This window comes from Variovorax sp. Soil_C_12 (assembly GCF_057657375.1).
This window is the reverse complement of the sequence record NZ_JBDGIO010000012.1, coordinates 108,170-207,826: the sequence shown is the minus strand read 5'-3', so window position 1 is coordinate 207,826 and position 99,657 is coordinate 108,170. Positions and strand designations below refer to the sequence as shown.

Sequence of the window (99,657 nt, the reverse complement as noted above, 5' to 3'; positions counted from 1 at the left end):
TGGAAGAAGGCCTGCGCTTCGCCATCCGCGAGGGCGGCCGCACCGTGGGCTCGGGCGTCGTGGCGAAGATCCTCGACATCTGATCGAACGCAAAGGAATCACCATGGCTGCCAAGCAAAAAATCCGCATCCGCCTGAAGGCGTTCGACTACAAGCTGATCGACCAGTCGGCTGCCGAGATCGTGGACACCGCCAAGCGCACCGGCGCGATCGTCAAGGGCCCCGTCCCCTTGCCGACCCGCATGAAGCGTTTCGACATCCTGCGTTCGCCGCACGTCAACAAGACGAGCCGCGACCAGTTCGAGATCCGCACGCACCAACGCCTGATGGACATCGTCGACCCGACCGACAAGACCGTGGACGCGCTGATGAAGCTCGACCTGCCGGCCGGCGTGGACGTCGAGATCAAGCTGCAGTAAAAAAGCCATACCGGCTTTGTAGGAATAGGCCCGCCCGCGGAAGCGCTGGTGGGCTTATTTTTTGACTTGTGAATGTGGCATCCTTCGCCGACGGCGATCGGCCGGGCATGGACGCTCTGGGGGGTGAGAGATCATGAAGACTTGGTTCCTGCGGAGCTCGGCAGTCGTCGCCGTAGTCGTGCTCGGCGCATGCGGCGGTGGGGGTGGCGGCGGCGGCGGCTTCTTCCCGATCACGGGCTTGCCGGGCGCAACGACGGTGGCGTTGAACGGCAACGTGACTTTCGATTCGGTGCCCAACACCACCGGTGCGCTGAATTACGGCGCCATGAGCGCCAAGCCGGTTCGTGGCGCCGTCGTCGAAGTCCTCGATGCCAACGGCGCCGTGCTGACCAGTACGGCCACCGATGGCAACGGCGCTTATTCGGCTACCGTGCCCGCCAACACGACCGTCAGTGTGCGCGTCAAGGCCCAGCTTCTGCAGACCGGCTCGGGGGCGAACTGGGACGTCAGCGTGCGCGACAACACCCAGAGCGACGCTCTTTACTCGATGGCCAGCGAGAGCTTCCCTACCGGTGGCGCGGCGGTGACGCGTAACGTCCACGCACCCTCCGGCTGGAACGGCTCGAGCTACGGCTCGACCCGCGTGGCCGGACCGTTCGCAGTGCTCGACACCGTCTACGCAACCCAGGCCAAGGTCCTGTCGGTTGCATCGAGCACGGCGTTCCCGCCGCTGCGCGTCTTCTGGAGCGTCAACAACGTACCGGCTTCCGGCAACCCGGCGCTGGGTCAGATCGGAACGACCTTCTTCACCAGTTCGACCGCGACGGGTGCGGTGCGTGCCATCTACGTGCTGGGCAAGGAGAACGTCGATACCGACGAGTACGACAACTCGGTGGTCGCGCACGAATGGGGGCACTACTACCAGTCGGCCTTCAGCCGCGACGATTCGCCCGGTGGCAGCCATTCCTTGAGCGAACTGCTGGATCGGCGCCTGGCTTTCTCGGAGGGCTGGGGCAACGCGTGGTCGGGCATCGCCCTGGCGCGCAGTAACTACACCGATTCGACTGGCGCAAACCAGGCCCTGGGATCCAACCTCGATCTGGCCACGGGGACGACGTCCAATTCCGGCTGGTTCCGCGAGGCCTCGATCCAGTCCATCTTCTGGAACCTCAACAACCAGGTCGGCTTCAAGCCGATCCACGACGCACTCACCGGCTCCTTCAAGACGGGCACGGCGGTGACCTCGATTCATCCCTTCTCCGTGGCCTTCAATGCCGCGGCACCTGGGAGTGCCTCGGCGCTGAACGCACTGCTGGTTGGACAGGGCATCGCGGTACCGAACAACCAATTCGCCGATAACGAGACGAATGGTGGTGGACTCGGCAGCTTCGCTCTCCCCATGTACAGGACGGCGACGCTGGGCGTCGGCACGCAGGCTTGCGTGACGAACCAAGTCGATCCGGGCCGTGCCGGCAACAAGCTCGGCAGCTACGCCTACTTGCGCTTCACCGCCCCGGCGCAGCGCAATTACAGCGTCACGATTGCGGTCACAGGCGGGACTCCCGGCACGGACCCGGATTTCGTGGTCTACCAGGGGCGCCGCGCAGGGCAGGGGCTCTCCACGGTCGTGGGCAGCGAATCGGGCGCTGTCAGCCTGTCCACGGGCGAGGCCGTTCTGGTGCTCAACGATTTCAACAACACGTCGGCGAACACATGCTTCACCGTCACCATCAACTAAGGAGCACAGCCATGCGTGCATCTCGCAGCCTCGGAGCCGTCGTCATGGCGGCGCTGGCCATGGGTGTGTCCTTGCAGGCCTGCGCGCACAACGCGAAGCCTGGACAGGCCGCTTCCACGGGGATGACGGCCGCACCCGTGAAGCCGGGCGGCTCGGGCATCGCCGTTCAGTACCGCATCGACGGCACACCGCAGGCCGGTAGCGCCGTCCCGGTCGTGCTGAGCTTCGACGGCGTCAGCGATCCTGCCGGTGGCACAGTCAAGCTGACGGCCGACGGCGGCCTGACCATCGGCGGCTCGGCCGGCCCGCACGCCTTGCCGGCCGGAAAGGCCTCGACCCTGACCGTTCAGGTCATTCCGGACGCCGACGGCACCGGCTACCTGCATGTGTTCACCACCCAGAACGGCGCGACCAGCGCGACCTCGATCACTGTCCAGGTGGGCAAGGCGCCTTCCGCCATGCCCGCCAGCAGCGGGCTGAAGCAGACGACCGAAGGTGACAAGATCATCTCCATGCCGGTGAAGTGATGAGCCCGGCTGGCCAGGCTGGCCGGTGGGTTGCGCACTCGGACTTTTGCGGGCTATAATCTCCGGCTCTGCCCAACTTGCGCCTTCCGGGTGCCTCTTGGCGCAGAGCTTTATTAACCTTCTTCCGCATACCAAACGCTGTCGCCAATTGAAGTGGCAGCGGCGGGAGTTTTGGAGAAAAACCATGAGTCTGAGCAACTCCCTCGGGTTGCTGGGCCGCAAGGTGGGGATGATGCGTCTCTTCACCGATGACGGGGATGCCGTTCCCGTCACGGTAGTGGATGTGTCCAACAACCGTGTGACCCAGATCAAATCCCAAGAGACCGATGGCTACGTCGCACTGCAAGTGACGTTCGGCTCGCGCAAGGCGTCGCGCGTTACCAAGCCCGAAGCGGGCCATCTCGCCAAGGCTGGCGTCGAAGCCGGCGAAATCATCCAGGAATTCCGCGTCACCGCCGATGCGGCCGCCCAGCACAAGGCTGGCGGCGCCATCGCCGTGAGCAGCGTGTTCGCGGTGGGCCAGAAGGTCGACGTGCAGGGCACCTCGATCGGCAAGGGCTACGCCGGCACCATCAAGCGCCACAACATGAGTTCGCAGCGCGCCTCGCACGGCAACAGCCGTTCGCACAACGTGCCGGGTTCCATCGGCATGGCGCAGGACCCGGGCCGCGTGTTCCCGGGCAAGCGCATGACGGGCCATCTGGGCGACGTCACCGTGACGACCCAGAACCTCGACGTGATCCGTATCGACGAAGCGCGCCAGCTGCTTCTGATCAAGGGCGCAATTCCCGGTGCCAAGGGTGGCTTCGTCACCGTGCGCCCGGCCGTCAAGGCCAAGGCCGCGCCGGCGGCCTAAGGAGCAAAAGAAATGCAACTCGAACTCCTGAACGAACAAGGCCAGGCCGCGTCCAAGTACGACGCACCCGAGACCGTGTTCGGCCGTGACTACAACGAAGACCTGGTCCACCAGGTCGTCGTCGCCTACCAGGCCAATGCCCGCCAGGGCACGCGCGCCCAGAAGGACCGCGAGCAGGTCAAGCACTCGACCAAGAAGCCGTTCAAGCAAAAGGGAACGGGCCGCGCCCGTGCCGGTATGACTTCCTCGCCGCTGTGGCGCGGGGGCGGCCGCATCTTCCCGAACATGCCTGACGAGAACTTCTCGCAGAAGATCAACAAGAAGATGTACCGCGCCGGCATGGCGTCCATCTTTTCGCAGCTCGCCCGCGAAGGCCGCGTGGCCGTGGTCGACTCGATCAAGGTCGACTCGCCCAAGACCAAGGCGCTGGCTGCCAAGTTCAAGGCGATGAACCTCGAGTCCGTGCTCGTGATCGCCGAAGAAGTCGACGAGAACCTGTACCTGGCTTCGCGCAACCTGGTGAACGTGCTCGTGGTCGAGCCGCGTTACGCCGATCCGGTGTCGCTGGTCCACTACAAGAAGGTGCTGGTCACCAAGGGCGCCGTCGACAAGCTCAAGGAGATGTTCGCATGAGCCGCATGAATCCCACGCCTCAGCAGCGTCAGTTCGACGAAGGTCGGCTGATGAACGTGCTGGTCGCACCGATCGTGTCCGAGAAGGCCACGATGGTCGGCGAGAAGTCGAATGCAGTCACTTTCAAGGTGTTGCAGGACGCCACCAAGCCCGAAATCAAGGCGGCCGTCGAACTGATGTTCAAGGTCGAAGTGAAGGGCGTGTCGGTGCTCAACACCAAGGGCAAGACCAAGCGCTTTGGCAAGTCGGTCGGCCGCCGCGACAACGTTCGCAAGGCCTACGTGACGCTCAAGGCTGGTCAAGAGCTCAACCTGGTCGGGGAAGGCGCTTAATCATGGCCGTCATCAAGATGAAACCCACTTCGCCGGGCCAGCGCGGCGCGGTGAAGATCTCGCGGGACCACCTGTACAAGGGTGCGCCGCACGCAGCGCTTCTGGAGCCCCAGTTCCAGAAGGCCGGCCGCAACAACAACGGCCACATCACGACCCGCCACAAGGGCGGCGGCCACAAGCACCACTATCGCGTGGTGGACTTCGTGCGCAACAAGGACGGGATCCCGGCCAAGGTCGAACGCATCGAGTACGACCCGAACCGCACCGCCCACATCGCGCTCGTGTGCTACGCCGACGGCGAGCGCCGCTACATCATCGCCCCGCGCGGCCTGGAAGCTGGCGCGACGCTGCTGAGCGGCTCGGAAGCGCCGATCCGCGCCGGCAACACGCTGCCGATCCGCAACATCCCCGTGGGTTCCACGATCCACTGCATCGAGCTGCAGCCCGGCAAGGGCGCGCAGATCGCCCGCTCGGCCGGCACCTCGGCCACGCTGCTGGCCCGCGAAGGCGTCTACGCCCAGGTCCGCATGCGGTCGGGCGAAGTGCGCCGCGTGCACGTCGAATGCCGCGCGACCATCGGTGAAGTCGCCAACGAAGAGCACAGCCTGCGCCAGCTCGGCAAGGCCGGCGTGAAGCGCTGGATGGGTATCCGCCCGACCGTTCGCGGTGTGGTGATGAACCCGGTCGATCACCCGCACGGCGGCGGCGAAGGCAAGACCGGCGAAGGCCGCCATCCTGTCGATCCCTGGGGCAATCTCACCAAGGGTTATCGCACCCGCAACAACAAGCGCACGCAGGTCTTCATCGTGTCGCGTCGCAAGAAGTAAGGGACAGCACAATGACTCGCTCTCTCAAGAAAGGTCCCTTCGTCGACCACCACCTGGTGGCCAAGGCCGACAAGGCTGTGACGAACAAGGACAAGAAGCCGATCAAGACCTGGTCGCGTCGCTCGATGGTCCTGCCCGAGTTCATCGGCCTGACCATCGCCGTGCACAACGGCAAGCAGCACGTGCCTGTCTACATCACCGACCAGATGGTCGGCCACAAGCTCGGCGAATTTGCGCTCACGCGCACGTTCAAGGGGCACCCCGCGGACAAGAAAGTCCAGAAGAAGTAAGGAACGACCATGTCTGAAACACGTGCAGTCCTCCGCGGCGTCCGCCTCTCGGTCGACAAGGGCCGTCTGGTCGCCGACCTGATCCGCGGCAAGAAGGTCGATCAGGCGCTCAACATCCTGCAGTTCACGCAGAAGAAGGCCGCCGTGATCGTGAAGAAGGTGCTCGAGTCGGCCATCGCCAACGCCGAGCACAACGACGGTGCCGACATCGACGAGCTGAAGGTCAAGACCATCTACGTCGAGCAAGGCGCCACGCTCAAGCGCTTCACCGCGCGCGCCAAGGGCCGCGGCAACCGCATCAGCAAGCCGACGTGCCATGTGTACGTGACGGTCGGCAACTAAGAAGGCTGGAAGAATATGGGACAGAAGATCCACCCCACCGGCTTCCGCCTCTCGGTGAGCCGCAACTGGTCCAGCCGCTGGTACGCGAGCAACCGCGACTTCGCGGGCATGCTGGCCGAAGACATCAAGGTGCGCGAGTACCTGAAGAAGAAGCTCAAGAACGCGTCCGTGTCGCGCGTGCTGATCGAGCGCCCCGCCAAGAACGCCCGCATCACGATCTACTCGGCACGTCCGGGCGTGGTGATCGGCAAGAAGGGCGAGGACATCGAGAACCTGAAGCGCGAGCTGGGCAAGCAGCTGGGCGTGCCGGTCGCCGTGAACATCGAGGAAGTGCGCAAGCCTGAAATCGATGCACAGCTGATCGCCGACAGCATCACGCAGCAGCTCGAGAAGCGCATCATGTTCCGCCGCGCCATGAAGCGCGCCATGCAGAACGCCATGCGTCTGGGTGCCCAGGGCATCAAGATCATGTCGGCTGGCCGCCTGAACGGCATCGAAATCGCTCGTACCGAGTGGTACCGCGAAGGCCGCGTGCCGCTGCACACGCTGCGCGCCGACATCGACTACGGCACCTCGGAAGCCAAGACCACCTACGGCGTCATCGGCGTCAAGGTCTGGGTCTACAAGGGCGACACGCTGGGCCGCAACGACCTGCCGGTCGTCGAGACCCCGCGTCCCGAAGAAGAGCGTCGCCCGCGTGGCCCGCGCCGTGACGGCCGCCCCGGCGACCGTCCGGGCTCGGACCGTCGCGGCCCCCGCGCCGGTGCCCGCGGCCCGATGGGCGGCAATGTCGCCCCGGCCGATGGCAGCGACAAGCCCGCCGAAGCTACCGGCGCACAGCCGGGTGCAGACTCGAAACCCGCCGTTAAGCGCGTCCGCAAAGCCGCGCCCGCTGCAGCAGCGGACGGCTCCAAGACCGAGTGATCGGTCTTAGAACTACGGAGTAAGAAACATGCTGCAACCTGCACGCAGAAAGTTCCGCAAGGAACAGAAGGGCCGCAACACCGGCATCGCGACCCGCGGCAACGCGGTGTCCTTCGGTGACTTCGGCCTCAAGTCGATCGACCGCGGCCGCCTGACGGCGCGCCAGATCGAAGCCGCCCGTCGCGCGATCTCGCGTCACGTCAAGCGGGGTGGCCGCATCTGGATTCGCGTGTTCCCCGACAAGCCGATCTCCACCAAGCCCGCAGAAGTGCGGATGGGTAACGGCAAGGGCAACCCCGAGTACTACGTGGCCGAAATCCAGCCCGGCAAGGTGATCTACGAGATCGTCGGTGTGCCCGAGGAACTCGCCCGCGAAGCGTTCCGCCTGGCTGCCGCCAAGCTGCCGCTGCGCACCACCTTCGTCGCGCGCCAGCTCGGCGCCTGATCGAGGAGAACACTCATGGCAACACGTAAGACGAAGGACGCGGCGGCTACGGCCAAGGTGTCGAAAGCCGCAACGCTGCGCGACAAGGACGTCGCCGCGCTGCAGACCGAAATCAAGGATCTGCAGAAGGCCCATTTCGGCCTGCGCATGCAGAAGGCCACTCAACAGCTGTCGAACACAGCCACGCTGCGCGTCACCCGTCGTGACATCGCACGTGCCAAGACCATTCTTGCGCAGAAGCAGCAAGAAGCCGCCAAGTAAGGAGCGAACATGACGGAAGCTAAAAAATCCCTCAAGCGCACCCTGGTCGGCAAGGTGGTCAGCGACAAGCGCGAGAAGACCGTGACGGTGCTCGTCGAGCGCCGTGTGAAGCACCCGATCTACGACAAGATCGTGATCCGCTCGAGCAAGTACCACGCCCATGACGAAAAGGGCGAGTACAAAATGGGCGACATGATCGAGATCACCGAGAGCCGGCCGATCTCCAAGTCGAAGAACTGGGTGGTGACCCGCCTGGTCGAGAAGGCCGTGCTGGTCTGATCGCACAGCGGCAACGCAGCCACAGCGAAAGCGGCCCACAATGTGGGCCGCTTTTCTTTTTCAGGAGCACTTTCCATGATCCAAGTCGGTGACACCCTTCCTTCCGCAACCCTGCAGGAGTATTCCGAGGTCGAAGGCGAGGGCTGCAGCATCGGGCCCAACCCGGTCGACGTGAGCAAGGCCGCGGCGGGCAAGACGATCGCCATCTTCGGCCTGCCCGGCGCCTTCACGCCGACCTGCTCGGCCAAGCATGTTCCGGGCTATGTACAGAACCACGAGGCGCTCCAGGCCGCCGGCGTGGACGAGATCTGGTGCGTGAGCGTCAACGACGCCTTCGTGATGGGCGCCTGGGCGCGCGACCAGAAGACCGGCACCAAGGTGCGCATGCTGGCCGACGGCAGCGGCGCATTCGCAAACGCGACCGGCCTGACGCTGGACCTGACGGCCCGCGGCATGGGTGTGCGCAGCAACCGCTATTCGATGCTGGTGAAAGATGGCAAGGTCGCCACGCTCAACGTCGAAGGGCCCGGCAAGTTCGAGGTCAGCGACGCCGAGACGCTGCTCAAGCAGGCGCGCGGCTGAGCGCGCCCCGCCTCAGAGCTCCACCTTGAGGTAGTGCGCCCCCGCGATGGGGTTGTGGTAGTAGGGCGGCACCTCGACGAAGCCCAGGTCTTCGTAGAGGGCCCGGGCCGATTCCATGTCGTCCAGCGTGTCCAGCAGCACGCAGGCATAGCCGGCGCCACGCGCCGCGTCCAGCATGGCCTCCGCCATCTGGCGGCCGAGCCCGAGGCCGCGGAAGGCGGGACGGACGTAAAGCCGCTTCATCTCGGCGGCGTTGGGATAGTCGGCCGTGTCCAGGGGCCGCAGCGCGCAGCACCCGGCCACATAGGCCATACCGCCCTGTGCGCGCCGGATGATCGGTGCGTCGATCGGCGGGGCGACCGCATCCCGGCGCTCGGCGTCCGCCAGCGCCAGCAGCAGCGCGCCGCGCGGCTCGGCATAGTCCCCGGGCAGCGTGGCCAGCTCTTCGTCGAAGTTCTGGAAGCACAGGTCGATGCCCAGCGAGGCGGCGTAGTCCCTGAAGATCGCGCGCGTCGCCTCCAGTTCGTGCGCGTCGTCGGGCGTCACCAGCACGATGTCTGGCGTACCTTCCAGCGGAAGCGGCCGGGAGACGGAAAAACTCATGCCCTGAGCGACGCGATCCACGCCGCGAAGGCGGCGCAGGCCGCGAACACCACCAAAGCCAGCAGGCGCGACGCGGCGTCGTCGCGGCTCGGCGCCGCGCGGCCGTCCACGACCAGCTTGTCGCCGGAGATCATCGGCCCCACCAGTCGACGGCGCTTGATCGCCACATAGAAGAGCACCGCCAGCACGTGCAGGCTCACCAGCGCGATCACGATCCACTTGCCGAACAGGGTGTGCCAGCCCGTGGCGAGGCTCACCGTCGCGCCCGAGACGAAACGCGTGAGCGGCCCCGCCGACATGACTTCGTCGTCGGCCACCAAGCCAGTTGCTACCTGCAGCGTCAGGATCGCCAGCAGCGCGAACACCGAGAAGGCGCCCAGCGGGCTGTGCCCGATGAGATGGTCCGGATGCGGGCGCCCGCGCAAGTAGTTCATCACCGAGCCGGGCGAATAGGCGAAGGCGGCGAAGCGCGACCAGCGCCCGCCCACAAACCCCCAGATCACGCGAAAAAGCAGCAGCGAAAGCACCGTGTAGCCGATCCGGAAGTGCCACTCCATCACGCCACCGAAGCCGGTCGCCAACTGGCCGATCACCGCAACCGTGAGCGCCCAGTGAAACACGCGTGTCGGCAGGTCCCACACACGCGTGCGGATCGCGCTGGCGTCGCCCAGGCTCGCGGGGCGCGTGGCGGACTCAAGGACGGGGGGCATCGAGGGGGTGGGCGCGAAGCGTCGGAAGGCGCAGATTAGCAAAGTCGGCGTCGCCGCGCCTACGGGTTGTCGCTATGCATGGGGCGCCGTCACCCGCCCCTAAACTGCCCCGCGCCGCCAGTTCGCGGCGCCGCTCCCCTACAACAAGGAATCACGATGAATCGCTTTGCCTCGTTGACCCTGGCCGCGGCCGGCGCCGTGCTGTGCCTGCCGGCCCTGGCCCAGTTCGCCAAGACCGAAGACGCCATCAAGTATCGCCAGAGCGCGATGTTCATCCAGAACTATCACATGAGCCGCCTGGGCGCCATGGCCAGCGGCCGCACGCCCTACGACGCCGCGAGTGCGACGGCGAACGCCGAGGTGGTGGCGGAGATCTCGAAGCTGCCGTGGATCGGCTTCGGCCCCGGCACGGAAGGCGGCAAGGCCAAGCCGGAGATCTGGAAGGAGCAGGCGAAGTTCAAGGAGCTCAACGAGAAGCTCGTTGGTGAGACCGGCAAGCTCCTCGTCGCGTCGAAGGCCGGCAACCTGGACGCACTCAAGGCCTCGGTTTCGGCCGTGGGCGAGACCTGCAAGTCCTGCCACGACACGTTCCGCGGCAAATGAAAGCGCAACGGGCGCTGTTGAATGACACCGCCCCACCGTCGGCCTACGCTTCGGCCAGCAGCTTCTCGATCAACCGGTGCAGCTCGGCAAAGTCGGGCTCGCCCACGTAGCGCTTCACGATCTCGCCGCGCTTGTTGACGATGTAGGTGGTGGGCGTCAGCTTCACGTCGCCCCAGGCCTGGGCCACCGCGCCGGTGTTGTCGATGGCCACCTTGAAGGGCAGCTTGCGCGTTTGCGCGAAGTTCACCACGTAGCTGGGCGGGTCGTAGCTCATGGCCACCGCCAGCGTGTCGTAGCCGCGGTCCTTGTACTTGTCGTAGGTGGCGATCACCTTGGGCATCTCGGCCACGCAGGTGACGCAGCTGGTGGCCCAGAAATTCACCAGGGTGACCTTGCCCTTGAGATCGTCCGTGCTCTTCTTGCTGCCGTCGAGCAGCACGAAGGTCGAGGCCGGCGCGGCCGACACGCCCGTGTCGAGGTACACGCCGACGCCGACAGCCAGGGCGATGGCGATTGCGACGGCGGGGACGAGTTTTTTCATGGGGCAACGGTGGAGCGAAGCGGGGCGATTTTAGTTCCGTCGAGGGGGCCGCGCCTGCCAGAGGGCCATCCGCGGCTGGGCGCGCGGGAGGCGGTTCGATAATCGGCCTCCGATGCCCCTTCCGTTCCGTCTCCGATGGGCGCCGGTCGTCGTCCTCACAGCGGCGCTCGGCGCTTGCAGCCCCGTCTTCAACTGGCGCGAAGTCCCGATCGCGGACGACGGCCTGGTCGCGCTGCTGCCGTGCAAGCCCGACCACGCCACGCGCAACCTGCCCCTGGGCGGCGGCAGCGCATCGGTGGCCGTCGACATGACCGGCTGCGAGGCCGGCGGCGCCACCTTCGCAGTGGCCCATGCCAGCGCCGAAGACGCGGCCCAGGCCGACGCGTGGATGCGCGCCTGGCGCGCCGCCACCCGCAGCCAGCTGGCCGGCGCCGCGATCGTCGAGACGCCGGCCACGCTCCCCCGAGCCGCGGGCTCCCCGGCGCCGGTGCGTTTCGACCTGCCGCAGCAGCAAGGCGCGGGCGGCCCGGCGCCTGCCCATGTGCTCTGGTTCGCCCAGCAACGGGCCGGCAAAGTGGCCCTCTACCAGGCGACCGTGCTGGGCCGCCCCGAATCGGCCGAGGCACCGGGCGTCTTCTTCGAGGGGCTGCGGCTCCCATGAACGGCTTGCTCACGGGCTTTGGCCGCGGCGTGGCGGTCTTCCTGGCCTTTGCCTTCGCCTACTTCCTCTCCACGCTGATCCGCGCCATCACCGCCACCCTATCGCCCACGCTGACGGCGGAATTCGAGCTGCACGCGCGCGACCTCGGCCTGCTGGCCGGCGGCTACTTCCTGGGCTTCGCCTTCACCCAGCTGCCCATGGGGACCTGGCTCGACCGCCATGGCCCCAAGCGCGTGATCCTGTGCTTCCTGGCGGCGGCCGTTGCAGGCTGCCTGCTGTTCTCGGCGGCGACCCAGTTCTGGGCGCTGATGGCGGCACGTGTGCTCACCGGGGTGGGCGTCAGCGCCTGCCTGATGGCGCCCCTGACCGGCTACCGGCGCTGGTTCGACCCGCGCTTGCAGCTGCGCGCCAACTCCTGGATGCTGATGGCCGGCTCGCTCGGCCTGGTCGGCGCCACGCTGCCCGTGCGCTGGCTGATGCCCATCACGGGATGGCGCCCGCTGTTCTGGTTGCTGGCGGCCGGGCTGCTCGTCGCCATGCTGTTGATCGCCTGGGCCGCGCCCGCCTGGCGCAACGGCGGCGCCGGGACGGCCCCCGAATCGACCCCGGACGGCGGTTATGCCGTCGTATGGCGCGATCCCTTCTTCCGCAAACTCACGCCGATCGGCTTCTTCAACTACGGCGGCTTCGTCGCCATGCTGACGCTGTGGGTCGTTCCCTGGCTCATCCGGGTGGCCGGCTACGCGCCGGACGAGGCGGCCGATGCGCTGTTCCAGATCAGCATCGCGATGCTGCTCACCTACTGGCTGTGGGGCGTCGCCAACCCCTGGTTCGTGCGCCGCGGCATCCCCGCCGACCGGCTGATCGCCTGGGGCCTGCCGTTCAGCATGCTGGCACTGGCCGTCATCCTTGTGCTCGGTCCCGCCGCGGGCACGCTGGCCTGGATGGTCTTTCTCTGCGGTTCCACCGTCGTCGCCCTGGCCCAGCCCGCCGTTGCCATGGCGCTGCCCCCGGCCCTGGCCGGACGGGCGCTCTCGGCGTACAACCTCGTGGTGTTTCTCGGCGTTTTCGTCGTCCAGTGGGGCGTCGGCCTGCTGGTCGACCTGTTTGGCCGTGCCGGCTTCGATGCGCCGGGCGCTTTCCAGGGCGCGCTGGGGCTGTTCCTGGGATGCTGTTTGTTATCTTATTTCTACTTCCTTTGGGCGCCCCCGCATAATCGACGAACCCGCCTCCGACCCGCATGAACAGCATCTTCATCGTCGCCCACTCGCCGCTTGCCCAGGCGCTGCGGCAGTGCGCGCTGCATGTGTTCCCCGACAGCGAGTCCTCGATCGCGGCGCTGGACGTGCTGCCCAACGTGTCGCCCGACGAAACCCTGGCCGCCGCGCGCATCACCCTGGCCCAGTTGCAGCACACGCCGCGCTCGCAGGTGCTGGTGCTGGCCGACGTCTTCGGCGCCACCCCTTGCAACGTGGCGCAGAAGCTGGTCGACGGCGTGCGTTCGCGGCTGGTGGCCGGCGTCAACCTGCCGATGCTGCTGCGTGCCGTAAGCTACCGCAATGAACCGCTGGAAACGCTGGTGCAGCGCGCGCTCACCGGCGGCACTGCGGGCGTGATGCAGGTGGCGGTGGCGGCGCCCCAGAACCAGGCAAGAAGAAAGCACAGTGATCAAGACATCCGTGACCATCAGCAATAAGCTGGGCCTTCATGCGCGGGCCTCGGCCAAACTCACCAAGATCGCGGGCAGCTATCCATGCGAGGTCTGGCTGGCGCGCGGGGACCGCCGCGTCAATGCCAAGAGCATCATGGGCGTGATGATGCTGGCCGCGGGCATCGGGGTGACGGTGGACGTCGAGACGGACGGCGAGCAGGAGCAGGAGGCGCTCGACGCCATCGTCGCATTGATGAACGACAAGTTCGGGGAGGGCGAATAGAGATGGTTCACCCCCAGGCTTTCTCACCTTCGATCAGCGCGCTGCCCGCGCTTTTTTCCTGAAAGTGCAGGCATGACCTTCGCTGTCCATGGCTTGCCTGTCGCCCGTGGCATCGCCATCGGACGCGCGGTGCTCGTGGTCTCGAGCCGCATCGACGTGGCGCACTACTTCATCAAGCCGGAAGAGGTCGAAACCGAGATCGACCGCGTGCGCATCGCGCGCAACGCGGTCGCCGAGGAACTGCAGAAGCTGCAGGCCAGCGTGGCGCTGATGGGCCCCAACGACGCGCCGCACGAGCTCGCCGCGCTGCTCGAGGTGCACCTGATGCTGCTGCAGGACGAGGTGCTCACCAGCGGCGTCAAGCACTGGATCGTCGAGCGTCTCTACAACGCCGAGTGGGCGCTGACCACCCAGCTGGAGGTGGTCGCGCGCCAGTTCGACGAGATGGAGGACGAGTACCTGCGCGAGCGCAAGGCCGACCTCGAGCAGGTGGTCGAGCGCCTGCTGCACCGCATGAAGGGCACGGCCGCAGTGCTGGCGCCCACGCCGCCGCGGCGCAAGCGCACCGCCGAGGACGACGAGAGCGATCCCACCGCCCGCGACGCCATCGACGCCCCGCTGGTGCTGATCGCCCACGACCTCTCGCCGGCCGACATGCTGCAGTTCAAGAAGAGCGTGTTCGCCGGCTTCGTCACCGACGTGGGCGGGCGCACCTCGCACACCGCGATCGTCGCGCGCAGCATGGACATCCCGGCCGTGGTCGGCGCGCGCAGCGCCAGCCAGCTGGTGCGTCAGGACGACTGGGTCATCATCGACGGCGATTCCGGCGTGGTGATCGTCGATCCCTCGCCCATCATCCTGGCCGACTACGGCTTCAAGCAGCGCCAGGGCGACCTGGAGCGCGGGCGGCTGGCGCGCCTGCGCCACAAGCCGGCCGTCACGCTCGACGGCCAGAAGGTCGACCTGCTCGCCAACATCGAGATGCCCGAGGACACGCTGGGCGCCGTCAAGGCCGGCGCAGTCGGCGTCGGCCTGTTCCGCAGCGAGTTCCTGTTCATGGGCCGCGAGGCCCAGCGCCTGACCCGCCTGCCCGACGAGGAAGAGCAGTACCAGGCCTACCGGCGGGCCATCGAGGGCATGCAGGGCATGCCGGTCACCATCCGCACCATCGACGTCGGCGCCGACAAGCCGCTGGACGGCCGGGCCGTGCGCGACGACGAGGCGCACCTCAACCCCGCGCTCGGCCTGCGCGCGATCCGCTGGAGCCTGGCCGACCCCGCGATGTTCCTGACCCAGATCCGCGCCATCCTGCGGGCGGCGGCGCATGGCGAGATCCTGATGCTGATCCCCATGCTCGCGCACGCCAGCGAGATCCGCCAGACGCTGGCGCTGATCGACTTCGCGCGCGCCGAGCTCGACAACCGCGGCGTGGTCCACGGCAAGGTCAAGCTGGGCGCCATGATCGAGGTGCCGGCCGCGGCGCTGACGCTCAAGATCTTCCTCAAGCACTTCGACTTCCTGTCGATCGGCACCAACGACCTGATCCAGTACACCCTGGCCATCGACCGCGCCGACGAATCGGTGGCCCATCTCTACGACCCGGCCCATCCGGCCGTGCTGCGCCTGGTCGCCGAGACCATCGCCGAGTGCCAGCGCCAGGGCAAGGGCGTCAGCGTGTGCGGCGAGATGGCCGGCGACGTCGCCTTCACGCGCCTGCTGCTGGGCATGGGCCTGCGCAGCTTCTCGATGCACCCCTCGCAGATCCTCGCGGTCAAGCAGGAGGTGCTGCGCGCCGACACGAGCAAGCTGGGCGCCTGGACGCAGCAGGTGCTCGAGGCCGACGACCCGGCCGCCCTGCTGGCGCCGGCGGCCGCGCCGCAATAAAACGAAACACGCCGAAACTGCCGCGAAAGGACTTCGCGGCCGCCGGCTCGCACCATCGAGTCTCCCTGATCGATCCCGATCGCACTGCAAGGAAGACTCTCATGAAACCCTGGTTCAAACGTTCCCTCTTCGGCTTTGCCGGCGCGGCGCTGCTCGCCGGCAGTCTGGCCGGCTGCTCAAGCTATCGCCACGGCTGGGGCGGCGGCTCCGAGCAGGACCGTGCCGAATTCCGCGCCCGCATGGTCGAGCGCGTGGGCAGCAAGCTCGAACTCGATGCCACGCAGAAGCAGAAGCTCAACGTGCTGGCCGAGAAGATCCAGGCTCAGCGCCAGGCGCTGCGCGGCGGCGGCGACCCGCGCGCAGAATTCCGGGCCCTGTTCGCCGGCGCCAAGCTCGACCAGGAGCGCGCGAGGAAGCTGGTCGAGGACAAGACGGCCACGATCCAGTCCGGCAGCCCCGAGGTGATTGCAGCCGCCGCCGACTTCTTCGACAACCTGAATCCCGCGCAGCAGCAGAAGGTGCGCGAGTTCATGGACCGCGGCCGCCGTTGGCATCGCCATGGCTGATCTCTTTGCACCGCGGCTCCAGGCCGCGAGGGCCACGAACCCGCCGTGAGCGCGGCCGGCCACCGACGCCCGAAACGCCTTGCCCGGCGCCACGCTGGGCGGCGTGCGCATCCTGCTGCGCCTCGAAGGCCTGGCCGTGCTCGCAGCGGCGGTGGCTGGCTACATGCACCTGGGCGCCGGCTGGGGTGCCTTCGCCATGCTGTTCCTGCTGCCCGACCTGAGCTTCCTCGGCTACCTGGCCGGCTCGCGCGCGGGCGCCATCGCCTACAACGCGGCGCACTCGTACATCGGCCCGGTCGCCCTGCTGGGGCTGGGCCTCGCCGGCGACATGCCCGCCGCGCTGGCCCTGGGGCTGATCTGGAGCGCGCACATCGGCCTGGACCGCGCCCTGGGCTACGGTCTCAAGTACGGCAGCGAATTCGGCGCCACCCACCTCGGCCGCATCGGCCGCGCCGACCCATGGTGAGCCCCGCGCCGCACGACAGCGCCGGCCTGCGGATCCACCGGCCGTTCTTCGCGCTGCGATGGCGGCCGGCCTGATCATCAGCCTGCTCTTCGCCGGTAGGCACAATCGCACTCGCATGCCCCGCATCCTGCTGATCGACGACGACGAGCACCTGGCCGCGCCGCTGGCGAGCTACTTCGCGCGCTTCGACTGCGTCCTGGAGAGCGCCCAGCGCCCCAGCGAGGGCCTGGCCAAGCTGCGGGCTCACGCCTACGACGCCGCCATCCTCGACGTCATGCTGCCCGAGATGGACGGCTTCGCGCTGTGCCGCGAGATCCGCAAGGAGAGCGACATCCCGATCGTGATGCTGACCGCCCGCGGCGACGTGATGGACCGGGTGGTCGGCCTCGAGCTCGGCGCCGACGACTACCTGCCCAAGCCCTTCGAGCCGCGCGAGCTGGTGGCGCGGGTGCAGACCATCCTGCGCCGCCAGCGCGCCGTGCCGGCCGCGGCGCCCGCGCAGCGCCGGGTGTTCGAGGGCCTCTCGATCGACCTCGATCGGCGCGAGGTACTGCGCCAGGGCGAGCGCGTGGAGCTCACCGGCACCGAGTTCGAGCTGCTGGCCCTCTTGGCCGACCCGCCCGGCAAGGTCTGGAGCCGCGACGACATCCTGAACCGCCTGCGGGGCCACGAGGCCGAGCTCTACACCCGCGCCGTCGACATCGTGGTGAGCCGCCTGCGCAAGAAGCTGGAGCCGCTGGACTGCATCAAGACCCTGCGCAACGCCGGCTACATGCTCGCGGTCGGCAAGAGCGATCCGTGAACCCTGCTCGCCGGCATCCGCACCGCCACTGGCGCCACCGCTGGCGGCATTCGCTGCGCCTGCGGCTGATCACCGTCTTCGTGCTGCTCGCCATGGCGATGGCGGCGGTCTTCCTGGGCGGCATGCAGCGCGCCTTCTCCACCGGCTGGCGCGAGGCGGCGCAGCCGCTGGTGGGCGACTACATGGATCGCCTGGTGGCCGAGCTCGGCACGCCGCCCGACGTGGCGCGCGCCGAGGCGCTGGTCACGCGGCTGCCGATCTCCATCCGCATCGAGGGCCCGGTGGTCAACTGGGACTCGCATCCGCAGCGCCGCTGGCGCAGTTACGGGCCGAGCCGAGGCGACTGGCTCACGCGCAGCAGCGCCGACGGCCATCGCGTGACTTTCGGGCTCGGCACCCTGCCGTGGCAGCGCGAGCCGCACGGCATCGGCTGGATCACGCTGGCGCTGCTGCTGGCCCTGATCGTCATCGCCTACGCCTATGTGCGCCGTCTGCTGAGGCCGCTGGACGACATCCGCGCGGGCGCCGAGCGCTTCGGCCGCGGCGCCTTCGACCAGCCGATCCCGCTGCGCCGGCGCGACGAGCTGGGCGACCTGGCGCAGCGCATCAACACCATGGCGCACGACATCCAGGGCATGCTGGACGCCAAGCGCGCGCTGCTGCTGGCGCTGAGCCACGAGCTGCGTTCGCCGCTCACGCGCGCGCGCCTCAATGCCGAGCTGCTGCCCGCCACGCCCGAGGGCGAGGCCGAGCGCGCCGCGCTTCTGCGCGACCTGGCCGAGATGCGCGACCTGATCAGCGACCTGCTCGAAAGCGAGCGCCTCGCCAGCCCGCACGCGGCGCTGCAGCGCGAGCCGGTCGACCTGGCGGCGCTGGTTCGCGAGGTGGTGGCCGAGCATCCCGAGGGCGGGCGCGTCGTGCTCGACATCGGCGACGGCCTGCCTGCCTTGGCGGTGGACCGTCTGCGCATCCGCCTGCTGGTGCGCAACCTGCTCGAGAACGCGCTGCGCTACGGCGGCGATGCGCCCGAGCCGCCGCGCATCGCGCTGCGCGCGGCGGGGCAGGGCGGCATCGCGCTGGAGGTGCGCGACTTCGGGCGCGGCGTCGATGCCGAACAGCTCGAGCATCTGACCGAGCCCTTCTACCGCACCGACAGCGCCCGCCAGCGCGCCACCGGCGGGGTCGGGCTGGGCATGTACCTCTGCCGCCTGGTGGCCGAGGCGCATGGCGGCACGCTCACGGTGCGCAACGCCCAGCCGGGCCTGGCGGTCAGCGCCGTGCTGCCTGGCGCCTGAACTCGCTCGGGCTGCCGCCCGTGTGCGCCCGCAGCAATGCCTCTTCCGGGCTGTCGCCTGCGCTACCGCCGCGCCTCCCGGCCGGGGCTACGATGCCTCCCCCGTACATCCCCAGGCAGGAGACATTTCCATGAGCAGCACCCTCAGCAATCGCCAGGTCCGCCTCGCCAAGCGCCCCGAAGGCGCGGCCACCCGCGACAACTGGCAGTTCACCACCGAGCCGGTCGGCGAACCGGCCGAGGGCGGCGTCCTGGTCAAGACCCTGTCGCTCTCGCTCGACCCCGCGATGCGCGGCTGGATGAACGAGGGCAAGAGCTACATCCCGCCGGTCGAGATCGGCGCCGTCATGCGTGCCGGCGGCGTCGGCCGCGTGATCGCCTCGCGCAACCCGGCCTTCGCGGCCGGCGACACCGTCTACGGCATGCTGGGCGTGCAGGAATACATCCTGATCCCGCAGGAAGACATCAAGCGCAACGGGCTCGTCAAGATCGACCTGCGCGCCGGCTCCATCACCCAGTGGCTCAACGTGCTGGGCATGCCGGGCATGACCGGCTACTTCGGCCTGATGGACATCGGCGAGCCCAAGCCCGGCGAGACCGTGGTGGTCTCGGGCGCTGCCGGCGCAGTCGGCCAGACGGTGGGCCAGCTGGCCAAGATCAAGGGCTGCCGCGCGATCGGCATCGCCGGCGGCCAGGAGAAGTGCGACTGGGTGGTGAAGGAGCTGGGCTTCGACGCCTGCATCGACTACAAGGCCGGCCCCTCGGCCGTGCGCGATGGCCTCAAGACGCACTGCCCCAAGGGCATCGACATCTACTTCGACAACGTCGGCGGCGAGATCCTCGACGCCGCGCTGGCCCGGCTCGCCCGCGGCGCGCGCATCATCATCTGCGGCGCGATCAGCCAGTACAACAACGCCAACAGCGCGCCCGCGCAGGGCCCCAAGAACTATCTGAGCCTGCTGGTGAACCGGGCGCGCATGCAGGGCATGGTGGTGTTCGACTACGCCGACCGCTACCCCATCGCCGTGGCCGAGATGGCGACCTACCTGAAGGACGGCCGCATGAAGAGCCGCGAGGACGTGGTCGAGGGCATCGACACCTTCCCCGAGGCGCTGACGCGGCTGTTCACGGGGCAGAACTTCGGCAAGCTGGTGTTGGAAGTGGCGAAGGACTGAGCCAGGCCGTCAAGCCCGGATCCGCGACCCCATCACCGCCGCCGACAGGATCAGGAACGCCGCCAGCGCGATGGTCCAGCTCAGCGGCCGCTGCGTGACCAGCATCAGCAGGGCCGTCGAGGCCAGCGGCGTGATGTAGCTCAGGATGCCGATCTGCCGCGCGTCGCCGCGCTTGAGCGCCATGTCCCAGAGGAAGAAGGCCGCGCCCAGCGGCCCCAGGCCGCACAGCGCGACCAGCAGCCAGTCGCGCGCCGAGAGCGACGCCTGCGGTTCCAGCAGCGCATGGCAGGCGAGCGCGAGCACGCCCGACACCAGGCCGAACAGCCCGATGGCGGTGGTCGGGAAGGCGGCCACGCGCTTCGTCCACAGCGAATAGCTGGCCCAGATGAAGGCCGAGCCCAGCGCGGGCAGGAAGCCCCAGTAGCCGGCATCCGTGGCCGACGGCCCGGCGTTGCGCGCGCCGAGGATCGCGATCGCGGCGCCCGCGAAGCCCAGCAGCGCTGCCACCAGATGCAGCGGGCGCAGCGACAGCCCCGGCAGCAGCGCCGGCGCCAGCACGACCATGAAGAGCGGCCACAGGTAGTTCACCAGGTTGGCCTCGACGGGCGGTGCATGGCGCAGCGCAATGAAGAGCAGGAAGTGGAAGCCGAACAGGCCGTAGATGCCCAGCGCGAGCGTGCGCGCCGGCACGGCCCAGGCCTGGCGGTTGCGCAGCACCGCCGGCCAGCTCATCACGCTGCCGATCATCAGCGCGAGCCCGGTCAGGAGGAAGGGCGGCAGGTGCGAGAGCGACGTGCCCAGCGAGGCGAGCGTGCCCCAGAGGGCGATGGCGGCGAGGGCGTACAGCGTGGCGGCGGACATGCGCCCGAGCTTAAGTGGCGGGCTCGTCGCGAAACGACGGCGCATCGTCGCGGAACGACGGTCTTCAGTTCCTTCGAAGGGCCGCGGTGAGGGCGGACGGCGAACGGTAGCCGGTACGGCGGGCCGTCTCTGCGACGCTCATGCCGCCCGTGCGCAACTGCCTGGCCTGCAACAGCCGCTGGCTTCGCAGCCATTGCATGGCCCCCATGCCCTGCTCGGCGCGGCAGCGCTGGGCGAACTGGCTGGGGCTCAGGCACGCAACCGCCGCGAGGTCGGCGACGCTCAAGGGCTGGTGCCAGCGCGCTTGTGCCCACGCGGCAAGGGCCGGCCAGTCGATGGCGCGCCGGCGGCCGTTCGGAACCTGAGGCCCCCAGGCCTCCAGCAGCAGCGCCGGTGCGTGGTGCAGCGCGGCCGCGGGTGGCGAAGCCTGCGTCACGCACAGCGCGAGAAAGCGCGCCAGCGACAGGAGCTGCGGCGCCATCGGCGTGCGTCCCGCGCACTGGGCCCAGAGGTCCTGGGTGGTGTCGAGCACGAGGCATCGGCTGCCGGTGCGCGATTCGAAGTCGTGGCGCTCGCCGGGCGTTACCACCCAGCCCTCGCCGGCCCCGACGCGCCGGCCACGCCCCTCGACCTCCAGTTCCAGCACGCCGTCGAGTCCGACCAGCACCTGGAAGTGCTCATGCGCATGGCTGCCGCGTGAGGCGCCGTAGCGCCGCAGCGAAAGCGCGTGCGAGGGCCATGGCGTGGTGTCGTGCGATTGCATGGAAAGGGCGCCGATTGTCCTCCCGTTCAGCCGGCCGAGCGCTGCAGCCGCATGGTGAGCGAGAAGCGCTCCGCCGGATGGACGGTGACCGTGACGTCGATCGTGTCGCCCTCGGCGTCGAGGTAGCGGCGCACGATCTGCATGGCGGCCGAGCCTGTGTCGACGCCCAGCTGCCGCGCCATCGCCGCGGGCACTTCCACCGCCTGCAACTGCTGCACGATCTCGACCACGCGGCGGCCGTAGCGCTGCTCGATCAAGGTGCTGACCAGCGCCTCCGGCGAATCGCGCACGACTTCCACCAGCTCGGTGTAGGCCGGGTCCATGTACAGGTCGGTCCAGCAGATCGGCAGCTCGGGCTGCTCCTCGTCCATCCGCAGGCTGGAAATGCGCAGCCAGGCCGTTCCCTCCGCGCAGCCGAGCAGGCGCGCCAGGGCACCCTTGGCTTCGAGCGTCTCGACCTCCCGCACCACCCGGACGTGCGTCGCGCCGAACTGCACCACGTCCTCGACCGAGGCCAGCGACTGCTGGAAGCCGACCTGCGGCGTCGCCGACTCCACGCGCGTGCCGACGTTCTTGCGGCGCGACACCAGGCCCAGCAGCTGCAGCTCCTGCAGGGCGGCGCGCACCGTGTGCCGGCTCGTCTTGTAGTGATCGCGCAGCTCCAGTTCGGTCGGCAGCAGCGTGCCGACGGGATAGTGGCCCGAGGTGATGCCTTCCTTGAGGTGCAGGGCGATATCGGAGAAGCGTGGCTTGTTCATCGTGAACGTGATTTTGAGGCTCAGGGTTAACACCGACACGCGAATATGTTCGGACATATTAAAGTCAATATGTCCGAACATATGAGAGCCGCCATGTCCTCCACCTCCCTTCCGATGGCCAGCACGGTCTTCGATTCGATCCTGTTCCGCGACGCCTTCGGCACTGCGAAGATGCGCGCGCTCTTCTCCGACCGCGCCCTGATCCAGCGCTACATCGACGTCGAGGTCGCGCTGGCGAAGGCGCAGGCGCGGGTCGGCGTGATCCCGCGCGAGGCGGCCGACACCATTGCGCGCGAATCCACCATCGAGCGCATCGACTTCGACCACATGCGCGAGGAGACCGACATCGTCGGCTACCCGATCCTCCCGCTCGTGCATCAGCTGGTGGCGATGTGCGGCGAGGCCGGGCGCTACGTTCACTGGGGCGCGACCACGCAGGACATCATGGACAGCGCGGTGGCGCTGCAGGTGCGCGACGCGCTCGACGGCATCGACGCCGACATCCGCGAATTGCGCGGCATCCTGGCCGGCCTCGCGAAGAAGTACCGCGATACGCCGATGGCCGGCCGCACCCACCTGCAGCAGGCCCTGCCCGTGACCTTCGGCTACAAGGCTGCGATCTGGCTCGCGATGTTCGATCGCCACCAGCAGCGCCTGGCCGAGCTGCGCCCGCGCGTCGCGCTGGTCGAGTTCGCCGGTGCCGCGGGCACGCTGGCCTCGCTCGGCGACAAGGGCTTCGAGGTGCAGCAGGCGATGGCCGAGGAGCTCGGGCTGGGCGTCCCGGCCACCACCTGGCACGTGGCGCGCGACGGCTTCGCCGAGGCGGTGAACCTGCTGGCGCTGGTGACCGGTTCGCTCGGGAAGATCGCGCTCGACATCATGATCATGGCGTCCACCGAATTCGCCGAGGTCTACGAGCCCTTCGTGAAAGGGCGCGGCGCGAGCAGCACGATGCCGCAGAAGCGCAACCCGATCTCCAGCGAGCTGATGCTGGCTGCGTCCAAGGCGGTGCGGCAGCACGCCGGCCTGATGGTCGACGCGATGGTGCAGGACTTCGAGCGCGCCACCGGCCCCTGGCATGCCGAGTGGATCGCGATCCCCGAGAGCTTCATCCTCACGGCGGGCGCGCTGCACCAGGCCAAGTTTGCGCTGGGCGGCCTGATCGTCGATGCCGATCGCATGAAGCACAACCTCGGCATCAGCCGCGGCCTGATCGTGGCCGAGGCGGTGATGATGGGCCTGGCGCCGCACACCGGCCGCCAGCAGGCGCACGACCTGGTCTACGACGCCTGCCGAACGGTCAACGAGAAGGGCGGCACGCTGGCCGAGGCGCTGGCCGCGCTGCCCGAAGTCACCCGGCACCTCGACCGCGCCGCGATCGACCGCCTGACCGACCCCGCCAACTACCTGGGCCTCGCGCCGCAGATGGTGGATCGCGCACTGGCGCTGTCGGCGAAGGCGCAGCACTGAATTTTCCCGACCCGACCCCCATCCATCCTTCCATTCAGGAGACATGAGCATGCGTTTCATCAAGACCGTTCTGTGCGCATTCGCGGCCGCCGCCGCCGTCGGTGCCGCGCAGGCCCAGGCCTACCCGACCAAGCCGATCACGTGGATCGTGCCCTTCGCCGCGGGCGGCCCCACCGATGCGCTCGCGCGCAGCATCGCCGAGCGCGTGGCGCGCGAGCTGGGCCAGCCGATCGTGATCGACAACTCGGCGGGAGCGGGCGGCACCATCGGTGCCGCCAAGGCCGCGCGCGCGACGCCCGACGGCTACACCATGCTGGTCGGCCACATGGGCTACATGGGCGCCGCGCCCGCCCTCTACAAGAAGCTCAGCTACGACCCGGTGAAAGACTTCGAGCCCGTCTTCCGCTTCCCCGACACGCCGCTGGTGCTGATGGTGCGAAAGGAGCATCCAGCCAAGAACATCGAGGGCCTGATCGACTTCGCCAGGAAGAGCCCGGACAAGCTCTTTATCAGCAACGCCGGCGTGGGCTCCAGCTCGCACCTGATCGCGGCGCTGGTCGCGAGCGCCGCGAACGTCAAGGTGACGCTGGTGCCGTACAAGGGCGCAGGGCCGGCGCTGGTGGACGTGATCGGCGGCCAGGTCGACGGCATCTTCGACCAGACCAACACCGCGCTGCCGCAGATCACCGAGTCCAAGGTGCGCGCGCTCGCCGTCACCTCGAAAGTGCGCCTGCCGCAACTCAAGGACGTGCCGACGCTGGCCGAGACCGTGCTGCCGGGCTTCGAGGCCTCGACCTGGTACGGCATCTATGCACCCAGGGGAACGCCCAAGCCGGTGCTCGACAAGGTCCAGCAGGCCTATCTGAAGGTCATGACCGACAAGGCCTTCACCGACAAGATGAGCAGCCAGGCGATCCAGATGCTGCCGGCCGAGCAGTACACGGGCGCCGCGCTGGGCAAGCACACCGAGGCGGAAGTCGCGCGCTGGAAAGCGGTCGCGGCCAAGACCAACATCTCGCTGGACTGAGGCGCCATGACTGCCGTGCGTGTGGAGCACGATGCCTTCGGCCCGGTCGAGATCCCGGCCGGTCGCTACTGGGGCGCACAGACCCAGCGCGCGCTGGGCGTCTTCGAGATCGGCGAAGAGCGCTTCCCCGCCTGCCTGATCCGCGCCTTCGGCTTGCAGAAGATGGCGGCCGCGCGCGCCAACCTGCGCTGCGGCGCGCTCGATGCCGCGCTGGCGCAGAAGATCGTCGCCGCCGCCCAAGAGCTGCGCGCCGGCCGCTTCGACGATCACTTCCCGCTCAGTATCTGGCAAACGGGCTCGGGCACGCAGACCAACATGAATGCAAACGAGGTGATCGCGAACCGCGCCAACGAGCTGCTGGGCCAACCGCTGGGCACGCGTGCGCCGGTGCATCCCAACGACCACGTCAATGCCTCGCAATCGTCCAACGACAGCTTCCCGACCGTGATGCACCTCGCGGCGCAGCAGGAACTCGCGCAGCGGCTGCGCCCCGCGCTGCTGCTGCTGCGCCAGCGGCTGGCCGAGCGTGCCACGGCCTTCGCCGGGGTGCTGAAGATCGCGCGCACGCACCTGATGGATGCGGTGCCGATGACCATGGGCCAGGCCTTCGATGCCTTCGCGCACCAGATCGGGCACGGCATCGAGCGAATCGACGCGACGCTGCCGCGCCTTTGCCTGCTGCCGCAGGGCGGCACCGCGGCCGGCACCGGGCTGAACGCGCCGCCGGGCTTCGATGCCGCCTTCTGCGAAGAGGCGAGTGCGTTGACCGGCACGGCCTTCGCGCCCAATCCCAGCAAGTTCGAAGGCATGGCGGCGCACGACACGCTGGTCGAGGTCTCGGGCGCACTCAACGTGGTGGCCACCTCGCTGGTCAAGATCGCCAACGACATCCGCCTGCTCGGCTCGGGGCCGCGATGCGGCTTGGGCGAGCTGGTGATCCCGCACGACGGCCTCACGAGCTCGATCATGCCGGGCAAGCGCAATCCGACCATCGCCGAAGTGGTGGTGCAGGCGAGCCTGCAGGTGATGGGCAATCACGTCACCATCACCCTGGCCGGCGCCTCCGGCAACTTCGAGCTCAACGTCGCCAAGCCGGTGCTGATCCACAACCTGCTGCAGTCGATCCGCGTGCTGGCCGACAGCGCCCGCGTGTTCGCCGAGCGGATGGTGAAGGACATCGAGGTCGACCGGCAGCGACTGGCGGCGCAGGTCGACAACGCGCTGCTGCTGGTGACCGCGCTCAATCCGGTGCTGGGCTACGACCGGGTCGCGCAAATCACGAAGACCGCGCTGGAGCGGAACACGAGCCCGCGGGATGCGGCCGTCGCGCTGGGCTTCCTGAGCGCCGCGGACTACGACCGGCTGGTCGATCCGAAAGCGATGGCCGGCGTGTCGGCTAAAGCCTGAGGAGCAGGGCCGAGGCCGCACACACCAGCAGGAAGGGGATGCTGATGCGATGGAATTCGCGCAGCCCGTGCGGCACCTTCGCCAGCCGCAGCGCGATCAGGTTGGCCAGCGAGCCCAGCACGCAGCCGAAGCCGCCCACGCTGACGCCGGCGGCGAGCGCGGGCAAGTCGTGCATGTAGCGATCGAGCAGGATGGTGGCCGGCACATTGCTGATGAGCTGCGAGACGCCGATGGCGGCCAGGTAGGCGCGCCAGCCCTCGCCGATCGGCCACTGCTGCAGCACCGCAGCCACGGCCGGCAGCTCGGCCAGCTGGCGCAGGTCCACGAACATCAGCGCGATGATCGCGAGCAGCGCCCAGTCGATGCCCAGCAGCACGCGCGGGCGCAGCAGCAGGAAAGCGCCGAACACCAGGCCGAGCCCGGCGGCCAGCCAGCGCTGGTCGAGCGCGATTACGAAGCAGATGAAGAGCAGCGCCGACAGCGCCAGCAACCGCGGCTGCACGGGCTCGGCATCGCCCGCGGGCTTGAGCTGGATCTCCACACGCGGCACCAGGAAGCGCACCGCGGCGAAGAGCCAGAACAGCATCACGGCCACGGTGGGCGCCATCATGCCCATGAAGCCCAGGAAGCTCTCGCCCGAGCGGTGCCAGAGGTACAGGTTCTGGGGATTGCCGATCGGCGTGAGGGCAGAGCCTGCGTTGACGGCCAGCGCCTCCAGCACCACCAGCCGCGCCAGCGGCAGGTGGGCCTGCGCCGCCAGCACCCTTGTGAGCGGCACCAGCAGGAACAGGCTCACGTCGTTGGTGACCAGTGCAGAGAGCCCTGCGGCGGTCGCGACGAGGAAGAAGACCAAGTGGCGCAGTTCGGTGGTGCGCGCGAGCAGTCGCGCGGCGACGGACTGCAGCATGCCGCTGCGCTCGACGCCCTGCGTGATGGCGAGCAGGCCGGCCAGGGCGCCCAGCGTCTGCCAGTCGACGAGCTCCAGGTAGTCCAGCGGCGCGCGCGGGCGCACGAGGGCGAAGACCACGGCCACCGCCAGCAGCACCCACAGGAGGCCGTGGCCGCCGCCGTGCTCGGCCGTGGTGGCTTCGGCTTCAGCGGGCGTCGCGCTCACGCAGCTCGCGCTTGAGCACCTTGCCGATGGCGCTACGCGGCAGCTCGTCGATCAGGTGCAGGCGCGCGAGCCGCTGCGTCTTGCCGAGCTGGGCATTGGCCCATTGCAGCAGCGCCTCGCCCGGCGTTTCGTCGCCGGCGCGCCGCACCACGAAGGCCACCGGCGTCTCGCCCCATTGCTCCGAGGGCACGCCGACCACCGCCGCCTCGGCCACCGCCTCGTGGCCGCGCAGCACGGCTTCGAGGTCGCTCGGGTAGATGTTGAAGCCGCCGCTGATGATCATGTCCTTCTTGCGGTCGAAGAGGGTGAGGAAGCCCTCCTCGTCGAAGCGGCCGACGTCGCCGGTGCGGATGAAGCGCTTGCCCGCCGGGTCGAACCACTCGGCCTCGCGCGTCTTCTCGGGCTGGCGGTGGTAGCCGACCATCATGCCGGCCGAATGGCCCACCACCTCGCCGGCCTCGCCGCGCGCGACCTCGCGGCCCGATTCGTCGATCAGGCGGATGTCGCTGCCCTCGGCTGGCTGGCCCACGGTGTGCAGCTTGCCGGGATGCAGGTGCGCTTCCAGGATGCAGGTGCCGCCGCCCTCGGTCATGCCGTAGAACTCGACCAGGCCGCCGGGCCAGCGCTTCAGCACATCGGCCTTGAGCGCGGCGCCGAAGGGAGCGCTGGTGCTGAACTTGAAGCGGAAGCTGGAGAGGTCGTGCCGGTCGAAGGCCGGATGCGCCATCAGGCGCTGGTACTGCACCGGCACCAGCATCGTGTGGGTCACGCGATGCCGCTCGGCCAGCGCCAGGTAGCCGGCGGCGTCGAACTTCGGCATCAGCAGCACGCAGCCGCCGTAGGCGAGGGTGGGGAAGAAGACCACCAGCGTGGTGTTGGAGTACAGCGGCGTCGACAGCAGCGTCACGGTGTCGGGGCCGTAGCCGTACTTCGCGCCGCGCTGCACGTGGGCCCAGCGCATGCCGTGGCCCTGCACGATGCCCTTGGGCTCGCCGGTGGTGCCGGAGGAATAGATGATGTTGAAGGGCCAGGTGGGCTGCGGCTCGACGGCTTGCGGGCGCGCGCCCGCCGGCGCCAGCCAGGCCTCGAAGTCCTGCCCGGCCGCGGAGGCGTCGAGCGCGATGCGCGGGATGGCGTCCTTCGCCGGCGCGCCGATCACCTCGGCCGCCGCGGCATCGAGGAAGAGGAGGCGCGCCTGCGCGTCCTCGATCATCCTGGCGAGGCTGGCGGGCGTGGAGCCGGGCGCCAGCGGCGCGACCGCGATGCCGGCGCGCAAGGCGCCGAGGAACAGTGCGGCGTAGTGCGTGCTCGAGGCGGCGCAGATCGCGATGGCGTCGCCCGCGCGCAGGCCGTCGCGCTGCAGGGTCGCGGCCACGCGGTCCATCAGCGCATCGAGCGCGCCGTAGTCCAGCGTGCGTTGGGAATCGGCGAGCGCGGTGCGGGACGGGGTTTCCTGCGCATGCAGGCGGATCAGGTCGGCGATGACGCCGAACTCGCGTGCCATCGCGGCGTCGATCGCGCTCATTCGCGAGCTCCCCTCAGACGCCGGCGGCGTGCGCCTGCTGGTCGGCGTGGTAGCTGCTGCGCACCATCGCGCCCACCGCGGCGTGGCTGAAGCCCATCTTGTAGGCCTCTTCCTCGAACATCTTGAAGGTGTCGGGATGCACGTAGCGGCGCACCGGCAGGTGGCTGCTGCTGGGCGCGAGGTACTGGCCAATGGTCAGCATGTCGATGTCGTGCGCGCGCATGTCGCGCATGACCTGCAGGATCTCCTCGTCGCTCTCGCCCAGCCCGACCATGATGCCGCTCTTGGTCGGCACTTTGGGATGCAGGGCCTTGAACTTCTTCAGCAGGTTGAGGCTGAACTGGTAGTCGCTGCCCGGACGCGCCTCCTTGTAGAGGCGCGGCGCGGTCTCGAGGTTGTGGTTCATGACGTCCGGCGGCGCCGCCTTGAGGATCTCGAGCGCGCGATCGTCGCGGCCGCGGAAGTCGGGCACCAGGATCTCGATCTGCGTCTGCGGCGAGAGCTCGCGGATGTTGCGGATGCAGTCCACGAAGTGCTGGCTGCCGCCGTCGCGCAGGTCGTCGCGGTCCACGCTGGTGATCACCACGTACTTGAGGCGCAGCTTGGCGATGGTCTTGGCGAGGTTGAGCGGCTCGTCCTTGTCGAGCGGGTCGGGCCGGCCATGGCCCACGTCGCAGAAGGGGCAGCGCCGGGTGCACTTGTCGCCCATGATCATGAAGGTGGCCGTGCCCTTGCCGAAGCATTCGCCGATGTTGGGGCAGGAGGCCTCTTCGCAGACCGTGTGCAGGTTGCTCTCGCGCAGGATCTGCTTGATCTCGTAGAAGCGCGTGCTCGGGCTGCCGGCCTTGACGCGGATCCACTCGGGCTTCTTGAGCACCTCGCCCTGCACCACCTTCACCGGGATGCGCGAGAGCTTGGCCGCAGCCTTCTGCTTGGCCAGCGGGTTGTAGGTGGCGGGGCCTTGGGCGTCGCGAACGACTTCGGGGGTGCTCATGGGTGCGTGGGCGGGGTTCAGGGCGCGAGGTAGATGGCGAGCTTGCTGGCCAGCACCTGCGCGGCTTCGTCCCAGGTTGTTTGAACGCCGATTGTAGAAAGGTCGACGGTTTCCAGGCCAGGGTAGCCGCAAGGGTTGATGCGGGAGAAGGGTTCGAGGTCCATCGCGACGTTGAGCGCAACGCCGTGGTAGGTGCGGTGGCGGGTGATCTTGATGCCCAGGGCGGCGATCTTGCCGAGGCCCGCGAAGGGGACGGGGGCGGCCTCCAGCCGTGCATGCGAAAACGGATCGTCCAATCGCACATAGATGCCCGGCGCACCCGATACCCGATGCCCGGTCACCCCGAAATGCGCGAGCGTGCGGATCACCGACTCCTCGATGCGATACACATACTCCTTGACGTAGTAGCCCGCACGCTTGAGGTCGATCAGCGGATAGGCCACCACTTGCCCCGGCCCGTGGTAGGTCACCTGCCCGCCGCGATCGGTCTGCACCACGGGGATTTCGCCGGGGCTCAGCACGTGGTCGGCCTTGCCGGCCAAGCCCTGCGTGTAGACCGGCGAGTGCTCGCAGATCCACAGCAGGTCGGCCGATTCCGGCGTGCGCCCCTGCGTCAGGCGCTGCATCGCCGCATAGGTGGGCGCGTAGTCGACCCGGCCGAGCCAGTCGACCTCGAGCGTCACAGCACCACCTTGACCATCGGATGCGCGGTCAGCGCGCGGTAGATGTCGTCCAGCTGCTCGCGGCTGGTGGCGGTCACCGTGATGGTCACGCCCAGGTAGTTGCCGGCCTTGCTGTTGCGCAGCTCGACGGTGCTGGCGTCGAAGGCGGGGTCGAACTGCTGGGCGATCTGCGTGATGGCATGCACGAAGCCGTCGGCCTTGGCGCCCATCACCTTGATGGGGAACTTCGAGGGGTACTCGATCAGCGATTCCTTGCGCGCGTCCATCGAGGTGTCGGAAGGGGGGGTGGTCATGCTGTCACTCCGTGGTCGTGCGCGCTGCGTTCCTTGGCGCGCTGGTAGCCGGAATCGATGGCCCGGAAGACCGGGCCCGTGCGGCCCGTGCCGATGGGCTGGCCGTCGAGCGTGACGACCGGCAGCACCTCCTTGGTGGCCGAGGACAGCAGCAGCTCGTCGGCGCCGAAGACCTCGTCGCGCGCGATGCGGCGCAGCGAGAAGGGGATGCCGGCCTCGCCGCAGATGCGCTCGATCAGGCCGTAGCGGATGCCCGCGAGCACCAGCTCGTCCTTGGGAGGGCCGCTCACCGCGCCGTCCTTCACCACCCACACGTTGCTCGACGAGGCCTCGCTCAGCCAGTCGCCGCGGAACATGATGGTCTCGGCCGCGCCGGCCTCCACGCTGATCTGCCGCGCCAGCACCGCGCCCAGCAGGCTGGTGCTCTTGATGTGCGCCTTCTGCCAGCGGAAGTCCTGCGCGCTGACGCAGGCCACGCCCTTGGCGCGCACCGCGTCGGGCACCGGCTTCATCGGGTTCAGCATCACGAACACGGTGGGCACCAGGCCCTGGGGCATTGCGTGCTCGCGCGGCGCAACGCCGCGCGTGACCTGGATGTAGAGCGCCTGCACAGCGGCGCGCTGCTCGGCAGGGCTGGCCTCGACCAGGTGAGCCGCGATCGCATGCCACTTCTCGTGCGTGAGGGGATTGGCGATGCGCAGCTCGGCCAGCGAGCGGTCCAGCCGCGCCATGTGTTCCTCGAAGCAGAAGGGCGCGCCGCCATAGACCGGCACCACTTCATAGACGCCGTCGCCGAAGATGAAGCCGCGGTCCAGCACGCTGACCTTGGCGTCGCGCAGCGGCGTGTAGACGCCGTCGAGATAGCAGAGAGAATCGGGGAGAGCTTCGGCGATCGGGTGCATGAGAGATTATGGTTGGGGCTGCGCTGCGCTTTCCAATGCCTGCCCTGGCGCCCGCATGATCGGCAAGGGTGTTGGCAAACCTGACGGGAAGCTGGCGGAGGGCCGTGGGTTTCTACTTATAATCAGCGGCTTTGTAGAATTTCTGGGTCGTCATCCGGGCTTCATTCGATATGAAAACAATTGCCCGCGATGCGCATGTTCATGAGGACGGACAAGGCCCGGATGCCGACTTCAAGCCGCTGACTGCCGAGGAGGCCCAGCGGCTGCGCGAGCGGAAACCGCTGATCTCGCCTTGGCGCGTGATCGCGATCCAGGTCGCGGCGGGACTGCTGGTGGCATTGGCCGCCTGGGGCTTGTCGGGGAGGCAGAATTTGGGGTGGTCCGCCGGATACGGCGCACTGGCGGTGGTGATTCCCTCCGCGGTGTTCGCAAGGGGACTGACCGGGAGGTTTTCTTCGCTGAATGCGGGCACCGCGGTGCTCGGGTTCTTCTTGTGGGAAATGGTCAAGCTGGTCTTGTCGGTGGCGATGCTGCTCGCCGCGCCGAGACTGATAACGGAACTGAGCTGGCCGGCGATGCTGGTGGGCTTGGTGGTGACAATGAAGGCGGCGTGGGTGGCGGTAATGCTGGCGCCCAAACGCCCGAAAATTTAAAGACGAGTAACGGATGGCTGCTGAAAACGCTGCGGAACATGGTCAGACCGCTGGTGAATACATCGTTCACCACTTGACCCATCTTCAAAGCTCCAAGCCGGCAGGTGTTGCCGATTTCTCGGTTTTCAACTTCGACTCCCTCTTCTTCTCGATCGTGCTCGGCGTGGTTGGGTGCTGGCTGCTCTGGCTGGCTGCGCGCAAGGCGACCTCGGGCGTGCCGGGGCGCTTCCAGGCCGCCGTCGAGATCCTGGTCGAGGTGGTCGACCAGCAGGCCAAGGGTATCGTCCACAACGCCCAAAGCCGCAAGTTCGTCGCGCCGCTGGCGCTCACGATCTTCGTGTGGATCTTCATGCTCAATGCGATGGACCTGCTGCCGGTCGATCTGCTGCCTGCGATCTGGGCCAAGATCTTCGGTGCCGCCGGCCACGACCCGCACCACGCCTACCTGCGCGTCGTGCCTACGGCAGACCTTTCGGTGGCGATGGGCATGTCGGTTTCCGTGCTGCTGATCTGCCTGTACTACAACATCAAGATCAAAGGCGCCGGCGGCTGGGTGCACGAGCTCTTCACTGCGCCCTTCGGCAACAAGATCTGGCTGTACCCGTTCAACTTTGCCATGCAGATCATCGAGTTCGTCGCCAAGACCGTCTCGCATGGCATGCGTCTCTTCGGCAACATGTATGCCGGTGAACTGATCTTCCTGCTGATCGCGCTGATGGGCGGCGCCTTCACGCTGTCGGCCACCGGGATCTTCCTGGCGCTCGGCCACATCATCGCCGGCACCGCCTGGGCCATCTTCCACATCCTGATCATCACGCTGCAGGCCTTCGTGTTCATGATGCTGACGCTGGTGTACGTGGGCCAGGCCCACGATCACCACTGATCCGCGTTCCCTGCGTTCTTTCCGCTTTCGTTTTTTCTTTTTCTCTTCAACCAAAGTCCTTAGGAGTCATCATGGAAGTTATTAGCTTTGTCGCCCTGGCCGCCGGCCTGATCATCGGTCTGGGCGCCGTGGGCGCTTGTATCGGCATCGGCATCATGGGCAGCAAGTACCTCGAGTCGGCCGCCCGCCAACCCGAGCTGATGGGTGAACTCCAGACCAAGATGTTCCTGCTGGCCGGTCTGATCGACGCCGCGTTCATCATCGGTACCGGTATCGCGCTGTGGTTCGCCACCGCCAACCCCTTCCTCTCGCAGATCGCCAACCTGCCGAAGTAATTGAGCGCAGGCTTCTCGTCGAAACCGCTGCAGACCTTTCTTCCTCATGAAGAACGGCGCCGGATTTCAATCCCAAAGAGAGGGTGAAAAGTGAGCATTACCGGTACCCTGATCGTCCAGATGATCGTGTTCCTGATTCTTGTCGGGTTCACGATGAAGTTCGTGTGGCCGCCGATCGCCAAGGCGCTGGATGACCGTGCCCAGAAGATCGCCGAAGGCCTGGCCGCAGCCGACAAGGCCAAGGTCGCGTTGTCGGAAGCGGACAAGCGGGTGGAAGTCGAGCTGGGCAAGGCGCGCAACGAGTCCGCGCAGCGCCTGGCCGATGCCGAACGCCGTGCGCAGGCCATCGTTGAAGAGGCCAAGGCCCGCGCCACGGAAGAAGGCAACAAGATCGTAGCGGCCGCCCGCGCCGAAGCCGAGCAACAGGCCGTGAAGGCGCGCGAGGTGCTGCGCGAGCAGGTGGCCGTGCTGGCCGTCAAGGGCGCCGAGCAGATCCTGCGCAAGGAAGTGAATCCGGCCGTGCACGCCGATCTGCTTTCGCGGCTGCAGACTGAACTCTGAAACGGACGCCATGGCTGAACTCGCCACCATTGCACGCCCCTACGCCGAAGCGCTGTTCAAGGCGTCTTCGTCGGACCTCGCCGGCGCCGGCGCATGGCTCGAGAGGGTCGCGGCCATTGCCGCCAATCCCGAGCTGCAGCAGTTCGCCGACAACCCCAAGGCCACGCCCGAGCAGGTGCTGGGCGTGATTGCCGGCGCCAACGGCGCCGAGCTGCCCGCTGCCGCCAACAACTTCCTGATGGCTCTGCTCGAGAATGGCCGCTTCACCGCGCTGCCGGAGATCGCCAGGCAGTTCCGGGCCCTGGCGAATGCGCAGAGCGGCTCGTCCGATGCGGTGGTGTACAGCGCCTTCCCGATCGACGCCGCCTCGCTCAACGGCGTGGCGGCCGCGCTCGAAAAGCGCTTCGGCCGCAAGCTGCAGGTCACCGTCGAGCAGGACCCGTCCCTGATCGGTGGCATCCGCGTGGTGGTGGGTGACGAGGTGCTCGACACCTCCGTCAAGGCGCGCCTCGAACAAATGAAAGTTGCGCTGGCAGCCTGAGGCCGCCAGCCCCCTCAACGAAAGAAGGAAAGAGTCATGCAACTCAATCCCGCAGAAATTTCCGAGCTGATCAAGAGCCGCATCGAGGGTCTTGGCGTCAGCGCGAACATCCGCAACGAAGGCACCGTGGTGTCGGTGACCGACGGCATCGTGCGCGTGCACGGCCTGTCGGACGCGATGCAGGGCGAAATGCTCGAGTTCCCGCCTTCCGCGGACGGCACGCCGTCCTTCGGCCTGGCGCTGAACCTCGAGCGCGACTCCGTCGGCGCCGTGATTCTGGGCGAGTACGAGCACATCTCCGAAGGCGACACCGTCAAGTGCACGGGCCGCATCCTGGAAGTGCCGGTCGGCCCCGAGCTCATCGGCCGCGTGGTCAACGCGCTGGGCCAGCCGATCGACGGCAAGGGCCCGGTCAACGCCAAGATGACCGACGTGATCGAGAAGGTCGCTCCGGGCGTGATCGCCCGCAAGTCGGTGGATCAGCCGATGCAGACCGGCCTCAAGTCCATCGACTCGATGGTGCCGATCGGCCGCGGTCAGCGCGAGCTGATCATCGGCGACCGCCAGACCGGCAAGACCGCGGTGGCGATCGACGCGATCATCAACCAGAAGGGTCAGAACATGACCTGCGTCTACGTCGCGATCGGCCAGAAGGCTTCGTCGATCAAGAACGTGGTGCGTGCGCTGGAGCAGGCCGGTGCGATGGACTACACCATCGTCGTGGCCGCCTCGGCTTCCGAATCGGCCGCCATGCAGTACGTGAGCGCCTATTCGGGCTGCACGATGGGCGAGTACTTCCGCGACCGCGGGCAAGATGCGCTGATCGTCTACGACGACCTGTCCAAGCAGGCCGTGGCCTACCGCCAGGTGTCGCTGCTGCTGCGCCGCCCGCCGGGCCGCGAAGCCTACCCCGGCGACGTTTTCTACCTGCACAGCCGCCTGCTCGAACGCGCAGCCCGCGTGAACGCCGACTACGTCGAAGCCTTCACCAAGGGCGAGGTGAAGGGCAAGACCGGTTCGCTGACCGCGCTGCCGATCATCGAGACGCAAGCCGGCGACGTGTCCGCCTTCGTGCCGACCAACGTGATCTCGATCACCGACGGCCAGATCTTCCTGGAAACCAACCTGTTCAACGCCGGCATCCGGCCCGCCATCAACGCCGGTATCTCGGTGTCGCGCGTGGGTTCGTCGGCGCAGACCAAGGTCATCAAGAGCCTGTCGGGCGGCATCCGTACCGACCTGGCGCAGTACCGCGAACTCGCGGCCTTCGCGCAGTTCGCCTCCGACCTGGACGAAGCCACCCGCAAGCAACTCGACCGCGGCGCCCGCGTGACCGAACTGCTGAAGCAGCCCCAGTACAGCCCGCTGCCCATCTCGCTGATGGGTGCCTCGCTGTTCGCGGTGAACAAGGGCTTCATGGACGATCTCGACGTCAAGAAGGTGCTCGCCTTCGAACACGGCCTGCACCAGTTCCTCAAGTCCAGCCACGGCGCGCTGCTCGACAAGATCGAGCAGGCCAAGGCGATCGACAAGGACGCCGAGGCCGAGCTGACGGCCGCCGTCACGGCGTTCAAGAAGTCGTTCGCCTGACCGACCCAAGGAGTCCCAATGGCAGCTGGTAAGGAAATCCGCGGCAAGATCAAATCGGTGGAGAACACCAAGAAGATCACCAAGGCCATGGAAATGGTGGCCGCGTCGAAGATGCGCAAGGCGCAGGAACGCATGCGCGCCGCCCGCCCCTACAGCGAGAAGATCCGCAACATCGCGGCCAACCTCGGCCAGGCGAACCCGGAGTACACGCATGCCTTCATGAAGGTCAACGACGTGAAGGCCGCGGGCTTCATCGTCGTCACCACCGACAAGGGCCTGTGCGGCGGCATGAACACCAACGTGCTGCGCGCCGTGACGACCAAGCTGCGCGAGCAGCAGGCCGCCGGCGTCGCCGTCGAGGCGGTGGCCATCGGCAACAAGGGCCTGGGTTTCCTCAACCGCATCGGCGCCCGCGTGGTCTCGCATGTCACCCAGCTGGGCGACACGCCGCATCTCGACAAGCTGATCGGCCCGGTCAAGGTGCTGCTCGACGCGTACGCCGAAGGCAAGCTCAGCGCGGTCTACCTCTGCTACACCAAGTTCATCAACACGATGCGCCAGGAGTCGGTGGTCGAACAGCTGCTGCCGCTGGCCGCCGAGTCGTTGAAGATGGAAAAGGGCCAGCACTCGTGGGACTACATCTACGAGCCCGATGCGCAGAGCGTGATCGACGAACTGCTGGTGCGCTACGTCGAGTCGCTGGTGTACCAGGCCGTGGCGGAGAACATGGCGTCGGAACAGTCGGCGCGCATGGTTGCCATGAAGTCCGCCACCGACAACGCCGGCAACGTGATCGACGAGCTCAAGCTGGTCTACAACAAGACCCGCCAGGCCGGCATCACCAAAGAGCTGTCGGAGATCGTTTCGGGCGCTGCGGCGGCCGCAGGCGTTTGAAGGCCTTCGGTCCCTCGACCTCAACCAGATTTAGTTTTTATCGGAGCAGATGATGGCTCAAGCAAATACAACGCAAGGCAAGATCGTTCAATGTATCGGCGCCGTGGTCGACGTGGAATTCCCGCGCGACCAGATGCCCAAGGTGTACGACGCCCTGCAATACGAAGGCGGCACGCTGACCCTCGAAGTGCAGCAGCAGCTCGGCGACGGCGTCGTGCGCACCATTGCGCTCGGCTCGTCCGACGGCCTGCGCCGTGGCCTCGTCGTGACCAACACAGGCAGCCCGATCACCGTGCCCGTGGGCAAGGCGACCCTGGGCCGCATCATGGACGTGCTCGGTCGCCCGATCGACGAGCGCGGCCCGGTCGGCCAGGAAGTCACCGCTTCGATTCACCGCAAGGCGCCGGCCTACGACGAGCTCTCGCCCTCGCAGGACCTGCTGGAAACCGGCATCAAGGTGATTGACCTGGTCTGCCCCTTCGCCAAGGGCGGCAAGGTGGGCCTGTTCGGCGGCGCCGGCGTGGGCAAGACCGTGAACATGATGGAGCTCATCAACAACATCGCCAAGGCCCACTCGGGTCTGTCGGTGTTCGCCGGCGTGGGTGAACGCACCCGCGAAGGCAACGACTTCTATCACGAGATGTCCGATTCGGGCGTGGTCAACCTCGAGAACCTCGCCGAGTCGAAGGTGGCCATGGTCTATGGCCAGATGAACGAGCCCCCGGGCAACCGCCTGCGCGTGGCGCTGACCGGCCTGACCATCGCCGAATCCTTCCGCGACGAAGGCCGCGACGTGCTCTTCTTCGTCGACAACATCTACCGCTACACGCTGGCCGGTACCGAAGTGTCGGCGCTGCTGGGCCGCATGCCTTCCGCCGTGGGCTACCAGCCGACGCTGGCCGAGGAAATGGGCCGCCTGCAGGAGCGCATCACTTCCACCAAGGTGGGCTCCATCACCTCGATCCAGGCCGTGTACGTGCCGGCCGACGACTTGACCGACCCCTCGCCCGCGACGACCTTCGCCCACCTGGACTCCACCGTGGTGTTGTCGCGCGACATCGCCTCGCTGGGCATCTACCCCGCCGTGGACCCGCTGGACTCGACCTCGCGCCAGCTCGACCCGCACGTGGTCGGCGAAGAGCACTACAACGTGGCCCGCGCCGTGCAGGGCACGCTGCAGCGCTACAAGGAGCTGCGCGACATCATCGCCATCCTGGGCATGGACGAACTGGCGCCCGACGACAAGCTGGCCGTGGCCCGCGCCCGGAAGATCCAGCGCTTCCTGTCGCAGCCCTTCCACGTGGCCGAGGTGTTCACCGGCTCGCCCGGCAAGTACGTGCCGCTGGCCGAGACCATCCGCGGCTTCAAGATGATCGTGAACGGCGAAGCCGACCACCTGCCGGAGCAGGCCTTCTACATGGTGGGCGGCATTGACGAGGCCTTCGAGAAGGCGAAGAAGGTCGCCTAAGGCGGCTGCATAGGAACCCCGATGGCAAACACCATTCACGTCGACGTGGTCAGCGCCGAGGAGTCCATCTTCTCGGGCGAGGCCAAGTTCGTGGCGCTGCCGGGTGAAGCCGGCGAGCTGGGCATCTATCCGCGCCACACGCCGCTGATCACGCGCATCCGCCCCGGTGCCGTGCGCATCGAGACGGCCGACGGCGGCGAGGAATTCGTCTTCGTGGCCGGCGGCATCCTGGAAGTGCAGCCCAACACCGTCACCGTGCTGTCCGACACCGCGATCCGCGGCAAGGACCTCGATGAAGAGAAGGCCAACAAGTCCAAGGCCGCGGCGGAGGAAGCGCTGAAGAAGGCCAAGAGCGACATCGACATCGCGCTGGCTCAATCCGAGCTGGCCGTGATGGCCGCGCAGATCGCGGCGCTGCGCAAGTACCGCCAGAAGAAGTAAGCAAGGCGCGCCCACCGCCCCTTCCAAAAAGCCGCCCATCGGGCGGCTTTTTTATTTGGCCGCGCGCTGGCGTGCCGTCAGCTTGGGACCAAATTAGGCCGAAGTTCAATCTTGTTCGGCTGAAGCTCAACGCCTAGTATTCGCCTTCGATCCGGACGGCGCCACTGCCCGGATCCAAGACGAACAAACAGGAGACAAGCGCTTGGCACCCTGGAGCGGCCTCACTGCCGACGAGATGGCGCTGCTGGAAACGACCTTCTGGTCCGCCGGCGGCTCGCGCCATGCCATGGCCGAGCGGCTGGGTTTCTCCAAGAGCAAGGCCAACGCGCTGATCGCCGGGCTGGTCGAGCAGGGCCTGCTGGCCGAGGCTGGCCTGCAGCGCTCCTCGGGAGGGCGCCGTGCGGAGAACCTCCAGCTGCACGAGGGCCTGGGCGTGCTGGTCGGCGTGGACATCGGCGCCACCAGCCTCGACGTAGCCGTGCTGCGGCCCGACCTGAGCGTGCTGGCCCAGCACGCCGAGCCGGCCGATGTGCGCGAAGGCCCCGGCGTGGTGCTGGCCCGCGTGCGCGTGCTGATGCGTGAGCTGCTGGGCCGCTGCGGCTTCGGACCGAAGCAGCTGATCGGCATCGGCATCGGCGTGCCCGGCCCGGTCAACTTCGAGATCGGGCAACTCGTGAACCCGCCGCTGATGCCGGCCTGGGACAGCTTCTCGATCCGCGACTACCTGCGCGAGGACTACGCGGCCCCCGTGTTCGTCGACAACGACGTGAACCTGATGGCGCTGGGCGAGCTCTGGCGCCTGAAGCGCTCGCTGTCCAACTTCCTCGTCATCAAGGTCGGCACCGGCATCGGCTGCGGCATCGTCTGCCACGGCGAGGTGTACCGCGGCGCGGCCGGCTCGGCCGGCGACGTGGGCCACATCTGCGTCGACCAGGAAGGGCCGCTGTGCCACTGCGGCAACCTGGGCTGCGTCGAGGCGATGGCGGCCGGCCCTGCCATCACGCGCATGGCGGTGCAGGCGGCGGAGGCGGGCGAGAGCCGCGCGCTGGCCGAGCGGCTGCGCGCGCAGGGCCGCATCGACGCGGTCGACGTCGGCCAGGCCAGCCGCGCCGGCGATGCGGCGGCCAATGCCATCGTGCAACGGGCCGGCCAGCTGATCGGGCAGATGCTGGCCTCCATCGTCAACTTCTTCAATCCCTCGCATGTGTTCATCGGCGGCGGCATCACCCACATCGGGCCGCTGTTCCTGGCGGCCCTGCGCCAGAGCGTCTACCACCGCTCGCTGGCGCTGTCGACGCGGCATCTGGAGATCCAGTACACGCCGCTGGGCGCGCAGGCCGGCCTGGTCGGCGCGGGCGTCCTGGCGATGCACGAGACGCTCAAGGTCCGGGGGGTGGCGCCATGAGCCGCCGGGCCGCTCCCAAGGCGAATAGCACCGCAGCCGAAGGCGAAGGTACTCCAGTGACCACGCAGCAGCATCCGCCGAAGCGCAGCGTCGCCGTCGAGTTCGATCAGGTCGTGAAGGCCTTCGGCCCGGTGCAGGTGCTGCACGGCGTGAGCTTCTCCCTCGAGCCTGGGCGCGTCTACGGCCTGCTGGGCGAGAACGGTGCCGGCAAGTCCACGCTGATGAAGATCCTGGCCGGCTACGAGCCGATCACCGGCGGCGTGGTGCGCGTCAACGGCGAGCCCCAGGTCTTCGCCAGCTCGCGCGAGGCCGAGGCGCTGGGCATCGTGCTGATCCACCAGGAGTTCAACCTCGCCGAAGACTTGAGCGTGGCGCAGAACATCTTCCTCGGCCATGAGAAGAAGAAGGGCTGGCTGCTCGACGACGCCGCGATGGATCGCGATGCCGCGGCCGCGCTCGCGCAGGTCGGCCTGAAGGTCGATCCGCGCACCAAGGTGCGCCGCCTGATCGTGGCCGAGAAACAGCTGGTCGAGATCGCCAAGGCGGTCTCGCGCCACGCCCGCCTGCTGATCATGGACGAGCCCACTGCCACGCTCACGCCCGGCGAGACCGAGCGCCTGTTCCGCCTGATCGCCCAGCTGCGCGCCGATGGCGTGACCATCGTCTACATCTCGCACAAGCTCGACGAGGTCGAGCGCGTGACCGACGAGGTGATCGTGATGCGCGACGGCCGCTTCGTCACGCGTGCGCCCACCGCCGAGCTCACGCGCCACCAGATGGCCAACCTGATGGTGGGCCGCGAGCTGGCCGACCTGTACCCGCCGCGCGACCCCGTCACGGCGGCGCATGCGCCCGCGATGCAGGTGCGCGATTTCAGCGTGCCCGGCTGGGCCGACAGAGCCAGCTTCGAGGTGCGCCCCGGCGAGATCCTGGGCTTCGCCGGCCTGGTGGGTGCGGGCCGCACGGAGCTCTTCGAGGGACTGCTGGGCCTGCGCCCCGTCAGCGGCGGCAGCGTCGAGATCGCCGGCCAGTCCGTGCAGCTGCGCCATCCCCGCGACGCCGCGCACCACGGACTCACCTACCTCAGCGAAGACCGCAAGGGCAAGGGCCTGCACGTGCACCTGGGCCTGCGCCAGAACCTCACGCTGATGGCGCTGGAGCGCTATGCCCAGCCCTGGCTCAAGCCCGAGGCCGAGCGCAGCGCGCTGGCCGCCGCAGTGAAGGACTTCGGCATCCGCACCGGCGACCTCGATGCGCGCGCCTCGTCGCTCTCGGGCGGCAACCAGCAGAAGCTCGCGCTGGCCAAGGTGCTGCAGCCCAAGCCGAAGGTGGTGGTGCTCGACGAGCCCACGCGCGGCGTCGATGTCGGCGCCAAGCGCGACATCTATTTCCTGATCCAGCGCCTGGCCCGCGAGGGGCTGGCCGTGATCGTCGTCTCCTCGGAGCTGATGGAGCTGATCGGCCTGTGCCACCGCGTCGCGGTGATGCGCGCAGGCCGGCTCGTCGCCACGCTGGACGCCGATCACCTAACCGAAGAGGAGCTGATAGCCCATGCCACCGGAACCGCAGCAAGCCACGCCTGAAGCCGCGGGCGCCATGCACCGCAGCGAAACCCGGCCGCGCTGGACCGAGCGCCTGCACGGCCTCGGCCCCGTCATCGGCCTGGTGCTGCTGTGCATCGCCGGCACGCTGCTCAACAGCGACTTCGCCACCCTCGACAACGCGATGAACGTGCTCACCCGCACCGCCTTCATCGGCATCATCGCGGTGGGCATGTGCTTCGTGATCATCTCGGGCGGCATCGATCTCTCGGTGGGCTCGATGGCCGCGCTCATCGCCGGCTGCGTGATCATGTTCATCAACGCCATGGGGCCGGCGCTCGGCTCGCCGCTGCTGGCGGTGCTGCTCGGGGCGCTGCTCGCGGTGGTGCTGGGCGCCGTCTTCGGGCTGGCCCACGGCCTGCTCATCACCAAGGGCCGCATCGAGCCCTTCATCGTCACGCTCGGCACGCTGGGCATCTTCCGCGCCTACCTCACCTACTTCGCCGACGGCGGCGCGCTGACGCTGGACAACGAGCTGTCCGACCTCTACGCGCCGGTGTACTACGCGAGCCTGCTGGGCATCCCGGTGCCGGTGTGGGTGTTCCTGGTCGTCGCGGTGATCGGCGGCCTGATCCTCAACCGCACCGCCTACGGCCGCTATGTGCAGGCCATCGGCTCGAACGAGCAGGTCGCGCGCTACGCGGCGGTGGGCGTCGACGGCGTGAAGATCCTCACCTACGTGCTGCTCGGTGTTTGCGTGGGCATCGCGACCCTGCTCTACGTGCCGCGCCTGGGCTCGGCCTCGCCCACCACCGGCCTGCTGTGGGAGCTGGAGGCGATCGCCGCGGTGATCGTCGGCGGCACTGCGCTCAAGGGCGGCGCGGGCAGCATCACCGGCACGGTGATCGGCGCCATCCTGCTCTCGGTCATCAGCAACATCCTCAACCTCACGAGCATCATCAGCGTGTACCTCAATGCCGCGGTGCAGGGCTTCGTGATCATCGTGGTCGCTTTCCTTCAACGAGGCCGCCGTTGACGGGCCCTTCCGATTTCGTGTCAGTGAATTTTTCAACCAAGGAGACAAGTCAATGAAGCATCTCACCCGACGCATCGCACTCACCGCGGTCGCCGCTGCCGCGCTTGCAGCCATTCCGGCGCTCGCTGCAGACAAAGTGAACCTCGGCGTCTCGATCCCGGCCGCGACGCACAGCTTCATGGGCGGCATCAACTACTGGGCCAATCAGGCGAAGAAGGATCTGGAGAAGGAGCACAAGGACCTCAAGATCACCATCAAGACCGCGGCCAACGCGCCCGAGCAGGCGAACCAGCTGCAGGATCTGTCGACGGTGACCAAGATCAACGCGCTGGTGATCTTCCCCTTCGAATCGGCCGCGCTCACCAAGCCGGTGGCCCAGGTCAAGGCCAAGGGCACCTATGTCACCGTCGTCGACCGCGGCCTGACCGACACCAGCGCACAGGATGCCTACGTGGCCGGCGACAACACCGCCTTCGGCAAGATCCCGGCCGAGTACATCGCCAAGAAGCTGGGCGGCAAGGGCGAGATCGTCGCCCTGCGCGGCATCGCCACCACGCTGGACAACGAGCGCATGGACGCCTTCAACGGCGTGCTCAAGAACCACCCCGACATCAAGCTGCTCGACGCCAAGTACGCCAACTGGAACCGCGACGACGCCTTCAAGGTCACGCAGGACTACCTGACGCGCTTCAAGAAGATCGACGCCATCTGGGCGGCCGACGACGACATGGCCGTCGGCGTGCTCAAGGCCATCGAGCAGGCCAAGCGCGACGACATCAAGGTCATCTTCGGCGGCGCCGGCGCCAAGGGCATGGTCAAGACCATCCTCGACGGCAAGGACCCGCGCATCCAGGCCGACGTCAGCTACTCGCCCAAGTTCATCTACGACGCCATCAAGCTCACGGCCGAGGCGCGGCTGAAGGGAGAAAAGCTGCCGGCGACCACCATCATTCCCTCGGTGCTCATCACCAAGGAAAACGCCAAGGACTTCTACCATCCCAACTCGCCGTTCTGAGGTCCCGATGCCGGCGACACGCAAGCTGCGCTACGCCATGGTCGGTGGCGGGCGCGATGCCTTCATCGGCGCGGTGCACCGCAAGGCGATCGCGCTCGACGGGCAAGCCGAACTCGTGGCCGGCGCGCTGTCGTCCAGTCCCGAAAAAGCGCGCGCGTCGGGCCGCGAGCTCTGGCTGGCCGACGACCGCAACCACGGCGACTGGCGAGCCCTGCTGGACGATGAGCTGAAGCGCCCCGAGGAAGAGCGCATCGACTTCGTCTCCATCGTCACGCCCAACCACCTGCACTTCCCGGTGGCGCAGGCCTTTGTCGAGGCCGGCTTCCATGTGGTGTGCGACAAGCCGCTGGTGCACACCGGCGCGCAGGCCGATGCGCTGGTCGCGGCCGTGGCGCGGCAGGGCAGGGTGTTCGCCGTGACCTACAACTACACCGGCTACCCGATGGTGCGCGAGGCGCGCGAGATCGTGCGCAACGGCCGGCTCGGCGAGATCCGCAAGGTGGTCGTCGAATACAACCAGGGCTGGCTCGCAACCCAGCTCGAGAAGGAAGGCAACAAGCAGGCGGCCTGGCGCAGCGACCCTGCGAAGAGCGGCGCGGCCGGTGCCATCGGCGACATCGGCTCGCATGCCGAGAACCTGGTCGCCACCGTGACGGGGCTCGAGATCGAAAGCCTTTGCGCCGACCTCGGCGCGCTGGTGCCGGGCCGCGCGCTCGACGACGACGGCAGCGTGCTGCTGCGCTTTCAGGGCGGGGCGCGCGGCGTGCTGATCGCATCGCAAATCAATACCGGGCTGGAGAACGACCTGCGCCTGCGCGTCTCCGGCACGCTGGGCACGCTGGTGTGGCGGCAGGAGCAGCCCAGCGAGCTGCTGCACCTGCCGCACGACGGACCGAGGCGCGTGCTGACGCGCGGCGCGCCGTGGCTGGGCGAGTCGGCGCGGCGCGCGAGCCGGCTGCCCAGCGGGCATCCCGAGGGCTTCATCGAGGCCTTCGCCAACGTGTACGCCGGCGTCGTGGCCGACGTGCGCGCGCGACTCGCGGGCCGACAGGCCGATGTGCTGGAGGCCGACTACCCGCGGGTGGAGGATGGCGCGCGCGGCGTGCGCTTCATCGAGCGCGTGGTGGCATCGGGAAAGAGCGACGCGAAGTGGACGGCGTGGTGAGGACGTCGCAGGCCCAGGCGCGCCTCAGCTTGCCGGGCGCCGCTCCCCCAGGGTGATCCTGCCCTTCCGCACCGCCCAGACCCTGCCGTCCGGCGTGCCCACGAACATGGGCTGGCGCGCCCAGAGGCTCCAGAACACATGGGCCTCCGTCGGGGTGTTGTCCAGGACGTGCGTCACGTACAGCCCGGCGGCTCGACGATCCTGCCGCAGGGTCAGGCAGCTGCGCGTGAAGCCGCGTTGTGCGATCACCGTTGCTCCCTCGGTGATCACGCGGTAGGTGCCGCCGAGCGGAACCGTGTTGTTCCCGCTGGCCGCGGGCAGCAGGTAGACCACCCATCTGCGGGGGACGTCGCCGGTATCGGCCGCCAGGACCACCGTGTTGTATTGCTCGGCGCAGGGCTGGAACCCGGACCCGACCGCCAGCTCGCGGGCGGCGGCGGCGCCTGCCTCGAACGGTGTCAGGGGCGAGGGCTGGTCGAGCGTGGTGAGCTCCTGGACCTTGTCGTCCTCGGTCGAAACGGCCACACGGTAGAGCGCGGCAGGCCGTCGGTCGACGAAGGTCACGGTGATCAGGCCACCGTGCTCTTCGGTGATCCATCCCCGCACGCGCGCATCGCGGCGGAAGGCAGGAATCTTGAGCACCGCGTCGCTGGCCGTGGCGATGGCGCGCTCATGCTGGTGGACCGCCCTGCCCATCACTTCGGCGCTCTCCAGTGCGGCCGCTTCCTGGTCCGGAGACAGGGGCGGCAACGGAATCTGGGCTTCGTTCGCGTGGGCGGCAAGCCAAGTCAGCGCGAGGGCCAATGCAAGGAAGTGGCGGATCATGGTCGCGGCAATCGAAAGCAGCGGATGCTATCGATGGCAGTGCCAATGCACGCATCGAAGAGACATTTCGCGAGAGTTGCCGGACTGTCCTCGTGAACGAGTCCTCAGCGGCGCGTGGGATCAAGGGTGCGCAGCGAGTCCCAGCAGCCGTGCCAGCCGCGAGAGCGCCGCCTCGGCAGAAGACTCGATCGCTGTTGAGCAGGCCAGCATCAGGTTCAGGCGCTGGCCCAGCCCTTCCACCATCACGCCGCTGTCGCGCTCCCGCATGATGCCGGCGGCATCTTGCGTGCAGGCCATCGTCGCGCTCACGCGGCTCGCATAGCTGCCCGCCGGCACGCCATAGACCACCACCGGCTTGCCCAGCGCCACCGCAAAGCCGACCTCGAACACGGTGCCCGAATCCGGCTCGAGGCCGCGGAAGTCCATCAGGTTGGCGATCGCGCCGTCGCACTGCCGGATGAGGGCGATGTTGCCCTCGTAGATGAGGCGCGCCCGCTCGTCGTCGGTGCCCTTGAAGTCTGCGCCCAGACCACCATCCGAAGGCTCGATGCCCTCCAGGCCCAGGCGCTCGCAGTGAGCTTTCAGGTCCTGGTAGACCCGCTCGCAGTCGCGAAAGAAGATGTCCGGACCCGCGAGATAGACGCGAGGCCGGGAAGGTCGGGGCTGGGGCATGGTCGCGTCGGAGGTGGTCGTCGGGTCGTCACGAGCTGGGCCTTGCATTCTCCAGCACGCAAGGGCCCGGCGCACGCGCGCGCCGGCTCTGTAGGTTCCCTCCCACAGCTGAAAACGCCCCTGCGCTGCCGACCGGGCGGCGCAGGCGAATCAGCATGGAGGCATCCGCGCGCGCTCGTTGCTGCTTTCGCGGCACGCACGAACGGGTTTCTCGATGTGAAGGGAGATTCGTATGGACACCGTGAGCATGCAGGCCTGGTGGGTGGTGGGGATCGTCGTGGTTCTCGCACTTGTCGCGCTGGCCGCCTATTTCCTCTATCGAAAACGACAGTCCGACCGGCTCGCCGAGCGCTTCGGCGACGAGTACGACCTGGCCGTCAGAGAGCACGGCAGCCGTACCAAGGCCGAGGCCGAGCTCCGGCAGCGCGAGGCGCGCGTCGGCCAGTTGCGCATCGTTCCGCTGGCGCCGGGTGAAGGCGCCCGCTTCAGCAGCGCATGGAACCGGGTGCAGGCCGATTTCGTCGACAACCCTGCCGGCGCGGTGACGCAGGCGGATCAGCTGGTGCGCGAGCTCATGCAGAAGCGCGGCTATCCGATGAGCGACTTCGAGCATCGTGCGGCCGACATCTCGGTGGACCATCCGGCGGTGGTGAGGAACTACCGCGCGGCGCAGGCCATCCATGCGCGCACCCTGAGCGGCGAGGTCGAGACCGAGGAGCTTCGCAAAGCTGTGGTGCATTACCGTGCGCTGTTCGACGAACTGCTCGAAGTCAGCGTGACCGAGGAACGAAGGATGCCGGCGAGGCCGGTGGAGGCACGATCATGAATCTCGATATCAGGCAGGACGACGAGCGGGCCGTCGCGGCCCGGCCCACGCAGACCCAGGGCCAGACGCCGAACCCCGATGAGCGCGTCGCGCCGGACGACCTCGACCGGCCGGTCGTGGTGGCCCAGAATCGGCTGCCGGCGGACGGTGCCGACGATGACGCCCTGGCCCCGCTCTTCACGACCGACGCGACCCGTGATTTCCGCGCCCGCTGGGACGCGGTGCAGATCGGCTTCGTCGACGATCCGAAGCAGGCCGTGCGCGAGGCGGACGAGCTGGTCCGGCAGATGCTGCAGAACCTGGCGCAGACCTTCTCGGACGAGCGGGCGGGGCTCGACGCCCAGGGCGATGGGGCGGCGGAGAGCGGATCGACGGAAAAGCTGCGCCTCGCCTTGCGTCGCTATCGCGCCTTCATGCAGCGACTGTTGTCGCTGTGATGGGAGGGTGGCGCGGGACGCGACCTTCAGCGGCGCGGCAGCGCCGCGCCGACTTTTGCCTGCGAAGGCCTGACCGAGCGCCTCACTCGGCGCGGATGTCGTTGTCCTTCACCACCTTGCCGAGCAGCGCGTAGTAGTCCTTCGTCAGCGCGCCGAGCTGCTCGGGCGTGCCGCCACCGGCGTCGTCGCCGCGGTCGGAAATGGTCTTCTGCACGTTCGGATCCTTGAGCGCGCTGTTCATCGCGGTGTTGACCTTCTTCACGACGTCCGCATTCAGGCCGGGTGGCCCGTACAGGCCGATGAAGGAGATGACCTGGAAGTCCTTGATGCCCTTTTCCGTGGCCGTGGGCACGTCGGGAAAGGCCGGCACCCGCTTGGCCCCAGTGGCCATCAGGGCCTTGAGCTGGCCGGATTTGAGGAAGGGCGCGACCACGGAGGACGCGTCGAACATGCACGGCACGCGGCCGGCGATCAGGTCGGTCATGGCCGGCGCGCTGCCCTTGTAGGGCACGTGGCTCATCTTCGGCTTGCCGATGCGCTCGCGGAACAGCTCCATCGTGGTCTGCACCAGGCTGCCCGGCCCGCCCGAGGCGTAGTCGACGGTCTTGCCTTCCTTGTCCTGCGCCTTCACCCAGGCGATGAAGGCGTCCAGATCCTTCACCGGCAGGCTGGCCGGCACCACCAGCATCAGCGAGGAGGTGAGCAGGAGGCCGATGGGCACCATCTTCAGCGGGTCCGCCACGGGCGTGTTGCGGTAGGTGTGCGGGTTCAGCACCATGTTGCTGCCATTGCCCACCAGCAGCCGGTAGCCGTCGGGCGGCGACTTCGCCACGTAGTCGGTCGCGATGTTGCCGTTGACGCCGGCCTTGTTGTCCATCACCACCGGCTGGCCCAGGCTGGCCTGCATGCCGGCGGTGAGGATGCGCCCAGCGAAGTCCGTCTGCCCGCCCGGTGGATAGCCCACGACCAGCGTGATCGATTTGGTTGGCCAAGCCCCCTGGGCGTGGGCGAAGTCGGGAAGCAGTCCGGCCCCGAGGCCGCCGAGGCCAAGTTGCAACAGGGCGCTGCGGCGCGACAGAGAGAGATCGGGCGCGATCGGCATCATGTTCTCCTCCGACCTTGGCAAGGTCTGCGGGGCCATCATAGGAGTGCGCCGGACGCGCCACAAGGGCGGCAACGCGATGCGGCGTGGAGCGCTCGCAGCGCGGCGTCGGTGCGCTCCTACGTGCCTCGGCGGCCTGTCCGATCCCGGACGTCGATGTCCGCCGCTCGCCGAGTCTCGGCCGGGCTTCGTAGTGTGGTCCTTCACGAGCTTCAAAGGAGATCCGCATGAGCAAGCCGCAAGACCCCAAGAGCCCCGACATCCAGGGCGAAGGCAATTACGACGCAACCCGCCGCTACGACCAGGCCGCCACGGACTTCGTGAAGTCGGGCAAGGTCGATCAAGCGGCGCGCGATGCGCGTCCGAAGAGCGAGGCCGAGGCCGAGGCGATGAAGAAGGCCGAGGAGGAGGGCAAGTCGCACGCGAAGGGCGAGGACCCGGCGCTGCGCAAGGGCGGCGCCTCGAAGTGAGGTAGGAACCGTGCGTCGAAGGGCTGGCCTGGAAGCCCACCGGCGGCATCCGCCCCGTGAGGCCACAATCCGGCCATGACCGAGCACGAGTTCTTCAACCCCTACACCCACGGCTTCGCCCGTCTGGCCGTGGCGGTGCCGCGCAACCGGGTGGCCGACCCGGTGTTCAACACCGCCGAGACCCTCCGCCTGTACCGCGAGACCGCGGCCGACGGCGCCGTGCTGGTCGCCTTCCCCGAGCTGGGCCTCTCGGCCTACACCTGCGACGACCTGTTCCACCAGGCCGCGCTGCTCGATGCCTGCGAGCGCGCCCTGCTGGAAATTGCCGCCGCATCGAGCGGCATCGGCGCCGTGGCCGTGGTGGGCCTGCCGTTGCGCGTGGACCATCGCCTCTTCAACTGCGCCGCGGTGGTGGCCGATGGCCGGGTGCTGGGCATTCTGCCCAAGACCTATCTCCCGAACTACGGCGAGTTCTACGAGGGCCGTCAGTTCAACGGCGCCGACACCGCGCTCGCGACCGAGATCGTGCTCGGCGGCCAGCGCATCCCCTTCGGCGCCGACCTGCTGTTCCAGTCGCGCCAGCTGCCGCTCTTCAAGCTGCACGTGGAGATCTGCGAGGACGTGTGGGTGCCCATCCCGCCCTCCAGCTATGCCGCGCTCGCGGGCGCGACGGTGCTGGTCAATCTCTCGGCCTCGAACATCACGATCGGCAAGTCGGACTACCGGCACCGGCTGGTGAGCCTGCAGTCGGCGCGCTGCCTGGCGGCCTACCTCTACACCTCGGCCGGCATCGGCGAGTCGACCACCGACCTGGCCTGGGACGGCCAGGCGCTGATCTACGAGGGAGGCGACATGCTGGCCGAGAGCGAGCGCTTCCGCAACAGCTCGCACTTCGTCGCGGCCGACGTGGACCTGGAACGCCTCTCGCGCGAGCGCATGCGGCAGAACAGCTTCGGCACCTCGGTGCACAAGCACCGCGAGGCGCTGGCGGGCTGGCGCACCGTCGAGTTCGAGCTGCCGGTGCCGTCGCAGGTGCCGCACGGCCTGCTGCGCCAGGTGGCGCGCTTTCCGTACGTGCCCTCGGATGCGGCCACGCGCGACGCGCGCTGCAGCGAGGTCTTCAACATCCAGGTGCAGTCGCTGGTGCAGCGGATCGAGGCGGCCCGCATCGGCAAGCTGGTGATCGGCGTCTCCGGCGGCCTCGATTCCACCCACGCGCTGCTGGTGTGCGCCCAGGCCATGGACCGGCTGGGCAAGCCGCGCTCCGACATCCTCGGCTTCACCATGCCCGGCTTCGCGACCACCGGCCGCACGCTGGCGCAGGCGCACCGGCTGATGACCAGCATCGGCTGCACCGCGCGCGAGATCGACATCCGCCCCAGTTGTCGCCAGATGCTGGAGGACCTGGGCCATCCCTTCGCGCAGGGCGAGCCGCAGTACGACATCGCCTTCGAGAACGTGCAGGCCGGCGAGCGCACCAGCCACCTGTTCCGGCTCGCCAACTTCCACGGCGGCATCGTGGTGGGCACCGGCGACCTGAGCGAGCTGGCGCTCGGCTGGTGCACCTACGGCGTGGGCGACCACATGTCGCACTACAACGTGAACGCGAGCGTGCCCAAGACGCTGATCAAGCACCTGGTGCACTGGGTCGAGACCACGAAGCTGCTGGGCGACGAGGGCAGCTCCGTGCTGCGCGACATCCTCGAGACCGAGGTCAGCCCGGAGCTGATTCCCGCGGATGCGCCGGCAGCCGGCGAGGGCGCTTCGACCCAGCCGGGGCAGCGCACCGAGGACACCATCGGCCCCTACGAGCTGCAGGACTTCCACCTCTACTACACGCTGCGCTACGGCTTCAGGCCGAGCAAGGTCGCCTTCCTCGCGCATGCGGCCTGGGGCGACCGCGCGCGCGGCCGCTGGCCCGACGATTTGCAGAAGGAGCGCAACGAGTACGGGCTGGCCGACATCAAGCGCCACCTCGGCACTTTCCTGTTCCGCTTCTTCAAGACCAGCCAGTTCAAGCGCTCCTGCGTGCCGAATTCGCCCAAGGTCGGCTCGGGCGGCTCGCTGTCCCCGCGCGGCGACTGGCGCGCGCCCAGCGATTCGGAAGCCGAGGTGTGGCTGGAGGATCTGAAGCGCGTGCCAACCCCCTGACTTGCGCGCTCAGCCCCGCGCCGTGCGGGGCGTGCCGCGGCTCCCCCTCAGATGCCACTCGATATCGGCCGCGCGGCTGCCGACGGCGCGCACGGCCTCGCGCAGCCGATCGTGCGTCACGTCCAGGCGGCGCGACCATTTGTCGAGCTCGCGGGCGCTGCTGATGTCGATGCGTTCGGGCGGAGCGCCGCTGCGCGCGCCGTCTGCCGGGGTCTTCATGGCTTCGCTCCTGGGTGCTTGTGCTTCGTGGGACGCCCACCCTAGGAGCCTCGGCTTCGCGGCGCTGTAGGAGATCAGCCATCCGGCCTGCCCGCCAAGCCGAACAGGCCGATCGTGCTATTTCGCCGGCGCGGCGGACGGGTTAGAAAGCGGCACCTTTTCTTCGGAGCCCTCGATGACGACTTTCGCCCGCACCCCCAGGAACGCCGCCGCGGCAACGGTCTGCCTGCTGCTGGCCGGCGCGGCCAGCGCGATGGACTACCCCGCGCGCAAGCCCGGCCTCTGGGAAATGACGATCCAGGGCGACGGCGGCGCCAAGACGCCCGCGATGATCACCCAGCAATGCATCGACGCCGCCACCGACAAGGCGATGCGCGAGATGGGCAACGGCATGGAGCGGCAGAACTGCACCAAGCAGGACATGCGCAACGAGTCCGGCCGCATGGTGATCGACTCCGTCTGCAAGATCGGCGCCAGCACCGCCACCACGCATGCGGTGGTCACGGGCGACTTCGGCAGGGCCTACCGCATGGAGAGCCGCTCGACCTACAGCCCGCCGATGATGGGCCGCAGCGAAGGCACGGCCATCATCGAGGCCAAGTGGGTCGGGCCCTGCAAGGCGGGCCAGAAGCCGGGCGACGTCGTGCTGCCCAACGGCATGAAGATGAACCTGCTCGAGATGCCGGCCGCGCGCGGCAAGTAGGACGGCCAAACCCCAGGGCATTGCGCGCGACCCGGGCCTACATGCGCGCCGGGTACGGCAGGGCTAGCATGGCCTGCCCATGCCTGCCGAAGACCTCGTCATCGCGCGCCCCGAAGGCCTGTACTGCCCGCCCGGCGATTTCTACATCGACCCGTGGCGGCCGGTGGACCGCGCCGTCATCACCCATGCGCACTCGGACCACGCGCGGGTGGGCCATGGGCATTACCTGGCGCACGACGACAGCGCCGGCACGCTGCGCGCCCGGCTCGGCGACATCACCCTGCAGACCTTGCCCTACGGCGAGGCGATCACCCATCGCGGCGTGCGCCTGTCGCTGCATCCGGCCGGCCACGTGCTGGGCTCGGCGCAGGTGCGGCTCGAGCACGAAGGCCGCGTGTGGGTCGCCTCGGGCGACTACAAGACCGAGCCCGACGGCACCTGCACGCCCTTCGAGCCGGTGCCTTGCGACACCTTCATCACCGAATCCACCTTCGGCCTGCCGATCTACCGCTGGCCGACGCAGGCCGCCCTCTTCGCCGAGATCGACGACTGGTGGCGCGCCAACGCGGCGCAGGGGCGCGCCTCGGTGCTCCTGTGCTACGCCTTCGGCAAGGCGCAGCGCATCCTGCACGGGGTGGACGCGGGCATCGGGCCGATCGTGGTGCACGGAGCCGTGGAGCCGCTGAACGCGGTCTACCGCGCAGCCGGGGTGACGCTGCCGTCCACGCTGCGGGTGAGCGATCCGGGCGTCAATGCCGCGTTGCTGAAGCGCGCGCTGGTGCTGGCGCCGCCCTCGGCTGCGGGCACGCCGTGGATGCGGCGCTTCGGCCAGTACTCGGATGCTTTTGCCAGCGGGTGGATGCAACTGCGCGGGACGCGAAGGCGGCGCGGCGTCGATCGCGGCTTCGTGATGTCGGACCATGCGGATTGGGCGGGGTTGCAGCAGGCCATTGCCGGGACCGGGGCCGAGCGCGTGTTCGTGACGCATGGGAGCGTGGCGGTGATGGTGCGGTGGTTGAGCGAGAGCGGGCTGGATGCGCGGGCCTTTCGGACCGAATATGGCGATGAGGACATGGAGGGCGATGGGGACGCCCGGAGCCCCCATCCCGGCCTTCCCCCGGAGGGGGAAGGAGAGAAGTCCCAGGGGGAAGGAGAAACGGCCGGGGTATGAAGCAATTCGCCGCGCTGTACCGCGAGCTCGATGCGAGCACCTCCAATCTCGTGAAGCAGGCGGCGCTGCTGCGCTATCTCCAGACCGCCGCACCGGCGGACGCGGCCTGGGCCGTGTACTTCCTGGCCGGCGGCCGGCCGCGGCAGCTGGTGCCGACCAAGCTGCTGCGGCTGCTGGCCCAGCAGGCCGCCGGCCTGCCGGAGTGGCTGTTCGACGAGAGCTACGAGGCGGTCGGCGATCTAGCGGAGACCCTCTCGCTGCTGCTGCCGCTGCCCACCGAGGCGCACGACCTGGGCCTCGCGGCGTGGCTCGAGCAACACTTGCTACCCTTGCGCGGGATGCCGCCCGAGCAGCTCTCCGATGCCCTGCGCGCCCAGTGGCGCCAGCTGGCGCCGGAAGAACGCCTCGTCTACTTCAAGCTCATCACCGGCGCCTTCCGCGTCGGCGTCTCGCGCCTCCAGGTCACGCAGGTGCTGGCGACGATCAGCGGGCTGGACCCCAAGCGCGTCGCGCAACGCCTGATGGGCTACACCCACATCACGGGCCGGCCCGGCGCGGCCGACTTCGCCGCGCTGATCGCGCCCGAGAGCAGCGGCGAGCAGGACCGCCAGACCAGCGGGCAGCCTTACCCCTTCTTCCTCGCGCATCCCTTCGCGCTGCCGCTCGATCAGTTCGATGCGGTGCTGGGTCCGCCCTCGCAGTGGCTGGTCGAATGGAAGTGGGACGGCATCCGCGCGCAACTGGTGCGGCGCGCCGACCAGGTGTGCCTGTGGTCGCGCGGCGAGGAGCTGGTGACGGACCGCTTCCCCGAACTGGCCGACATGGGAGGCACCTTGCCCGAGGGCACGGTGGTGGACGGTGAGATCGTGGTCTGGCGCAGGGATTCGACCTCGCCTCACGGCGAGGGTCGCGTGCAGCCCTTCGCCGAGCTGCAGAAGCGCATCGGCCGCAAGACACTGACGCCCAAGCTGCTGCGCGAGATCCCCGTGGTGCTGCTGGCCTACGACCTGCTCGAATGGGAAGGCCGCGACCTGCGCGCGCTGCCGCAGCAGGAACGGCGCGTGCTGCTCGACGAACTGGTCGCGGCGGCGCAGCATCCCTCCTTGATCGCAAGCCCGATCCTGCATGGCGAGAGCTGGCAGGACCTCGCGCGTCAGCGCGAGTCGGCGCGGGCCATGGGCGTGGAAGGCATGATGCTCAAGCAGCGCCACGCGGCCTACGGCGTCGGCCGCACCAAGGACGTGGGCCTGTGGTGGAAGTGGAAGATCGACCCGCTCTCGGTCGACGCCGTGCTGGTCTACGCGCAGCGCGGCCATGGCCGGCGCGCGAGCCTGTACAGCGACTACACCTTCGCGGTGTGGGATGCGCCGCCCGAGGTCGAAGGGCGCAAGCTCGTGCCCTTCGCCAAGGCCTACTCGGGCCTGAGCGATGCCGAGATGGCGCGGGTCGACGCGATCGTGCGCCGCACCACCATCGAGAGCTTCGGGCCCGTGAGGAGCGTGACGCCCACGCTGGTCTTCGAGCTGGGTTTCGAGGGCATCGCGCGCAGCACGCGGCACAAGAGCGGCATCGCGGTGCGCTTTCCGCGCATGCTGCGCTGGCGCGAGGACAAGCCGGTGGAGGAGGCGGACAGCTTGCAGACGCTGGCCGCGCTGTTGCCGGAAGCGGCATCGACGCCGCCATGAGCAAGAGCGCAACCCTGTCTTTCTCCCTCCCCTTCCAGGGGAGGGCAGGGGTGGGGGCACGCGGCGAAGGGGCAAGACCGTGAGCCGTCTCGATGACTGGTTCGCATCGCGTGGGTGGGCGCCCTTCGCCTTCCAGCGCGACGTCTGGCAAGCCCTCGCCGAAGGCCGCTCCGGCCTGCTCCACGCCACCACCGGCGCCGGCAAGACCTACGCCGTCTGGCTCGGCGCGCTGCAGGCCTTTGCCACCACGACCAGGAGCAAGACCCCGCCGCCGCTGACCGTCCTGTGGCTCACCCCCATGCGCGCCCTCGCCGCCGACACCCTGCGCGCGATGCAACAAGCCCTCGACGCCCTGCAGCCCGACTGGAGCGCCGGCGCGCGCAGCGGCGACACCTCCTCGGCCGAGCGCAGCGCGCAGGACCGGCGCCTTCCGACGGTGCTGGTCACCACGCCCGAGAGCCTCTCGCTGCAGCTCGCGCGCGCCGATGCGAAGGACGTGCTGGGCTCGCTGCGCCTGGTCGTGGTCGACGAATGGCACGAGCTCATGGGCAACAAGCGCGGCGTGCAGGTGCAGCTCGCGCTGGCACGGCTGCGCCGCTGGAATGCGGGGCTCTGCATCTGGGGCATGTCCGCCACGTTGGGCAACCTGCAGGAGGCGATGCGCACGCTGCTGGCCGGCGGCGAGGGCGTGCTGGTGCAGGGCGAGGTGCCCAAGCAGCTGCTCATCGACTCACTGCTGCCCGGCCGTGCCGAGCGCTTTCCGTGGGGCGGGCACCTGGGCCTCACGATGCTGCCGCAGGTCATCGAGGAGGTTGCCGCCAGCGCGAGCACGCTGGTCTTCACCAACACGCGCTCCCAGTCCGAGATCTGGTACCAGGCGCTGCTCGAGGCGCGGCCCGAGTGGGCCGGGCAGATCGCGCTGCACCACGGCTCGCTGGACCGCGCGGTGCGCGAGTGGGTGGAACTGGGCCTGAAGTCCGGCGCGCTCAAGGCCGTGGTCTGCACCTCCAGCCTGGACCTGGGGGTGGACTTCCTGCCGGTCGAGCGCGTGCTGCAGATCGGCTCGCCCAAGGGCGTGGCGCGGCTGCTGCAGCGCGCCGGCCGCTCGGGCCACGCGCCGGGGCGGCCCTCGCGCATCACGCTCGTGCCCACGCACAGCATCGAGATGGTGGAGGGCGCGGCCGCACGCGAGGCCGTGGCGCAGGGCCGCATCGAGGAGCGCCGCTCGCCGGCCCAGCCGCTGGACGTGCTGGTGCAGCACCTGGTCACGGTCGCGCTCGGCGGCGGCTTCGTGCCGGACGATCTCTATGCGGAGGTGCGCGGCACCGTCGCGTATGCGGGGCTGTCCCGCGAGAGCTGGCAGTGGTGCCTGGAGTTCGTCGCGCAGGGCGGCCCTTCGCTCGCGGCCTATCCCGACTACCGCCGCGTGGTGCCCGACGCCGAGGGCATCTGGCGCGTGCCCGATGCGCGCCTGGCCCGACGCCACCGCATGAACATCGGCACCATCGTCAGCGACGCCAGCATGGCGGTGCAGTACCTGCGCGGCGCGAGGATCGGCAGCGTGGAGGAAAGCTTCGTCGCCCGCATGAAGCCGGGCGACTGCTTCCTCTTCGGCGGCCGGCTGCTGGAACTGGTGCGGGTACACGACATGACGGCCTGGGTGCGGCGCGCGAGCGGCCGCAAGCCTTCCGTGCCGCGCTGGAACGGCGGGCGCATGCCGCTGACCAGCACCCTGGCCGATGCCGTCGTGCGGCAGCTGGCGCTGGCGGACGAGGGCCGCTACGACACGCCCGAGCTGCAATGCGTGCGGCCGCTGCTCGAGATCCAGCAGCGCTGGTCGGCCCTGCCCACGCCCGACACCCTGCTGGCCGAGCTGCTGAAGACGCGCGAGGGCTGGCATCTCTTCCTCTATCCCTTTGCGGGGCGGCTGGTGCATCTGGGCCTGGCCAGCCTGGTCGCCTGGCGTGTCGCGCAGCACCAGCCGCGCACCTTCTCGATCGCCGTGAACGACTACGGCTTCGAGCTGCTCTGCGCGGCCGAACTGGATTGGCCGGCGCTGCTGCCGCAGGTGCTGGCGCCGGTGGACGAGTCGCAGCTGCTGCACGAGGTGCTCGCCTCCATCAACGCAACCGAGCTGGCGCGCCGGCGTTTCCGCGAGATCGCGCGCGTCTCGGGCCTGATCTTCCAGGGCTATCCCGGCGAGCGGCGCAGCAACAGGCAGCTGCAGGCCTCGTCCTCGCTGTTCTACGAGGTGTTCCGCAAGTACGACCCGGCCAACCGTCTGCTGCAGCAGGCCGAGCACGAACTGCTCGCTCAGGAGCTGGAGATCGGGCGCCTGCGCGCCGCCCTGGCGCGCATGGCTTCGCAGCGGCTGGTGCTGCAGACGCCGCAGCGGCCCACGCCCTTCGCCTTTCCGCTGATGGTGGAGCTCTTTCGCGAGAAGCTGTCGAACGAGAGCGCAGCCGAGCGCATCGCGCGCATGGTCGCGCAGCTCGAGCAGGCCGCCGGCGGCACCGCCGAGGCGGCGGACCCGGAGCGCGTGCGCAAGACGCTGGCCTTCGAGAAACCCGTGGAAGACGGTGAGGCCGGCATGCAGCAAGGCGCGGTGCGCCGGACTTCACGCGGGCGCGGAAAAAGTCCGGGACGCGCGGGTGCGGCGTGACAATTTGCGAGTTTTTGCGGCGCGGGCTTAATGGACACTCGACGCGTGCATGCCACTTCCCCCTCTTGCCGGCTCGAAATTGCCGGCGAATCCATCGACCTTCTGCCCGAGCGAGCCCTCTGGTGGCCGGCCGGCGACATGCTCTTCGTGGCCGATCTTCACCTTGGCAAGGCGGCCAGTTTCCGTGCGCTGGGGCAACCGGTGCCGCACGGCACCACCGCGCAGAACCTCGCCCGGCTCGACCAACTGATCGGGCAGCACCGGCCTCGCGAGCTCGTCGTGCTCGGCGACTTCCTGCATGACGCGCAGGCGCGCACGCCGCAGCTGCTGGCAAACCTCGAATCCTGGCGCGAACGCAACGCAGGATTGCGCTGCACGCTGGTACGCGGCAACCACGACGCCCGTGCCGGCGATCCGCCGCACTCGCTGTCCTTCGACATCGTCGACGAGCCCTATCTGACCGGCCCTTTCGCCGCCTGCCACCACCCCCGGCCCCATCCGACGCACTTCGTGCTCGGCGGCCACCTCCATCCGGTCTGCAAGCTGCAGGGCAGTGGACGCGACAGCCTGCGCATGCCCTGCTTCGTGCGCGAGGAACGGCGCCTGATCTTGCCCGCCTTCGGCGAATTCACCGGCGGATGGCTGATGGAGGCTGTGCCGGGCCGGCGCTTCTACGGCATCGGCGGCGATGCCGTGTGGCCCTTGCCGAACTGAGCTCCGCATCCTCTTCTTCATGCCACAAGCCCCCACGCCTCCCCGCCGCAACGACCTGCGCGAACACGCCATCGACCTGATGATGCAAGCCGCTCCTCTGGCCGGCATGCGCCGCGCCGAAGCGGAAGTCGTGATCGACGTCATGAAGCCGTTGCACGTGCTGGCCGACACGCTGCTGTTCGAAGAGGGTGACGCGGACGACAACGACTACATGGTGCTGGTGCTGCAAGGCCAGCTCCGGGCCGTGAGCAGCACCAGCATCCCCGACGGCGAGGTCGTGATCACGGTGGTCGGCCCCGGCAGCCTGCTGGGCGAGATGGGCGTGATCGATGGCGGGCCGCGTTCGGCCAGCTGCACGGCGCTCACGGACGTCAAGCTCGGCGTGCTCTCGCGCGAGGCGCTGCTGGGCCTGATCGACAGCCATCCGGCGGTGGCGGCCCGGATGATGCTGGGCATCTCCGCCGTGCTCGCCGGACGGCTGCGCGAGGGCAACCGCCGCATGCGCACGCTGTCGCAGGTGTCGCGCGCACTGCAGCTGGAGCTGGACGCGGTCCATGCGGTCAACCGGCGGCTGCTGGAAGAGCAGGTCGGGCGCTGAGCCGGTTGTCCCGCGCCCCTACATCACCACCGGCTCGTCGGGCAGCTCGTTGCGGTCGGGCTCGCCCTCGGCCAGCGGGAAGTGCGCGACCAGCAGCGCCGAGACTTCCTCCAGCGCCTGCGTGATCCCGTCCTCGAAGCGGCCCTCGCGAAAGGCCGCGCCCATGCGCTTCGCCATCGCCGCCCATTCTTGCGCGTTCACATGTGCGTCGATGCCGCGGTCGGCCACGATCTCGATCGCATGCTCCGCCATCAGCAGGTAGATCAGCACGCCGTTGTTGTGCGCGGTGTCCCACACGCGCAGCTTGCCGAACATGGTGATCGCGCGCTCGCGCGCCGCCGCGGCGCGCCGGATGTAGGACCAGGGCAGCCCGGCCTCGATGCAGATGCGCACTTCGCCGCTGTGCCGGCGCTCGCTGGCCGCAACGCGGGCGCCCAGGCGCTGCAGGGCCTCGGGCGGCAGCGCGCGCCGCACGTCGGCCGCATCGATCCAGCGATGGCGCCACAGGCGCAGCAGCTTGGAGAAGAAGGATGGGGTGGCCATGGCTACCAGTCTCCCGAGGCGCCGCCGCCACCGAAATCGCCGCCGCCGCCCGAGCTGAAGCCGCCGCCGGATGAGGAAGACCCGCCGCTCCAGCCTCCGCCGCCGAGGCCGCCGCCCAGGCCGCCGGCAGCCGGGCCCCAGCCGCCGCCGCGGCCGCCGCGCCGCCCGGCGCCGGCACCGAAAGCGCTCGACAGCAGCGTGAAGAGCAGGGCCGCGAGCCCGGCCAGCACCGCGATCACGAGGCTCGCGGTCAGCGCCATCACGACGGCGCCCGTCACGCCGCCCAGCGCCAGCGGGCCCAGCACCTTGCCGAGGATGGCGCGCGCGATCGGCGCGCCGATCAGCACGCCGAAGAAGAGAAAGATGGCCAGGTCGCCCCAGTCGAATCCCTGCTCCTCCTGACCGCCGCCGAAGTCGCCGCTCTTCGCATCGACCTCCGGCAGCGCTTCGCCCTTGACGCGCGCGATCAGCTGGTCGGCCGCCGCATCGAGCCCGCCCGCGAAGTCGTTCTCGCGGAAGCGCGGCTTCATCGCGAAGTCGATGATGCGGGCGGCGGCGATGTCGGGCACCGCGCCTTCCAGCGTCTTGGCGACCTCGATGCGCATCTTGCGGTCGTTCTTGGCGACGATCACCAGGATGCCGTCGCCCACCTCCTTGCGGCCGATCTTCCAGGTATTGCCGACGCGGTTGGCAAAGCTCGCGATGTCTTCGGGCGCGGTGGTCGGCACCATCAGCATCACGATCTGCGAGCCCTTCTGCTGCTCGAAGGCGGCCAGCTTGGCCTCCAGCGCCTCGCGCTGAGCCGCGTCGAGCGTGCCGGTCTGGTCGATCACCCGCGCGCCGAGCGGCGGCACCGGCAGCAGGTCCTGGGCCTGCGCGCCTGCGAGCGCGAGCACCAGCAGGAAGAAAGCTGCCAGCGCGCGCCGGATGCGGGCGGCCGTCATCGAGGCGCTACTTCTTCGGTGCGCCGAAATCGACCGTCGGCGGGGTCGAGATCTGGGCCTCGTTCTGCACTGTGAAGTTGGCCTTGGGGTCGTAGCTGAAGATCTTGGCGGTGATGTTCGTGGGGAAGCTGCGCGCCAGCACGTTGTACTCCTGCACCGTCTGGATGTAGCGGTTGCGCGCCACCGTGATGCGGTTCTCGGTGCCTTCCAGCGTCACCCGCAGGTCGCGGAAGGCCTGGTTGGCCTTGAGGTTGGGGTACTGCTCGGCCACCACCATCAGGCGCGACAGCGCGCTGGAGAGCTCGCCCTGCGCCTGCTGGAACTTGTTGAAGGCCTCGGGGTTGTTGAGCGTCTCGGGCGTGACCTGGATCGAGGTGGCCTTGGCGCGCGCCTCGATCACCTTGGTCAGCGTCTCCTGCTCGAAGTTGGCCTCGCCCTTGACCGTGGCCACGATGTTGGGCACCAGGTCGGCGCGGCGCTGGTATTGGTTGAGGACCTCGCTCCAGGCCGACTTGCTGGCCTCGTCGAGGCGTTGGAAGTCGTTGTAGCCGCAGCCCGAGAGCGCGAGCGCCGCGAGGAGGGCCAGGAGCCAGCGTTGCACGATCTTCATGTCGAAGCCTCTTCGTCGTTCTTGCGAAGAGGCGAAGTTAGCATAGGCCGATGGCGGTCGTTCCTTTACAGGCATTGCAGGCCGCGAACCGCGCGGCCCCGCCGGTGCGCCGCGACGAAGGCACGCTGCTGATCGCCGGCGCCACCGGGGCCTTGGGGCACGAGCTGGTGCGGCGGCTGGCGGGCCGGCATCGCTTCGAGCACACGCGCGTGCTGGCGCGCGAGCCCATCCGCGACGGGCTGCGCGGCGTCGAGACCCTGCTGGCCCCGGGGCCCGACATCGCGCAATGGCCGCGCACGGCGGCCGATGCCGCGCTGGTTTCGTTCGAGCCGCCGCGCCTCTACTACGACCGCGAGCGCGCGCTGTGGACGCCCGAGCCGGCGCAACTGCCCGTGCTTGCGGCCTGGCTGAAGGCCTGCGGCGTGCGCACGCTGGCCGTCGTGCAGCCGCACGACCAGGGCCGCTTGCCCGAGGCGCTGAAGCGCGGGCTGGCCAGCCTCGACGAGGAGGCCGTGGTGGCACTGGGCTTCGAGCGCGTGATCATCGTGCGCTCGGCGCGCAAGCCCGCCGCGGCGCGCTTCGCCAATCCGGCCGAGCGGCTGGCGGCCTGGATGCTGTCCATCGCCCGCTTCATGGTGTCGGCCAGCGAGCAGCCGGTGCGCGCCGGCAAGGTGGCCGAGCTGGTCGACGTGGCGCTGCGCATTGCGCCGCCGGGCGTGCACGTGGCCGCGCCCGAGCTGGTGTGGCGGGCGGCGCAAGGCGAGCTGCAGGCGGTGGCCGAGGGTTGGCTGCTCTGATGCAGCGGCGACCGGTCCCCGTCAGGCACCCGAGGCAAAATCGGCTTTTCCAGCCGCAGTCACCATGCCCAAGACCAAACTTCGCGCCGCCGCCCTGGCCGGCACCGCCGACGATGTCGAGGCGACCTTCTACGAGTCCCTGCAGCGCGGCGACATCGATGCGCTGATGGCCTGCTGGGCCGACGAGGACGAGGTGTTCTGCGTACACCCTGGCGGCCCGCGCCTGGTGGGCGCCAGCGCGATCCGCGCGGCCTTCGAGCAGATGTTCGCCAACGGCGCGATCCATGCCACGCCGGCGCAGGTGCGCAGGGTGGAGTCGCTCGCCAGCGCGGTACACAACGTGCTCGAGCGCATCGAGGTGCTGACGGCCGAGGGCCCGCGCCACGCCTTCGTGCTGGCCACCAACGTCTATCACAAGACCGCGCAGGGCTGGCGCATGGTGGCCCACCATGCGAGTCCGGGAACGGTTCATGCGCCCGACGAGTCGGAAGAGATACCGCAGACCCTTCACTGATGCAGTACGTTGCGCCACTCTGGTTGCCGGGCGGCAACCTCCAGACCATCTGGCCCGCGCTCTGGGCGCGTCGGGTCGAGGCGCCGCTGCCGGCCTACCGCCGCGAGCGCTGGACCACGCCGGACGGCGACTTCATCGACGTGGACTTCCTCGCGGCCGAGGGGCCCGCGCCGAGGCCGCTGCTGGTGCTGTTCCATGGCCTCGAGGGCTCGTCGAAGAGCCACTACGCCGAGGCCTTCGCGGCCCACGCGCAGTCGCGCGGCTGGGACTACGCGGTGCCGCATTTCCGCGGCTGCAGCGGCGAGATCAACCTGGCGCCGCGGGCCTATCACTCGGGGGACTTCGAGGAGGTGGGGTGGATCCTCGCGCGCCTGCGTGAGCGGCATGTGGGTCCCGAGCGCCGCGCCGGGCCGCCCCAAGCAAGCGAGCGCCCCCTCGGGGGGCAGCGAGGACACGAAGTGCCGAGCGTGGGGGCACCCATCTTCGCCGCGGGCGTTTCGCTGGGCGGCAATGCGCTGCTGCGCTGGGTCGAAGAGGCAGGTGCGGAGGCCTCGAAGGTGGTGAGCGCGGCGGCCTCGATCAGCGCGCCGCTGGACCTGGCGGCCGGCGGAACGGCCATCGGGCAGGGCTTCAACCGGCTGGTCTATACGCGCATGTTCCTGGCAAGCATGAAGCCCAAGGCGCTGGCCAAGCTGGCCCAGCATCCGGGGCTGTTCGACCGCGAGGCACTGCTCGCGGCCGCGGACCTGCGCGCCTTCGACAACGTGTTCACCGCGCCGCTGCACGGCTTTCGCGACACCGATGACTACTGGCGCCGCGCTTCGGCCAAGCCGCACCTGGACGCGATCCGCATTCCGGCGCTGGTGGTGAACGCGACCAACGATCCCTTCGTTCCGGCCGCCAGCCTGCCGCGCCCGGAGGAGGCGGGCCGCCATGTCACGCTGTGGCAGCCGGCCCATGGCGGCCACGTGGGCTTTCCGATGGGACGGCCGCCCGGCCATGTGCTCGGCATGCCCGAGCGGGTCGGCGACTGGCTGGCGCAGCACCTCTGAGAGGCTGACGCGGCTTCGTCCGATGGCGCGGCGGCATGATCCGCGCCAGAATCCGCGGCATGGACGACATCGTCAAACAAGCGCTCGCCAAGTGGCCCAACGTGCCGCACTGCTACGGCTGGCTGGGCCTCGACGCGCGCGGCAACTGGTACCTGCGCGACGACCGCACGCAGGCCACGGGGCCTTTTCCCGCCGCCAAGGGCTCGCGGCTCGAGCACGAGAAGCTGATCGACTTCATCCAGCGCAACTACGAGCACGACGAGCAGGGCCAGTGGTTCTTCCAGAACGGGCCGCAGCGCGTCTACGTGGAGCTGGAAGCCGCGCCCTGGGTGTGGCGGATCGGCGAGGACTTCTCGGTGCGCTCGCATGCCGGCGACCCGGTCGAGCCCTCGACCTGCCTGGTCGACGAGCAGGGCCGGCTCTATTTGGTCGCGCCGCCTGGCCTGGGCCTGGTGCACACGCAGGACGTGGGTTACGCGGCCGAGGCCATCGAGCAGGGGCGCTGGGTGCCGCAGAGCGTGCGCGCGGAGGAACTGCCCGCGCGCTTCGGCCATGTCATGAGCCCGGCTGCGGGCCGACCCGTCCAGGCCGCGCATTGAAGAAAAGCGCAGGCCCATGAAAAAAGAGCCCGCATGCGGGCTCTTTTGTCGTGGGGGCCGAAGCCCCGATTACGGCTTGGCAGGTGCAGAGGCCGGCGCCGCTGCCGCTTCCGAGGCTGCAGCCTCCGGAGCGCCTGCGGTCGCCGGACGGTCCGGCACCGGGAACTTGGCGCCGCCGGCATTGGCCAGGTAGACCACCGCACGGCCGATCTCGACGTCTTCGAAGTCGCCACCGCCCTGGGGCGGCATCGCGCCCTTGCCCTTGAGCGCATGCTCCAGCAGCGCGGTGTAGCCCTGGCCGATGCGCGGGCCCCAGGCCGCGGCGTCGTTGAGGTGCGGAGCGCCCGGGATGCCCGGGGCGCCGTGGCAGGCCACGCACTGGGCCTTGAACACCGCCTCGCCGGCGGCCAGCGGCCGGTTGGCGTCGCGGATCTCGATCGAACCGACCTTCTTGAGGCGCTCGGCGATCTCGCGGTCGCGTGCTTCCTTCGACACGCCGTAGAGCGCCATGCCGGTGCCCTGGGCCTCGCCCGACGGATGATTGGCGGAAGTCACGTACGAGACCAGACCAACGATGATCAGGATCGGCGCGATGAAGGAGAAGAAGACCGCCAGCAGCAGTTGTTTGGGGTTCTTGATCGGGCCGATGTGGGCGTCTTCTGTGGCCTGGTGGTGCGCGTCGTCGCTCATTGGGTCCTCAGTGTGGGGCTCGTCGGGGGCTTTTCTAATCAACCGGCGATTATAGAGAGGCGCCCGAAAGCGCCCCGCGACGGTCCTCGGCCCCTCAGCGCGTGGCCCACCCGCCGCCCAGCGTCTTGTACAGCACCACCTGGTTCTGCAGCTGCGCGAGCTGGATTTGCACCGCAGCCTGCTGCGCGCTGTAGAGCGAGCGCTGGGAGTCGAGCACGTCCAGCGCGCTGGCGATGCCGTTGCGGTAGCGCAGGTCCGAGAGCCTGAAGCGCACCGCCTCGGCCTCCGACTGCGCGCGCAGGGCGCGCAGCTGCTCGCCCAGGGTGGCGCGGCCGGCGAGCGCGTCGGCGACCTCGCGGAAGGCGGTCTGGATCGATTTCTCGTACTGCGCCACCGCGATCTCGCGGCCGGCCTTGGCCGAATCGAGCCCGGCCCGGTTGCGGCCGGCGTCGAAGATCGGCACCGTCAGCTGCGGCGCGAAGGCCCAGGCCTTGGTGCCGCTCTCGAACAGGTTCGAGAACTCGCTGCTGGCCGTGCCGATCGAGGTGGTCAGCGTCACGCGCGGGAAGAAGGCCGCGCGCGCCGCGCCGATGTTGGCATTGGCCGCGATCAGCTGCTGCTCGGCGGCGCGGATGTCCGGCCGCTCGCCCAGCAGGTCGGAGGGCAGGCCGGCAGGCAGCTCCGCCATCGGCGCGACCGCATCCAGGCCGCGCGCGCCACCCTCGGTGGCCTCCGGCGGCACCGGCGCGCCGAGCAGCAGGGCCAGCGCGTTCTCGTCCTGCATGCGCAGGCGGCGCTGCTCCGCATACGAGGCGCGCGCGGTCTCGGCCAGCGAGTCGGTCAGGCGCAGGTCGATCTCCGAGACCACGCCGCTGTCGAAGCGCATGCGGGTGAGCTTCTGCGACTCTTCGCGGGTGGCCAGCGTCTGGCGCGTGAGCGCCAGCAGCTCGTCGTCGGCGATGAGCGTGAGCCAGCCGCTGGCCACGGCGCTGATCAGGCTGATCTGCGCGGCCTTGCGCGATTCTTCGGTGGCGAGGAACTGCGCCAGCGCCTGTTCCTTGAGGCTGGCGACGCGGCCGAAGAAGTCGAGCTCCCAGGCCGTGATGCCGAGGTTGACCGCGTAGCTCGAGGTCACGCTGCCGCCCAGGCCCAGCGACTGCAGCGCATTCGGGCTGGAGCGCGAGCCGCTGGCCGAAAGGTCGAGCGCCGGGAACTGCGCCGCGCGCTGGATCTGGAACTGCGCGCGCGCCTGCTCGATGTTGAGCACGGCCACCCGCAGGTCCCGGTTGTTGGCGAGCGCGGTCTCGATCAGCTTGGCCAGCCGCGGATCGGTGAAGTAGTCCTGCCAGGCCAGCGTCGAGGCCGGCGAGGGGCTCGTGGCCGCGGGCTGTGCGCCCGGATAGCTGGCCGGCACCGGCGCTGCGGGGCGCTCGTAGGTGGGGATGAGCGAGCAGCCGGCCAGGACCAGGGCGGCTGCACCGGCCAATGCGGTGGAAACGAAGTTCTTCTTAATCATGGGCGGGGCTTTCTTCAATGCCTGCGGCCTGGGCGTGGCGCCTGTCGACCTCGTGCTGCCGGTCGCTGCCCTTGAACAGGCTGCGCACCACCACGAAGAACACCGGCACGAAGATCACGGCGAGCGCCGTGCCGGTCACCATGCCGCCGATCACGCCGGTGCCGATCGCGCGCTGGCTTGCCGAGCCCGCGCCCGAGGCCAGCACCAGCGGCAGCACCCCGAGGCCGAAGGCCAGCGAGGTCATGATGATCGGCCGGAACCGCAGGTGGGCGGCGGCCAGCGCCGACTCGACCACGCCCTTGCCCTGCGCCTGCAGGTCCTTGGCGAACTCGATGATCAGGATCGCGTTCTTCGCCGACAGGCCGATGATGGTGATCAGGCCGACCTGGAAGTACACGTCGTTCGAATAGGCGCGCATCAGCGTCGCGAGCAGCACGCCCAGCACGCCCAGCGGCACCACCATGATCACCGACAGCGGGATGGTCCAGCTCTCGTACAGCGCGGCCAGGCAGAGGAACACCGCCAGGATCGAGAAGGCGTACAGGATGATGGCCTGCGCGCCCGCGAGCTTTTCCTCGCGCGACTGGCCGGTCCATTCGTAGCCGAAACCCGGGGGCAGCTGCTGGGCGAGCTTCTCCATCTCGGCCATCGCGGCGCCCGAGCTGTAGCCCGGTGCGGCCGAGCCCGAGATGCGGATCGCCGGATAGCCGTTGTAGCGCACCGTCTGTTGCGCACCCGTGACCCAGCGCGTGCTGGCGAAGGCCGACAGCGGCACCGGCTCGCCCTTGGTGTTGCTGGCGTTGAGCCGCAGCAGGTCGTCCGGCTGCATGCGTGCCGGCGCATCGGCCTGCACCACCACCCGCTGCAGGCGCCCCTGGTTCGGGAAGTCGTTCACGTAGGTCGAGCCCAGCCCCGTCGACAGCGTGCTGTTGATGGCGTCGAAGCTCACGCCCAGCGCGTTCGCCTTGTCGCGGTCGATGTCGATCTGCAGCTGCGGCGCGTCTTCCAGGCCGTCCGGGCGCACCTGCGTCAGGATCGGGCTCTTGCTGGCCGCGCCCAGGATCTGGTTGCGCGCGTTGACCAGCGCCTCGTGGCCGGCGCCGCCGCGGTCCTGCAGGCGGAAGCTGAAGCCGCTGGCGTTGCCCAGCTCGGGAATGGGCGGCGGCGACAACGGGTAGATGAAGGCATCGCGGATGCCCGACAGCGCCCCGAAGGCGCGGCCGGCCACCGCCTCGGCCGAATGGCTCGGGTCGTGCCGCTCCTTCCAGTCCTTGAGCGTCACGAAGGCGAGGCCGGCGTTCTGGCCCTGGCCCGAGAAGCTGAAGCCCAGCACCCCGACCATGCTCTCCACCTCGGGCTGCTTCAGGATGTACTTCTCGACATCCTGCATCACCGACAGCATGCGTTCCTTCGTCGCGCCCGGCGGCAACTGCACGTTCACGATGATGTAGCCCTGGTCTTCCTGCGGCAGGAAGGAGGTGGGCAGCTGCCGGTACACCAGCACCACCGCGCCGATGATGGCCACGTAGATCACCAGGTAGCGCGCCGCGCGCTTGAGGATGCGCGCCACCAGGCTCTCATAGCCCTTGGCCGTGCGCGTGAAGCCGCGATTGAACCAGCCGAAGAAGCCGCGCTTCTCGTGGTGGTGGCCGGCCTCCACCGGCTTCAGCAGCGTGGCGCACAGCGCCGGCGTGAGCGACAGCGCCATGAAGGCCGAGAAGGCGATCGAGGCCACCATCACCGCCGAGAACTGGCGGTAGATGTTGCCCGTGGAGCCCGCGAAGAAGGCCAGCGGCACGAACACCGAGATCAGCACCACCGTCACGCCGATGATGGCGCCGGAGATCTGGCGCATCGCCTTGCGCGTGGCTTCCAGGGGCGAGAGCCCCTCCTCGCTCATGATGCGCTCGACGTTCTCCACCACCACGATCGCATCGTCCACCACGATGCCGATCACCAGCACCATGCCGAACATGGTCAGCACGTTGATCGAGAAGCCCAGCGCCAGCAGGATGCCGAAGGTGCCCAAGAGCGCGATCGGCACCACCACCGTCGGGATGAGCGTGTAGCGCCAGTTCTGCAGGAACAGGTACATCACCAGGAACACCAGCGCCACCGCCTCGAACAGCGTCTTCACCACCTCGGTGATGGAGATGTTCACGAAGCGCGAGCTGTCGTAGGGGATGGTCCACTTCACGCCCTGCGGGAAGTAGCGCTCCAGCTCGGCCATCTTGGCGCGGATCGCCTTGGCCGACTGCAGCGCGTTGCCGCCGGGGGCGAGCTGCACGCCGATGCCCACCGCCTGCTCGCCGTTGAGGCGTGCCGAAGTCGAGTAGGCCTGGCCGCCGAGCTCGATGCGCGCCACGTCCTTGAGCCGCACGGAGGAGCCGTCGGTGTTGGCGCGCAGCACGATGTCGCCGAACTGCGAGGTCGTGGTGAGCTGGCCGTTGACCACCACCGTGGCCGCGATCGCCTGGCCCGGCACGTTGGGCAGGTCGCCGATGGTGCCGGAGGACACCTGTGCGTTCTGGGTGCGGATGGCCAGGTTGACCTCGGCCGCCGACAGGTTGTAGCCCTGCAGCTTGTCCGGCTCGATCCAGATGCGCATCGCACGCTCGGTGCCGAACAGCTGGGCCTGGCCGACGCCGGCCACCCGCTGCAGCTCGGGCACCACGTTGCGCGATGCGTAGTCGCCCAGCGCCGTGGTGTCGATCGACGGGTTGTCGGAGGACAGCATCGTGAACAGCAGGAAGTTGTTGCGCGACTTGTCCACGCGCACGCCCTGCTGCGTCACTGCCGCCGGCAACCGCGGCGTGGCGCGCGACAGGCGGTTCTGCACGTCCACCTGGGCGAGATCGGCGTTGGTGCCGGTCTCGAAGGTGATGGTGATGGTGCCGGTGCCGTCGGCCTGCGCCACCGATTCCATGTAGATGAGGCCGGGGGAGCCGTTCATCTCGCGCTCGATGACCGAGAGCACGCTGTCCTCCAGCGTCTGGGCCGAGGCGCCGGGGTAGGCGACGTTGACGACGATGGCCGGCGGTGCCACCGGCGGGTATTGCGCGATCGGCAGCTGCGTGATGGACACCGCGCCCACCACGATCACGAACAGTGCGATCACCCACGCGAAGATGGGCCGGTCGATGAAGAACTTTGCCATGCGGGCGCGCTCCTTACGGCTTCGCGGCCGGAGCCGAGGCGTTCGCGGGGGCAGCCGGGGCTGCGGCGGATTCGGGCGCCGGCGCCTTCCACGGCACCGCCTTCACCGCCGCGCCGGGCGGCATCATCATCAGCTTCTGGAAGCCGTCGACCATCACCTGCTCGCCGGCCTTCAGGCCTTCTGTCACCACCCACTGGTTGTTCTGGGCGGCGGTGATCTTCACCGTGCGCTTGTGCATCTTGCCTTCCGCATCGACCACGGTCAGCGTGTCACCCTGCTGGGTGCGCGTGACCGCCTGCTGCGGCACCGTGATCGCGTTGGTCGCCTGGGCCTGCTCCACCTTCACGCGAACGTAAAGGCCGGGCAGCAGCTCGCCCTTCGGGTTGGGCACCTCGGCGCGCAGCGTCACCTGGCCGGTGGTCGAGTCGACCGTGAGGTCGGAGAACAGCAGCTTGCCGGGCAGCGCGTACTCGGTGCCGCCTTCGAGCTCGATGCGCACGCTGGCCGCGTCGCCGCTGCTCGCGCGCTTGAACTGGCCGGCCTCCATCGCGCGGCGCAGCTTGAGCACCTCGTTGGCCGACTGCGTGAAGTTCACGTAGATCGGGTTGATCTGCTGGACCACGGCCAGCGCGGTGGCGTCGCCCTGGCCCACCAGTGCGCCTTCGGTCACCAGCGCGCGGCCGATGCGGCCGGAGATCGGCGCCGTGACGCTGGCGTAGCCCAGGTTGATCTTGGCCGTCTGCACCGAGGCGCGGGCCACCGCGATGTCCGCATCTGCCGTCTTCGCGGCAGCCACCGCATTCAGGTATTCCTGCTTGCTGACCGCGTTGGCTTCCACCAGCGGCTTGTAGCGCTCGGCCAGGGCCTTGGCCTGCACCGCGTTGGCCTCGGCGCGCGCCAGGCTGGCCTGCGCGCTCTGCGCGGTGGCCAGGTAGGGCGCGGGATCGATGCGGAACAGCGGCTGGCCAGCCTTCACGTCGCTGCCTTCGCGGAACAGCCGCTCCTGCAGGATGCCCGCCGCGCGGGCGCGCACCTCGGCCACGCGCGAGGCCTCGAGCCGGCCGGGCAGCTCCGTCAGCAGGCCGACGTCGGTCGGCGTCGCCACCACCACGCCCACTTCGGGCGGCGGCGGTGCCCCGCCGCCGGCACCGCCGCCCTTTGCGCCAGCGGCCGGCGCCTCGCTCTTGCCGCAAGCGGCGAGCGTCAGCACCGCGGCGGCTGCGAGGGCGGCAAAGGCGGGGCGGCGCGACATGGACAACAACGAATGACGCGAGACATGCAGGAGAGGCATGCGATTCCTTTGAAGCAGAGACGGGGAACGGCGCGTGGTCGCAGCGAGTGCCTATAGCAATACGGCGAGCCTGGCCATCAGGAGGGACCCGAGTTTACATACATTCGTGAATGTATAGTGGCAACCCTCACGACTTCGGTTGTTTTACAAGTTTCAAGTCAAAGGAGCAAAGTGGTCCGTCGTACCAAGGAAGAGGCGCTGGCGACCCGGCATCGGCTGCTCGATGCTGCGGAGGTGCTGTTCCAGTCTCAAGGTGTTTCGCAGACCACCCTGCAGCAGATTGCGCAGGAGGCCGGCGCCACGCGTGGTGCGATCTACTGGCACTTCAAGGACAAGCCGGACCTCTTCAACGCCATGATGGAGCGCGTCACGCTGCCGCTGGAGTCCGCCACCCGCGAGGCCCGCGCGGCCAACGAGGACCCGCTCGCGGCGATCGAGCAGGTAATGGTGCAGGCCCTGAGCCTGATGACCACCGACCCCCAGGTGCGGCGGGTCTTCGAGGTGGCCACCCTCAAGGTCGAGTACACGGACGAGATGGCGCCGGTGCTGCAGCGCCATCGCAGCGCGCGGAATGAATGCGTGACGGATTTTGTGCATGCGCTGCAGCATGCGGCGAGCCGTGCGGGGATCGAGCTGCCCATACCGGCGAAGACGGCGGCGTATGGGCTGCATGCGGTGATCAGCGGGTTGATCCAGGACTGGCTGCTGGAGCCCGGGGCATTTGACCTGGTGCCGGCGGGGCGGCATCTGTTCAATGTCTATCTGGCGGGGCTTGGGTTCGAGCGCAGGCCGGGGGCGGCGGGGGAGGGGAACTGCAAGGAGGCTGCGTGATCAGTGATAATGCCGGGCTTCGGCCGCTGGGTCGGAGACCCATCTCGCTGTATTTCAATGGATAGAATTCGGCCCTCCGAAGGCTGAGATCCAGGTTCGATTCCTGGCGGCGGGACCAAAATACAAGACTGGAAGCTTCCAAAAGCTCCCGGTCTTTTCTTTTTCTCCCTCTGTAAACCCTTGCTTGGTGACCACGGATTCGCCGGGAAGGGTGCCTTCTCCCATGCACCTCACGAACTTGTGCGAATGGTTTGAACGGGTGAACGGGTGAGTCGAATTCAAGTAGGTGTCGAGGGCTGGAACGACGCAAGGAGCGCCATGCACGACCTGTTGGCGGTCAAAACCCAATACTGACGAGGCCTGTAAGGGGAGGGTATGGTTCCTGACAGCCCACTAGGCCTCAGAACCCGTTCGCTACACAGGCGCTGCGGGTTTTTCTGCGAGGTCGGCCGCCAGGATGAATTCAAAGAACAAGGATTGACGCGGCCTCCAGCCGCGTCAACTGCTCCCGGCAAGCCTAGAGCTCGGCATGCATCGTGTCCACCGAACCGACGCCCGGCAGGACTGCGTGTTCGCTCCCTGCGAAGGCAGTGGCATGGCCGCGTCGACGTGACTGGACGCCTTCTGCCTCCAGCATCGTTGACCACCCCTCGGCTTCGCTGTCGCCCGTCGAGAACAGCAACGTCCCCCATGCAAGCGCAAAGCAAGCGACCAGCACAGGCCAGCCAAACGCAAGGACCAATGCCCCCATCGCAAGGGGGCCGACAAGGAAGGCGACAAGCCGCATACGCATCTCCAAATCGTTTGTCATCGGACAGGCCCGCCTCGTTCGTACGAGTGATGGGTCTTGCCTGGGATCGAATGTAGGCATGCGCGCAAGCGAATACATGAGCGTTGTGCCCCTATGTGATGAGGACACAAGGCCCGCTTTCATTCGACGTCAGGCATGACGAAACGACTACCCATGTACCAATTGCCGACGCGAGCGGCCTTGTCCCGCCTTGCCTTCGAGTCCGGCCTTCCAAGGTCTTCGGTCTTTGCCGTTTCCCCCGGGTGACCGGGCTTAATGTCAACGCCCCAGCCCGCTCCCAAGCCCCTCGAAGCGCCACTGCATCCGCATCCGCAGCACCTCCCCCTCCGCCAGCAGCCGCAGCCCCGGCCTCCCCTCCAGGTGAAACGCATCGATGGGCTGCGTGATCGGCTCGAAACAAAAGGCCGGGCCGTCGAGCGGCCGATACATCAGACAGTAGTGGCGCTCCGCGCCGCCATCCTCCTCGAAGTCCGGCATCGTCAAGCTCAGCTGCAGCCCATGCTCCGGCCACTCGATGCGCGCGTGCCCGCCCCACCCGGTGTACGCGTTGTCGACGAAGCTACCGAAGGCCGGCGCCCCGCGTCCCAGGTCCCAATCCTCGGGGATCTGCCCGGTGTGCCGCGTCGGCAGCGGGTCATCGCCGCACAACCAGACCCCTTGCACCGGCGCGACGATGCGCGTGCCCGCCGTGCGCAGAAACCACGGATGCACGCCCAGCCCGTAGGGCAGCGGCGTCGAACCCAGATGCTGCACTTCAAGCGTCTGCTCGAGCCCGTCGTCGACCAGGCGAAACCGCTGCACCGCGCGGTACTCGTACGGATTGCCGTCGAAGCGCTGCGACTGCAGCGTCATCGTCGCGGTGTCGTCGGCCAGGCTGTCCAACTGCCAGGCCTGCAACCAGCCGTCGCCGTGGATCGGATACGGCTCGCCCGCACGGTTCGGCCGCATCGGATGAAACTCGCCCGCCTCCGCGAAGCCCCCGCCGCTGATCCGGTTGGACCACGGCACCATGGGAAAGGAAGCCATGCGGTAAAGGTCGGCCGTCACGCCGTCCCAGGGCCGCCAAAGGTCCAGCAGGCCCTCGGCGCGCTCGAGCTGCCAGGCGGCCACGCTACCGCCGAGCGAGGGCACGAGGCCCAGGCGCTGGCGACCGTGCCGCAGCCAGACGGTGGGGTGCAGAGCGTCCGTGGCCATGCTGTCAGCCGGCAAAACGAAAGGCCGGCAGCCCCGGGCTGTCGACCTCGATCGCGAACAGCCCACCCGCCAGCGGCTCGGCCGCACATTGCGCCTCGTCCAGCCCCACCTTGGCCGAGCTGATGTACAGCGTGCGCAGGTCGGGCCCGCCGAAGGCGCAGTTGGTGACCTGGCTCACCGGCAACTCGATGCGCGCAAGCTCGTCGCCGCTCAGCGGATGGTGGCAGCTCACGCAGCTGCCGGCCCAATGGGCGATCCAGAGGCGGCCCGCTGCGTCGGTGGTCATGCCGTCCGGCAGGCCGTCGCCGCGGGCGAAGCGCAGCCAGAGCCGGCGGTGGGCGAGGGTGCCGCGCTCCGGGTCGACGTCGTAGGCGAGGATGGCGCCCTTGTCGGTGTTGTTGAAGTACATCGTGCGGCCATCGAGCGACCACGTCGGTCCGTTGGTCACCGCGAAGCCGCTGTCGTGTTGCGTGCATTGGCCGTCGGGGTCGTAGCGGTACAGCGCGCCGCTCGGGGCCACGCAGTCGAAGTCCATGGTGCCGCCCCAGAAGCGGCCGCGCGCATCGCACTTGCCGTCGTTGAAGCGGTTGCTGAGCAGCTCCGGCTCGGGCCGGTGCAGCCATTGCGGCCCCGCGTCGGCCGCCGCCGGATCGAAGAAGGCAAAACCGCGCCGCAGCGTGACGATCAGGCCGGGCGCGTTCTCGCGTTCGGCCAGCGCCGAGATCTCCTCGTCGAAGCGCCATTCGTCCTGCTTGCCGCTCGACGGGTCGAGTCGAAACAGGCGCTTCTCCAGGATGTCGGCCCAGTAGAGCCGCTGCTCGCGCACCGACCACATCAGCCCTTCGCCAAGGCTCGCGCCCGCGGGCTGGATGCAGCGCAGCGCGCCTTCGAAGCGCGGCGCGGGAAATGTCGAGGAAGCATTCATGCGTTGTCTCCGATCCAAGGCTGGCGGGTCACTCCGGACCCTTGACGCGCTGCATCGTAGCAAGGCATATTGATAAACGAAAGCGTGCAAATCCATATATATCGATACGCAATTTGCAATGTCAGATAACCAGGAGACCTTCTTGACCGCCACCGCCCAACGCGCCGACGCGCCTGCTTTTTCCACCTACCCCAGCCTGCGCGACAAGACCGTCTTCGTGACCGGCGGCGGCAGCGGCATCGGCGCCGCGATCGTCGCCGCCTTCGCCGAGCAGGGCGCGCGGGTCGCCTTCGTTGACATCGCAGAGGAGGCCAGCGCCGCGCTCGCGCGGCAGATCGCCGAGGCGGGCCACCGCGTCCCCTGGTGGCGAACCTGCGACGTGCGCGACATCGCCGCTCTGCAGACCGCCATCGCCGACGCCGCTCGCGAGCTTGGCGACTTCGCCGTGCTGGTCAACAACGTCGCGAGCGACGACCGCCACACGCTCGAATCGGTCACGCCCGACTACTACGACGAGCGCATGGCGATCAACGAGCGCCCGGCCTTCTTCGCCATCCAGTCCGTGGTGCCCGGCATGAAGCGCCTGGGTGGCGGCTCCGTCGTCAACCTCGGCTCGACCGGCTGGCAGGGCAAGGGCGGCGGCTATCCCTGCTATGCCATCGCCAAGTCCTCGGTCAACGGCCTCACGCGCGGTTTGGCCGTGGGGCTGGGGCGCGACCGCATCCGCATCAACACCGTGTCGCCGGGCTGGGTCATGACCGAGCGCCAGGTCCGCCTGTGGCTCGACGCCGAGGGCGAGCAGGCCCTCGCGCGCAACCAGTGCCTGCCCGACCGCCTGCAGCCCCACGACATCGCCCGCATGGTGCTCTTCCTGGCCTCCGACGACGCGGCCATGTGCACAGCGCAGGAATTCAAGGTCGACGCGGGCTGGGTCTGAGGCAGCTCAGGCGTCGACCTCCAGCCGCCGTCCATAGACCGTCAGGCTGGCGGCCTTCAGCGCCCGCATCATCACCTTCGCCGCCGGTGACAGCAGCCGGTCCGTGTGGGTGATGATGCCGAAGGCGTCCATGTGGCAGGGCACGGCCACCGGCAGTACGGCGCCCAGGCCGTGCGCAGCGTAGTAGCGCGCCACGTCGGTCGCCAGCACCGCGAGCATGTCCGACTGCTGCAGCATGCGGGTGATGAAGAGCAGGGCCGAGGTCTCGATCACGTTGATCGGCGGCGCCAGCCCTTCCTCCCGGAACATCAGCTCGAAGCGGTGCCGCAGCACGCTGCCCGACGGCGGCACGATCCAGCCCGCGCCCACCAGGTCGCGCAGCGTCAGCCCGGTCATCGCCAGCAGCGGATGCCCTGGCCGCACCAGGGCCGACACGGGCTCCTCGGTCAGCGGCTCGTAGTGCAGCTTGGCCTTGTCGTGCTCGGCGGACAGCCGCGCCACGAGGATGTCGAGCTTGCCCTGCTCGAAGCGCTCCATCAGCACCGCGCTGGTCTCGATCTCCAGCGCCACGCGCAGGTTGGGCTGGTCGCGCTTGACGATCGCGATGGCCGGCGGCATCAGCGTCAGCCCCGGCGCGGTGATGGTGCCCACGCTCACCTGGCCGAAGCGCCCGGCCTTCAGCGCCATGAGCTCGTCGTGCGCCTCGTTGAGGCTGGCCAGCGCCATGCGCGCGTGGCGGATCATGCTCTCGCCGTACCAGGTGGGGCGCATGCCGCGCGGCAGGCGCTCGAAGAGGGGGACCTCCAGCACGTCCTCCAAGTCCTTGAGCAGCTTGGAGGCGGCCGGCTGCGTCATGTTCAGCACCTGCGCGGCGCGGTGGATGTTGCCTTCCTCCGCCAGCGCGACCAGCAGCAACAGCTGCCGCGTCTTGAGGCGAGCACGGATGAACCAGTGCGTGTAGTTCGTCATGGGGTTTTCCTGAATCCTGTTTCCGGTATCGATTCGATCCAAATCTTCATTGGAAAGATATCAGTGCGATTCCTACACTCCGCCGCACCTTCCGCCACAAATCCAGGAGTCCCAACGTTGAAGCGCAGTCCCGAGGTCCAGCTCAGCGCGCGCCATTACATCAATGGCCGCTGGGAGACGGGCGTGACCAGCGGGCAAAGCATCAACCCCTCGGACCTGCGCGAAACGGTGGCCGAGTACGCGCGCGCCGACCGCAGCCAGACCGAGCAGGCCGTGCGCGCCGCTGCCGACGCCTTCCGCGCCTGGAGCATGACCACGCCGCAGCGACGCGCCGACGCGCTCGACCAGATCGGTAGCGAGATCCTGGCGCGCAAGGACGAGCTGGGCCTGCTGCTGGCACGCGAGGAGGGCAAGACCCTGCCCGAGGCCGTCGCCGAGGCCGCGCGTGCCGGACAGATCTTCAAGTTCTTCGCCGGCGAGGCGCTGCGCGTGGGCGGCGAGAGCGTCGCCTCGCTGCGCCCGGGCGTGCACGTGGACATCACGCGCGAACCCGTGGGCGTGGCGGGCCTGATCACGCCCTGGAACTTCCCGCTCGCCATTCCCGCCTGGAAGATCGCGCCGGCGCTGGCTTGCGGCAACGCGGTGGTGTTCAAGCCTTCCGAGCTGGTGCCGGCCTGCGGCTGGGCGCTGGCCGAGATCATCGGCCGCGCCGCGCTGCCGGCGGGCACCTTCAACCTCGTGATGGGCAGCGGGCGCGAGGTCGGCCAGGCGCTGATCGAGCATCCGCTGGTCGATGCGCTGAGCTTCACCGGCTCGGCGGCGACCGGCGAGCGCGTGCTGCAGGCCGCGGCCGCGCGCCGCGCCAAGGTGCAGCTCGAGATGGGCGGCAAGAACCCCCTGGTGGTGCTGGCCGATGCCGACCTGGAGCTGGCCGTCGACTGCGCGGTGCAGGGCGCCTTCTTCTCCACCGGCCAGCGCTGCACGGCATCGAGCCGCCTCATCGTCGAGGCGCCCGTGCACGACGCCTTCGTCGCGCGGCTCAAGCAGCGCATGGCCGCGCTGAAGGTCGGCCATGCGCTCGAGCCCGGCGTGGACATCGGCCCGGTGGCCGACCGCGCGCAGCTCGAAGACAACATGGCCGCCATCGCAACCGCGCGCGAGGAGGGCGCCGAGCACGTGTACGGCGGCGACCTGCTGCAGCGCCCGAGCGAGGGCCATTACATGAGCCCGGCGCTGTTCCTTGCCCAGCCCAGCCACCGCATCGCCCGCGAGGAGATCTTCGGCCCGGTGGCCTGCGTGCTGCGCGCCGACGATGCCGAGCACGCGCTGGCGCTGGCCAACGACACGCCCTTCGGCCTGTGCGCCGGCATCTGCACCAACTCGCTGCGCCATGCGATGCACTTCCGCCGCCATGCGCGCGTGGGCATGACGATGGTCAACCTGCCCACCGCCGGCATCGACTACCACGTGCCCTTCGGCGGGCGCAAGGCCTCGAGCTACGGCGCGCGCGAGCAGGGCCGCCATGCGGCCGAGTTCTACACCACGGTGAAGACCGGCTACATGCGGGCATAGAAGTTCCAGGAGGGAAGCGCTGCCGCCAACAGCAAGAGCCGAAGTCTGCAGCCATCCCAGTGCGTTTCGATGTTTTCAACCATACCAACCAGGAGACAACAGCATGAAACTGAACCGCCGCACATTGACCACCGCCATCGCCGCCGCCTCGCTGGCCGCGCTTCTGCCGGCCACCGCGCTGGCGCAGAAGAAGATCGTCCTCGGCTTCAGCCAGGTCGGCGCCGAGAGCGAATGGCGCACCGCCAACACCGAGTCGATCAAGTCGGCCGCCAAGGAGGCCGGCATCGAGCTCAAGTTCTCCGACGCGCAGCAGAAGCAGGAGAACCAGATCAAGGCCATCCGCTCCTTCATCGCGCAGAAGGTGGACGTGATCGCCTTCTCGCCGGTGGTCGAGTCGGGCTGGGAGACGGTGCTGCGCGAAGCCAAGGCCGCCAAGATCCCGGTGGTGCTGACCGACCGCTCCGTGAACACCAAGGACGATTCGCTCTACGTCAGCTTCATGGGCTCCGACTTCGTCGAGGAAGGCCGCAAGGCCGGGCGCTGGCTGGTCGAGAAGATGAAGGACCAGAAGGGCGAGGTCAACATCGTCGAGCTGCAGGGCACGGTGGGCTCGGCGCCCGCGATCGACCGCAAGAAGGGCTTCGAGGAAATCATCAAGGCCGACCCCAAGTTCAAGATCATCCGCTCGCAGACCGGCGACTTCACCCGCGCCAAGGGCAAGGAGGTGATGGAGGCCTTCCTCAAGGCCGACGGCAAGAAGATCAATGTGCTCTACGCGCACAACGACGACATGGCGATCGGCGCCATCCAGGCGATCGAGGAGGCCGGGCTGAAGCCGGCGAAGGACATCACCATCATCTCCATCGACGCCGTGAAGGGCGCGTTCGAAGCCATGATCGCCGGCAAGCTGAATGTCTCGGTCGAGTGCAGCCCGCTGCTGGGGCCGCAGCTGATGTCGGCCGTCAAGGACATCAAGGCCGGCAAGCCGCTGCCGAAGCGCATCGTGACGGAGGAAACCATCTTCCCGATGGAAGTCGCCGCAAAAGAATTCCCCAAGCGCAAGTACTGAAATGCGGCTAAGGCGCGCGGCCCTGCTGCGCGCCCGCCGAACAACTCCAGGAGACCCAGCCCATGAAACGCAATTTCCTCAAATCCACCCTTGCCATCGCGGCCTTCGCCATCGCCGGCACGGCCGGCTTCTCCTCGCTCGCCCAGGCCCAGGACAAGGGCCCGATCGCGATCTCGATGCCCACCAAGTCCTCGGCCCGCTGGATCGCCGACGGTTCGAACATGGTCAAGTACTTCAAGGAGAAGGGCTACAAGACCGACCTGCAGTACGCCGACGACGACATCCCCAACCAGCTCGCGCAGATCGAGAACATGGTGACCAAGGGCTCGAAGGTGCTGGTGATCGCGGCCATCGACGGCACCACGCTGTCCGACGTGCTGCAGAAGGCTGCCGACAAGGGCGTGAAGGTCATCGCCTACGACCGGCTCATCAAGGGCTCGAAGAACGTCGACTACTACGCCACCTTCGACAACTTCCAGGTCGGCGTGCTGCAGGCCCAGTCCATCGAGAAGGCGCTGGACCTGAAGTCCGGCAAGGGCCCCTTCAACATCGAGCTCTTCGGCGGCTCGCCGGACGACAACAACGCCTTCTTCTTCTACAACGGCGCGATGTCGGTGCTCGACCCGTACATCAAGAGCGGCAAGCTGGTGGTGCGCAGCAAGCAGATGGGCATGGACAAGGTCGGCACGCTGCGCTGGGACGGCGCGGTGGCGCAGTCACGCATGGACAACCTGCTGTCGGCCTACTACAGCAAGGACCGTGTCGACGCGGTGCTCTCGCCCTACGACGGCCTGTCGATCGGCATCCTGTCCTCGCTCAAGGGCGTGGGCTACGGCTCGCCGCAGCAGCCGATGCCGATCGTGTCGGGGCAGGACGCGGAAGTGCCCTCGGTCAAGTCGATCCTGCGCAAGGAGCAGACCTCGACCGTGTTCAAGGACACGCGCGAACTGGCGAAGGTCACGGTCGCCATGGTCGACGCCATGCTGGCCGGCAAGACGCCCGAGGTGAACGACACCAAGACCTACAACAACGGCGTGAAGGTGGTGCCCTCGTACCTGCTGAAGCCGGTGAGTGTCGATGCCTCGAACTGGAAGCCGGTGCTGGTCGACAGCGGCTACTACAAGGAAAGCCAGATCAAGTGAGTGTGCCTGTGAGCGTGTGGCACGGCGAGCGGGCACGCCCGCTCGCCGGTGCGAAGGAGGCCCATTGAGCGACCCGAGCGACCCGAGCGATGCGAATGACGCCGTGCTTCTGGAGATGCGCGGCATCACCAAGACCTTCCCCGGCGTGAACGCGCTGGACAACGTCAACCTCGCCGTGCGCGCGGCGCAGATCCACGCCGTGGTGGGCGAGAACGGGGCCGGCAAGTCCACGCTGATGAAGGTGCTCAGCGGCGTCTACCCCTGCGACTCCTACGCCGGCGAGATCCACTTCGACGGCGAGCTGCGGCGCTTCCGCGGCATCGCCGACAGCGAGGCCCTGGGCATCATCATCATCCACCAGGAGCTGGCGCTGGTGCCGCTCTTGTCCATCGCCGAGAACATCTTCCTCGGCAACGAGACGGCGCAGCGCGGCATCATCGACTGGAGCGAGTCCTGGCGCCGCACGCGTGAGCTGCTCGCCAAGGTGGGCCTGAAGGAGTTGCCGACCACGCTGATCACCGACCTGGGCGTTGGCAAGCAGCAGCTGGTCGAGATCGCCAAGGCGCTGTCCAAGCGCGTGCGCCTGCTGATCCTGGACGAGCCCACCGCCAGCCTCAACGAGAGCGACAGCGACGCGCTGCTGGCGCTGCTGCTGGAGCTCAAGGCGCAGGGCATCGCCTCGATCCTGATCTCGCACAAGCTCAACGAGATCGCCAAGGTGGCCGATGCCATCACCGTGCTGCGCGACGGCAGCACGGTCGAGACCATCGACTGCCGGCGCGAGCCGATCAGCGAGGACCGCATCATCCGCGGCATGGTCGGGCGCGACATGGCGCATCGCTACCCGCAGCGCACGCCGCGCATCGGCGAGCGCGTGCTGGAGGTCAGCAACTGGCGGGTACACCACGCGCTGCACGCCGACCGCGAGCAGATCAAGGGCGTGGACCTGCACGTGTGCCGCGGGGAAATCGTCGGCATCGCGGGGCTGATGGGCGCGGGGCGCACCGAGTTCGCGATGAGCGTGTTCGGCCGCTCCTACGGGCAGCGCATCAGCGGCACGGTGCGCATGCACGGCAAGGAGGTCGACGTCGGCACCATCCGCAAGGCCATCGACCACGGCATCGCCTACGTCACCGAGGACCGCAAGGGCGCCGGCCTGGTGCTGGAGGAGGACATCCGCACCAACATCAGCCTGGCCAACCTGGAGGCGGTGTCGAATGCGATGGTGATCGACGAGGCGCGCGAGTACAAGGTGGCCAGCGACTACCGCAAGGCGCTGCGCATCCGCAGCGCCGACGTCTACCAGCAGGTGGTCAACCTGTCGGGCGGCAACCAGCAGAAGGTGGTGCTGAGCAAGTGGCTCTTCGCCAAGCCGGAGCTGCTGATCCTCGACGAGCCGACGCGCGGCATTGACGTCGGCGCCAAGTACGAGATCTACACCATCATCGACCAGCTCGCGAGCGAGGGCAAAGGCATCCTGATGATCTCCTCGGAGATGCCGGAGCTGCTGGGCATGTGCGACCGGATCTATGTGATGAACGAGGGACGCTTCGTTGCCGAATACCCGGTGGCGGAGGCCTCGCAGGAGCGCATCATGCGCGCAATCGTGAACTCGGGAGGTGGCGTCCATGGCCAGTGAATTGCAGGCGGCCGAGGCCGCGCCGGGTGTGGAGGGTGCGGCCGCGAAGGCCACCATCCACGCGGGTTTCCTGAAGAGCAACCTGCGCGAGTACGGCATGCTGATTTCGCTGGTCGCGATCATGGTGCTGTTCCAGGTGCTCACCGAGGGCACGCTGATGCAGCCGCTCAACCTCACGAACCTGGTGCTGCAGAACAGCTACATCGTGATCATGGCGCTGGGCATGCTGCTGGTGATCGTGGCCGGCCACATCGACCTGTCGGTGGGCTCGGTGTGCGGCTTCATCGGCGCGCTGGCGGCGGTGCTGATGGTGGAGTACGAGTGGCACTTCGTCCCCACCTTCCTCGCCTGCCTGATCGCGGGCGGCGCGATCGGCGCGGCGCAGGGCTGGTTCGTCGCCTACTTCCGCATCCCGTCCTTCATCGTCACGCTGGCGGGCATGCTGGTGTTCAAGGGGCTGTCGCTGGCGCTGCTGGCGGGCCAGTCGGTCGGGCCCTTCCCGGTGGCCTTCCAGCGGCTGAGCTCGGGCTTCATCCCCGAGGCGCTGGCCACCGACGGCCTGCGGCTCACTTCGCTGCTGCTGGGCGCGCTGGCGGCGGCGGCGCTGGTGTTCTTCAAGCTGCGCGGGCGGGCCCAGCTGGCGCGGCACGGGATGGAGGCGGAGCCCTTCGCCTTCTTCCTGCTGAAGAACGTCATCTTCGCGGCCATCATCCTGTTCTTCAGCTGGCTGCTGGCCTCGTACAAGGGGCTGCCCAACGTGCTGATCGTGATGGCGGTGCTGATCGTGGCCTACGACTTCGTCACCACCCGCACGACGGTCGGGCGCCGCATCTACGCGCTGGGCGGCAACGAGAAGGCGGCGCGGATGTCGGGCGTCAAGACGCAGCGCCTGGCCTTCCTCGCCTTCGTCAACATGGGCGTGCTGGCCGCGCTCGCGGGCCTGGTGTTCGCGGCGCGCCTCAACACCGCCACGCCCAAGGCAGGCTTGGGCTTCGAGCTCGACGTGATCGCGGCCTGCTTCATCGGCGGCGCCTCGGCCTCGGGCGGCGTGGGCAAGGTGATGGGCGCGGTGATCGGCGCCTTCGTGATGGGCGTGATGAACAACGGCATGTCCATCCTCGGCATCGGCATCGACTACCAGCAGGTCATCAAGGGCCTGGTGCTGCTGGCGGCGGTGTTCGTCGACGTGTACAACAAGAACAAGTGAGGCCCTGGCCATGCAGCCTGTCCTGGAGCTCGAGGGGATTCGCAAGCAGTTCGCCGGCGTCGACGCGCTGCGCGATGTGCAGCTGCGGCTGTACCCGGGCGAGATCCATGCGCTCATGGGCCAGAACGGCGCGGGCAAGTCCACGCTGATCAAGGTGCTGACCGGCGCGCTGCCCTCCGGCGGCGGCACGATGCGGCTGGACGGCGAGGCGATCCATCCGGCCTCGCCGCTGGAGGCGCAGAAGCTGGGCATCAGCACGGTCTACCAGGAGGTCAACCTCTGCCCCAACCTCTCGGTGGCCGAGAACGTGTTCGCCGGCCGCTATCCGCGGCGCGGCGCGGCCGAGGGCTTCCGCATCGACTGGTCGGCGGTACATCGGCGTGCGCGCGAGCTGCTGGCGCGCATCGGGCTGGACATCGATGTGGCGCGCCTGCTGTCGAGCTATCCGGTCGCGGTGCAGCAGATGGTCGCGATCGCGCGAGCGCTGGGCGTGTCCTCGAAGGTGCTGATCCTCGACGAGCCGACCTCCAGCCTGGACGAGGACGAGGTCCGCAAGCTCTTCGAGGTGCTGCACCGGCTGCGCGACGAGGGCCTGGCGATCGTCTTCGTCACCCACTTCCTGAACCAGGTGTATGCGGTGTCGGACCGCATCACCGTGCTGCGCAACGGCGCGTGGGTCGGCGAATGGCGGGCGAGCGAACTGGGCCCGCAGGCGCTGATCGCCGCGATGCTCGGGCGCGAGCTGGCGGCGCAGTCGGCACGGCCGGCGGCCCTGCCGGCCGTGGCCATCGACACGCCCGCGCTGCTGGAGGTGCAGGGGCTGGGCCAGACCGGCCAGTTGCAGCCGGTGGACTTGCGCGTGCGCGCCGGTGAGATCGTGGGCCTGGCCGGCCTGCTGGGCGCCGGGCGCACGGAGCTGGCGCGGCTGCTCTTCGGGCTGGAGGCGCCGGACCGCGGGCAGCTGCGCATCGACGGCGAGCTGGTGCGCTTCGCGAGCCCCGCCGATGCGATCCGCCACGGCCTCGCGCTGTGCCCGGAGGAGCGCAAGACCGACGGCATCGTGGCCGAGCTGTCGCTGCGCGAGAACATCGCGCTCGCGCTGCAGGCGCGGCTGGGTGCGCGCCGCTTCCTGTCGCGCGCCGAGCAGGTCGCGCTGGCCGAGCGCTACGTGGCCGCGCTGGACATCAAGGCGGCGAGCGTGGAGACGCCGATCGGCCTGCTCTCCGGCGGCAACCAGCAGAAGGCCATCATCGCGCGCTGGCTCGCCACCGAGCCGCGGCTCCTGATCCTCGACGAGCCGACGCGCGGCATCGACGTCGCGGCCAAGCAGGAAATCATGACGCAGATCCTGCGCCTGGCGAAGGCCGGCATGGCGGTGCTCTTCATCTCGTCGGAGATGAGTGAGGTGGTGCGCGTGGCGCATCGCATCGTGGTGCTGCGGGACCGCGCCAAGGTGGGCGAGCTGCCCGCCGGCAGCAGCGAAGACGAAGTCTGCGAACTGATTGCGGCCACACCATGAGCCGCCGGGCCGCTCCCAAGGCGAATAGCACCGCAACCGAAGGCGAAGATACTCCAGTGAGCACCACTCCCTCTTCCAACTTCTTTGCGACGGCCTTTCGCCATCGGCTCGCGTGGCCGCTGCTCACGCTGGTGCTGCTGCTCGCGCTCAACGCGGCCTTCAACCCGGGCTTCCTGCACCTCGAATGGCGCGAGGGGCACCTCTACGGCAGCCTGATCGACATCCTCAACCGCGCGGCGCCGCTGGTGCTAGTGTCGCTGGGCATGACGCTGGTGATCGCCACCCGAGGCATCGACATCTCGGTGGGCGCGGTGGTGGCCATCGCCGCGGCGCTCGCGGCCTGGATGATCGGCGGCTCGGTCTCGGGCAACGTCAGCCGCTTCCCGATGCCGGTGGCGATCGCGGCGGCGATCGGCATCGCGCTGGTGTGCGGGCTGTGGAACGGCCTCTTGGTCGCGCGCGTGGGCATGCAGCCCATCATCGCGACGCTGATCCTGATGGTGGCGGGGCGGGGCATCGCGCAGCTCATCACCGGCGGGCAGATCATCACCATCTACTACCAGCCCTTCTTCTTCCTCGGCAGCGGCTACCTGCTGGGCCTGCCCTTCTCGCTTTTCGTGGTGGCGCTGGTCTTTGTCGCGCTCTACCTCGCGATCACGCGCACCGCGCTCGGCCTGTTCATCCAGGCCGTGGGCATCAACCCGACGGCGGCGCGCGTGGCCGGCGTGCAGGCGCGGCGGCTGGTGGTGGGCGCCTATGCCTTCTGCGGCGCCTGCGCGGGCGTCGCCGGGCTTCTGATCAGCTCCAACGTGAAGAGCGCGGACGGCAACAACGCCGGGCAGCTGCTCGAGCTCGACGCGATCCTGGCCGTCACGCTGGGCGGCACCGCGCTCACCGGCGGGCGCTTCAGCCTGGTGGGCAGCGTGATCGGCGCGCTCATCATCCAGACGCTGACCTATGCGATCTACTCGCTGGGCGTGCCGCCCGAGATCAACCTGGTGGTGAAGGCGGTGGTGGTGTTCGCGGTGATGCTGTTGCAGTCGCCGGAGTTCCGCGCCACCCTGGGCCAGTTGGTGCGGCGCCCGGCGCTCGAGGGGGCGGAGCGATGAGCGCGGTAATGGACAAGCGCGAAGCGGCCGCGACCGGCACCACCCCGGGCGCCGCGCACCGCCCGCGCTTCAACCCCAAGTACCTGCCGCTGGCCGCCACCGTCTCGCTCTTCGCGATGATGGCCGCGCTCGGCTCGGTGCTGTACGACGGCTTCTTCTCGGCCCAGGTCTTCCTCAACCTGCTGATCGACAACGCCTTCCTGATCGTCGTGGCGATCGGCATGACCTTCGTGATCCTCTCGGGCGGCATCGACCTGTCGGTGGGCTCGGTGATCGCGCTCACCACCATGGTCTCGGCCTCGCTGGTGGAGAAGCATGGTTGGAATCCTGCAGCGGTCATCCCGCTCGTGCTGCTAATGGGCACGGCCTTCGGCGGGGTGATGGGCGTCCTGATCGAGCGCTTCCGGCTGCAGCCCTTCATCGTCACGCTGGCGGGCATGTTCCTGGCGCGCGGGCTTTGCTATCTCATCAGCATCGACTCGATCAGCATCACCAACGAGTTCTATTCCTCGGTGTCGCAGCTGCGCATTCCGGTGGGCTTCGACGCCTCGCTGTCGATCAGCGCGGTGATCGCGCTCGTCGTGCTGGCCGTCGCGGTCTTCGTCGCGCACTGGACGCCCTTCGGCCGCACCGTCTACGCAATCGGCGGCAGCGAGCATTCGGCCATGCTGATGGGCCTGCCGGTGCGCTCCACGCTGGTGGGCGTGTATGCGCTCTCGGGCTTCTGCTCGGCGCTGGCCGGCGTCATCTTCACCTTCTACATGCTGTCGGGCTACGGCCTGCACGCGATGGGGCTGGAGCTCGACGCGATCGCGGCCGTGGTCATCGGCGGCACGCTGCTGACCGGCGGCGTGGGCTATGTGGCCGGCACGCTCTTCGGCGTGCTCACGCTCGGGATCATCCAGACCCTGATCGCCTTCGACGGCACGCTGAGCTCCTGGTGGACGCGCATCGTGGTGGGCGCCTTGCTCTTCTTCTTCTGCCTGCTGCAGCGCTTCTTCACGGCGCGCGCGCCGCGGCGCTGAGTTCCTCTTCTTTCCATCACCCGTTCCCAAGAAAGCCCGCCTCATGCCGGATGCTCCCAAGAAACTACGTTCTGCCCAATGGTTCGGCCCGGCCGACAAGAACGGCTTCATGTACCGCAGCTGGATGAAGAACCAGGGCATCCCCGACCACGAGTTCGACGGCCGCCCGATCGTGGGCATCTGCAACACCTGGTCGGAGCTCACGCCCTGCAACGCGCATTTCCGCAAGATCGCCGAGCACGTCAAGCGCGGCATCTCCGAGGCGGGCGGCTTCCCGGTGGAGTTCCCCGTGTTCTCCAACGGCGAGTCGAACCTGCGGCCGACCGCGATGCTGACGCGCAACCTCGCCAGCATGGACGTGGAGGAGGCGATCCGCGGCAACCCCATCGATGCCGTGGTGCTGCTCACCGGCTGCGACAAGACCACGCCCGCGCTGCTGATGGGCGCGGCCAGCTGCGACATCCCCGCCATCGTGGTGACCGGCGGGCCCATGCTCAACGGCAAGCTCGAGGGGCGCGACATCGGCTCGGGCACGGCGGTGTGGCAGCTGCACGAATCGCTCAAGGCGGGCGAGATCGGCCTGCACCAGTTCCTCGCGGCCGAGGGCGGCATGTCGCGTTCGGCCGGCACCTGCAACACCATGGGCACGGCTTCGACCATGGCCTGCATGGCCGAGGCGCTGGGCACCTCGCTGCCGCACAACGCCGCGATCCCTGCCGTGGATGCGCGCCGCTACGTGCTGGCGCAGATGTCGGGCGCCCGTGCCGTGGCGATGGCGCGCGAGGGGCTGACGCTGTCGAAGATCCTCACGCGCGAGGCCTTCGAGAACGCGATCCGCGTCAACGCGGCGATCGGCGGCTCGACCAACGCGGTGATCCACCTGAAGGCCATCGCGGGGCGCATCGGCGTGGAGCTGGAGCTGGAGGACTGGACGCGCATCGGCCGCGGCACGCCCACCATCGTCGACCTGATGCCCTCGGGGCGCTTCCTGATGGAGGAGTTCTACTACGCGGGCGGCCTGCCGGCGGTGTTGCGCCGGCTCGGCGAGGCGGGCCTGCTGCCGCATCCCGGCGCGCTCACCGTCAACGGCCACTCGCTCTGGGACAACGTGCGCGAGGCGCCCAGCTACAACGACGAGGTGATCCGCCCGCTCGACCGGCCGCTGATGGACGACGGCAGCATCCGCATTCTGCGCGGCAACCTGTCGCCGCGCGGTGCGGTGCTCAAGCCCTCGGCCGCCACGCCCGAGCTGCTCCAGCATCGCGGGCGCGCTGTGGTGTTCGAGGACTTCGACCACTACAAGCAGCGCATCGGCGACGAGTCGCTGGAGGTCGACGCCAGCTCGGTGCTGGTCATGAAGAACTGCGGCCCACGAGGCTACCCCGGCATGGCCGAGGTCGGCAACATGGGCCTGCCGCCCAAGCTGCTGCGCCAGGGCATCAAGGACATGGTGCGCATCTCCGATGCCCGCATGAGCGGCACCGCCTACGGCACGGTGGTGCTGCACGTGGCGCCCGAGGCGGCAGCCGGAGGTCCGCTCGCGGCGGTGCGCGACGGCGACTGGATCGAGCTGGACTGCGAGGCGGGGCGGCTGCACCTGGACATCAGCGACGAGGAGCTGGCCGCGCGGCTGGCGGTGCTGGCCGCGCCTGCTGAGGCGTCGCCTGCGGCCGCGAAGGCGCGGGGCGGCTACCAACGCCTCTACATCGACCATGTGCTGCAGGCCGACGAAGGCTGCGACTTCGACTTTCTGGTGGGCTGCCGAGGGGCCGAGGTGCCGCGGCACTCCCACTGATTTACGCCTCACCCCTGGAACCTGCATGACCCTCGACAACCCCCGCCACCGCGGCATCTATCCGGTGGCGCCCACCACCTTCACCGAATCGGGCGAGCTCGACCTCGAGAGCCAGAAGCGCTGCATCGACTTCATGATCGATGCCGGCTCCGACGGCATCTGCATCCTGGCCAACTTCTCCGAGCAGTTCCTGCTGTCGGACGAGGAGCGCGAGGTGCTCACGCGCACCGTGCTCGAACATGTGGCGGGCCGCGTGCCGGTGATCGTCACCACCACGCACACCAGCACCCGCGTCTGCGCCCAGCGCAGCCGGCGCGCGCAGGACATGGGCGCCGCGATGGTGATGGTGATGCCGCCCTACCACGGCGCCACCTTCCGCGTCGCCGAGCCGCAGATCCAGGCCTTCTACGCGGGCATCTCGGACGCCATCGACATCCCCATCATGATCCAGGACGCGCCCGCGAGCGGCACGCCCTTGTCGGCGCCTTTCCTCGCGCGCCTCGCGATGGAGATCGAGCACGTGGCCTACTTCAAGATCGAGACCGCCGGCGCCGCCTCGAAGCTGCGCGAGCTGATTCGCCTGGGCGGCCAGTCCATCGAGGGGCCGTGGGACGGCGAGGAGGCGATCACGCTGCTGCCCGACCTCGACGCCGGCGCCACCGGCTCGATGACGGGCGGTGGCTATCCGGACGGCATCCGTCCCATCATCGAGGCGCATCGCAACGGCGATCGCGAGCGGGCGTATGCGCTCTACGAGCGCTGGCTGCCGCTCATCAACTACGAGAACCGGCAGGCCGGCTTCCTGGCCGCGAAGGCGCTGATGAAGGAGGGCGGCGTGATCGCCTGCGAGGCGCCGCGCCAGCCGTGGCCGGCGCTGCATCCGGACACGCGCAAGGGGCTGATCGAGACGGCGCGGCGGCTCGATCCGATGGTGCTGCGCTGGGGGCGTTGACGGGGCATCGTGCCGCGCTAGCATGAGCCCGAAAGGTCTCTGCCATGACTTACCAGCTTCACTACTGGCCCACCATCCAGGGCCGCGGCGAATTCGTGCGGCTCGCGCTCGAAGCGGCCGGCGCCGAGTACGTCGACGTGGCGCGCGAGCCGACGGGCAAGGGCGGCGGGGAGTCCGCGCTGGCGCAACGGCTGAGCGATCCCGGCAATCCGCGCGCTTCCTTCGCGCCGCCCTTCCTGGTCGACGGCGACATCGTGGTCGGCCAGACCGCCGCGATCCTGCTCTACCTGGGCCCGCGCCTGGGCCTGGCCGGCATCGGCGAGCGCGACGGGCTGTGGACGCACCAGCTGCAGCTGACCATTGCCGACGTGGTGGCCGAGGCACACGACACGCACCACCCGATTTCCGTCGGCGACTACTACGAGGACCAGCGCGAGGCCGCGCAGGCGCGCGCCAAGTGCTTTCGCGAGGAGCGCATTCCGAAGTACCTCGACTGGTTCGAGCGCGTGCTGCAGCGCAATCCGGCGGGGGACGTGCATCTGGTGGGCGACAGCTTGACTTACGCCGATCTGTCGCTGTTCCAGCTCGTGGCGGGGCTGCGCTATGCCTTCCCCAAGGCCGCGGCGCGCGCATTGGCGGGCACGCCGGCGGTGGTGAAGCTGCATGCCAACATCGCGCGGCGGCAGCGGGTGCGGGAGTACCTGCAGAGTCCCCGGCGGATTGCGTTCAATGAGGAGGGGATCTTCAGGTGTTATCCGGAGCTGGATGGTTGAGCGGCGTGACGGGTGTGCATTCGGTGGTGGCGCCTGAAGGACTGTTGTTTGCTTCTCGTGCTGTGCGCCATCGTCGGCCCCATCCTGGCAGAGAGGCTGCGGCCGTGATCAGCTTGGGATTGCGAGCAGTGGGCTCACGGTCCGGAAGGGGGCAATGCGTTTTGTGACTGCCAAGGCGGGAAATCGTCCGGCGGGGTCAGCTTGAAAGTAATGGGCTGACGGAGCAGCACCTTGACGGGTGTGCCACGGTAGGTGTGAGGTCGGAATTTCCATTGGCTAATGGCGGTGACTGCCGCGTCTGCCAGGAGTTTGTGTGGCTCGCCGATCACCCTCGTCCGAGCGACGTTGCCGCGCTCATCGACTTCCAACTCGACGATGACTCTTCCTTCAATGCCTGCTCGCCTCGCCTCCCGCGGATACGGGGAGGGCGCTCCGCGCAAGAGTCGAGTTGGCTGGTCTAGTCCAGGCCTGCCTTCCCAAGGCGCGTACTCCCTCGCTAAGGCCGCTGAAGCCTGCTCAAAGCTCAGGCTCTCGGACCCGGCTATCGAATACGTCGGAGGTTTCGTCGCGCAGCCAGCCAGAAGGTTGGCAAGTATGAAGAGGGGCAGAAAGGGTCGCATCGCAGATGATCGGAAGTTGCTTTTTTGAGTGGCACTGAATGTCCGTTGCTCGTGGATTCAGGCATGTTCGCCGCAGGTGATCGTGGTGGTGGCGCTGCCGTTGCTGTAGACGGTGCTGGCCAGGCGGCCCAGGGCGTCATAGTTGTAGCTCACGGAACCGGCGTGGGCTGCGAGCGTGGCGATGCACAGGCAAGCGGCAATGACTGTGCGGCTCAGCATCCGCGCCGGCAGACGGCGATCGGATGGCATCGATGCGTGCGAACTCGATGCATGCGCTGTCAATGCAGCGGGATTTTTCTTTCTCATGGGGCCCCTGGCTTCTTGATGTGGCGCGGACTGTAGTCGAGCCGGGGCGAATCAAATACTCGTTTTTTGTCGCGCAAAGGTTACCCGCTCACCTCGTTCATGCGTGACGCAAGACTCACAGGAGGCTCGCCAAATGTGACTTGCCTTCAGCGCGTGAGTGGCCGCGGAGGCGGAGCCCGAAGACCCGAGTCAGCGCTCGTCTTCCCGCAGCCGCAGCGCGAGCTCATAGAGTGCGTTGCGCGGCCCACCGCTGATCTCCGCGGCGAGCCGTACCGCGCTCTTCAGCGGCAGCTCGGCCAGCAGCAGGCGCAGCACGCGCTCGCCTTCGGCGCTGTCGTCCGGGGCGGCGAGCAGGGGATGCAGCACCAGCGCAAATTCGCCGCGCGTGCGGTCGCGGCTGGCCGCCAGCCAGGCGGGCAGCGCCGCAGCAGTCATCGTGGCGATCTCCTCGAACTGCTTGGTGAGCTCGCGCCCCACCGTCACGCGGCGTTCGCCCAATGCCGCGAGCGCGCGCGCCAGGGCCTCGATGCGATGCGGCGCCTCCAGCAGCAGCACGCTGCGCGGTTCGGCGGCGAGCGCCTGCACGGCGGTATCGCGCTCGCCGGCCTTGGCAGGCAGGAAGCCGGCGAAGACGAAGGCGCTCTCGGCATCGCCGCCCGCAACCAGGCCCGCCGCCGCGATCAGCGTGGTCACGCTGCTGGCGCCGGGCAGCGGCAGCACGCGCAGACCGGCGTCGCGCACGGCGGCAGCGAGGCGCGCGCCGGGGTCGCTGACGCCGGGCGTGCCGGCATCGCTGACATAGGCGATGCGCTCGCCGGCCGCCAGGCGCGCGACCACGCCCTGCGCCGCCTCGGCTTCGTTGTGCTGATGCAGCGCGAGGAGCTGCGCCCCGGGCCGCTCGATGCCGTAGGCGCGCAGCAGGCTCTGCGTGTGGCGCGTGTCCTCGCAGGCCACCGCGTCGACGATCTGCAGCACGTGGAGGGCGCGCAGCGTGATGTCGGCCAGGTTGCCGATCGGCGTGGCGACCACGTAGAGCGCGCCTTCGGGATAATGCTGCGCGCCCGCGGCCTCGCGCGCAGCCTGCAGGGCTGCGGCGAAGGAGGCGGGGACAAGGGAGGTCAAGCGTGTTTCTCCAGAACAAGAAGGTGGCCGGGGTCACCACCAAGCAGCGCGGCGACGCGGCCGAAGCGGCCGCGCTCGCGCATCTGCAGGCGGGCGGCCTGGTGCTGGTCGCGCGCAATTATCGAACCCCGGGCCGCGGGGGCGGCGAGATCGACCTGATCATGCGCGACCCGCGCGACGGCACCCTGGTGTTCGTCGAGGTGCGCCAGCGCGCCAGCGCGAGCCATGGCGGCGCGGCCTCCAGCATCACGGGCGTGAAGCAGCGGCGCATCGTGTTCGCGGCGCGGCACTATCTGAGCCGCCTGCGCACGCTGCCACCCTGCCGCTTCGACGTGGTGCTGGTGGAAGCGCGCATCGAATGGATCCGGGCCGCTTTCGACGCCGATTGACATCTGGGGAACCCCGGCCGCCCGCCGCACTCAACGGGGGCAATAACCTTTTGTTGCGCCACCCGCAGTTATCATCCCGCCCCATGCTCGAGCAACGGATCCAGCAGCACTTCATCGACAGCGCAGACCTCAAGTACCAGGCCGGCCCGCTTCTCAGCAAACCGATCTCGCAGGCCATGCAGGCCCTGCTCGCCTGCGTCACCAGCGGCGGCAAGATCCTGGCGTGCGGCGCGGGCGTCTCGGGCCTGCTGGCGGCGCAGTTCGCCGCGCAGTTCGTCGGCCGCTTCGAACGCGATCGTCCCGGGCTCGGCGCCATCGCGCTGCCGCTCGATCCCATCGACCCCGCCGCCGACACGGCCGAGGTCGGCGACCCCGACCGCTTCGCGCGCCAGGTGCGTGCGCTGGGGCAGGGCGGCGACGTGCTGCTGGCCCTCAGCGCCAGCGGCCAGTCGGCGGCCGTGCTGGCTGCCGTCGAGGCGGCGCACATGCGCGACATGACCGTCGTGGCCCTGCTGGGCAATGCCGCGGGCGGCGGCGCCAGCAGCAGCAATCCCGGTGGCGCCGTGGGGCGGGCCTTGCGCGAAACCGATGTCCAGGTCTGCGTGCCGCACGAGCGCGCGGCACGCATCCACGAAGTCCACCTGCTCGTGCTGCACTGCCTGTGCGACGGCGTGGACGCCCAGTTACTCGGAGAACAGGAAGGTTCCATATGACAACGACATCCCTCCGGCGCTTCGCGCTGGCCCTGGCCGCGGGCACCACCCTGGCCGCCGGCCTCTCAGCCTGCGTGCCGCTGGTGGTCGGCGGCGCCGCGGTGGTCGGCGCGGGCATGGTGGCGACGGACCGCCGCAGCTCGGGCGCGCAGGTCGACGACCAGGGCATCGAGCTGCGCGCGAGCGCGCGGGTGCGCGAGATCGCCAACGACCAGATGTACGTCAGCGTCACCAGCTTCAACCGCCAGGTGCTGCTGACCGGCGCGGTGGGCAACGAGGCCGACCGGCGCCGCGTCGAGGACGTGGTGCGCCGCGTGGACAACGTGCGCTCGGTGGTCAACGAGCTGACGATCGGGCCGCCCAGCACCTTCCAGCAGCGCTCCAGCGACACCTTGATCGTCGGGAAGATCAAGGCCTCGCTGCTCGACGCCAAGGACGTCTTCGCCAACTCCTTCAAGGTCGTCGTGGACCGCGGGACGGTCTACCTGATGGGCCTGGCCACGCGCCGCGAGACCGATCGCGCCACGGACATCGCACGCGGCGTGTCGGGCGTGGAGAAGGTGGTGCGCGTGGTCGAGATCGTCAGCGAGGCGGAGCTGGCCGGCCAGCCGCAGCAGGGTGGCTCCGGCCCTGCGTCGGGCTCGCGCTCGAACGTGCCGCTGCCGCCGATGGAGCCGCTCCCGCCCGCAGGCTCTTCGCAGCCGTCCGGCGGTGCAGGTGCGGTCGCGACGCCGGTTCGATAGGAGATTCCAGCAACACCGCGGAACCGGCTCTGCCGGGCCGCCGGTGTTGCCCCCGGAAGGGGGTGGGCGGACCACACGAAGTGGGGGAGCCTGGGGGAAAGCTTATTTCAGCCGCGTGATCAGGCTCGAGGTGTCCCAGCGTTGCCCACCGGCCTGCTGCACGGCGGCATAGAACTGGTCCACCAGCGCGGTCACCGGCAGCTGCGCGCCGTTGCGCCTGGCCTCGTCGAGCACCAGGCCGAGGTCCTTGCGCATCCAGTCGACGGCAAAGCCGAAGTCGAACTTGCCCTCGACCATGGTCTTGCCGCGGTTGTCCATCTGCCAGCTCTGCGCGGCGCCCTTGCCGATCACGGCGAGCACCTCGTTCATGTCCAGGCCCGCACGCTGGCCGAAGGCGATCGCCTCCGACAGGCCCTGCACCAGGCCGGCGATCGCGATCTGGTTGACCATCTTCGCGAGCTGGCCGGCGCCGCTGTCGCCGAGCCGGGTGACGGCGCGCGCGAAGGCGGCGATCACCGGCTTGGCGCGCTCGAAGGCCGCCGCATCGCCGCCGCACATCACCGTCAGCACGCCGTTCTGCGCGCCCGCCTGGCCGCCGGAGACCGGGGCATCGATGAACTGCAGGCCGCGTTCGAGTGCGGCCTTGGACAGCTCGCGCGCCACGTCGGCCGACGCGGTGGTGTGGTCGACGAAGACCGCGCCTCGGGCCATGCCGGCGAAGGCGCCGTCCTCGCCCAGCACCACCGAGCGCAGGTCGTCGTCGTTGCCGACGCAGCTGAACACGATGTCGGCGCCGGCTGCGGCTTCGCGCGGAGTGGGCGCGTGGCGCAGGCTGCCCTTGGCCTGGGCGCCGAACTCCTGCTGCCAGGCAGCGGACTTTGCGGTCGTGCGGTTGTAGACCGCGACGCTGTGGCCGGCCAGGGCGAGGTGCCCGGCCATGGGGTAGCCCATCACGCCGAGGCCGAGGAAGGCGACCTTGTGCGCCGGGATGGAGTCGTAGGTTTTGGGGTTGAGGCTGCTCATGAGGGCGAGCTTATCGCCCCTCGCCGCCTCGCCGCCTCGCCGCGTTCAGACGATCGCGAAGTGCTCGGTGCCGGCGGACAGGTCCGTGGTGCGTGCGCGCTGGCTGTTGAGCTTGATCTGCAGCCGCAGGTCGTTGGCCGAGTCGGCGTTGCGCAGCGCATCCTCGAAGGAAATCATGTTGGTCTCGAACAGGTCGAACAGCGCCTGGTCGAAGGTCTGCATGCCGAGGTTGCGGCTCTTCTTCATGATCTCCTTGATCTCGCCCACCTCGCCCTTGAAGATCATGTCGCTGATCAGCGGCGTGTTCAGCAGGATCTCCACCGCGGCGACGCGCCCGTGGCCGTCCTCGGTGGGAACGAGGCGCTGTGAGATCAGCGAGCGCAGGTTGAGCGACAGGTCCATCAGCAGCTGGGCCCGGCGCTCCTCGGGGAAGAAGTTGATGATGCGGTCCAGCGCCTGGTTGGCGCTGTTGGCGTGCAGCGTGGCCATGCACAGGTGGCCCGTCTCGGCGAAGGCCACGGCATGCTCCATGGTCTCGCGGTCGCGGATCTCGCCCATCAGGATGACGTCGGGCGCCTGGCGCAGCGTGTTCTTGAGCGCGGCCTCCCAGCTGTCGGTGTCGATGCCCACCTCGCGCTGCGTCACCACGCAGTTCTTGTGCGGGTGCACGAATTCCACCGGGTCTTCCACCGTCACGATGTGGCCGTAGGAGTTCTCGTTGCGCCAGTCGATCATCGCGGCCAGCGTGGTCGACTTGCCCGAGCCGGTGGCGCCCACCAGGATGCACAGGCCGCGCTTGGTCATCGTCACGTCCTTCAGCACCTGCGGCATGCCCAGCCCGTCGATGGTGGGGAGTTGGGCCGGAATGGTCCGCAGCACCATGCCCACCTTGCCCTGCTGCACGAAGGCGTTGACGCGGAAGCGGCCGATGCCGGTGGGCGAGATCGCGAAGTTGCACTCCTTGGTGCGCTCGAACTCGGCGGTCTGCCGGTCGTTCATGATCGAGCGCGTGAGCGCCAGCGTGTGCTGCGCGCCCAGGGCCTGCTGCGACACTTTGGTGACTTTGCCGTCGACCTTGATCGCCGGCGGGAAGTCGGCGGTGATGAACAGGTCGCTGCCGTTGCGGCTCACCATGAGCTTGAGCAGTTCGTTGATGAACTGGCTGGCTTGATCGCGTTCCATGTCGGTACTCCGGTGCGGGCAGGCTCGTTCAGCCTGGGAAATTTTCGGGGATCTTCGCCTTGCCGCGTGCCTCGGCGGCCGAAATGACATTGCGCCGCACGAGGTCCGTCAGGCACTGGTCCAGCGTCTGCATGCCCTGGCCGCTGCCGGTCTGGATCGACGAGTACATCTGTGCCACCTTGCCCTCGCGGATCAGGTTGCGGATGGCCGAGGTGCCCAGCATGATCTCGTGCGCCGCGACCCGGCCCTGGCCGTCCTTGGTCTTGCACAGGGTCTGCGAGATCACCGCCTGCAGCGACTCGGACAGCATGGCGCGGATCATTTCCTTCTCCTCGCCCGGGAACACGTCGATGATCCGGTCGATGGTCTTGGCGGCCGACGAAGTGTGCAGGGTGCCGAACACCAGGTGGCCGGTCTCGGCCGCGGTCATCGCGAGACGGATGGTTTCCAGGTCGCGCATCTCGCCGACCAGGATCGCGTCCGGGTCCTCCCGCAGCGCCGAGCGCAGCGCGTTGGCGAAGGACAGGGTCATCGGCCCGACCTCGCGCTGGTTGATCAGGCACTTCTTCGACTCGTGCACGAACTCGATCGGGTCTTCCACCGTCAGGATGTGACCGTACTCGGTCTCGTTGAGGAAGTTGATCATCGCGGCCAGCGTGGTGGACTTGCCCGAGCCCGTCGGGCCGGTCACCAGCACCAGGCCGCGGGGCTTGAGCGCGAGGTCGCCGAAAATCTTGGGCGCGTTCAGCTGCTCCAGCGTGAGGATCTTCGAAGGAATGGTCCGGAACACCGCCGCCGCGCCGCGGGCCTGGTTGAAGGCGTTCACGCGGAAGCGGGCGAGGCCGTCGATCTCGAAGGAGAAGTCGACCTCCAGGAACTCTTCGTAGTGCTTGCGGTGCGTGTCGCTCATGATGTCGTACACCATGGCATGCACCGCCTTGTGGTCGAGGGCGTCGACGTTGATGCGCCGCACGTCGCCGTGTACGCGGATCATGGGAGGCAGCCCGGAGGACAGATGCAGGTCCGAGGCCTTGTTCTTCACGCTGAAGGCAAGCAGTTGGGTGATATCCACGAAGTTCCTCGGTGACGTTTTGATACGTTTTGACGATTATGACGATGATTGGTGACAAGCTCCAGCAAGTTCGGGCCCGAATCGTGACGGCATGCACGGCAGCCGGCCGAGACCCGGCGAGCGTGCGCTTGCTTGCGGTGTCCAAGACCTTCCCCGCCGAGGCGGTGCGCGAGGCCCGCGCCGCCGGCCAGATTGCCTTCGGCGAGAACTACGTGCAAGAGGGGGTGGCCAAAATCGAGGCCTTGTCCGACCTGCGCGCCGGGCTCGAATGGCACTGCATCGGCCCTCTGCAGAGCAACAAGACGCGGCCGGTGGCGGCGCATTTCGACTGGGTGCACAGCATCGACCGGCTCAAGATCGCCGAGCGCCTGGCCGAGCAGCGGCCGGCGGAACTGCCGCCGCTGCAGGTCTGCCTGCAAGTCAATGTGGACGCCGGCGCCAACAAGTCCGGTGTGACCGCCGGGGAAACACTGGCCCTGGCGCGGGCTGTTGCGGCCTTGCCACGCTTGCGGCTGCGCGGGCTGATGGCGATCCCCGAGCCGGCGCCGGATTTCGAGGCGCAGCGCGCCCTGTTCCTGCGCGCAGCGGCCGTCTTCGAGGAGATGCGTGGCGCGGGCCTCGAGGTCGACACGCTGTCGCTGGGCATGTCCGCAGATCTCGAAGCGGCCATTGCGGCCGGCAGCACGATGGTGCGCATCGGCACCGCGATCTTCGGCGGGCGCGGGTAGCGGGAAACCGGGGCGCATCTCGCGCCCGGCGGGGCAATCCCGAGTGCCGCACGGCCTACTTGACGAGGGCGTTCCCGAGCACGAACACGAAGGCCGTCACGGGAAGACAAAAGATCAGAAAGAGCAGGCCGGCACCGATGGAGCGCAGCCGCGAGAGCCGGTTCAGTTGCCGGTAGGCGCCCCAGCCGGCAAAAATCCACGTGAGCATCGCGCCGAAGCCGGCGATCTGCACCGGCAGCGACAGCCTGTAGGCTGGACTGGCGATCAATCGCTGGAGGTTTTCATGCAGGAAGGTGGCCAGCTTCCCGGCGTGAGTGGCGTCGTGCATCTCCTTGAGCAGTTCAGGGTCGCCGGCCCTGAGGGTGCCCACCGTGCCCAGGTAAAGACCGGTCGCGAGCAGCAGGAGAATGCCTGCGTAGTAGAAGTGGATGGTCAGAAATTGCTGGAGTCCGCTCCTTGCGCCCGCAATGCGCCAGGCCAGGTAGAGCGCCACGCCGTAGGCCACGACGTACACGAAGGCGAACACCGCATCGGCGCCCAGCTCGAGCAAGGGGTCGCCCCGGCTCAGCGGCATCTTCAAAACCCATCCGATCGCAAAGGAAACGGCGAGGAAGACCAGGGCCTTCTGCATCGCCGAGGCATCGCCCGACAGACGTTCGGCGATGAAGCGCTTGGGACCCGTCAGCAGAGGAAGCAGCGCTTCGAAGTAGGCCGGGACCAATCCTGCGAGTCGTTCAAGAATCTCTTTCATGCGTCGCCCTCTTGGTGGGATCCGAGTCCAAGACAGGTGGCGCATGGGCATCGCGCCGCCGGAAATTGTGCGCGCGCGCCGGCTTGCCGCAAGCGCATAAGACGCAACGCATCGTGCATAGACCATGGCGAAGGGTCACGGGCAGGACTATCGTGCGCGGCATCCCAACAACGCCTGGAGTGCCATGAGCGCCGATCTGTCCTACGTCCAACCGACCCCCAACAGCCCCTGGGGCACCTACCTGTCGCAGGTGGACCGCGTGGTGCCCTACCTGGGCGAGCTGTCTCGCTGGGTCGAGACGCTCAAGCGCCCCAAGCGCGCACTGATCGTCGACGTGCCGATCGAGATGGACGACGGCAGCATCGCCCACTTCGAGGGCTACCGCGTGCAGCACAACATGTCGCGCGGCCCGGGCAAGGGCGGCGTGCGCTTCCATCCCGACGTGACGCTGGAGGAAGTGATGGCCCTGTCGGCCTGGATGACGGTCAAGACCGCCGCGGTCAACCTGCCCTACGGCGGCGCCAAGGGCGGCATCCGCGTCGATCCGAAGAAGCTCTCGCAGCAGGAACTGGA

Annotated in this window: 109 protein-coding genes and 1 tRNA gene (1 of these 110 running past the window's edge); 76 read left to right on the top strand and 34 right to left on the bottom strand. The window is 68.5% G+C overall.

The window, feature by feature from the left end; all coding sequences use genetic code 11:
* The 15 genes from AC3A6X_RS27245 to AC3A6X_RS27175 all read left to right on the top strand — a co-directional run.
* Nucleotides 1-83: EF-Tu C-terminal domain-related protein (locus AC3A6X_RS27245; RefSeq protein WP_487836420.1), on the top strand; the 83-nt coding region annotated here is incomplete at its 5' end.
* A gap of 20 nt (nt 84-103) precedes the next feature.
* Nucleotides 104-418, top strand: a complete 315-nt coding sequence (rpsJ, locus tag AC3A6X_RS27240; protein ID WP_106560600.1) for a 30S ribosomal protein S10 — start codon at nt 104-106, stop codon at nt 416-418.
* Between the two features lie 256 nt (nt 419-674).
* Nucleotides 675-2,156, top strand: a complete 1,482-nt coding sequence (locus tag AC3A6X_RS27235) for a hypothetical protein (RefSeq protein ID WP_487845078.1) — start codon at nt 675-677, stop codon at nt 2,154-2,156.
* A 44-nt stretch (nt 2,157-2,200) separates the two neighbouring features.
* Entirely contained in the window at nt 2,201-2,683 is a 483-nt protein-coding gene (locus tag AC3A6X_RS27230; protein ID WP_487845070.1) for a hypothetical protein, read from the top strand.
* 184 nt (nt 2,684-2,867) lie between these two features.
* On the top strand, nt 2,868-3,539 hold the full coding sequence (gene rplC, locus AC3A6X_RS27225) for a 50S ribosomal protein L3 (RefSeq protein WP_106560603.1): 672 nt from the start codon (nt 2,868-2,870) through the stop codon (nt 3,537-3,539).
* 12 nt (nt 3,540-3,551) lie between these two features.
* Nucleotides 3,552-4,172, top strand: a complete 621-nt coding sequence (gene rplD / locus AC3A6X_RS27220) for a 50S ribosomal protein L4 (protein WP_309899992.1) — start codon at nt 3,552-3,554, stop codon at nt 4,170-4,172.
* Between the two features lie 5 nt (nt 4,173-4,177).
* Nucleotides 4,178-4,504, top strand: a complete 327-nt coding sequence (gene rplW / locus AC3A6X_RS27215) for a 50S ribosomal protein L23 (RefSeq protein WP_181360687.1) — start codon at nt 4,178-4,180, stop codon at nt 4,502-4,504.
* 2 nt (nt 4,505-4,506) lie between these two features.
* On the top strand, nt 4,507-5,331 hold the full coding sequence (rplB, locus tag AC3A6X_RS27210) for a 50S ribosomal protein L2 (protein WP_028250945.1): 825 nt from the start codon (nt 4,507-4,509) through the stop codon (nt 5,329-5,331).
* Between the two features lie 11 nt (nt 5,332-5,342).
* A complete protein-coding gene (gene rpsS, locus AC3A6X_RS27205) occupies nt 5,343-5,621 on the top strand; it encodes a 30S ribosomal protein S19 (RefSeq protein WP_062478874.1) in 279 nt (92 codons plus the stop codon).
* A 9-nt stretch (nt 5,622-5,630) separates the two neighbouring features.
* The gene (gene rplV, locus AC3A6X_RS27200; protein WP_019657678.1) at nt 5,631-5,963 is read left to right on the top strand and encodes a 50S ribosomal protein L22; all 333 of its coding nucleotides are present in this window, start codon (nt 5,631-5,633) and stop codon (nt 5,961-5,963) included.
* 15 nt (nt 5,964-5,978) lie between these two features.
* Nucleotides 5,979-6,887, top strand: coding sequence for a 30S ribosomal protein S3 (rpsC, locus tag AC3A6X_RS27195; protein WP_106560606.1), 909 nt, complete (start codon nt 5,979-5,981; stop codon nt 6,885-6,887).
* A gap of 28 nt (nt 6,888-6,915) precedes the next feature.
* Nucleotides 6,916-7,332, top strand: coding sequence for a 50S ribosomal protein L16 (rplP, locus tag AC3A6X_RS27190; protein ID WP_068674864.1), 417 nt, complete (start codon nt 6,916-6,918; stop codon nt 7,330-7,332).
* Between the two features lie 57 nt (nt 7,333-7,389).
* The gene (rpmC, locus tag AC3A6X_RS27185) at nt 7,390-7,593 is read left to right on the top strand and encodes a 50S ribosomal protein L29 (protein ID WP_106560633.1); all 204 of its coding nucleotides are present in this window, start codon (nt 7,390-7,392) and stop codon (nt 7,591-7,593) included.
* A gap of 9 nt (nt 7,594-7,602) precedes the next feature.
* On the top strand, nt 7,603-7,872 hold the full coding sequence (gene rpsQ, locus AC3A6X_RS27180; protein WP_106560607.1) for a 30S ribosomal protein S17: 270 nt from the start codon (nt 7,603-7,605) through the stop codon (nt 7,870-7,872).
* Between the two features lie 75 nt (nt 7,873-7,947).
* The gene (locus tag AC3A6X_RS27175; RefSeq protein WP_309975044.1) at nt 7,948-8,454 is read left to right on the top strand and encodes a peroxiredoxin; all 507 of its coding nucleotides are present in this window, start codon (nt 7,948-7,950) and stop codon (nt 8,452-8,454) included.
* Nucleotides 8,455-8,466: 12 nt separating this feature from the next.
* Here the strand turns inward: AC3A6X_RS27175 and AC3A6X_RS27170 are convergent, their stop codons facing one another.
* Both AC3A6X_RS27170 and AC3A6X_RS27165 read right to left on the bottom strand, forming a co-directional pair.
* Entirely contained in the window at nt 8,467-9,057 is a 591-nt protein-coding gene (locus AC3A6X_RS27170) for a GNAT family N-acetyltransferase (RefSeq protein ID WP_487845069.1), read from the bottom strand.
* Nucleotides 9,054-9,767 carry a cytochrome b/b6 domain-containing protein gene (locus AC3A6X_RS27165; protein WP_487845068.1) on the bottom strand — a complete coding sequence of 238 codons (714 nt, stop codon included), beginning with the start codon at nt 9,765-9,767 and terminating at the stop codon, nt 9,054-9,056. Before AC3A6X_RS27165 ends, AC3A6X_RS27170 begins: the two co-directional genes overlap by 4 nt.
* Nucleotides 9,768-9,923: 156 nt before the next feature.
* Between AC3A6X_RS27165 and AC3A6X_RS27160 the strand changes: the two genes are divergently transcribed.
* Nucleotides 9,924-10,370, top strand: coding sequence for a c-type cytochrome (locus AC3A6X_RS27160; RefSeq protein ID WP_487845067.1), 447 nt, complete (start codon nt 9,924-9,926; stop codon nt 10,368-10,370).
* Between the two features lie 43 nt (nt 10,371-10,413).
* Here the strand turns inward: AC3A6X_RS27160 and AC3A6X_RS27155 are convergent, their stop codons facing one another.
* A complete protein-coding gene (locus tag AC3A6X_RS27155) occupies nt 10,414-10,911 on the bottom strand; it encodes a TlpA disulfide reductase family protein (protein ID WP_309975034.1) in 498 nt (165 codons plus the stop codon).
* 112 nt (nt 10,912-11,023) lie between these two features.
* On the opposite strand from AC3A6X_RS27155, the gene AC3A6X_RS27150 reads away from it, so the two are divergent.
* From AC3A6X_RS27150 to AC3A6X_RS27105, 10 genes are all read left to right on the top strand, one after another.
* Complete coding sequence (locus AC3A6X_RS27150; protein WP_487845066.1) at nt 11,024-11,572, top strand: hypothetical protein; 549 nt, start codon at nt 11,024-11,026, stop codon at nt 11,570-11,572.
* A complete protein-coding gene (locus AC3A6X_RS27145) occupies nt 11,569-12,816 on the top strand; it encodes an MFS transporter (RefSeq protein WP_487845065.1) in 1,248 nt (415 codons plus the stop codon). Before AC3A6X_RS27150 ends, AC3A6X_RS27145 begins: the two co-directional genes overlap by 4 nt.
* Nucleotides 12,813-13,268: a PTS sugar transporter subunit IIA gene (locus AC3A6X_RS27140; protein WP_106560615.1), complete on the top strand. Its 456-nt coding sequence runs from the start codon at nt 12,813-12,815 to the stop codon at nt 13,266-13,268. The genes AC3A6X_RS27145 and AC3A6X_RS27140 overlap by 4 nt, the downstream gene beginning before the upstream one ends.
* Nucleotides 13,237-13,506 carry an HPr family phosphocarrier protein gene (locus AC3A6X_RS27135; RefSeq protein ID WP_106560616.1) on the top strand — a complete coding sequence of 90 codons (270 nt, stop codon included), beginning with the start codon at nt 13,237-13,239 and terminating at the stop codon, nt 13,504-13,506. The genes AC3A6X_RS27140 and AC3A6X_RS27135 overlap by 32 nt, the downstream gene beginning before the upstream one ends.
* A gap of 72 nt (nt 13,507-13,578) precedes the next feature.
* The gene (ptsP, locus tag AC3A6X_RS27130; RefSeq protein ID WP_487845064.1) at nt 13,579-15,390 is read left to right on the top strand and encodes a phosphoenolpyruvate--protein phosphotransferase; all 1,812 of its coding nucleotides are present in this window, start codon (nt 13,579-13,581) and stop codon (nt 15,388-15,390) included.
* A 101-nt stretch (nt 15,391-15,491) separates the two neighbouring features.
* Complete coding sequence (locus AC3A6X_RS27125; protein ID WP_487845063.1) at nt 15,492-15,956, top strand: Spy/CpxP family protein refolding chaperone; 465 nt, start codon at nt 15,492-15,494, stop codon at nt 15,954-15,956.
* Nucleotides 15,957-16,035: 79 nt separating this feature from the next.
* Nucleotides 16,036-16,422: a DUF4260 domain-containing protein gene (locus tag AC3A6X_RS27120; RefSeq protein ID WP_487845062.1), complete on the top strand. Its 387-nt coding sequence runs from the start codon at nt 16,036-16,038 to the stop codon at nt 16,420-16,422.
* Nucleotides 16,423-16,537: 115 nt separating this feature from the next.
* The gene (locus AC3A6X_RS27115) at nt 16,538-17,224 is read left to right on the top strand and encodes a response regulator transcription factor (RefSeq protein WP_106560635.1); all 687 of its coding nucleotides are present in this window, start codon (nt 16,538-16,540) and stop codon (nt 17,222-17,224) included.
* Nucleotides 17,221-18,519, top strand: coding sequence for a HAMP domain-containing sensor histidine kinase (locus AC3A6X_RS27110; RefSeq protein ID WP_487845061.1), 1,299 nt, complete (start codon nt 17,221-17,223; stop codon nt 18,517-18,519). The genes AC3A6X_RS27115 and AC3A6X_RS27110 overlap by 4 nt, the downstream gene beginning before the upstream one ends.
* A 130-nt stretch (nt 18,520-18,649) precedes the next feature.
* On the top strand, nt 18,650-19,693 hold the full coding sequence (locus AC3A6X_RS27105; RefSeq protein WP_487845060.1) for an NADP-dependent oxidoreductase: 1,044 nt from the start codon (nt 18,650-18,652) through the stop codon (nt 19,691-19,693).
* Between the two features lie 9 nt (nt 19,694-19,702).
* Here AC3A6X_RS27105 and AC3A6X_RS27100 read toward each other — a convergent pair whose 3' ends face one another.
* From AC3A6X_RS27100 to AC3A6X_RS27090, 3 genes are all read right to left on the bottom strand, one after another.
* Nucleotides 19,703-20,554, bottom strand: coding sequence for a DMT family transporter (locus AC3A6X_RS27100; protein ID WP_487845059.1), 852 nt, complete (start codon nt 20,552-20,554; stop codon nt 19,703-19,705).
* Nucleotides 20,555-20,618: 64 nt separating this feature from the next.
* Nucleotides 20,619-21,317, bottom strand: a complete 699-nt coding sequence (locus tag AC3A6X_RS27095) for an AraC family transcriptional regulator (RefSeq protein ID WP_487845058.1) — start codon at nt 21,315-21,317, stop codon at nt 20,619-20,621.
* A gap of 26 nt (nt 21,318-21,343) precedes the next feature.
* Nucleotides 21,344-22,075 carry a GntR family transcriptional regulator gene (locus AC3A6X_RS27090; protein ID WP_487845057.1) on the bottom strand — a complete coding sequence of 244 codons (732 nt, stop codon included), beginning with the start codon at nt 22,073-22,075 and terminating at the stop codon, nt 21,344-21,346.
* Between the two features lie 93 nt (nt 22,076-22,168).
* On the opposite strand from AC3A6X_RS27090, the gene AC3A6X_RS27085 reads away from it, so the two are divergent.
* From AC3A6X_RS27085 to AC3A6X_RS27075, 3 genes are read left to right on the top strand one after another with little or no spacing between them, the layout of a single operon-like run.
* Entirely contained in the window at nt 22,169-23,545 is a 1,377-nt protein-coding gene (locus AC3A6X_RS27085; protein WP_487845056.1) for a class-II fumarase/aspartase family protein, read from the top strand.
* A 49-nt stretch (nt 23,546-23,594) separates the two neighbouring features.
* Nucleotides 23,595-24,572 carry a tripartite tricarboxylate transporter substrate binding protein BugD gene (locus tag AC3A6X_RS27080; protein ID WP_487845055.1) on the top strand — a complete coding sequence of 326 codons (978 nt, stop codon included), beginning with the start codon at nt 23,595-23,597 and terminating at the stop codon, nt 24,570-24,572.
* Nucleotides 24,573-24,578: 6 nt separating this feature from the next.
* A complete protein-coding gene (locus AC3A6X_RS27075; protein WP_487845054.1) occupies nt 24,579-25,979 on the top strand; it encodes a class II fumarate hydratase in 1,401 nt (466 codons plus the stop codon).
* Here the strand turns inward: AC3A6X_RS27075 and AC3A6X_RS27070 are convergent.
* Genes AC3A6X_RS27070 through AC3A6X_RS27045 form a run of 6 tightly spaced genes read right to left on the bottom strand, consistent with a single transcriptional unit; the run spans nt 25,969 to nt 31,490 of the window.
* The gene (locus AC3A6X_RS27070) at nt 25,969-27,093 is read right to left on the bottom strand and encodes an SLC13 family permease (protein WP_487845053.1); all 1,125 of its coding nucleotides are present in this window, start codon (nt 27,091-27,093) and stop codon (nt 25,969-25,971) included. The genes AC3A6X_RS27075 and AC3A6X_RS27070 overlap by 11 nt on opposite strands.
* Nucleotides 27,074-28,597 carry a class I adenylate-forming enzyme family protein gene (locus AC3A6X_RS27065; RefSeq protein WP_487845077.1) on the bottom strand — a complete coding sequence of 508 codons (1,524 nt, stop codon included), beginning with the start codon at nt 28,595-28,597 and terminating at the stop codon, nt 27,074-27,076. The genes AC3A6X_RS27070 and AC3A6X_RS27065 overlap by 20 nt, the downstream gene beginning before the upstream one ends.
* A gap of 34 nt (nt 28,598-28,631) precedes the next feature.
* Nucleotides 28,632-29,612 (bottom strand): lipoyl synthase, encoded by a 981-nt coding sequence (lipA, locus tag AC3A6X_RS27060; protein WP_487845052.1) that lies wholly within the window; start codon nt 29,610-29,612, stop codon nt 28,632-28,634.
* A 17-nt stretch (nt 29,613-29,629) separates the two neighbouring features.
* On the bottom strand, nt 29,630-30,295 hold the full coding sequence (gene lipB, locus AC3A6X_RS27055; protein ID WP_487845051.1) for a lipoyl(octanoyl) transferase LipB: 666 nt from the start codon (nt 30,293-30,295) through the stop codon (nt 29,630-29,632).
* Nucleotides 30,292-30,588 (bottom strand): DUF493 family protein, encoded by a 297-nt coding sequence (locus tag AC3A6X_RS27050; protein WP_487845050.1) that lies wholly within the window; start codon nt 30,586-30,588, stop codon nt 30,292-30,294. The genes lipB and AC3A6X_RS27050 overlap by 4 nt, the downstream gene beginning before the upstream one ends.
* Entirely contained in the window at nt 30,585-31,490 is a 906-nt protein-coding gene (locus AC3A6X_RS27045) for a D-amino acid aminotransferase (protein WP_487845049.1), read from the bottom strand. Before AC3A6X_RS27045 ends, AC3A6X_RS27050 begins: the two co-directional genes overlap by 4 nt.
* 170 nt (nt 31,491-31,660) lie before the next feature.
* On the opposite strand from AC3A6X_RS27045, the gene AC3A6X_RS27040 reads away from it, so the two are divergent.
* The 14 genes from AC3A6X_RS27040 (at nt 31,661) to AC3A6X_RS26975 (ending at nt 45,018) form a co-directional block, all read left to right on the top strand.
* Nucleotides 31,661-32,143: an ATP synthase subunit I gene (locus AC3A6X_RS27040; RefSeq protein ID WP_487845048.1), complete on the top strand. Its 483-nt coding sequence runs from the start codon at nt 31,661-31,663 to the stop codon at nt 32,141-32,143.
* Nucleotides 32,144-32,156: 13 nt separating this feature from the next.
* Nucleotides 32,157-33,026 (top strand): F0F1 ATP synthase subunit A, encoded by an 870-nt coding sequence (gene atpB, locus AC3A6X_RS27035; RefSeq protein ID WP_487845047.1) that lies wholly within the window; start codon nt 32,157-32,159, stop codon nt 33,024-33,026.
* Between the two features lie 71 nt (nt 33,027-33,097).
* A complete protein-coding gene (atpE, locus tag AC3A6X_RS27030; RefSeq protein WP_019657641.1) occupies nt 33,098-33,361 on the top strand; it encodes a F0F1 ATP synthase subunit C in 264 nt (87 codons plus the stop codon).
* Nucleotides 33,362-33,451: 90 nt separating this feature from the next.
* On the top strand, nt 33,452-33,922 hold the full coding sequence (locus AC3A6X_RS27025; RefSeq protein ID WP_309967092.1) for a F0F1 ATP synthase subunit B: 471 nt from the start codon (nt 33,452-33,454) through the stop codon (nt 33,920-33,922).
* Nucleotides 33,923-33,932: 10 nt separating this feature from the next.
* Nucleotides 33,933-34,463 (top strand): F0F1 ATP synthase subunit delta, encoded by a 531-nt coding sequence (locus AC3A6X_RS27020; RefSeq protein WP_487845046.1) that lies wholly within the window; start codon nt 33,933-33,935, stop codon nt 34,461-34,463.
* Between the two features lie 36 nt (nt 34,464-34,499).
* Nucleotides 34,500-36,053 (top strand): F0F1 ATP synthase subunit alpha, encoded by a 1,554-nt coding sequence (gene atpA / locus AC3A6X_RS27015; RefSeq protein ID WP_309967088.1) that lies wholly within the window; start codon nt 34,500-34,502, stop codon nt 36,051-36,053.
* An 18-nt stretch (nt 36,054-36,071) separates the two neighbouring features.
* Nucleotides 36,072-36,947, top strand: coding sequence for a F0F1 ATP synthase subunit gamma (atpG, locus tag AC3A6X_RS27010; protein ID WP_106559271.1), 876 nt, complete (start codon nt 36,072-36,074; stop codon nt 36,945-36,947).
* 52 nt (nt 36,948-36,999) lie between these two features.
* Nucleotides 37,000-38,415, top strand: coding sequence for a F0F1 ATP synthase subunit beta (gene atpD, locus AC3A6X_RS27005; protein ID WP_487845045.1), 1,416 nt, complete (start codon nt 37,000-37,002; stop codon nt 38,413-38,415).
* A 21-nt stretch (nt 38,416-38,436) separates the two neighbouring features.
* Nucleotides 38,437-38,856 carry a F0F1 ATP synthase subunit epsilon gene (locus tag AC3A6X_RS27000; RefSeq protein WP_106559272.1) on the top strand — a complete coding sequence of 140 codons (420 nt, stop codon included), beginning with the start codon at nt 38,437-38,439 and terminating at the stop codon, nt 38,854-38,856.
* 235 nt (nt 38,857-39,091) lie between these two features.
* Nucleotides 39,092-40,261, top strand: a complete 1,170-nt coding sequence (locus AC3A6X_RS26995) for an ROK family protein (protein ID WP_487845076.1) — start codon at nt 39,092-39,094, stop codon at nt 40,259-40,261.
* 56 nt (nt 40,262-40,317) lie between these two features.
* Nucleotides 40,318-41,844: a sugar ABC transporter ATP-binding protein gene (locus AC3A6X_RS26990; RefSeq protein WP_487845044.1), complete on the top strand. Its 1,527-nt coding sequence runs from the start codon at nt 40,318-40,320 to the stop codon at nt 41,842-41,844.
* Entirely contained in the window at nt 41,813-42,838 is a 1,026-nt protein-coding gene (locus AC3A6X_RS26985; RefSeq protein ID WP_409050658.1) for an ABC transporter permease, read from the top strand. The genes AC3A6X_RS26990 and AC3A6X_RS26985 overlap by 32 nt, the downstream gene beginning before the upstream one ends.
* Before the next feature lie 52 nt (nt 42,839-42,890).
* Nucleotides 42,891-43,853, top strand: a complete 963-nt coding sequence (locus tag AC3A6X_RS26980; RefSeq protein WP_309967081.1) for a substrate-binding domain-containing protein — start codon at nt 42,891-42,893, stop codon at nt 43,851-43,853.
* A gap of 7 nt (nt 43,854-43,860) precedes the next feature.
* The gene (locus AC3A6X_RS26975; RefSeq protein ID WP_487845043.1) at nt 43,861-45,018 is read left to right on the top strand and encodes a Gfo/Idh/MocA family protein; all 1,158 of its coding nucleotides are present in this window, start codon (nt 43,861-43,863) and stop codon (nt 45,016-45,018) included.
* 24 nt (nt 45,019-45,042) lie between these two features.
* On the opposite strand, the gene AC3A6X_RS26970 is transcribed toward AC3A6X_RS26975, so the two are convergent.
* Nucleotides 45,043-45,843, bottom strand: coding sequence for a hypothetical protein (locus AC3A6X_RS26970; protein WP_487845042.1), 801 nt, complete (start codon nt 45,841-45,843; stop codon nt 45,043-45,045).
* Nucleotides 45,844-45,963: 120 nt separating this feature from the next.
* A complete protein-coding gene (locus AC3A6X_RS26965; protein WP_487845041.1) occupies nt 45,964-46,515 on the bottom strand; it encodes a nucleoside 2-deoxyribosyltransferase in 552 nt (183 codons plus the stop codon).
* Nucleotides 46,516-46,747: 232 nt separating this feature from the next.
* Here AC3A6X_RS26965 and AC3A6X_RS26960 point away from each other — a divergent pair, with 232 nt between their 5' ends.
* Nucleotides 46,748-47,341 (top strand): type 2 periplasmic-binding domain-containing protein, encoded by a 594-nt coding sequence (locus AC3A6X_RS26960; protein ID WP_487845040.1) that lies wholly within the window; start codon nt 46,748-46,750, stop codon nt 47,339-47,341.
* Complete coding sequence (locus AC3A6X_RS26955) at nt 47,338-47,778, top strand: hypothetical protein (protein ID WP_487845039.1); 441 nt, start codon at nt 47,338-47,340, stop codon at nt 47,776-47,778. The genes AC3A6X_RS26960 and AC3A6X_RS26955 overlap by 4 nt, the downstream gene beginning before the upstream one ends.
* A gap of 82 nt (nt 47,779-47,860) precedes the next feature.
* Here the strand turns inward: AC3A6X_RS26955 and AC3A6X_RS26950 are convergent, their stop codons facing one another.
* Nucleotides 47,861-48,883: a Bug family tripartite tricarboxylate transporter substrate binding protein gene (locus tag AC3A6X_RS26950; protein WP_487845038.1), complete on the bottom strand. Its 1,023-nt coding sequence runs from the start codon at nt 48,881-48,883 to the stop codon at nt 47,861-47,863.
* 224 nt (nt 48,884-49,107) lie between these two features.
* Between AC3A6X_RS26950 and AC3A6X_RS26945 the strand changes: the two genes are divergently transcribed.
* Complete coding sequence (locus AC3A6X_RS26945; protein WP_487845037.1) at nt 49,108-49,350, top strand: hypothetical protein; 243 nt, start codon at nt 49,108-49,110, stop codon at nt 49,348-49,350.
* Between the two features lie 75 nt (nt 49,351-49,425).
* Complete coding sequence (locus tag AC3A6X_RS26940; RefSeq protein WP_487845036.1) at nt 49,426-51,501, top strand: NAD(+) synthase; 2,076 nt, start codon at nt 49,426-49,428, stop codon at nt 51,499-51,501.
* Between the two features lie 9 nt (nt 51,502-51,510).
* Here AC3A6X_RS26940 and AC3A6X_RS26935 read toward each other — a convergent pair whose 3' ends face one another.
* Nucleotides 51,511-51,720, bottom strand: a complete 210-nt coding sequence (locus AC3A6X_RS26935; protein WP_487845035.1) for a DUF3606 domain-containing protein — start codon at nt 51,718-51,720, stop codon at nt 51,511-51,513.
* A gap of 175 nt (nt 51,721-51,895) precedes the next feature.
* Between AC3A6X_RS26935 and AC3A6X_RS26930 the strand changes: the two genes are divergently transcribed.
* The 6 genes from AC3A6X_RS26930 to AC3A6X_RS26905 all read left to right on the top strand — a co-directional run bounded on the left by AC3A6X_RS26930 (nt 51,896) and on the right by AC3A6X_RS26905 (nt 59,253).
* Nucleotides 51,896-52,423, top strand: a complete 528-nt coding sequence (locus AC3A6X_RS26930; protein ID WP_487845034.1) for a DUF3617 domain-containing protein — start codon at nt 51,896-51,898, stop codon at nt 52,421-52,423.
* A gap of 79 nt (nt 52,424-52,502) precedes the next feature.
* Entirely contained in the window at nt 52,503-53,594 is a 1,092-nt protein-coding gene (locus AC3A6X_RS26925; protein WP_487845033.1) for a ligase-associated DNA damage response exonuclease, read from the top strand.
* Nucleotides 53,591-55,279: an ATP-dependent DNA ligase gene (locus AC3A6X_RS26920; RefSeq protein WP_487845032.1), complete on the top strand. Its 1,689-nt coding sequence runs from the start codon at nt 53,591-53,593 to the stop codon at nt 55,277-55,279. Before AC3A6X_RS26925 ends, AC3A6X_RS26920 begins: the two co-directional genes overlap by 4 nt.
* Nucleotides 55,280-55,358: 79 nt before the next feature.
* Nucleotides 55,359-57,941, top strand: coding sequence for a ligase-associated DNA damage response DEXH box helicase (locus tag AC3A6X_RS26915; protein ID WP_487845031.1), 2,583 nt, complete (start codon nt 55,359-55,361; stop codon nt 57,939-57,941).
* 45 nt (nt 57,942-57,986) lie between these two features.
* The gene (pdeM, locus tag AC3A6X_RS26910) at nt 57,987-58,655 is read left to right on the top strand and encodes a ligase-associated DNA damage response endonuclease PdeM (protein ID WP_487845030.1); all 669 of its coding nucleotides are present in this window, start codon (nt 57,987-57,989) and stop codon (nt 58,653-58,655) included.
* Nucleotides 58,656-58,674: 19 nt separating this feature from the next.
* Entirely contained in the window at nt 58,675-59,253 is a 579-nt protein-coding gene (locus AC3A6X_RS26905; protein ID WP_487845029.1) for a Crp/Fnr family transcriptional regulator, read from the top strand.
* 18 nt (nt 59,254-59,271) lie between these two features.
* On the opposite strand, the gene AC3A6X_RS26900 is transcribed toward AC3A6X_RS26905, so the two are convergent.
* The 3 genes from AC3A6X_RS26900 to AC3A6X_RS26890 are packed head-to-tail and all read right to left on the bottom strand — an operon-like array spanning nt 59,272 to nt 61,350.
* Complete coding sequence (locus tag AC3A6X_RS26900; RefSeq protein WP_487845028.1) at nt 59,272-59,796, bottom strand: TPM domain-containing protein; 525 nt, start codon at nt 59,794-59,796, stop codon at nt 59,272-59,274.
* A gap of 2 nt (nt 59,797-59,798) precedes the next feature.
* Nucleotides 59,799-60,740: a TPM domain-containing protein gene (locus AC3A6X_RS26895; RefSeq protein ID WP_487845027.1), complete on the bottom strand. Its 942-nt coding sequence runs from the start codon at nt 60,738-60,740 to the stop codon at nt 59,799-59,801.
* 7 nt (nt 60,741-60,747) lie between these two features.
* A complete protein-coding gene (locus AC3A6X_RS26890) occupies nt 60,748-61,350 on the bottom strand; it encodes a LemA family protein (RefSeq protein WP_487845026.1) in 603 nt (200 codons plus the stop codon).
* 50 nt (nt 61,351-61,400) lie between these two features.
* Between AC3A6X_RS26890 and AC3A6X_RS26885 the strand changes: the two genes are divergently transcribed.
* The 4 genes from AC3A6X_RS26885 to AC3A6X_RS26870 all read left to right on the top strand — a co-directional run bounded on the left by AC3A6X_RS26885 (nt 61,401) and on the right by AC3A6X_RS26870 (nt 64,312).
* Nucleotides 61,401-62,147 (top strand): hypothetical protein, encoded by a 747-nt coding sequence (locus AC3A6X_RS26885; protein WP_487845025.1) that lies wholly within the window; start codon nt 61,401-61,403, stop codon nt 62,145-62,147.
* A gap of 64 nt (nt 62,148-62,211) precedes the next feature.
* Complete coding sequence (locus tag AC3A6X_RS26880) at nt 62,212-62,661, top strand: YybH family protein (RefSeq protein WP_487845024.1); 450 nt, start codon at nt 62,212-62,214, stop codon at nt 62,659-62,661.
* Complete coding sequence (locus tag AC3A6X_RS26875; protein ID WP_487845023.1) at nt 62,661-63,713, top strand: YheT family hydrolase; 1,053 nt, start codon at nt 62,661-62,663, stop codon at nt 63,711-63,713. The genes AC3A6X_RS26880 and AC3A6X_RS26875 overlap by 1 nt, the downstream gene beginning before the upstream one ends.
* 59 nt (nt 63,714-63,772) lie before the next feature.
* Nucleotides 63,773-64,312 carry a DUF2946 family protein gene (locus AC3A6X_RS26870; protein ID WP_487845075.1) on the top strand — a complete coding sequence of 180 codons (540 nt, stop codon included), beginning with the start codon at nt 63,773-63,775 and terminating at the stop codon, nt 64,310-64,312.
* A gap of 69 nt (nt 64,313-64,381) precedes the next feature.
* Here AC3A6X_RS26870 and AC3A6X_RS26865 read toward each other — a convergent pair whose 3' ends face one another.
* The 4 genes from AC3A6X_RS26865 to AC3A6X_RS26850 form a co-directional block, all read right to left on the bottom strand.
* A complete protein-coding gene (locus tag AC3A6X_RS26865) occupies nt 64,382-65,002 on the bottom strand; it encodes a c-type cytochrome (protein WP_487845022.1) in 621 nt (206 codons plus the stop codon).
* Nucleotides 65,003-65,096: 94 nt separating this feature from the next.
* Nucleotides 65,097-66,518, bottom strand: a complete 1,422-nt coding sequence (locus tag AC3A6X_RS26860; RefSeq protein ID WP_487845021.1) for an efflux transporter outer membrane subunit — start codon at nt 66,516-66,518, stop codon at nt 65,097-65,099.
* Nucleotides 66,511-69,675: an efflux RND transporter permease subunit gene (locus tag AC3A6X_RS26855; RefSeq protein ID WP_487845020.1), complete on the bottom strand. Its 3,165-nt coding sequence runs from the start codon at nt 69,673-69,675 to the stop codon at nt 66,511-66,513. The genes AC3A6X_RS26860 and AC3A6X_RS26855 overlap by 8 nt, the downstream gene beginning before the upstream one ends.
* 13 nt (nt 69,676-69,688) lie before the next feature.
* The gene (locus AC3A6X_RS26850; RefSeq protein WP_487845019.1) at nt 69,689-70,966 is read right to left on the bottom strand and encodes an efflux RND transporter periplasmic adaptor subunit; all 1,278 of its coding nucleotides are present in this window, start codon (nt 70,964-70,966) and stop codon (nt 69,689-69,691) included.
* Nucleotides 70,967-71,137: 171 nt separating this feature from the next.
* On the opposite strand from AC3A6X_RS26850, the gene AC3A6X_RS26845 reads away from it, so the two are divergent.
* Both AC3A6X_RS26845 and AC3A6X_RS26840 read left to right on the top strand, forming a co-directional pair.
* Complete coding sequence (locus AC3A6X_RS26845; protein WP_487845018.1) at nt 71,138-71,797, top strand: TetR family transcriptional regulator; 660 nt, start codon at nt 71,138-71,140, stop codon at nt 71,795-71,797.
* A gap of 43 nt (nt 71,798-71,840) precedes the next feature.
* Nucleotides 71,841-71,915: transfer RNA gene (locus AC3A6X_RS26840), tRNA-Arg, on the top strand.
* Between the two features lie 399 nt (nt 71,916-72,314).
* Here AC3A6X_RS26840 and AC3A6X_RS26835 read toward each other — a convergent pair.
* The 3 genes from AC3A6X_RS26835 to AC3A6X_RS26825 all read right to left on the bottom strand — a co-directional run bounded on the left by AC3A6X_RS26835 (nt 72,315) and on the right by AC3A6X_RS26825 (nt 74,727).
* Complete coding sequence (locus tag AC3A6X_RS26835; protein ID WP_487845017.1) at nt 72,315-72,584, bottom strand: hypothetical protein; 270 nt, start codon at nt 72,582-72,584, stop codon at nt 72,315-72,317.
* A gap of 282 nt (nt 72,585-72,866) precedes the next feature.
* Nucleotides 72,867-73,802, bottom strand: a complete 936-nt coding sequence (locus tag AC3A6X_RS26830) for an aldose 1-epimerase (protein ID WP_487845016.1) — start codon at nt 73,800-73,802, stop codon at nt 72,867-72,869.
* A 4-nt stretch (nt 73,803-73,806) separates the two neighbouring features.
* The gene (locus AC3A6X_RS26825) at nt 73,807-74,727 is read right to left on the bottom strand and encodes an SMP-30/gluconolactonase/LRE family protein (RefSeq protein ID WP_487845015.1); all 921 of its coding nucleotides are present in this window, start codon (nt 74,725-74,727) and stop codon (nt 73,807-73,809) included.
* Between the two features lie 118 nt (nt 74,728-74,845).
* Here AC3A6X_RS26825 and AC3A6X_RS26820 point away from each other — a divergent pair, with 118 nt between their 5' ends.
* The gene (locus tag AC3A6X_RS26820) at nt 74,846-75,664 is read left to right on the top strand and encodes an SDR family NAD(P)-dependent oxidoreductase (RefSeq protein ID WP_487845014.1); all 819 of its coding nucleotides are present in this window, start codon (nt 74,846-74,848) and stop codon (nt 75,662-75,664) included.
* A 6-nt stretch (nt 75,665-75,670) separates the two neighbouring features.
* On the opposite strand, the gene AC3A6X_RS26815 is transcribed toward AC3A6X_RS26820, so the two are convergent.
* Nucleotides 75,671-76,633: a LysR family transcriptional regulator gene (locus tag AC3A6X_RS26815; RefSeq protein ID WP_487845013.1), complete on the bottom strand. Its 963-nt coding sequence runs from the start codon at nt 76,631-76,633 to the stop codon at nt 75,671-75,673.
* Between the two features lie 117 nt (nt 76,634-76,750).
* Between AC3A6X_RS26815 and AC3A6X_RS26810 the strand changes: the two genes are divergently transcribed.
* The 11 genes from AC3A6X_RS26810 (at nt 76,751) to AC3A6X_RS26760 (ending at nt 90,435) form a co-directional block, all read left to right on the top strand.
* On the top strand, nt 76,751-78,205 hold the full coding sequence (locus tag AC3A6X_RS26810) for an aldehyde dehydrogenase family protein (RefSeq protein ID WP_487845012.1): 1,455 nt from the start codon (nt 76,751-76,753) through the stop codon (nt 78,203-78,205).
* Nucleotides 78,206-78,308: 103 nt separating this feature from the next.
* A complete protein-coding gene (locus tag AC3A6X_RS26805) occupies nt 78,309-79,274 on the top strand; it encodes an ABC transporter substrate-binding protein (RefSeq protein WP_106556451.1) in 966 nt (321 codons plus the stop codon).
* Between the two features lie 62 nt (nt 79,275-79,336).
* Nucleotides 79,337-80,416: a multiple monosaccharide ABC transporter substrate-binding protein gene (gene chvE, locus AC3A6X_RS26800; protein ID WP_487845011.1), complete on the top strand. Its 1,080-nt coding sequence runs from the start codon at nt 79,337-79,339 to the stop codon at nt 80,414-80,416.
* Nucleotides 80,417-80,531: 115 nt separating this feature from the next.
* Nucleotides 80,532-82,055: a multiple monosaccharide ABC transporter ATP-binding protein gene (gene mmsA / locus AC3A6X_RS26795; protein WP_106556468.1), complete on the top strand. Its 1,524-nt coding sequence runs from the start codon at nt 80,532-80,534 to the stop codon at nt 82,053-82,055.
* Entirely contained in the window at nt 82,045-83,262 is a 1,218-nt protein-coding gene (gene mmsB, locus AC3A6X_RS26790; protein WP_487845010.1) for a multiple monosaccharide ABC transporter permease, read from the top strand. The genes mmsA and mmsB overlap by 11 nt, the downstream gene beginning before the upstream one ends.
* Nucleotides 83,263-83,272: 10 nt before the next feature.
* A complete protein-coding gene (locus AC3A6X_RS26785; RefSeq protein WP_487845009.1) occupies nt 83,273-84,781 on the top strand; it encodes a sugar ABC transporter ATP-binding protein in 1,509 nt (502 codons plus the stop codon).
* 56 nt (nt 84,782-84,837) lie between these two features.
* A complete protein-coding gene (locus AC3A6X_RS26780) occupies nt 84,838-85,890 on the top strand; it encodes an ABC transporter permease (protein WP_487845008.1) in 1,053 nt (350 codons plus the stop codon).
* Nucleotides 85,887-86,915, top strand: coding sequence for a galactofuranose ABC transporter, permease protein YjfF (gene yjfF, locus AC3A6X_RS26775; RefSeq protein ID WP_487845007.1), 1,029 nt, complete (start codon nt 85,887-85,889; stop codon nt 86,913-86,915). The genes AC3A6X_RS26780 and yjfF overlap by 4 nt, the downstream gene beginning before the upstream one ends.
* Before the next feature lie 43 nt (nt 86,916-86,958).
* Nucleotides 86,959-88,710 (top strand): IlvD/Edd family dehydratase, encoded by a 1,752-nt coding sequence (locus AC3A6X_RS26770; RefSeq protein WP_487845006.1) that lies wholly within the window; start codon nt 86,959-86,961, stop codon nt 88,708-88,710.
* Between the two features lie 25 nt (nt 88,711-88,735).
* Nucleotides 88,736-89,662, top strand: a complete 927-nt coding sequence (locus AC3A6X_RS26765; protein ID WP_487845005.1) for a dihydrodipicolinate synthase family protein — start codon at nt 88,736-88,738, stop codon at nt 89,660-89,662.
* 44 nt (nt 89,663-89,706) lie between these two features.
* Nucleotides 89,707-90,435 carry a glutathione S-transferase gene (locus tag AC3A6X_RS26760; protein ID WP_487845004.1) on the top strand — a complete coding sequence of 243 codons (729 nt, stop codon included), beginning with the start codon at nt 89,707-89,709 and terminating at the stop codon, nt 90,433-90,435.
* A gap of 134 nt (nt 90,436-90,569) precedes the next feature.
* Here AC3A6X_RS26760 and AC3A6X_RS26755 read toward each other — a convergent pair whose 3' ends face one another.
* The 3 genes from AC3A6X_RS26755 to rsmI form a co-directional block, all read right to left on the bottom strand.
* A complete protein-coding gene (locus AC3A6X_RS26755) occupies nt 90,570-91,055 on the bottom strand; it encodes an energy transducer TonB (RefSeq protein WP_487845003.1) in 486 nt (161 codons plus the stop codon).
* Between the two features lie 57 nt (nt 91,056-91,112).
* Nucleotides 91,113-91,304 (bottom strand): hypothetical protein, encoded by a 192-nt coding sequence (locus tag AC3A6X_RS26750; protein WP_487845002.1) that lies wholly within the window; start codon nt 91,302-91,304, stop codon nt 91,113-91,115.
* 246 nt (nt 91,305-91,550) lie between these two features.
* On the bottom strand, nt 91,551-92,483 hold the full coding sequence (gene rsmI / locus AC3A6X_RS26745; protein ID WP_487845001.1) for a 16S rRNA (cytidine(1402)-2'-O)-methyltransferase: 933 nt from the start codon (nt 92,481-92,483) through the stop codon (nt 91,551-91,553).
* A 2-nt stretch (nt 92,484-92,485) separates the two neighbouring features.
* On the opposite strand from rsmI, the gene AC3A6X_RS26740 reads away from it, so the two are divergent.
* The 3 genes from AC3A6X_RS26740 (at nt 92,486) to AC3A6X_RS26730 (ending at nt 94,328) form a co-directional block, all read left to right on the top strand.
* The gene (locus AC3A6X_RS26740) at nt 92,486-92,872 is read left to right on the top strand and encodes a YraN family protein (RefSeq protein ID WP_487845000.1); all 387 of its coding nucleotides are present in this window, start codon (nt 92,486-92,488) and stop codon (nt 92,870-92,872) included.
* Between the two features lie 83 nt (nt 92,873-92,955).
* Complete coding sequence (locus AC3A6X_RS26735) at nt 92,956-93,585, top strand: SIS domain-containing protein (RefSeq protein ID WP_487844999.1); 630 nt, start codon at nt 92,956-92,958, stop codon at nt 93,583-93,585.
* Nucleotides 93,582-94,328 (top strand): BON domain-containing protein, encoded by a 747-nt coding sequence (locus AC3A6X_RS26730; protein WP_487844998.1) that lies wholly within the window; start codon nt 93,582-93,584, stop codon nt 94,326-94,328. Before AC3A6X_RS26735 ends, AC3A6X_RS26730 begins: the two co-directional genes overlap by 4 nt.
* Nucleotides 94,329-94,430: 102 nt before the next feature.
* Here the strand turns inward: AC3A6X_RS26730 and AC3A6X_RS26725 are convergent, their stop codons facing one another.
* The 3 genes from AC3A6X_RS26725 to AC3A6X_RS26715 are packed head-to-tail and all read right to left on the bottom strand — an operon-like array spanning nt 94,431 to nt 97,605.
* Nucleotides 94,431-95,351 carry an NAD(P)-dependent oxidoreductase gene (locus AC3A6X_RS26725; RefSeq protein WP_487844997.1) on the bottom strand — a complete coding sequence of 307 codons (921 nt, stop codon included), beginning with the start codon at nt 95,349-95,351 and terminating at the stop codon, nt 94,431-94,433.
* A gap of 45 nt (nt 95,352-95,396) precedes the next feature.
* Nucleotides 95,397-96,533 carry a PilT/PilU family type 4a pilus ATPase gene (locus tag AC3A6X_RS26720; RefSeq protein ID WP_487844996.1) on the bottom strand — a complete coding sequence of 379 codons (1,137 nt, stop codon included), beginning with the start codon at nt 96,531-96,533 and terminating at the stop codon, nt 95,397-95,399.
* A gap of 28 nt (nt 96,534-96,561) precedes the next feature.
* Complete coding sequence (locus AC3A6X_RS26715; protein WP_487844995.1) at nt 96,562-97,605, bottom strand: type IV pilus twitching motility protein PilT; 1,044 nt, start codon at nt 97,603-97,605, stop codon at nt 96,562-96,564.
* 38 nt (nt 97,606-97,643) lie between these two features.
* Here AC3A6X_RS26715 and AC3A6X_RS26710 point away from each other — a divergent pair, with 38 nt between their 5' ends.
* The gene (locus AC3A6X_RS26710) at nt 97,644-98,333 is read left to right on the top strand and encodes a YggS family pyridoxal phosphate-dependent enzyme (RefSeq protein ID WP_487844994.1); all 690 of its coding nucleotides are present in this window, start codon (nt 97,644-97,646) and stop codon (nt 98,331-98,333) included.
* A gap of 55 nt (nt 98,334-98,388) precedes the next feature.
* Here the strand turns inward: AC3A6X_RS26710 and AC3A6X_RS26705 are convergent, their stop codons facing one another.
* Nucleotides 98,389-99,084, bottom strand: coding sequence for a hypothetical protein (locus tag AC3A6X_RS26705; protein WP_487844993.1), 696 nt, complete (start codon nt 99,082-99,084; stop codon nt 98,389-98,391).
* A 184-nt stretch (nt 99,085-99,268) separates the two neighbouring features.
* On the opposite strand from AC3A6X_RS26705, the gene AC3A6X_RS26700 reads away from it, so the two are divergent.
* Nucleotides 99,269-99,657, top strand: partial view of a Glu/Leu/Phe/Val family dehydrogenase gene (locus AC3A6X_RS26700; RefSeq protein WP_487845074.1) — the 5' portion only. Its footprint extends 883 nt past the window's final position; the window shows 389 of its 1,272 coding nt (coding positions 1-389); it begins with the start codon at nt 99,269-99,271; the stop codon falls past the right edge of the window.

Bases quoted from the DNA above. Each gene is read 5' to 3' on its own strand.
- AC3A6X_RS26895 (WP_487845027.1), bottom strand. From the start codon at position 60,740: ATGACGGCCGCCCGCATCCGGCGCGCGCTGGCAGCTTTCTTCCTGCTG.
- AC3A6X_RS26850 (WP_487845019.1), bottom strand. From the start codon at position 70,966: ATGCCTCTCCTGCATGTCTCGCGTCATTCGTTGTTGTCCATGTCGCGC.
- AC3A6X_RS26890 (WP_487845026.1), bottom strand. From the start codon at position 61,350: ATGAAGATCGTGCAACGCTGGCTCCTGGCCCTCCTCGCGGCGCTCGCG.
- rpsQ (WP_106560607.1), top strand. From the start codon at position 7,603: ATGACGGAAGCTAAAAAATCCCTCAAGCGCACCCTGGTCGGCAAGGTG.
- AC3A6X_RS26705 (WP_487844993.1), bottom strand. From the start codon at position 99,084: ATGAAAGAGATTCTTGAACGACTCGCAGGATTGGTCCCGGCCTACTTC.
- AC3A6X_RS26760 (WP_487845004.1), top strand. From the start codon at position 89,707: ATGACTTACCAGCTTCACTACTGGCCCACCATCCAGGGCCGCGGCGAA.
- AC3A6X_RS27230 (WP_487845070.1), top strand. From the start codon at position 2,201: ATGGCGGCGCTGGCCATGGGTGTGTCCTTGCAGGCCTGCGCGCACAAC.
- AC3A6X_RS26860 (WP_487845021.1), bottom strand. From the start codon at position 66,518: ATGATTAAGAAGAACTTCGTTTCCACCGCATTGGCCGGTGCAGCCGCC.
- AC3A6X_RS26985 (WP_409050658.1), top strand. From the start codon at position 41,813: ATGCCACCGGAACCGCAGCAAGCCACGCCTGAAGCCGCGGGCGCCATG.
- AC3A6X_RS26820 (WP_487845014.1), top strand. From the start codon at position 74,846: ATGTCAGATAACCAGGAGACCTTCTTGACCGCCACCGCCCAACGCGCC.
- rplV (WP_019657678.1), top strand. From the start codon at position 5,631: ATGTCTGAAACACGTGCAGTCCTCCGCGGCGTCCGCCTCTCGGTCGAC.
- AC3A6X_RS26940 (WP_487845036.1), top strand. From the start codon at position 49,426: ATGACCGAGCACGAGTTCTTCAACCCCTACACCCACGGCTTCGCCCGT.
- ptsP (WP_487845064.1), top strand. From the start codon at position 13,579: ATGACCTTCGCTGTCCATGGCTTGCCTGTCGCCCGTGGCATCGCCATC.
- AC3A6X_RS26765 (WP_487845005.1), top strand. From the start codon at position 88,736: ATGACCCTCGACAACCCCCGCCACCGCGGCATCTATCCGGTGGCGCCC.
- yjfF (WP_487845007.1), top strand. From the start codon at position 85,887: ATGAGCGCGGTAATGGACAAGCGCGAAGCGGCCGCGACCGGCACCACC.
- AC3A6X_RS26950 (WP_487845038.1), bottom strand. From the start codon at position 48,883: ATGATGCCGATCGCGCCCGATCTCTCTCTGTCGCGCCGCAGCGCCCTG.
- atpG (WP_106559271.1), top strand. From the start codon at position 36,072: ATGGCAGCTGGTAAGGAAATCCGCGGCAAGATCAAATCGGTGGAGAAC.
- AC3A6X_RS26945 (WP_487845037.1), top strand. From the start codon at position 49,108: ATGAGCAAGCCGCAAGACCCCAAGAGCCCCGACATCCAGGGCGAAGGC.
- rplP (WP_068674864.1), top strand. From the start codon at position 6,916: ATGCTGCAACCTGCACGCAGAAAGTTCCGCAAGGAACAGAAGGGCCGC.
- atpA (WP_309967088.1), top strand. From the start codon at position 34,500: ATGCAACTCAATCCCGCAGAAATTTCCGAGCTGATCAAGAGCCGCATC.
- AC3A6X_RS26955 (WP_487845039.1), top strand. From the start codon at position 47,338: ATGAATCTCGATATCAGGCAGGACGACGAGCGGGCCGTCGCGGCCCGG.
- AC3A6X_RS26720 (WP_487844996.1), bottom strand. From the start codon at position 96,533: ATGGAACGCGATCAAGCCAGCCAGTTCATCAACGAACTGCTCAAGCTC.
- AC3A6X_RS27140 (WP_106560615.1), top strand. From the start codon at position 12,813: ATGAACAGCATCTTCATCGTCGCCCACTCGCCGCTTGCCCAGGCGCTG.
- AC3A6X_RS26710 (WP_487844994.1), top strand. From the start codon at position 97,644: ATGACGATGATTGGTGACAAGCTCCAGCAAGTTCGGGCCCGAATCGTG.
- AC3A6X_RS26930 (WP_487845034.1), top strand. From the start codon at position 51,896: ATGACGACTTTCGCCCGCACCCCCAGGAACGCCGCCGCGGCAACGGTC.
- AC3A6X_RS27080 (WP_487845055.1), top strand. From the start codon at position 23,595: ATGCGTTTCATCAAGACCGTTCTGTGCGCATTCGCGGCCGCCGCCGCC.
- AC3A6X_RS27100 (WP_487845059.1), bottom strand. From the start codon at position 20,554: ATGTCCGCCGCCACGCTGTACGCCCTCGCCGCCATCGCCCTCTGGGGC.
- AC3A6X_RS26885 (WP_487845025.1), top strand. From the start codon at position 61,401: ATGGCGGTCGTTCCTTTACAGGCATTGCAGGCCGCGAACCGCGCGGCC.
- AC3A6X_RS27095 (WP_487845058.1), bottom strand. From the start codon at position 21,317: ATGCAATCGCACGACACCACGCCATGGCCCTCGCACGCGCTTTCGCTG.
- AC3A6X_RS27050 (WP_487845050.1), bottom strand. From the start codon at position 30,588: ATGACCACCCCCCCTTCCGACACCTCGATGGACGCGCGCAAGGAATCG.
- AC3A6X_RS26920 (WP_487845032.1), top strand. From the start codon at position 53,591: ATGAAGCAATTCGCCGCGCTGTACCGCGAGCTCGATGCGAGCACCTCC.
- AC3A6X_RS27075 (WP_487845054.1), top strand. From the start codon at position 24,579: ATGACTGCCGTGCGTGTGGAGCACGATGCCTTCGGCCCGGTCGAGATC.
- AC3A6X_RS26785 (WP_487845009.1), top strand. From the start codon at position 83,273: ATGCAGCCTGTCCTGGAGCTCGAGGGGATTCGCAAGCAGTTCGCCGGC.
- mmsB (WP_487845010.1), top strand. From the start codon at position 82,045: ATGGCCAGTGAATTGCAGGCGGCCGAGGCCGCGCCGGGTGTGGAGGGT.
- AC3A6X_RS26750 (WP_487845002.1), bottom strand. From the start codon at position 91,304: ATGCCATCCGATCGCCGTCTGCCGGCGCGGATGCTGAGCCGCACAGTC.
- AC3A6X_RS26900 (WP_487845028.1), bottom strand. From the start codon at position 59,796: ATGGCCACCCCATCCTTCTTCTCCAAGCTGCTGCGCCTGTGGCGCCAT.
- AC3A6X_RS26730 (WP_487844998.1), top strand. From the start codon at position 93,582: ATGACAACGACATCCCTCCGGCGCTTCGCGCTGGCCCTGGCCGCGGGC.
- AC3A6X_RS27145 (WP_487845065.1), top strand. From the start codon at position 11,569: ATGAACGGCTTGCTCACGGGCTTTGGCCGCGGCGTGGCGGTCTTCCTG.
- rpsJ (WP_106560600.1), top strand. From the start codon at position 104: ATGGCTGCCAAGCAAAAAATCCGCATCCGCCTGAAGGCGTTCGACTAC.
- AC3A6X_RS26770 (WP_487845006.1), top strand. From the start codon at position 86,959: ATGCCGGATGCTCCCAAGAAACTACGTTCTGCCCAATGGTTCGGCCCG.
- AC3A6X_RS27040 (WP_487845048.1), top strand. From the start codon at position 31,661: ATGAAAACAATTGCCCGCGATGCGCATGTTCATGAGGACGGACAAGGC.
- rplD (WP_309899992.1), top strand. From the start codon at position 3,552: ATGCAACTCGAACTCCTGAACGAACAAGGCCAGGCCGCGTCCAAGTAC.
- AC3A6X_RS27065 (WP_487845077.1), bottom strand. From the start codon at position 28,597: ATGGCACGCGAGTTCGGCGTCATCGCCGACCTGATCCGCCTGCATGCG.
- chvE (WP_487845011.1), top strand. From the start codon at position 79,337: ATGAAACGCAATTTCCTCAAATCCACCCTTGCCATCGCGGCCTTCGCC.
- AC3A6X_RS27045 (WP_487845049.1), bottom strand. From the start codon at position 31,490: ATGCACCCGATCGCCGAAGCTCTCCCCGATTCTCTCTGCTATCTCGAC.
- rpsC (WP_106560606.1), top strand. From the start codon at position 5,979: ATGGGACAGAAGATCCACCCCACCGGCTTCCGCCTCTCGGTGAGCCGC.
- AC3A6X_RS26980 (WP_309967081.1), top strand. From the start codon at position 42,891: ATGAAGCATCTCACCCGACGCATCGCACTCACCGCGGTCGCCGCTGCC.
- AC3A6X_RS26965 (WP_487845041.1), bottom strand. From the start codon at position 46,515: ATGCCCCAGCCCCGACCTTCCCGGCCTCGCGTCTATCTCGCGGGTCCG.
- AC3A6X_RS26830 (WP_487845016.1), bottom strand. From the start codon at position 73,802: ATGGCCACGGACGCTCTGCACCCCACCGTCTGGCTGCGGCACGGTCGC.
- AC3A6X_RS26925 (WP_487845033.1), top strand. From the start codon at position 52,503: ATGCCTGCCGAAGACCTCGTCATCGCGCGCCCCGAAGGCCTGTACTGC.
- rpsS (WP_062478874.1), top strand. From the start codon at position 5,343: ATGACTCGCTCTCTCAAGAAAGGTCCCTTCGTCGACCACCACCTGGTG.
- AC3A6X_RS26725 (WP_487844997.1), bottom strand. From the start codon at position 95,351: ATGAGCAGCCTCAACCCCAAAACCTACGACTCCATCCCGGCGCACAAG.
- AC3A6X_RS27105 (WP_487845060.1), top strand. From the start codon at position 18,650: ATGAGCAGCACCCTCAGCAATCGCCAGGTCCGCCTCGCCAAGCGCCCC.
- lipA (WP_487845052.1), bottom strand. From the start codon at position 29,612: ATGAGCACCCCCGAAGTCGTTCGCGACGCCCAAGGCCCCGCCACCTAC.
- AC3A6X_RS26865 (WP_487845022.1), bottom strand. From the start codon at position 65,002: ATGAGCGACGACGCGCACCACCAGGCCACAGAAGACGCCCACATCGGC.
- AC3A6X_RS26960 (WP_487845040.1), top strand. From the start codon at position 46,748: ATGGACACCGTGAGCATGCAGGCCTGGTGGGTGGTGGGGATCGTCGTG.
- atpD (WP_487845045.1), top strand. From the start codon at position 37,000: ATGGCTCAAGCAAATACAACGCAAGGCAAGATCGTTCAATGTATCGGC.
- atpE (WP_019657641.1), top strand. From the start codon at position 33,098: ATGGAAGTTATTAGCTTTGTCGCCCTGGCCGCCGGCCTGATCATCGGT.
- rplB (WP_028250945.1), top strand. From the start codon at position 4,507: ATGGCCGTCATCAAGATGAAACCCACTTCGCCGGGCCAGCGCGGCGCG.
- AC3A6X_RS27160 (WP_487845067.1), top strand. From the start codon at position 9,924: ATGAATCGCTTTGCCTCGTTGACCCTGGCCGCGGCCGGCGCCGTGCTG.
- AC3A6X_RS26935 (WP_487845035.1), bottom strand. From the start codon at position 51,720: ATGAAGACCCCGGCAGACGGCGCGCGCAGCGGCGCTCCGCCCGAACGC.
- AC3A6X_RS27020 (WP_487845046.1), top strand. From the start codon at position 33,933: ATGGCTGAACTCGCCACCATTGCACGCCCCTACGCCGAAGCGCTGTTC.
- AC3A6X_RS27125 (WP_487845063.1), top strand. From the start codon at position 15,492: ATGAAACCCTGGTTCAAACGTTCCCTCTTCGGCTTTGCCGGCGCGGCG.
- AC3A6X_RS26975 (WP_487845043.1), top strand. From the start codon at position 43,861: ATGCCGGCGACACGCAAGCTGCGCTACGCCATGGTCGGTGGCGGGCGC.
- AC3A6X_RS26870 (WP_487845075.1), top strand. From the start codon at position 63,773: ATGGACGACATCGTCAAACAAGCGCTCGCCAAGTGGCCCAACGTGCCG.
- AC3A6X_RS27155 (WP_309975034.1), bottom strand. From the start codon at position 10,911: ATGAAAAAACTCGTCCCCGCCGTCGCAATCGCCATCGCCCTGGCTGTC.
- AC3A6X_RS26815 (WP_487845013.1), bottom strand. From the start codon at position 76,633: ATGACGAACTACACGCACTGGTTCATCCGTGCTCGCCTCAAGACGCGG.
- AC3A6X_RS26995 (WP_487845076.1), top strand. From the start codon at position 39,092: ATGGCGCTGCTGGAAACGACCTTCTGGTCCGCCGGCGGCTCGCGCCAT.
- AC3A6X_RS26880 (WP_487845024.1), top strand. From the start codon at position 62,212: ATGCCCAAGACCAAACTTCGCGCCGCCGCCCTGGCCGGCACCGCCGAC.
- AC3A6X_RS26875 (WP_487845023.1), top strand. From the start codon at position 62,661: ATGCAGTACGTTGCGCCACTCTGGTTGCCGGGCGGCAACCTCCAGACC.
- AC3A6X_RS26855 (WP_487845020.1), bottom strand. From the start codon at position 69,675: ATGGCAAAGTTCTTCATCGACCGGCCCATCTTCGCGTGGGTGATCGCA.
- AC3A6X_RS26825 (WP_487845015.1), bottom strand. From the start codon at position 74,727: ATGAATGCTTCCTCGACATTTCCCGCGCCGCGCTTCGAAGGCGCGCTG.
- AC3A6X_RS27115 (WP_106560635.1), top strand. From the start codon at position 16,538: ATGCCCCGCATCCTGCTGATCGACGACGACGAGCACCTGGCCGCGCCG.
- mmsA (WP_106556468.1), top strand. From the start codon at position 80,532: ATGCGCGGCATCACCAAGACCTTCCCCGGCGTGAACGCGCTGGACAAC.
- AC3A6X_RS27000 (WP_106559272.1), top strand. From the start codon at position 38,437: ATGGCAAACACCATTCACGTCGACGTGGTCAGCGCCGAGGAGTCCATC.
- rplW (WP_181360687.1), top strand. From the start codon at position 4,178: ATGAATCCCACGCCTCAGCAGCGTCAGTTCGACGAAGGTCGGCTGATG.
- rplC (WP_106560603.1), top strand. From the start codon at position 2,868: ATGAGTCTGAGCAACTCCCTCGGGTTGCTGGGCCGCAAGGTGGGGATG.
- AC3A6X_RS27175 (WP_309975044.1), top strand. From the start codon at position 7,948: ATGATCCAAGTCGGTGACACCCTTCCTTCCGCAACCCTGCAGGAGTAT.
- atpB (WP_487845047.1), top strand. From the start codon at position 32,157: ATGGCTGCTGAAAACGCTGCGGAACATGGTCAGACCGCTGGTGAATAC.
- AC3A6X_RS26905 (WP_487845029.1), top strand. From the start codon at position 58,675: ATGCCACAAGCCCCCACGCCTCCCCGCCGCAACGACCTGCGCGAACAC.
- AC3A6X_RS26835 (WP_487845017.1), bottom strand. From the start codon at position 72,584: ATGCGGCTTGTCGCCTTCCTTGTCGGCCCCCTTGCGATGGGGGCATTG.
- AC3A6X_RS27150 (WP_487845066.1), top strand. From the start codon at position 11,024: ATGCCCCTTCCGTTCCGTCTCCGATGGGCGCCGGTCGTCGTCCTCACA.
- AC3A6X_RS27170 (WP_487845069.1), bottom strand. From the start codon at position 9,057: ATGAGTTTTTCCGTCTCCCGGCCGCTTCCGCTGGAAGGTACGCCAGAC.
- AC3A6X_RS26805 (WP_106556451.1), top strand. From the start codon at position 78,309: ATGAAACTGAACCGCCGCACATTGACCACCGCCATCGCCGCCGCCTCG.
- AC3A6X_RS26970 (WP_487845042.1), bottom strand. From the start codon at position 45,843: ATGATCCGCCACTTCCTTGCATTGGCCCTCGCGCTGACTTGGCTTGCC.
- AC3A6X_RS26735 (WP_487844999.1), top strand. From the start codon at position 92,956: ATGCTCGAGCAACGGATCCAGCAGCACTTCATCGACAGCGCAGACCTC.
- AC3A6X_RS26755 (WP_487845003.1), bottom strand. From the start codon at position 91,055: ATGCGACCCTTTCTGCCCCTCTTCATACTTGCCAACCTTCTGGCTGGC.
- AC3A6X_RS27085 (WP_487845056.1), top strand. From the start codon at position 22,169: ATGTCCTCCACCTCCCTTCCGATGGCCAGCACGGTCTTCGATTCGATC.
- AC3A6X_RS27090 (WP_487845057.1), bottom strand. From the start codon at position 22,075: ATGAACAAGCCACGCTTCTCCGATATCGCCCTGCACCTCAAGGAAGGC.
- AC3A6X_RS27165 (WP_487845068.1), bottom strand. From the start codon at position 9,767: ATGCCCCCCGTCCTTGAGTCCGCCACGCGCCCCGCGAGCCTGGGCGAC.